Raw genomic sequence first — 109,880 nt, forward strand, 5'->3', positions numbered from 1 at the left:
CAGGAAGCGTTCGAGAAGCAGCACCCGGACATCCGCATCAAGTGGGTGCGCGATTCCACCGGCATCGTTACCGCCAAGCTGCTGGCCGAGAAGGATCGCCCGCAGGCCGACGTGGTTTGGGGCCTGGCCGGCTCCAGCCTGGCGATTCTCAAACAGCAGGACATGCTGGTGCCCTACGCCCCGGCCAACCTAGACAAGATCGGCGCCAACTACCGCGACGCCGCCAACCCGCCGGCCTGGGTCGGCATGGACGTGTGGGCCGCGACCATCTGCTTCAACACCATCGAGGCCGAGAAGCAGGGCCTGCCCAAGCCGACCAAGTGGGAAGACCTGACCAACCCGGTGTACAAGGACAAGATTGTCATGCCCAACCCGGCGTCTTCCGGCACCGGCTACCTGGACGTCAGCGCCTGGCTGCAGACCTTCGGCGAGCCCGGCGGCTGGGCCTACATGGACAAGCTGCACGCCAACATCGGCCAGTACACCCATTCCGGCTCCAAGCCCTGCAAGCTGGCTGCCGCGGGCGAATTCCCGATCGGCATCTCCTTTGAGTACCCGGCTGTGCAGCTCAAACGCAAGGGCGCGCCGCTGGATATCGTGCTGCCCAAGGAAGGCCTGGGCTGGGAGATCGAGGCCACCGGTATCGTCAAGGGCACCGACCAGCTGGACGCCGCCAAGAAGCTCGCCGACTTCGCCTCCAGCCGCGAGGCCATGGACCTGTACAAAGCCAACTTCGCCGTGCTGGCCCAGCCGGGCATCGCCGAGCGCTTCCAGGAACTGCCGGCCGACTACGAGCAGCGCCTGATCAAGAACGACTTCACCTGGGCCTCGGAAAACCGCGACCGCATCCTCGCCGAGTGGCGCAAGCGCTACGACGGCAAATCCGAGCCGGTCGCCCAGTAAGTCCGCGTCACCCCTCTCCCGCCGGGAGAGGGGGCGGGGGTGAGGGTTTTTCGGGCAGCACCGAGCTGCCTATCAGCCCCTCAGCCTCCGCGGCCCGCCCCAGCCCTCTCCCAGAGGGAGAGGGAGATAAGCAGCCCGCAGAATTTTCAGGAGTTTCCCCATGAGCCAACCCGACTGCGACCTGCTGGTCGTCGGCGCCGGCATGCTCGGCCTCGCCCATGCCTGGGCCGGCGCCAAGCGCGGCCTCAAGGTCAAGGTGTTCGAGCGCACCGCCACGCCGCTCGGCGCCTCCATCCGCAACTTCGGCCAGGCCCTGGTCACCGGCCAGGCGCCGGGGCCGATGCTCGATCTGGCGCGCCAGGCCCATGGCCTGTGGGCCGAGCTGGGCAAGGCCGCCGGTCTTGCGCTGAAGCAGCAGGGCTCGCTGGTCTTCGCTCGCACCGATGCCGAGGAGGCCATGCTCGAAGCCTTCTGCGCCGGCCGCGCGCGCGAGCTTGGCTACCGCGTCGAACTGCTGCGCGGCGCCGCCCTGGACGGCCTTTACGGTGGCCGCTTCGCCCACCATCGCGCCGCCCTGCATGGTCTGGACGACCAGCAGTTGTATTCCCGTGAGGCGCTGCCACAGATCGTCGACCATCTGCGCGGCCTTGGCGTCGAGTTTCACTTCTCCACCCTGGTGCGCGATGTCGAGCCCGGCAGCGCGCTGACCACCGCCGGGCGCTTCACCGCGCGGCACATCCTGGTCTGCTCCGGGCACGACTACCAGACCCTGCTGGCCGAACCCATGGCCGCGCTCAAGCCCTCCGTGTGTCGCCTGCAGATGCTGCGCGCGCGTCTGGAGCGGCCGCTGGACCTGCAGCATGCGGTGCTCACCGGCCTCAGCTGTGTGCACTATGGCGCCTTCGCCGACCTGCCCGAGGCCGCGGCGATCCAGGCCGAGATCCGCCGCGACTATCCGGCGCTGGAGGAGCACGGCATCCACCTGCTGGTCAGTCCGACGCCCTATGGCGAGCTGATCATCGGCGACTCCCACGACTACGGCAGCGACGCCGCGCCGTTCAATGCCGAGGATGTCGACCAGCTGCTGATCGACCTGGCCGAGCACACCCTGGGCAGTCGTTTGCAGGTACTGGAGCGCTGGCAGGGTGTGTATGGCTCCCGTGGCCCTGGCCCGTTCAGCGTGCTGCGCGCCGCCGAGGGCGTGACCGCCGTGCTGATGCACACCGGTTTGGGCATGAGCGTCGGCCTCGGCCTGGGCGAGCGCACGGTCGCCGCGTTGCTCGGTGAGGCCGCCTGGCCCGAGGCAAGCCCGGCATGACCCCGGTAGCGGCGGTCGACCAACTGCTGGCCCTGTGCCGCGCGCAGGCGCAGGCCGACTACATCGGCGAAGCGGTCAGTCAGCTGGAACATATGGTTCAGGCCGCCGAGCTGGCGCGGGACGAGGGGGCTGACGAGGAGCTGATCCTCGCCGCCTTCTGCCACGATGTCGGCCACTTCTGCGCGCCGCTGACGGCCGACAATCGCATGGGCGAGCTGGGCCGACAGGGCCACGAACGGGTCGGTGCGCACTGGTTGCGTGGCCTGGGCTTTCCTGCACGGCTGTGCGAGCTGGTGGCCGGGCATGTCGATGCCAAACGCTACCTCTGTGCCCGCGAGCCGGGCTATCTGGCCGGGCTTAGCCTGGCCAGCCGGCAAACCCTGGACTGGCAGGGCGGGCCGATGAGCGAAGCCGAGGCCCGTTTGTTCGAATCGAACCCACTGTGTGCCGACATCCTGCGCCTGCGCCGCTGGGACGAGGCCGCCAAGGTGCCGGGGCGGCCTGTCGACCTGGGCTGGATCGAGGTGCTGGCGCGGCGGTTGCTGGCTTAGCGCAGCAGTTCACGGGCCAGCGCGTCGACCTGCTGGCGCCGCTCCACCTGCTCCAGGCGTGCGCCGGGGTTGAGCGAGGACCAGTCCGGGTGGGCGCGGGCGCGGTGCAGCGCGTCGGGCAGCTTGCCCTCGCGCCAGCTGTCGTCGCCGGGGGTGTCGAGCTGGATAGTGCTGGTCGCTGCGTGGCCGCGCGCGTTCAATGCGCCGAGCAGCTGGCGTTGGCGCAGGGCGAGCAGACGCAGCAGGTGGTCATTGAGGGTCAGCTCGCGCTGGCCCTTGAGCTTGCCGAGCAGGCGCCCGCCATAATTGCGCGCGGTTTGCAGGCCACCGCCGGCCAGCGCGCCGAGCAGCGCGGCGGCGCCCAGGGTGACGCCGCCCACCAGCAGGTCGATGCCCACGCCGGTGGCAGCGCCGGCCGCCATGCCGCCGCCGACCTTCACCCCCAGCTGGCGCAGGGTTTCCGGGTTGAACAGATCGTCGCCCCAGCGCCCGTTGGTGAGTGGCAGGTCGGCGGCGCGGGCGTCGTCGCGGCGGAAGGCATACAGGCGCAGCAGCGCTTCCACGCACTGCTGTTCGCGCTGACGCACGGCCTGGTGCAGGGCGGCGATCTCGCCTTGCTCGATCTGCGGCTGGGCGGCCACGCTACGGCGGCAGGCAGCGCAATCGAGCAGCAATTCGGCGATCAGTCGCGCGCCAGCCTGACGGCGGGCTTCGGCCTGCGCCTCATGGTCGGCAATCAGCCGCTGCAGCGGCGGTCGGGCAGACTCGATGAGCAGTGCCAGGCTTTCGTATAGGCGGCGCTCGCCGTCCAGTGGCGGCGCCACGGTGTCGAACGCGACCCGCGCGTGCAGGCCCAGACGGGCCAGCGCGTCGCGCCATTCGCCCTCGCGCTGGTTGGCGGCGTGGATGAAGTTGAGCACCGGCAGCAGTGGTTTACCGCAACCCGCCAGCACCGCCAGTTCGTCCTTGTACTTGGCCAGCACCGGCTCACGGGCGTCGATCACGTACAGGCCGGCGTCGCTGGCCAGCAGCTGGCGCAGCACCTTGGCCTCCTGCTCGAAGCGCTGGCGCGCCTCGGCGCCCTCGAGGAAGCGACCGATGCGCGCCGGGCCGTCCAGTCGCTCGCCGGGGCGTTCCAGGCGCTCCAGATGCTCGAGCAGGGCGATGGCGTCTTCCAGGCCGGGGGTGTCGTACAGCTCCAGCAGCGCCTCGCCATCCACCGACAGGCGCGCGCCCTCGACATGACGGGTGGTGCTGGGCCGGTGCGAGACCTCGCCAAAGCCGACATCGCGCAGCAGGGTGCGCAGCAGGGAGGTCTTGCCGACATTGGTATGGCCGACCACGGCGAGTTTCAGCGGCTTGGTCATTTGCGACCCTCTCTCCCGCTCGCGGGCAAGGGGCGGTTCCAGGCGGTCGCAGAATGCACGAGCTGCCCCCTCTCCCATTTAGGGGAGAGGGCTGGGGAGAGGGTGCAATCAGTCATGACCACGCTCCAGCCAGGCCAGCGGCGCGCTGTCGGCAAAGGCCAGGCCGAGGCGCTGCAGGGCCTCGTGCCAGTCGCCCAGGCGCTGGCTGTCCAGCGCTTCGCCCAGGGCGGGCGGCAGCAGCCAGATGCGCGTGGCGCCGGCCGTGCGCGACAGCTCACCGAGCAGGGCCAGGGTGCCACGGTCTGGTGAACGGCGCGGGTCGACAGCCACGGCCAGGCGGGCCGGCGGGAAGCGACCGAGCTGATCGAGTAGCTGCTGGCGCTGCTCGCGGCTGTCCAGTACGCCGGCGTTGGCCACCGAGGCCGGCAGTACCGGCGGCCAGGGCCGCGCGCCATCCAGCTCGACGGCCACCAGCACGGCACCGCTGCTGGCCTGTAGTTGGCTGCCGGCATGGCTTTGCGGCAGGGCGGCAGGGGCGACATCGATCACCCCGAGGTGCTCGCTCGGCGGCTGTAGGCGCTCGGCCAGCAGGCGGTAGGCCGGGTCGCCCAGATTCAGCGCCAGACGTGCCTGGCCGCGCTGCCAGCAGGCTAGGCATAGCAGCAGGCACAGGGCGCGCGGCAGCAGGCCGAACACCAGCAGCACGCCGAGCAGCCAGCCGGCCCAGGCGTGGCGGGCAGCCTCGTCGGCCAGCGCGACCGTACCGCTGGCGCGGATGGTATCGACGTCCGGCACGGGAAAGCCCAGCTGCGCGGGCACGGAGCCGAGCAGGTGGGTGAGGGCGACGAAGGTGTCGGCCGAGAGCAGCGTGGTCTCCCAGACAAAGCCGTAGCGGCGGGTGCTGAGCAGGAGCAGCAGCATCACCAGGGCAGTGCCCAGCGCCAGCAGCCACAGGCCATGCACCAGCGCGCCGAGCAGCCAGCGGTTGAGGCGCTGGCGCTGCAGCAGCAGAACCAGCGCCGGCCCCAGCTGCGCCGCGGCGGCGTCACGGGCCAGTTTCTCGCTGAGCCATAGCCACAGCCGACCCAGGCCGCTGTGGTGTTCGCCCGCGGCGAGCATACCCAGCAGCCAGCCGAGCAGGCTCAGCAGGTGCAGGCCGAGCAGGCTGCCCAGGGCCCAGAACAGGTTGATGGTGTCGCCTTCGCCCAGGGCGGCCAAGGCCAGGCTGGCGCCACCGGTCAGGGCCAGCAGGAGCAACGCCAGCAGCGCCAGACGCGCGCCCTGCAGCCAGTGCTGCAGGGCACTGGCCTGGCCGTCGCGCGTGGCGAGGAACAGGGCACGCGCCTCGATGCGCGCAGCCAGTTGGCCGCCGGCCTGGCGCGCCAGGCGGTTGGCCTCGCCGTCCTCCAGCGGGCCGCTGTGCTCTTCGCGCAGGCGGATGGTTTCGCACAGCCAGAGCCGTTGCAGGCGCGAGCGGGGATGCGGGGAGCTCTCTGTCACGCGGCATTCCGTTTGCGGGTCGAGATTCAAGCATAACCGCTGCACCGCGCCCCGGGGGAGTGCCCGAGTTGTGGTGTGCGGCCGGCTGCGGCTAGGCTTTGGCGAGAACAAGGACAAGAGCGCCGCCATGAAGCTGCCACCCCTGGATTGGGTCAATCGCGACTCGCCCTACCTGCGCCAGATGCGCGAGGGTTTCCGCACCCTGCGTTTCGACGACGAACTGGAGGCCGCGTATAACCGCTATCACGCCGGGGTATTCCTGCTGCGCATGCGCTGGGCGTTGCTGGTGGCCATCGTGCTGTTCCTGGCCTTCGCCGTGCTGGACTCCATCAGCCTGCCACCGGAGGTGCGTGCCGGCGTGCTGGGCATCCGTCTCGGGCTGATCGGGCCGACGCTGCTGCTGACCTGGCTGGCGACCTACCGCCAGCGACTGCATCCCTATCTGCAAGTGCTTGGCGGCCTGTGTGCGCTGGTCTGCGGGCTGGGGATCGCGGGGATCATCTGGGTGGCCAGGGCTCATGCGTTTCCGTTGCCCTACGAGGGCATCATCCTGGCCACGGTGTTCTTCTATTTCCTCACCGGTCTGCGTTTCGCCGTGGCATCGCTGTGCGGCTGGCTGACGTTCCTCGCCTACCTGGCGGTAGAGCTGATCAGCGGCCTGGACGCGGAGGTGCTGCTGTACAACCTGTTCTTCCTGGCCACCGCCAACGTCATCGGCTCGGTCGGTTGCTACTTCCTCGAGTACGCCACCCGGCAGAACTTCCTGGCCTTGGGCTTGCTGCAGGACCTGGCGGAGAAGGATCCGCTAACCGGTCTACTCAACCGCCGTGCCTTCGGCGAACGCGCCGAAGCCGGCTGGCGTCATGCCCAGCGCGAGGGGCAGCCGATTGCCGTGGCGATGATGGATGTGGATTTCTTCAAGCACTACAACGACCACTATGGCCACAGCGCCGGTGACGAAGCGCTGCGTGCCGTGGCCCAGGTGCTGGGCTCTCATGCGCGGCGCCCGCTGGATGTGGCCGCGCGCTATGGCGGCGAGGAGTTCGTCGGTCTTTGGTACGGCCTGGATGAGGCGGCTGTACTGCGCCTGCTGGAGCAGTTGCGCGCCGAAGTGGAGGGCTTGGCCCTGGCCCATGCGGCGTCTGCCGTGGCACCGGTGGTGACGCTCAGCATCGGCCTGGCCTGGCTGGTGCCGCAGCCCCACCAGGGGCTGGCGGATGCCCTGCGCCTCGCCGATGTCGCGCTGTACCTGGCCAAGGAGCAGGGACGCAACCGGGTAGTCGGCAAGCGGCCGGGCAGTAGCCAGGTGGCCTGAGGACCTGCCAATCGGTATCCTCGCCACCATGAACAAGCCTCTACCTCTCTGCCTGATCGCCGCCCTCGCGGAAAACCGCGTGATCGGTCGCGACAACCAACTGCCCTGGCACCTGCCGGCGGACCTCAAGCACTTCAAGGCCATGACCCTCGGCAAGCCGATCATCATGGGCCGCAAGACCTGGGATTCGCTCGGGCGACCCCTGCCGGGCCGGCTCAATCTGGTGGTCAGCCGCCAGGCCGGTTTGCAACTGGACGGTGCTGAGGTGTTTGCCTCGCTGGACACGGCCCTGGCCCGTGCCGGAGAGTGGGCCGGCGAGCAGGGCGTGGGGGAAGTGATGCTGATTGGCGGCGCCCAGCTCTACGAGCAGGGCCTGGCCCTGGCCGAGCGTCTGTACCTGACCCGCGTCGCACTGCAGCCCGAAGGCGACGCCTGGTTTCCCGCTTTCACCGAGGATGACTGGTGTCGCTGCGAGTGCGAGGAGCACGAGGCCAGCGAGAGTACCCCTGCCTATCGTTTCGAAACCTGGCGCCGCCGCTGAACGCCATCGCCTGACGGGAGATCACCTGTGTTGACGACTCTGGACAAGATCCGGCTTGCCTACTGGAAGTTACGGGTGCGCTGGCACCTGCAGCGCAACGACGTGCACGGTGCTCTGGCGCGCGCCTGGCTGTATACCTCCGCCACCCAGTTGGGTGGGGACTATTACGAATTTGGCGTGTATCGCGGTGCCAGCCTGGCCAGTTCGTGGCTGGCCTATCGTCACTCTCGTCGTCTTTCGGGGCGGGCCGACCTGCCCTTCGAGCAGTCGGGCGGGGTTGCTGAGTATCTGGCCAACCGTCCGGTCTTCCACGGCTTCGATACCTTCGCTGGCATGCCCGATAACCGTGAAGGGCAGGACAGCCTCGCTGCCGGTACCTATTTCGCGCCCATCGAACTGGCCGCTGCGCGTTGTCGTGCCGTAGGGCTCGAAGCACCCGATCTGCGCCTGATCAAGGGGTTGTTCGCCGACAATGCTGCCGCCGTCGGTACTCGGCCGGCCGCGGTCGTCCATCTGGATTGCGACCTGTATGCATCAACGCGTGACGCGCTGAACCTGATTCGTCCACGTCTGGCCCAGGGCACGGTGCTACTGTGCGATGACTACGACCTGTTCCAGGCCGACAACACGAAGGGCCAGCGCCGTGCTCTGCGCGAGTTCAGCGAGGCCACCGGCATCACGTTGGAAACCTGGTTCGCCTATGGCGCGGCCTCGCGTGCCTTCCTCTGCCACCTGCCCGTCGAGTCGCCGGTACATGCTGCATGAGTGACGCGCAACAGACGACGGAGGTGCCGGACGGCGTACCGCAGCTCTTTGTCCGCCACCCGCTGTGGGAGGACGCCCTGGCGTTGCTGTTTGGCACGGCGCTGGTGGCGCTGGGTATCGCGTTCTACAGCCATGCCGGGCTGCTTACCGGCGGCACCGTGGGCATCGCCTTCCTGGCCAAGTACCTGGCCGGCTGGCCGTTCGGCCTGGTGTTCTGCCTGGTGAACCTGCCGTTCTACCTGCTCGGCATCTGGCGTCTGGGCTGGGGTTTCACCTTGCGCACCGGCTGTGCGGTGCTGCTGGTGTCGCTGTTGGCCGAACTGACCCCGGGCTGGGTCGCCTTTACTCACCTCAACGTGCTCTATGCGGCGCTGTTCGGCGGCGCCGCCATGGGGCTGGGTTTGCTGATGCTGTTCCGCCACAAGGCCAGCCTGGGTGGGGTGAACATCCTCGCGCTGTTCCTCCAGGAGCGCTTCGGGCTGCGTGCCGGCGCGGTGCAGATGGGGATCGACGCGGTCATCGTGCTGGGCGCGATCTTCGTGGTGACGCCGGACAAGGTGGCACTGTCGGTGCTGGGGGCGGTGATGCTCAATCTGGTGCTGGCGCTCAATCACCGCAGCGATCGTTACGTCGGGGTCAGCTGAAGCGCAATCAGCTCGGCATGCAGGGCGTCTTTTTCGAGATGCAGCAGAGCGACACTGATCGGTAGCTTGAAGCGTCGCGGTCCGGCACTGCCCGGGTTGATCCACAGGCGTCCGCCGCGCTCCTCGATCAGCGGCTTGTGCGAGTGGCCTGTGACCACCACACGCACCGAATCGGGCAGGTATGCCGGGACATCCGCAGCCCGGTGTGTCAGGTAGATACCGAGGCCGCCCAGCGACAGTTCGACCCGTTCCGGCAACGCGGACGCCCAAGCCAGCCCCTCGTCGTTGTTGCCACGCACGGCCGAGAGCGGCGCGGTCTGGCTCAGGGTGTCGAGGATTTCCGGCTTGCCGATATCGCCTGCATGCAGCAGGTGATCGCAGCCCGCCAGCGCCTCCAGTGCCTCGGTGCGCAGCAGGCCGTGGGTATCACTGATCAGGCCGATCTTCATGGCGCCCCCTCTCTCCGGTCCCTCTCCCGTAAACGGGGCAGGGGAGAAAACAAAAGCCCGGCGCAGGGCCGGGCTTATCAGGATCGGCATGGCCGGTCGCTCGCCGGGGCAACGCTCGCGCTGCCCGAGGCCGACTCACCCTTCCAGCAGTGCCTTGTCGCGTACCGCGCCCTTGTCGGCGCTGGTGGCCAGCAGGGCGTAGGCCTTCAGGGCGGTGGACACCTTGCGCGCACGCGGTGCGACCGGCTTCCAGCCTTTCTGGTCCTGCTCGATGCGACGGGCATGCAGCTCGGCATCGGACACCTGCAGGTTGATCGCGCGGTTGGGGATGTCGATCAGGATGCGGTCACCGTCCTTGACCAGGCCGATGGCACCACCGGCGGCGGCCTCCGGCGAGGCGTGGCCGATGGACAGTCCCGACGTACCACCGGAGAAGCGGCCGTCGGTGAGCAGGGCGCAGACCTTGCCCAGGCCTTTGGACTTCAGGTAGGAGGTCGGGTAGAGCATTTCCTGCATGCCCGGGCCGCCTTTCGGGCCTTCGTAGCGGATGATCACGATGTCGCCGGCCTTCACTTCGTCGGCGAGGATGCCCTTCACGGCACTGTCCTGGCTCTCGAAGATCTTCGCGGTACCTTCGAACACATGGATGGACTCATCCACGCCGGCGGTTTTCACCACGCAGCCGTCCAGCGCGATATTGCCGTACAGCACGGCCAGGCCGCCCTCCTGCGAGTAGGCGTGCTCGACCGAGCGGATGCAGCCGTTTTCGCGGTCGTCGTCCAGGGTCTCCCAGCGGGTGCTCTGGCTGAAGGCAACCTGGGTCGGGATACCGGCCGGGCCTGCCTTGAAGAAGGTGTGCACGGCTTCGTCGCGGGTCTGGGTGATGTCCCACTGGGCAATGGCTTCGCCCATGCTCGGGCTGTGCACGGTCGGCACGTCGGTGTGCAGCAGGCCGCCACGGGCCAGCTCGCCGAGGATGGAGAAGACACCGCCGGCGCGGTGCACGTCTTCCATGTGGTACTTCTGGATGTTCGGCGCCACCTTGCACAGCTGCGGCACCTTGCGCGACATGCGGTCGATGTCGCGCAGATCGAAGGCCAGCTCGGCCTCCTGAGCGGCGGCCAGCAGGTGCAGGATGGTGTTGGTCGAACCACCCATGGCGATGTCCAGGGCAATGGCGTTCTCGAACGCCTTGAAGCCGGCGATTTTGCGCGGCAGGACGTTGTCGTTGCCTTCGTTGTAGTACTGGCGGCACAGGTCGACGATCAGGCGGCCGGCGCGCAGGAACAGCTGCTCGCGGTCACTGTGGGTGGCCAGGGTCGAACCGTTGCCCGGCAGCGACAGGCCGAGGGCCTCGGTCAGGCAGTTCATCGAGTTGGCGGTGAACATGCCGGAGCAGCTGCCGCAGGTGGGGCAGGCGCTGCGCTCGTATTCGGCGACCTTTTCGTCGGAGCAGGAGTCGTCGGCGGCGACGACCATGGCGTCGACCAGGTCCAGGCCATGGTTGGCCAGCTTGGTCTTGCCGGCTTCCATCGGCCCGCCGGAGACGAACACCACCGGGATGTTCAGGCGCAGGGCGGCCATCAGCATGCCGGGGGTGATCTTGTCGCAGTTGCTGATGCACACGATGGCGTCGGCGCAGTGGGCGTTGACCATGTACTCCACGGAGTCGGCGATGATCTCGCGGGAGGGCAGCGAATACAGCATGCCGTCGTGGCCCATGGCGATGCCGTCGTCCACGGCGATGGTGTTGAACTCCTTGGCCACGCCACCGGCTCTTTCGATCTCGCGGGCGACCAGCTGGCCAAGGTCCTTCAGGTGCACGTGGCCGGGCACGAACTGGGTGAAGGAGTTGGCGATGGCGATGATCGGTTTCTTGAAGTCTTCGTCCTTCATCCCGGTAGCGCGCCAGAGGGCGCGGGCGCCAGCCATGTTGCGGCCGTGGGTGGAGGTCTTCGAGCGGTAATCGGGCATGACGGATTCCTGCGGCTAATCAGGGTAGCAGTGGTGTGTGGTGAGCGGGTCGGCGGCAGATGGCCGCGTCGAGGGTGGGCGTGCAGCGCGACGGGATCTCCGTCCGCTCGGCCCGGGCTCACAAGCCCGCCGGAGGATGCCTGGCGAGGAATGCCCCGATTCTACGCCGCCTGCGGCCGCCGGGGGAAGGTTGGCGGGCCGCAGGTGGTCGGCACTCAGCTGTTGGGCAGCAGTCGGACCGTCAGGCTCTTGATGTAGCGGGTCTCCGGGATCGCCGGGTGTACCGGGTGGTCGGGGCCCTGGGCGCCGCGCTCGAGCAGCTGGATGTTGCGGTCCAGGTGGCGGGCACTGGTCAGCAGAATGTTCTGCAGATGGTCCTCTTCCAGGTGCATGGAGCAGCTGGCGCTGACCAGGATGCCGTCCTTGTTGAGCAGGCGCATGGCCTGTTCGTTCAGGCGACGATAGGCAGCCTCGCCGTTCTTGATGTCCTTCTTGCGCTTGATGAAGGCGGGCGGGTCGGCGACCACCACGTCGAAGCGTTCTTCGGCGGCCTTCAGCTCCTTGAGTGCCTCGAACACGTCGCCCTCGATGCAGGTGACCTTTTCGGCCACGCCGTTGAGTGCGGCGTTGCGCTCCACGCCGTCCAGGGCCAGGGCCGAGCCGTCGACGCAGAACACTTCGTCGGCGCCGAAGGCGGCGGCCTGCACGCCCCAGCCGCCGACATAGCTGAACAGGTCGAGCACACGCTTGCCCTTGACGTAGGGGGCCAGGCGCGCGCGATTCATGCGGTGATCATAGAACCAGCCGGTTTTCTGTCCGCCCTGCACCGGCGCTTCGAACTTCACGCCGTTCTCTTCCAGCGCCACCCACTCCGGCACCAGGCCGAAGGCGGTCTCGACGTAGCGGGTGAGGCCCTCGGCATCGCGCGCGGCGGAGTCGTTCTTGAACAGGATGCCGCGCGGCTTGAGCACCTGCACCAGGGCCTCGATCACCGCGTCCTTGGCGCGCTCCATGGTGGCCGAGGCCAGCTGCACCACCAGGTGGTCGCCGAAGCGGTCCACCACCAGGCCCGGCAGCAGATCGGAATCGCCGTACACCAGGCGGTAGTGCGGGGTGTCGAACAGGCGCTCGCGCAGGCTCAGGGCAACGTTGAGGCGGTGTACCAGCAGTGACTTGTCGAGCACATGCTTGACGTCGCGCGACAGCAGTCGGGCGCAGATCAGGTTGTTCGGGCTCATGGCGACGATGCCCAGAGCTTTGCCGCCGGCGGCCTCGAGCACGGCCTGGTCGCCCGGTTGGAACAGGCTCAGTGGCGTGGCCGCCACATCGATCTCATTGCTGTAGACCCACAGGTGGCCGGCCCGCAGGCGACGATCGGCGTTGGCTTTGAGGCGCAGGCTGGGCAGGGACATGGGGCTACTCCGCGAAAAAGAGCGGAATTATAGCCGTTTCGCCCGGCTCAAGGCGTTTACAAAAGTTGGCTGTGGTGTCGGGAAAGCTTTGGCTAAACTGTGGCGACTCTCACACTTCAGTGTCCGGCCATGACCCACGAACTTTCCGCTGAACAGATCCAGCAGGTGCTGCAGGGCATCAGCGTGCCGCCGCAGCCACAGATCATGGTGGATCTGCAGATGGAGCAGGTCATGCCCAGCCCGGATCTGCGTACCATCGCCAAACTGATCAGCCAGGACCCGGGCCTGTCTGGCGCGCTGCTGAAGATCGTCAATTCGCCCTATTTTGGTCTGTCCAACCGCATCGCTTCGATCCAGCAGGCGGTCAATCTGCTGGGCTGCAATTCGGTGATCAATCTGATCAATGCCCAGTCGATCAAGGGCGAGCTGACCGATGAGGCGATCGTCACCCTGAACCGCTTCTGGGACACCGCCCAGGATGTGGCCATGACCTGCCTGACGCTGGCCAAGCGCATCGGCTACAAGTCGCCGGATGAGGCCTATACCCTGGGCCTGTTCCACAACTGTGGCATTCCACTGATGGTCAAGCGGTTCCCCAACTACATGACGGTACTGGAAGAGGCCTACTACAGTGCCAGTCATGAGCGACGGGTGGTGGACACCGAGAATCGCCTGCTCAATACCAACCACGCGGTGGTCGGTTACTTCACCGCCAAGTCGTGGAACCTGCCGCTGCACCTTTGTGAGGCCATCGCCAATCACCACAACGCGCTGTCGCTGTTCGAGGACGATACCGGCCGCGATGCGCCGCTGAAGACGCTGATGGCGATCCTCAAGATGGCCGAGCATATCTGCGCGACCTACCGGGTGCTGGGCAACCAGGAGTGCGATCACGAGTGGGAAAGTATCCAGACCCTGGTGCTGGAGTATGTGGGGCTCTCGGAGTATGACTTCGAGAATCTCAAGGAAACGATCCGCGACCTGGGGCCGGGCTGATTCCCCGCCCGCCGCCTTCCTGCTAGGGTTGGCGGCCCGCACACCGTTGTACCGAGTCGCTGCATGCCCGAACTACCCGAAGTCGAAACCACCCGTCGCGGTATCGCCCCCCATCTCGAGGGGCAGCGCGTTACCCGCGTGGTCGTGCGCGAGCGCCGCCTGCGCTGGCCGATTCCCGAAGACCTCGATGCGCGCCTGTCCGGGCAGCGCATTCAGTGTGTCGAGCGCCGTGCCAAGTACCTGCTGATCCAGGCCGAGAGCGGCACGCTGATCGGTCATCTGGGCATGTCCGGCAATCTGCGCCTGGTGCCGGTGGGTACGCCCGTGGCCAAACACGAACATGTCGACATCGAGCTGGAGTCTGGGCTGGCGCTGCGCTACACCGATCCACGGCGCTTCGGCGCGCTGCTGTGGAGCAGCGATCCGCTGCGCCATGAGCTGCTGGCCAAGCTGGGGCCGGAGCCGCTGACCGCGGCCTTCGACGGCGAGCGCCTGTTTCAGCAGTCGCGCGGCCGCAGCATGGCGGTCAAGCCGTTCATCATGGACAACGCGGTGGTGGTCGGCGTGGGCAACATCTATGCGACGGAAGCGCTGTTCGCGGCTGGCATCGACCCGCGCCGCGAGGCCGGCTCCGTCTCGCGGGCGCGCTACGTGAAACTGGCCGAAGAGATCAAGCGCATCCTCGCCTATGCCATCGAGCGCGGCGGCACTACCCTGCGTGACTTCATCGGCGGTGACGGCCAACCAGGGTACTTCCAGCAGGAGCTGTTCGCCTACGGTCGTGGCGGCGAATTCTGCAAGGTTTGCGGCACCACCCTGCGCGAGGTGAAACTGGGCCAGCGCGCCAGCGTGTACTGCCCGAAATGCCAGCGCTAGCGATCCACCCAGAATAAGAACAAGCAGTAGGAATCAGGATGTACGGCAATTACCTGCCGCCCAACCCGCTCGTCGAGTGGATCGGGCGCACCGCGCTGAAGCTGATGGGCTGGCGCATCGAGGGCGAACTGCCACGGCTCGACAAGTTCGTCGCCATCGGCGCCCACCACACCTCCAACTGGGACTTCGTGATCTTCATCGCCCTGAAGTTCGTGCTGCGCCTGAATGCCCGCTGGTTCGGCAAGCACAGCATCTTTCGCTGGCCTTTCGGTGGGCTGATGCGCAGCTGGGGCGGCATCCCGATTCAGCGTCACCTCAGCCTCAACATGGTGGAACAGGCGATTCAGGGCTTTCGCGACAACCGCGAGTTCATCCTGGTGCTGTCGCCGGAAGGTACGCGCAAGAAGGTCGAGCGCTGGAAGATGGGCTTCTACCATATCGCCCTGGGCGCCGGCGTGCCGATCGTGCCCGGGGCGCTGGACTTCGCCAATCGCCGCGTGGTGATCGGCGCGCCGTTCCAGCCGAGCGGTGATGCCGAGGCGGATTTGCAGGCACTGCTGGCATTCTTCCGTCCCTATGTGCCGAAGAAGCCGGAATATGCGTTCTACGGCGATTGACAGGGTTCACGCTGACAATTGCGTGAGCGCTGTTATAGTTAGCAGCAACGCTCTGCCATAACTACATAAATGAAGGACCGCGCCATGAACCTGTTTCGCACTACCGCCGCTGTGTTGGCTCTGACCACTGGCCTGCTGGCACTGCCGGCGCAGGCGGAAGTGGTTCAGCAGAATACCAGCGGTGACCCCATCTACACCGCCAATGCTCCCAAAGGCTACGCCATGGCGGGCGACCTGCTCATCGCGCGTCCGCTGCTGATCGCAGGTACCGTGATTGGTGCCGGTATGTTCCTGGTCAGCCTGCCGTTCACCGCTGCCGGCGGCAACGTCAAGGAAGCTGGTCAGGCGCTGGTGGTCGAGCCGGGCATGTCCGCCTTCGTGCGCTGCCTGGGCTGCACCGAAAGTGGCTACAAGAAGGACTGATCCTTCCTCGCGGTAACCCAGAAGCCGGTCCGATGACCGGCTTCTGCATTTCTGGCGCGGCTATTTCCACAGTTCCGCACGCCCCACGCCGCGCGGGTCGCTGGCGGCCTCTACCTGGCCGCTGTCCTTGCGCCACAGCAGCACCTGCTGGTTGCCATAGCGGCGTTCCACCCGCTTGAGCCGGTGGCCACGCATCTCCAGGCTGCGCAGCTGGCTGGCGCTGAAGGCATCGGGCTCATGCTCGATCACATCCGGCAGATACTGGTGGTGATAGCGTGGCGTGGCCGGCCATTGCTGCACTGGCTTGCCGTCCAGGTAGTCGAGCGCTGCCAGCAGCACCATGCTGGGAATGCGGCTGCCGCCGGGAGTGCCGAAGGATGCCAGTTCGCTCTTGCTTTCGATGAAGGTCGGACTCATCGATGACAGCGGCCGCTTGCCCGGGGCGATGAGGTTGGCCTGGCTGCCAGTCAGGCCGTAGGCATTGCTGCCGCTGGGGTCGGCGGCGAAGTCGTCCATCTCGTTGTTCAGCAGCACGCCGGTGCCGGGCACGGTGAAGGCAGCGCCGAATGGCAGGTTGATCGACAGGGTGGCCGCCACCGCATTACCCTCGGTGTCGAGCACGGTGAAGTGGGTGGTGTGATCGCCCTCGCGCCAGCCCGGTGCCGGCGGCAGGCTGGTGCTGGGCGTGGCATGCTGCAGGGCAATGCCTTTGGCCAGGCGCTCCAGATAGTCGGGGTCGAGCAGCTGTGGTAGTGGGTTGCGCACCTGGTCCGGGTCGCCCAGCAGGCCGCGGTCGCGATAGGCGCGGCGCAGGACCTCCACCACATAGTGGCCGCGTTGCACCGCGCCGGCTTTTTGCCAGGGCAGCTCCTGCAGCATCAGCAGGCTCTGCGCCAGGGCTATGCCACCGGCCGAAGGGGGCGGCGCGGTAATCAGCTCATGGCCGCCCGCCAGGCCGATGCGCAGTGGCTGGCGCTCGACCACCCGGTAGTCGCGCAGGTCGCGTGCGCTCCACACACCGCCGCTGTTCCTGACACCCTCTAGCAGCAGGCGGGCGGTTTCGCCCGCGTAGAAGCCGGCGTGACCATCGCGCGCCAGGCGCTCCAGGGTACGTGCCAGCGCCGGCTGGCGCAGCAGGCCGTGTAGGGGAGGAACTTGCCCCTGATCGAGGAAGATGGACGCGCTGGCCGGGTCCTGCTTCAGGGCCGCCAGGCGCCACTCGGCCCGCTCGCGGTAGACCCGATCGATACCCACGCCATCGCGCGCCAGGCGGATCGCCGGGGTCAGCGAATCGTTCAGCGGCAGCTTGCCGTAGCGCTCGGCCAGATGCGCCAGGGCCGCCGGCAGGCCGGGGATGGCTGCGGCCAGCGGGCCGTTCAGCGACAGCTCGCGCTGCACCGTCCCGTTACGCCGATAGAGGTCCGGGCCGGCCGCCAGGGGCGCGCGCTCGCGGGCATCGACGAAGCGGTATGCGGGTTTCTCGCCGGCCTGGCGCAGCAGGAAGAAGCCTCCTCCGCCGAGGCCGGAACCATAGGGTTCGGCCACCGCCAGTGCGGCCGCAATCGCGACGGCGGCATCGAAGGCGTTACCACCGTGGGCCAGGGTTTCCAGGCCAGCGACGGTGGCGGCGGGGTGTGCGGTGGCGACGGCGGCCTGCTGCGGCTTGGGCGCTGCGCCCTGGGCGGCGAGCGTGCAGGTCAGCAGCAGGCAGGCGAGAAGGGTCTTGTAGGGCATGGGCTCGTTCCGTGCTGGGCAGGTGCATAGCCTAGCGAAGATCCGACCCTTGCGTTGTGGCGGGCGACTCAGGCCTTGCCGGTGATGCGCCGGTACTTCTCCATCAGCTGATCCTTGCTCTCGACATTGGCGTCATCGAGGGGGATGCAGTCGACCGGGCAGACCTGCTGGCATTGCGGCTCGTCATAGTGGCCGACGCATTCGGTGCACAGGTTGGGGTCGATCACGTAGATCTCTTCGCCCTGGGAGATGGCGCCATTCGGGCACTCGGGCTCGCAAACGTCGCAGTTGATGCAGTCGTCAGTGATTTTCAGGGACATCGGGCAACTCCTGCCAGGCCCGACGGGCATGGCACTTACAGGCATTCAATGGGCGAATTGTGCCGGATTGCCGGGCATCACGCCATGCACGGGCGACAGGGGCGCCCGTGCCGGTGCGCTGGAACTCAGCGCTTGAAGCGCTCGGCGAGGGCTTCGGCCACCGCCGGATGGACGAACTTGGTGATGTCGCCACCCAGTGCGGCGATCTCGCGCACCAGCGTCGAAGAAATGAAGGAATACTTCTCCGACGGCGTGAGGAACATGCTTTCTACGTCCGGCGCCAGCTGGCGGTTCATGTTGGCCAGCTGGAATTCGTACTCGAAGTCGGACACCGCGCGCAGGCCGCGCAGCAGGATGTTGGCGTTCTGTTCCTTGACGAAGTGCGCCAGCAGGGTGGAAAACCCGACGACCTCGACGTTGGGCAGGTGCGCGGTGACTTCCTGAGCCAGCGCCACCCGTTGCTCCAGCGGAAACAGCGGATTCTTCTTCGGACTGGCGGCTACGGCGATGATGACGTGGTCGAACAGGCGCGAAGCGCGCTCCACCAGGTCGCCATGGCCCTTGGTGATGGGGTCGAAGGTGCCTGGGTACAACACTCGATTCATCGCATCGTCCTGCTCGGAGCGGTTGGGGTGCGCGGATGGTAGCGCAGCGTTTCCCCTTGGGAAAACCCTCAGGGCGAACGCAGGTGCAGAGTGGCCGCCAGCAGCAGGCAGGCCAGGGCGATCCAGTCGGCTACCACCACCCGGCGCAGGGCCTCGTTATAGAGCGGTGTGCCCCAGGCCAGCAGGAGGAAACTGACCACGCTGACCAGGCCGGCAAGAAGTGCCAGGGTGCGCAAGCCGGGCAGGAAGGCCGCCGCTACTAGCAGGGCCCCCAGCAAGCCGAACAGCACGGCGCGATGGCGCATGAGGATCTGTAGGTTGGGCTCGTCCAGGTTGAGACCATAGAGCGAGTTGAGGCGGTCGCCGCCAAGGACTCCGACCACCGGCAGCAGATGAATGATGCCGACGATCAATAGCAGGACGGCGACCAGCTTGCTCATGCCTTGAGCCGCTCGGCCAGGAGGGTTGCCAGCTTGGACGTCAGGCCGTAGATCGACAGCTGCGGGTTGGCACCGATGCTGGTGGGGAATAGCGAGCCGTCGTGGATCGACAGGTTCTCCAGCTGGTGATGACGGCCGAGGCTGTCGGTCACCGCGTGCTTCGCGTCCTCGCCCATGGCACAGCCGCCCATCACGTGGGCACTGCCCAGGCGGGTCTGGAACAGGCGCAGCTCCAGCCGATCGATCAAGGCCCTGGCCTCGGCCGGGCTCTTCACGTACTCGGCCGCGGCATGGATGGGCAGTACGGCCTTGGCGCCGGCAGCGAACTGGATCTCGGCCATGCTGTGGAAGGCCCGGCGCAGGCCGTCCCAGGTGTAATCGGTCATGCGGTAGTCGAGCACCGGCGTGCCATCGCCGCGCAGTTCCACGCGGCCTTCGGCGCTGTCCGGGTGGAAGCCGTCACGCATCAGCGCCAGCATCACGTTGGTATGCGGCAGCTGCTCCATGCGCAGAGCGTTGTCGACGCCGAAACGACCGAGCAGGGTGGCGGCCAGGGCCGGCTGCATCGGCGGCACTTCGAGCTTGTAGGACATGCGCCCGGCGGTGCCGTCATCCCACTGGAAGTGGTCGGAGTAGACCGACTGCGGCGCGCCGTAGAAGGGATTGATGACCTGTTCGAACTGCGCCGCCGAGAAGTTCACCAGGTGCAGGAAGGTGCGCTTGCCGACTCGCTCATGCGGGTCCGGCGCCTGCGAGCGCAGCAGCAGTGCCGGCGAGTTGATACCGCCGCCGGCCAGCACGTAATGGCGTGCCTTGACCATGATGCGCCGGCCGTTGGGGGCCACCGCGCGTTCATCCATGCCCAGGCATTCCAGGCCGGTCACGCGATCGCCGTCATGGATGAGGCGCTCGGCACGGGCCAGGTAGAGCAGGGCGCCGCCCTTGTCGAGGGTGGCCGGAATGGTGGTGACCAGCATCGACTGTTTGGCGTTGACCGGGCAGCCCATGCCGCAGTAGCCCAGGTTCCAGCAGCCGCGCACGTTGCGCGGGATGATGTGCCAGGCGTAGCCGAGCTTCTCGCAGCCGTCCTTGATTACCTGGTTGTTGGCGTTCGGCGGCATGGCCCAGGGAGCGACGCCCAGGCGCTGCTCCATCTTCTCGAACCAGGGCGCCATGTCGGCGGCGCTGTGACCCTTCACGCCATGCGCGTCGGCCCAGTGCTGCAGGGTCGGCTCCGGCGTGCGGAAGCTGGAGGTCCAGTTGATCAGCGTGGTACCGCCCACGGCGCGGCCCTGCATGATGGTGATGGCGCCGTCCTTGCTCATGCGCCCGATGCCTTCCTGGTACAGCTGCGGATAGGCATCGGCTTCCTGCATCTTGAAGTCGCTGCTGGTCTTCAGCGGACCTTCCTCGATCAGCAACACCTTCAGCCCGGCGGCGCTGAGGATCTCCGCCGTGGTACCACCCCCGGCACCGCTGCCGATGATGGCCACGTCGGCCTCCAGCAGCAGATCCTTGTCCAGGCGCGCGCCGTTGTAGGTGGTCCAGCCGCGGGCCAGGCCGTCGCGGAAGATATCGGGTACAGGCATGTTCAGGCTCTCATTCTTGTCATTCTGCCCGGCGTCAGGGGCGAGCGTGTTGGCCGCTGGCCGTTGATCAGAACTGCGGCGGGCCGGGGTAGCCGCAATGGGCCCAGGACTGTGGTCGTGCGTACCAGGCCATCAGGATCAGCTGCAGCAGCGAGGCATGGCCCATGCGCAGCAGGTCCAGCGAGCTGTGTTCCCAGCGCTTGATGAACTGTTGGATATCGGCCTGGGAGGCATTCTCCCAGCTGCCCCAGATGCCGGTCAGCGGTCCGCGGGTGACCGCCATGGCCAGCACGTCGAACAGCTGCTGGGTCAGCTTGAGCAGCTCCGGCGAGAGGTGCTGCAGGTTGTTGTCGACGCCCAACAAGGTGGCGTCCACCGCCGCCTGCAGGGCTTCTGGGCGTACCGCGCCTTCCAGCATTACCGGGATGATTGCACGCAGGCTGGGCAGATCACTGGCGCGCAGCACCTGGTAGCCAGTCGCCGGGACGCTGGCAGAGCAGCCGCTGAGGCTGGCGGTGACCCCGGCGGTGGCCAGGAAGGCGCCACCGAGCAGGCCGACCTTGAGCAGGCCACGGCGCGACAGCTGCGGCGTGGCGTTGGCGATCTCGTTCATCGACAGCCCTCAGCGGATAAACAGTTTCTGGATCAGTTTCTGGATCGCCGTGCCATAGGGTGGGTAGATCAGCCGCGCGGCGTTGAAGCGCTGCTTGATCAGCACGCCCTTGGCCTTGCTGAAGGTCAGGAAGCCCTCGTGGCCGTGGTAGTGGCCCATGCCGGAGGGGCCGACGCCGCCGAACGGCATGTCGTCCTGGGCCACGTGCAGCAGGGTGTCGTTGAGGCACACGCCGCCGGAGTGGGTCTCGTGCAGCACGCGCTGCTGCTCGCCCTTGTCATAGCCGAAGTAGTACAGGGCCAGCGGCCGCGGGCGGTCGTTGATGTAGGCGAAGGCCTCGTCCAGGCGCCGGTAGGGCACGATCGGCAGCAGCGGGCCGAAGATCTCCTCCTGCATCAGCTTCATCTCGTCGCTGACGTTGAGTACCAGGCTGTGCGCCAGGCGCCGGCCCTGGTCGCCGGGGAACAGCGGCACCAGTTGTGCGCCCTTGGCCTCGGCATCCGCGATGTAGCCCTTGAGTCGGCCGAGCTGGCGCTCGTTGATGATGGCGGTGTAGTCCGGGTTGTTTTCCAGCTTGGGGTAGAAGCGCTGCACAGCGGCACGGTAGGCGGCGACGAAGCCTTCCAGGCGATCCTGCGGCACCAGCACATAGTCCGGCGCCACGCAGGTCTGTCCGGCGTTCATGGTCTTGCCGAAGGCGATGCGCTCGGCGGCGTCTGCCAGCGGCACATCGGCGGAAACGATGGCCGGCGACTTGCCGCCCAGCTCCAGGGTCACCGGCACCAGGTTCTCGGCGGCGGCGCGCATGACATGCTTGCCGATGCTGGTGGCGCCGGTGAACAGCAGGTGGTCGAACGGCAGGCGGGAGAAGGCCTGGCCAACCTCGGCCTCGCCCAGTACCACGGCGACCATCTCTTCGGGGAAGATGCGCGCCAGCAGCTCCTTGACCAGTTGCGAGGTGGCCGGGGTCGATTCGCTCATCTTGATCATCACCCGGTTGCCGGCGGCCAGGGCGCCGATCAGCGGGCCGAAGGCCAGGTACAGCGGGTAGTTCCACGGCACGATCACGCCGACCACGCCAAGCGGCTGGTACACCACCTTGGCCGCGGCCGGCTGGAAGGCCAGGCCGACGCTGCGCCGCGATGGCTTCATCCACTTGCCCAGGCGTTTGCTGGCGTAGTCGATGCCATGCAGGCTGGGCATGATCTCGGCCAGCAGGGTTTCCTCGGCGGCGCGGTTGCTGAAGTCACGGGAGACCGCCTCGATCAGCGCCTGTTTCTCGCTCAGGATCAGCTCGCGCAGGGCCTTGAGCCAGGCGCGGCGCTGCTCGGCCGAGGGCATGGGGTTGGCGCGATAGGCGGTGCGCTGGGCGGCCAGCAGCGGCCCGAGGGCCTCTATCTGTTGTTGGTTTTGTTGGAGATAGGCAACGTCGGCGACCATGGCGTGCATCCTCTCGGGGCTGCTGCGGATTTGAGTAGCGATGATTTTTAGAGTAAATGCTCTAAAGTGTCAATCAGAGGTTTGACCGGTCGTCAGCGCCGGCGCTTACCTGTACTTTTAGGGCCAACAGACCCTAGTCCATTTCGTGTGTCGAGCCGAACCATGGCCCCGAAGAACAAGACCCGTGACCGCATCGTCGAAGCCAGCCTGGAGCTGTTCAATGCTCAGGGCGAGCGCAACGTCACTACCAATCACATTGCCGCGCACCTCGGCATGTCGCCCGGCAACCTGTACTACCACTTCCGCAACAAGCAGGCGATCATCGCCGAACTGTTCGCCCAGTACGAGGCGCAGGTCGACCAGTTTCTGCGCCGGCCCGAGGGGCGCGCACTGACGGTGGCCGACAAGACTTTCTATCTCGAGGCGCTGCTCGCCGCGATGTGGTACTACCGCTTTCTGCACCGCGACCTCGAGCACCTGCTGGACGCCGACGCGGAGCTGGCGGAACGCTACCGCGCCTTCGCCCGGCGCTGCCTGCAGGCGGCCCAGGGTATCTACCTGGGATTCGTCGAGGCCGGCATCCTGCGCATGACCCCGGCGCAGATCGAAGCGCTGACGCTGAACAGCTGGATCATCATGACCTCCTGGGTACGCTTTCTCTGCACCACCCTCAGCCAGGGGGGTGACATCAGCCAGGACATGCTGCGTCGGGGCATCTATCAGGTGCTGGCGCTGGAAGGCGGCTATCTGGCCGAGGCCGCCGAGCCGGCGGTGCAGGCACTCTACGAGCGGCTCTATGTGCCGCTGGAGCTGAGCCCGGCTTGATGCAGGTCAGCTGAGCGCGGTACGCGGCTGGTCATACTGCGGGGGTATCCCTTGCCACGGCCCCCCGATGACGTCCAGCCCTGCCGCGCGCCCTTGCCCCCTCCCCCGAGTAGTGCTGGTGTTCGGCACCCGCCCCGAAGCGATCAAGATGGCGCCGCTGCTGCACGCGCTGCGGGTCGACGGTGGCTTCGATGTGCGCCTGTGCGTCACCGCCCAGCACCGGCAGATGCTCGACGAGGTGCTGGAACTGTTCGAGCTCAGCGCCGACCATGACCTCGATGCGATGACCGAGGGCCAGAGCCTGAACGGGCTGTGCGCGCGCCTGCTGGAGCGCCTCGAGGGCGTATTGGCCGCCGAGCAGCCGGACTTGGTGCTGGTACATGGCGATACCAGCACCTGCGCCATGGCCAGCCTGGCGGCCTTCCAGCGTGGCATCCCGCTGGCCCACATCGAGGCCGGCCTGCGCACCGGCAATCTGCAGGCCCCCTGGCCGGAGGAGGCTAACCGCCGGCTCACGGCCGTATTCGCCACGCTGCACTTTGCCCCCACCGAGTCGGCGCGGCGCAATCTGCTGGCCGAGGGCGTGGCTGACGCCGCCATCTGCGTCACCGGCAATACCGTGGTCGATGCCCTGCAGTGGATGTGCCGACATCTTGATGAGCTTGGCTGGCGGCCGCCGGCGGGTCCTCTGGGGCAACTGCCCGAGGGTGCGCCGGTGGTGCTGATTACCGGGCACCGACGGGAGAACTTCGGTGAGGGCTTCGAGCAGATCTGCCACGCCCTGGCCGAGCTGGCCCGGCGCTACCCACAGGTGCAGTTCGTCTACCCCGTGCACCTCAATCCGCAGGTACGGGGCCCTGTGCATCGCCTGCTCGGTGGCATCGCCAACCTGCAGTTGTTGCCGCCCCAGGATTACCGGCACTTCGTCTGGCTGATGCAGCGTGCCAGCCTGATCCTCACCGACTCCGGCGGTGTGCAGGAGGAGGCACCCTCGCTGCATAAGCCGGTGTTGCTGATGCGCACCGCCACCGAGCGTCCCGAGGCCGTGGCGGCCGGCTGCGTGAGGCTGGTGGGCACCGATGCCGTGCGCATTGTCGACGAGGTCAGCCGGCTGCTGGATGACCCCGCCGCGGCCCGGGAGATGCGCAGCGCCAGTAATCCCTATGGCGACGGCCTGGCCTGCCGCCGCATTTTGGCGCGGCTGCGCGAGTACTTCGGTCTTGCACAGGGAGCGCCGGCATGAGTTACGAGTGGATCGATGCGCTCACCTACTACCTGTACGGCCTGCGCGGGCTGACCTGGGTACTGGCCGTGGTACTGCTGGTGCTGGGCTTCGACGACCTGTTCATCGACATCCTCTACTGGGCGCGCCGCGTGGTGAGGTACTTCCGCTTCTACCGCGGCGGTGCCTCCGATCAGGACCAGTTGCTGTTGCGGGGGCGCGAGCAGCCGCTGGCGGTGATGGTTCCGGCCTGGCAGGAGGCCGGGGTGATCGGCGAGATGGCCCGCCTGGCCGCCTCCAGCCTCGACTACGAGAACTACCAGATCTTCGTTGGCACCTACCCCAACGATCCGGCTACTCAGGCCGAGGTGGACGAGGTCTGCGCCCGCTACAGCCACGTGCACAAGGTGATCTGCGCGCGCCCCGGGCCGACCAGCAAGGCCGACTGCCTGAACAACCTCATCGAGGCCATCCAGCGCTTCGAGCAGCAGGCCGGGGTGCAGTTCGCCGGCTTCATCCTGCACGACGCCGAGGATGTGATCGAGCCGCTGGAGTTGCGTCTGTTCAACTACCTGCTGCCGCGCAAGGACCTGATCCAGGTGCCGGTCTACCCCTACGCCAAGCGCTGGTGGCAGTTCACTGCCGGCCACTACGTCGACGAATTCGCCGAGCTGCACGGCAAGGACATCGTTCTGCGCGAGGCGCTGGTCGGCCAGGTCCCCAGCGCCGGGGTCGGCACCTGTTTCAGTCGCCAGGCGATCCAGGCGCTGCTGGATGAGGGGGATGGCATTGCCTTCGATGTACAGAGCCTCACCGAGGACTACGACATCGGTTTCCGTCTCAAGCAGAAGGGCATGAACGAGGTGTTCGCCCGCTTCAGCGTGCATGACCGCACGCTCTCGCCATTTCGCGAGGACGGCTTCGGCCGCAGTCGCGCCACCAGCCGGGTGATCTGCGTGCGCGAGCACTTTCCCGATACCTTCGAGCACGCGGTCAAGCAGAAGGCCCGCTGGATCACCGGCATCGTCTTCCAGGGCTCGGCCAGCCTGGGTTGGACCTCCAGTCCGCTACTCAACTACTTCCTCTGGCGCGACCGCCGGGGGGCGGTAATCAACCTGATCGGCCTGCTCTCGACCCTGCTGTTCATCCAGTTGCTGGCGGTATGGCTGCTCAACGGCTGGCTGGTCGACAGCTGGCGCTTCGACTCGGTACTCGGCCACGACCCGCTGCTGCACACGCTACTGACCATCAACGGCGTCCTCCTGCTCAACCGCCTGTTCCAGCGTGGCTACTTCGTCACCCGCTACTACGGGCTGTGGCAGGGACTGCTATCGATCCCGCGGATGGTCTGGAGCAACGTGGTCAACTTCTTCGCCAACCTGCGCGCCATCCGCCTGGTGCTCAAGCTCGGCGATGCGCGCAAGGTGGCCTGGGACAAGACCAGTCATGAACTGCCGGCGCTGGCCAACACGCCGCGGCGTACGCCGCTGGGGCAGATCCTCGTGACGCAGGGGGCGATCAGCGAGGAACAGCTGAGCCGGGCGCTTTACCGGGCACCGCGCCGGCTGGGCCGCGAGTTGCTGGTACGCGGCTGGGTTACCGGCGAGCAACTGGCTGCCGCATTGGCTGTCCAGGCCGAGCGGCCTTGGCGTGCGCTCGACCCGCTGCAGCTGAACCCAGGGTTGATCGAGCTCTTCCCGGCCCGCTTGGCGCTGCGCTACTCGTTGCTGCCGGTGGCCGAGCTCAACGGCCGCCTGCTGCTGGGCAGCGAGCGCGCGCCCAACCCGGTAGTGCTCGGGGTGATCGCCCGTCAGCTGGGGCGGCCGGTCGATTGCTGCATCGTGCCGCCCGGACGGGTGACGCTCGGTCTGCACCACTGGTACCTGCAGCAGCATGGCGCCGTCATGCAGCGCCTGCTGGAGGCCCTGCGCGCGCCGCAGGCCAACCCTGAGCTGCAGGAGCGGGTTTGCCGCCACCTGCTGTTGCTCGGCGACCTGCTGCAGGAGCTCGGCATGCTGCCGCCGGCACTGCTGGCCCAGGTGCTGATCGAATTCGAGCCGGAGCAGGACAGCCTCGGCCAGACCCTGCTCAAGCGCGGCCTGATCAGTGCCACGCTGCTGCAGCGGGCGCTGGACGAACAGCAGGGCCAGCTGCGCCATGCCCTGGCCCTGATCGAGGAGAGGCAGCCATGAACGGCCCCCGCCACACGCCGCTTGCGCCGCTCAGCCTGCTGTTGCTGACCCTGCTTGGCGCCAGCCTGAGTGTGCCGAACCTGGCTGCCGAGCCCAGCGAACTGCAGCGCTTTCGCAGCTATCCCTATATCGAACGTGCCTATCGGGCGCTCGATCGGCAGCCGGCCGAGGCCGAGAAGCTGGTGCGCCATGTGCTCGAACAGATCAGCCCGGAGCATGCCGAAGCGCAGCGGATTCTGCTTCAGGCTCTGCAACGTCAGGGCCGCTATGCCGAGGCATTGGATATCTGCGCCAAGCTGCCGGCCGAACAGGCCGCTCCGTTGCGCAAGGAACTGCGCCTGGCCTGGATCGCCAGCGACCAGGGCGTGCAGGCAGCAACCCTGGACGCCTGGCTGAACGAGGCCGAGCCGCTGGAGGCGGCGCACCTGTGGCAGGCCCAGGCCCTGCGCCTGGAGCGCCGTGACGGCGTGCCGGCCGCGCGGCGCTGGCTGGCCGGCTTGTCGGGCCGCCTGCAGGACGATGCCTGGCGCCAGTGGCAGGCCAGCCTCGCCGAACGCCAGCGGGACTGGCCGACAGTGCGCGACAGCCTGGCCGGTCAGGCCAGTCTGAATACCGAGGGCTGGGCGCGTCTGGGCCAGGCTTATGTCGAGCTGGGCCAGGCCGCCGAACTGGAACAGCTGCTGCGCCGTGCACCGTCTCCCGAGGCCGCAGCCGCGCTGCGGGTCAATGCCGCCCGGCGCTGGATCGGTCAGGGCCGCGGCGAACCGGCCTACCAGCAGTTGCTGGCGCTGCAGGCGGCGGGACCGCTGCCCGCCGATCTGCGCCGCAGCCTCTTCGAGCTGGCCCGCCAGCAGGGCGACAGCGCGCGCGCCGACGCCCTGGCCGCCGAGCTGGGCGAGGATTGTCTGGAACGCAGCGTCTGGCTGATCGAGCGGGATGCCGCGGCCGCTCGTCGGGTACTGGCCAGCTGCGCGCCGGGCGAGCAGCCTCAGCGTTGGCTGGCCCAGGTGCAGCAGCTGCGCGCGCTGGAGTTGCTGCCACGCGCTGATCTGCCGGGCGAACTGCACGATCCCCTCTATATCGAACTGGCGCGTGGCGCCGGCCGGGGGGCGCAGGCGCTCGACTGGCTGCTCGCCCATCCGTCCGGCGAGGCGCGCCTGGCCCGTGCCGCGACCCTGGCGCAGCAACTGGGCCGGCGCCAGCAGGCGGCCGAACTCTGGCAGCGGCATTACCAGGCCAGTGGTTCCGGGCGGTCGCTGGAGCAGGCCAGCTACCTCTGGCAGCAATTGGGCCAGCCGCAGCGCGCCCGCGAGCTGCTGCTCACGGCCCGGCGCCTGGATGCCGCTCAGGGCGCACGCTTGGCTCAGCTGAGCGTCGAGGATGAGCAACTGAGTGCTGAGCAGGTCGAACGCCTGCTGCCGCGCCTGGCGCCTGCCGCCCGTGGCGAGCTGCTGGCGGCGCTCGCCGCTCGCGGGCGCTGCGCCGAGGTACTGGTCTTGAGTACCGGCCAACCGAGTAGTGCTGCCGAGTGGCGCGCCCGTGGCCAGTGTCACTTGCCGGAGCAGCCCGGCGTGGCGGTCGAGGAACTGCGTCAGGGGCAGGCGCTGGGGGACCGGCCGAGCGCCGAGCTGCTGCCCTTCGCCCTGGCTGCCGCCGGCGAGCCCGAGGCGGCGCTGGCGCTCTGGCAACAGACGCCGGCCGCACGGCAGAGCGCGGCGGTACGCCGTGCGGTGGTGGGCGCCGAGGTGGCTGTCGGGCAACTGGAGCAGGCCGAGCGTCATTGGCAGGCCCTGCCGCCGAGCAGTCTCGATGACTGGCGCCAGGGCGGCCACCTGGCCGTGGCGCGCCAGGATTATGCCGAGGCGGTGCAGCGCTGGCAGCGGGTGCTGGCCCTGGGTGGCACGCTTGAGGACTACTACCAGGCCGGCATGGCTGCCGGCAGTGCCGGTCAGCGCGAGCAGCAGCTGGCCTGGCTGGAGCGCGCCGCGCAATGGGCGCCGGAAGACCCGCGCATCCAGGCCGACTTCGGCTACGCCCTGGCCAACAGCCTTGAGCCTGCGCAGCGTCAGGCCGCCATTCCGGTGCTGGAAAAAGCCGTGCGCCTGCGCCCCGACGACTACCGCCTGAGTGATGCCCTGGCCACCCTGCAGGGCAGTTTCGGCCAGGTGCCCCAGGCGCTGGGCAACTGGAAGCACACGATCGACCTGGAGTCGGCCATCGAGCCGCGTGACGAGAAGCTCGGCAACGACCTGTTCCGTGCCCGCCGCGCCCATCAGGTGCACAACGACCGTACCCGTTGGCATTTCGCCAGCACCTTCGCCCCGCGCGGGGTCACCAGCACGGCCGACCAGCGCCCGAGCGGGCTCAATGCTCACCAGCTGGATGTCGACCAGCGGCTGTCCGATGACATTGGCCTGCAGGGCGGGCGCCTGTCGGCCATCGGTCGGGTGTTCAGTTCCGGCGAGCACAGCGACCTGGCCGAAACGGTCGGTGGCGCCGCCGGGCTGCGCTACACGCCGTGGCGGGACTACAACATCAACGTCAGCGGCGAAGTGTTCCACGAGGACTTCGCCGAGGGCGATACCGACGTCCTGCTGCGCGCCAGCGCCTCCTTCCTCGACCAGGGCGAGTACCGCAACGATTGGCGCCCGACCGAGGACGACTGGGCGCAGCGCCTGCTCTACCTGGACGCCGCCTGGTGGGTGGATGAGTCGCAGCGCTTCCTGGTCGCCCGCTACAGCCGTGGCCACCTGTGGAAGCTGGACACCACCAGCGCCCAGGCCGCCGGCCCCTACGCCATGCTGCAGGGCAGCGAGCAGGATCAGCAGCAGGACCTGCGCGCCGGTCTGGGTCTGAGCTGGCAGCTGTGGTTCGACGAGGATCACTACAACGCCTTCCACAACAGCCTGACGCTGCGCGTGGAGTACCAATGGAGCCTCGGCGGCAACCTGTTCGACCGGCGTGACGGCTGGATGGGCGGCCTGGAGCTGGCGTTCTGATCCGCGCCTGCCTGCTGTTCGTCCTGCTGCTGGCCGTGGCGCCTGCCTGGGGCGAAGTGCTGTTCTACCAGCCGCAGAGCCGCGATGCGCGGCTCGCAGCCGCGCAGTGGCAGACGCTCTGGCAGGCCACCCGGCAGGCCGGGGTCGACACCCTGGTCGTGCAGTGGACCCGACATGGCGAGGAGGATTTCGGCGGCGCCGAGGTTTGGTTGCGCGCCAGCCTGGACCAGGCTGCGCAAGCCGGGCTGAGTCTGGTGCTGGGGCTGAAGCACGATCCGCTTTACTTCACTCGCGCTGCCGATGCCGAAGGGCTGCCGGTCTACTGGCAGCGCCTGTTCGCCGGCTACCGCCAGCAGCAGGCGGCGTTGGCGGCCTGGCATTTGCCGGTCGCGGGCTGGTATTTGCCCGCCGAGCTGGACGACCGCAGTCTGGGTAGCCCGGCCCTGCGCGCGGCTTTCGCGGCCCAACTGCATGCCTTTCGTCAGAAGCAGAGGTTGCCGCTGCATCTCAGTGCCTTCAGTGCCGGGCGCCTGTCGCCGGCGGCCTACGCCGACCGGCTGGCGACGCTGCAGGCGCCGGGTATCCAGCTGTGGTGGCAGGATGGCGCCGGCACGGCGGCGCTGCCGGCTGATGCCAGGGCTCGCTATCGCGCGGCATTACCCTGCACGGTGGGGCTGATTCATGAAGCCTTCCACCAGACCAGCGCCGCCGGCCAGCCGTTTCGCGCCGAACCGCGTGAGCCGGAGGCAGACTCGGGCTGCCATCCACGCGCGGTGTTTTCCCTGCGTTACCGGCCGTGGGGGCGTCCGCTCTACTGAGCCGCGGCCTGCTCGCGCAGCCACTGCGGGATGCGCCGCTCCAGGTAGAACCCTGGGGCCCGCAGGCTGCCGTCGATAAAACCGACATGCCCGCCGTGCTGATGCAACTCCAGCGTCGTGCCAGGGGCCAGTTCGCCGGGCTCCGGCACCGTGTGGCGGAACACGAAGGGATCGTCGGCGGCCTGGATGATCAGCGCCGGTGTGCGGATGGCGCCCAGGTAATAGCGGCTGGAGGCGCGTCGATAGTAGTCGTCGGCGTCGGCGAAACCGTGCAGCGGGGCGGTCACGCGGCCATCGAAGTCCCAGAAGGTGCGCATGTCCTCCAGTGGCCCCAGGCCCTCCAGGGTCGCCAGGTGCTGGGCCAGGCCCCGCTCGGCGAAACGTGCGCGCTTGTCGGCCACGTAGGCCTTGAGCGCCTGCATGAAGTGCGCCTGGTAGACCCGCGAGAAGCCGATGCCGATGCGGTCGGCGCATTGGTCCAGGCGGAACGGCACCGACACCGCCACGGCGGCCTCCAGGCCCGAGCGCTCGCCCGTCTCGCCCAGGTACTTGAGCAGCACGTTGCCGCCCAGCGAGTAGCCCACCGCATACAGCGGCGCCTGCGGCCGGCAGGCTTGCAGGTGGGCGATCACCGCCGCCAGGTCCTCGCTCACCCCCGAGTGGTAGCCCCGCGGTAGCAGGTTGGATTCGCCCGAACAGCCGCGCCAGTTCAGCGCCACGCTGGCCCAGCCCTGGCCGGCCAGCTGCTGCTGCAGACCCAGCACATAGTGCGAGCCGGACGAGCCGGTCAGACCGTGTGCCACCAGTACCAGCGGCGCCTCGGCCTCGTGCGGGCCGTGCCAGTCGAGGTCGATGAAATCGCCATCGGCCAGCCACAGCCGCTCGCGCTTTCGCTGCAGTTGCGGCGCCTTGCGGAAGAAGGAGGCCCAGAGGGTCTGCAGGTGCGGGCCGGGCAGCCACCAGGCGGGTGTAAAGGCGGGGGTGGACATCAATTGCAGCTCTGAGCCTAAAGGATCCAGAGTAAGGCGATGAAGCAGGCGAGAGAAGAGTCAGTCGCGGCCGAACAGGTCGCGGGTGTAGACCTTATGCGCCACATCGGCGAGAGCTTCGTTCATGCGATTGCTGAGGATGACATCGGCCTGCTGCTTGAAGCTGCCCAGGTCCGCCACTACCCGAGCCTCGACATGATCGGCCTGGTTCAGTGCTGGTTCATGGATGATCACTTCGATGCCTTGGGCCAGGATGCTGCGCATGATGTCGAGAATGCTGGATGCGCGGAAATTGTCCGATCCGCTCTTCATGATCAGCCGATAGACGCCCACCACGCGCGGCTTGCGTCGGAGTATTTCAGCCACGATGAAATCCTTGCGGGTAGCGTTCGACGCCACGATGGCGTGGATCAGGTTCTGCGGTACATCACGGTAGTTGGCCAGCAGTTGTTGAGTATCTTTGGGCAGGCAGTAGCCGCCGTAACCGAAGGATGGATTGTTGTAGTGACTACCGATGCGCGGGTCCAGGCCTACGCCCTGAATGATCTGCCGGCTGTCCAGGCCGTGGCTGGCAGCATAGGTGTCGAGCTCGTTGAAGTAGGACACGCGCATGGCCAGGTAGGCGTTGGCGAAGAGCTTGACGGCCTCTGCTTCGGTGGAATCCGTCAGTAGGATTGGTACTTCAGGTTCAAGCGCGCACTCTTTCAGTAACTCGGCGAAGACCTGTGCCCTGGCTGAGCGCTCGCCGACCACGATGCGGGTTGGATGCAGTGTGTCGTGGAGTGCACGACCTTCGCGCAGGAACTCGGGAGAAAAGATGAGCTGATCGCAGCCCAACGCCTGGCGGGTCTTGCGGGTATAGCCCACTGGTACGGTGGACTTGATGACCAGTACTGCCTCGGGGTTGATGGCCATGGCCTGATGGATCACGGCCTCGATGGCTTGGGTGTTGAAGCAGTGGGTGTGCGGATCGTAGTCGGAAGGTGTGGCGATCAGTATGTAGTCCGCGCCGATATAGGCTTCGCGGCTGTCGAGGGTGGCGCGCAGGTCGAGCGCCCGATCAGCCAGATATTCCTCGAGTTCGGGGTCGCTGATGGGCGATTGCCGGCGGTTGATGGCGTCGACCTTGGCGGCGTCGATGTCGAGGGCCACCACTTCATGCTGCTGGGCCAGCAGCACGGCGTTGGACAGGCCGACATAGCCCAATCCGGCGACGGCAATCTTCATCTGGTGCACCTCTAGGGGTGGATGTTCCTGGTGGGCAAAATGCGGATGGTGGTCTTACGTGCGCCGAAGAATCCGTTGCGACGGCGCTTGGCGATCTCAAGTTGCAGATTGACGCGTTGCCCGTCTCGGGTGACCAGGTCGCGCGCCTGCAAGCGGATAGTGAAGGTCGAAGGTTGCAGTTTGTGGTGCTTGAAGTTGTCGCCTATGCAGTTCAATAGCTGTCGGCGCGTCTCGAACGGGATATCGCGGATGCCGTAGTTGCGCAGCTCATTCTTGACTTTGATATAGCAGGCGTTGATCAAACACTGTACTTCCACACTTTTGATGGCATGGAAGGTTGTGCGCTCATCGTCGGCATGCGAGATGGCGGCGACGAAGTGGGCCGGATAGTGACTTGCGCGGACGCCGCCGCAGTGGGTCAGGCGGGCATAGAGGTCATCGTCTTCCCCGCCCCAGCCACGGAAAACCTCGTCGTAGCCTTCGACTGCCTCGAACGCGGCGCGTGGGCAGACGACAGTGCCGAAGGTTTCCGGGTTGCGTACGCCGTCGACCGGTTCGGCCTGGTAGAAACAGCCGTCCTGCAGATTCTGCTCCAGCCAGCCGAGCCAGCCCTCGCTGATCTGGATATCGGCATCGATGAAGCAGATCCACGGGGCGGAGGAGTGCGCTGCACCGATATTGCGTGCACGCGGCAGGCAGAAGCCCGGATCGTCCTCGACCCGTACGACCTTGACGTCGGGGAAGTGCTGCTCGACCCAGTCACCTGTATTGTCAGGGCACCCGTAATCCACCAAGATGATTTCCGCCGGCGCTTGCGCGACCAGGCTGGGCAATGTCTGCTGCACATGATGCAGGCGGCCCTTGCAGGTGGTCACGAAGGCAACTTGGGGCATAGACAATCTCGGAAGAAATATGCGAGTTCTGGTGACAGGCGGGGCGGGTTTTATTGGTTCGCACTTGTGCCGGCGCTTGCTCGCCGAGGGGCACGAAGTTCTATCGGTGGATAACTACTTCACCGGCACGCGGCAGAACATCAAGGATCTGTTGGCTCATCCGCGCTTCGAGGCGATGCGTCACGACGTGACCTTCCCGCTCTATGTCGAGGTGGACCGCATCTTCAACTTCGCCTGCCCGGCCTCGCCGATACACTATCAGCGCGATCCGGTGCAAACAACCAAGACCAGTGTGCACGGCGCGATCAATATGCTCGGCCTGGCCAAGCGCACGGGCGCGCGTATTCTCCAGGCCTCGACGTCGGAAGTGTATGGTGATCCGGAGTGCCACCCGCAGCCGGAAAGTTACTGGGGGCGGGTCAATCCCATCGGTATTCGCAGTTGTTACGACGAGGGTAAGCGTTGTGCCGAGACGCTGTTCTTCGACTATTACCGGCAGCACGCGCTCGATATAAAAGTGGTGCGGATATTCAATACCTATGGACCGGGCATGCAGTTGAACGATGGCCGAGTCATCAGCAACTTCATCGTGCAGGCGCTGCGCGGCGAAGACATCACCATTTATGGCGATGGCAGCCAGACCCGCTCCTTCTGCTTCGTCTCCGACCTGGTCGAGGGCGTGGTGGCGATGATGGAGAGCCCGGCCGACTTTGTCGGGCCGGTGAACCTGGGCAATCCGGGCGAGTACAGCATCGGCGAGATTGCCGAGACCATCATTCGTCTGTGTGGCGTGCAATCCCGGCTGTCCTACCTGCCGTTGCCGGAGGATGACCCACGCCAGCGCCAGCCGGATATCGCACTGGCCCGCGAGCACCTGGGGTGGCAGCCGAGGATCGCGCTGGAGGATGGCCTGCGCGAAACCATCGACTATTTCCGCGGCGTGCTCGGGCTCAGCTGAGCCTTTCCCATAGCGCGTAATACACCTGACCGGCCTTCTGCTCGCGGTGCAGGCGCCAGTTGCCGGGCATGCCCAGGGTCGAGGGCGCGGTTTCGCTTTCGGTGTAGATCCAGGCGTCCCTGGCCAGCCAGCCTTTTTCCTCCAGCAGCGCACAGGCCGGGGCCAGCAGGTCCTGACCGAAGGGCGGATCGAGGAACAGCAGGTCATAGGGTGTGGCCGGCTGGCTTTCCAGGTACTGCAGGGCATTGGCCTGCAGCACCTGGCCGTTGCTGCACTTCAGCGTGGCGAGGATCTGGCGCAGGCTGGCAACGGCGTCGCTGTTGCTGTCCAGCGCCAGGGCGCTGCTGGCGCCGCGCGACAGGGCTTCGAGGAACAGCGCACCGCTGCCGGTGAAGCAATCCAGCACATGGGCGCCTTCGACATAGGGCGCCAGCCAGTTGAACAGCGTCTCGCGTACGCGGTTGGGCGTCGGGCGCAGGCCCTGGGCCATCGGGAAGCTGAACTGGCGGCTGCGCCATTCGCCACCGATGATGCGCAGCTGGCCGCTGCCGTTGTGTTCCATCGGTTTCTTGCCTGGGGACTTGCGCATCAGTGCTCCGGCGGGCCGGCGGGTTGCTCGGCCGGTTTGTCGGTGGGAGGTGGCAGCGGTTTCTGCGCGACGCTGGGGCCGGCGGTGACGATCACCAGTTTGTCGACATCCAGGTGCCTGGCCATGGCGGCCTTGACCTGCTCCACCGTGAGGCCCTGCACTTCGCTCATGAAGTCGTCCAGGTAGGTCAGCGGCAGGTCATAGAAGCCCATGCTGCCGAGCTGGCCGACGATATCGGCATTGCTCGCGGTGGTCAGCGGGAAGCTGCCGACCATCTCGCGCTTGGCGTCGTCCAGTTCCTTCTGCGTCGGACCGTTGGCCAGGTAGTCGCGCAGGATGTCCTGCACCAGCTTGAGGGTGCCTTCGCTGAGCTCCGCACGGGTCTGCAGGTTGATCATGAACGGGCCGCGCGCCTGCATGGCGCTGAAGCCGGAGTACACGCCGTAGGTCAGCCCGCGTTTCTCGCGCACTTCTTCCATCAGGCGGGTGCCGAAGCCACCGCCGCCGAGGATCTGGTTGCCCAGCATCAGTGCGGCATAGTCCGGCGCGCGGCGGTCGACGCCGAGCTGGGCCAGCAGCAGGTGGGTCTGGTTGGAGGGGAACTCGATATGGCTGGGGCCGGCCTTGGGTTCCTCGGGCTGGGCGATGCGCGGCAGGGCCGGGCCCTTGGGCAGGGCGGCGGAGACTTCGGCGGCGATGGCTTCGGCCTCGCTGCGCGAGAGGTCGCCGACCAGGGCAATCACCACGTTGCCGGCGGCGTAGGCCTTCTGGTGGAAGGCCTGCAGCTGCGCGACGGAGATGCCGGGGATGGATTGCTCGGTGCCTTCGCTCGGATGCGCATAGGGATGCTTGCCGTACAGACGCTCGAACAGCTGCAGGGCGGCGAGCTTGCCGGGGTTCTGCTTCTGGTATTCGAAGCCGGCCAGCAACTGGTTCTGGATGCGCGCCAGGGCGTCGGTGGGGAAAGTCGGCTGGCCGACCACCTGTTCGAACAGCTTGAGTGCCGGCTCGCGCTGCGCTGGCGCGCTGAGGCTGCGCAGGCTGGCGATGGCCATGTCGCGGTAGGCGCCGTTGCCGAACTCGGCGCCCAGGCTCTCGAAGCCCTCGGCGATGGCGGTGACGTCCTTGCCGGCCACCCCCTCGTTGAGCATGGCGTTGGTCAGGGTGGCCAGGCCGGGCACGTCGTCGTGGCTGCTGCCGGCGGCGAAGGTCAGGCGCAGGTCGAACATCGGCAGCTGGCGCGCCTCGACGAACAGCACGCGGGCGCCTTCGGCGGTCTGCCAGCGCTGGATGTCCAGGGTGCGCTTGCTCGGCGCCCGACCCTCCAGCGCGGCCAGGGATTCCAACTGGGGCGATGCTGGCGCATGAGTGGTGGGTGCCTGCGCGGTGCGCGTGGCGATGAATGTCAGTAGCCCGACCAGCAGGATCAGGCCGAGGCCGAGCAGGCCGTAGCGCAGGCCGTTACGCTCGCTCATGGCTGGGCTCCTTCAGCAGGGTTCTCGGGCAGGATATGGGCGACCGCCAGGCGCGAGCGGGTGAAGAAAGTCTGCGCAGCTTTCTGGATATCGGTCGGCGTGACCGCTTCCAGCGCGGCAAGGTCCTGGTCCATCAGCGTCCAGGACAGGCCAACGGTCTCCAGCGCGCCAATGGTGGTGGCCTGGCTGGTGATCGAGTCGCGCTCGTAGACCAGCCCGGCAATCACCTGGGCGCGTACCCGTGCCAGTTCGGCGGCACTCGGCGGCGTCTTCTGCAGGGCCTCCAGTTGGCGCCACAGGCCGGCTTCGGCCTGCTCCAGGGTCTTGCCCTTCTGCACGTTGGGGGTGGCGGAAAGCAGGAACAGGCTATCGCCGCGTTTGAACGCGTCGTAGCTGGCCGAGGCGCCTGACACCAGCTCTTCGCCACGCTCCAGGTTGGCCGGCAGGCGGGCGCTGTAGCCGCCATCGAGCAGGGCGGCGATCAGGCGCAGCGCATGCACTTGGCGGGCATCGGCGCTGGTGGCCAGGCCGGGCACGTTGAAGCCCATCAGCAGGCTCGGCAGCTGGGTCTTCACATGCAGCGTGAGGCGGCGTTCGCCGGGCTCGGCCAGCTCGCGCGGGAGCTTCGCCGGCGGCACGTCGCGCCGTGGAATGGCGCCGAAGTACTGCTCGGCCAGGCCGCGTACCTCGTCCTTGGTCACGTCACCGACCACCACCAGGGTGGCGTTGTTCGGCGCGTACCAGGCCTGGTACCAGGTCCGCAGTTCCTCGACGGTCATGCGCTCGAGGTCGGCCATCCAGCCAATGGTCGGGGTGTGGTAGCCGCTGGCCGGGTAGGCCATTGCCTTGAAGCGCTCGTAGGCCAGCGAGGTGGGTTTGTCGTCGGTGCGCAGGCGGCGCTCTTCCTTGATCACTTCGATTTCGCGGGCGAACTCGTCGGCCGGCAGCTTGAGGCTGGCCAGGCGGTCGGCCTCCAACTCGAAGGCCACGGCCAGGCGGTCACGCGACAGCACCTGGTAATAGGCGGTGTAGTCGTCGCTGGTGAAGGCGTTTTCCTCGGCGCCGAGGTCGCGCAGGATGCGCGAGGCCTCACCGGGGCCGAGTTTGCGGCTGCCCTTGAACATCATGTGCTCGAGGGCATGGGACAGGCCGGTCTGGCCGGGCGTCTCGTAGCTGGAGCCGACCTTGTACCAGAGCTGCGAAACCACCACGGGGGCGCGATGGTCTTCGCGGACGATGACCTTGAGGCCGTTGTCCAGGGTGAACTCGTGAGTCGGCTGGGGTTCGGCGCAGAGGGCAGCCAACGGCATGCCCAGTGCGCCAAGCACCAGGCTCAGGCCATAGCGAACAGCAGAATTCATTGATGATCAGTCCTGTCAGAGAGTCGGGGCGACGTTGACGGTGGGACATCAGAATACCCGATCCGTATCCCGAAGCAGCGAGACTCTCTGCGGCCGAGGCGCCGTGCTAGTCGATCAAGGGGGGCTTGATGGCACTGACGTTGTCCTCCAGTTCCAGCAGCAGCCCGCGGATTTGCTCGGCATGCATGCTGAACGGATCGAAGCGATCACTGCAGGAGTACTTCAGGAACAGCTCCCGGTTGGACTGCTTAGCTCCGGCCCAGCCCATGCTCCAGTTGGCGTAACGGCGGGCGCTGATTTCCGCATAGTCGAGGATGGTCAGGTCCTTGTGGCGATGATCATCGGCTAGCCGGGTGTACAGCTCGTTCACTGCCGCGCGCGGCCCTTCCAGAACCTGCAGGAAGATTTCCGCATTGCAGCAGAGCATGCCCGTCAGCCCCTTGGCAGGGTTGTTGCGCTGAGAGCTGTCGAGGATGTCGCGAATCAGCTGCGAAGAGACGCCATTGGTTGCGCGGCTGGCGTAAGTAAGGCGAATGAGCATGGGGTCACCTGGCGTTGCGAAAGTGAAAACAGTGCAATTCTGCGTTGTTGTACAGGTTTATGTACAGAATTAACACTGGCGAAGTGGCGCATCGGCCATGACGGCCATCGGATTCCCGTCTCGACGCAGGACGGCGAACGCTGCCCGGTGGCAGCCTAAAGTGATAAAGTCGCGGGCACATCGTGTGTGCTGGTCTCTTCGGTACGTCCATGCAGGCGCCCCGCCATCCCCGGGGCTGCAGAACAGGCACCGAAGTCCGGCAAAGTGAGTGGCTAGCTATTTCGGGGAGAGCCAAGCGCTACGCGGGCGCCTACCCCCTTTGAGATGACCCCATGTTTGGTTCCCAAGACGACAAGCCATCGCCGGAGCAATCCGGCGAGAAGAAATCCCTGTTTGGCTGGCTGCGCAAGAAGCCGGAAGGTGCTCATGTAACGGCCGAGCAGGCCCAGCCTGCGCCGGCACCTGAGGCGCCGCCGGCTGCGCCGGTTGCCGCTGCGCCGGCTGCCCCAGTCGAGGCCCCGGCTCCGGCCGTACCCGCCGAGGTGGTCGTGGAGCCTGCCGTTACCGAGCAGGTGCCGGTGACCGAGCCCGTGCCGGTTGCGCCTGCCATTGTGGAGCCCACAGACACTGCCCCGCCGACCGTTGCCGTGGATGAGACACCGCGCCCGGCCTTCTCGCGCTTTCGCATCAATGCCGGCACCGCAGTCACTCATCCGGTGCACGAGCAGCCGCTGCCGGTCGAGGTGCTGCCCGAGCCGCAGCCGGAGGCCGAAGCCGCACCCGTGCAGGCCGAGCAGAGCAAGCCCGGTGACAACCAGGGCGGCTGGTTCGCCCGCCTCAAGCAAAGCCTGTCGAAGACCAGCGCCAGCCTGGGCGAGGGCATGGCCAGTCTGTTCCTTGGCAAGAAGGCCATCGATGACGACCTGCTCGAAGAGCTGGAAACGCGTCTGCTCACCGCCGACGTGGGCGTCGAGGCCACCGGCGCCATCATCGGCAGCCTGACCAAGCGCGTGGCGCGCAAGGAGCTGGCCGACAGCGGTGCGCTGTACAAGGCCCTGCAGGAAGAACTGGGCGCGCTGCTCAAGCCGGTCGAGCAGCCTTTGCTGATCGCCGCCGAGAAGCAGCCCTACGTGATCCTGGTGGTCGGCGTGAACGGCGTCGGCAAGACCACCACCATCGGCAAGCTGGCCAAGAAGCTGCAGGGCGAGGGCAAGAAGGTCATGCTCGCCGCCGGCGATACCTTCCGCGCCGCCGCCGTCGAGCAGCTGCAGGTGTGGGGCGAGCGCAACAACATCGCGGTGATCGCCCAGCACACCGGCGCCGATTCCGCTTCGGTGATCTTCGATGCGGTGCAGGCGGCCAAGGCGCGCGGTATCGACGTGCTGATCGCCGACACCGCCGGACGTCTGCACACCAAAGACAACCTGATGGAAGAGCTGAAGAAGGTCCGTCGGGTCATCGGCAAGCTGGATGAGACGGCACCGCATGAGGTGCTGCTGGTGCTGGACGCCGGCACCGGGCAGAACGCGATCAACCAGACCAAGCAGTTCAATCAGGCGGTGGCCCTCACCGGCCTGGCGCTGACCAAGCTGGATGGCACCGCCAAGGGCGGCGTGATCTTCGCGCTGGCCAAGCAGTTCGGCCTGCCGATCCGCTATATCGGTGTCGGTGAAGGCATCGACGATCTGCGCACTTTCGTTGCCGAGGACTTCGTCCAGGCGCTCTTCGCGGAGAAGGAACAGGGATGATTCGATTCGAGCAGGTCGGCAAGCGGTACCCCAATGGCCATGTCGGGTTGCACGAACTGAGTTTTAACGTGCGCCGTGGCGAGTTCCTCTTCGTTACGGGGCATTCCGGCGCCGGCAAGTCCACCCTGCTGCGCCTGTTGCTGGCGATGGAGCGCCCGACCAGCGGCAAGCTGCTGCTGGCCGGGCAGGACCTGTCGCAGATCACCACCGCGCAGATTCCCTTTCTGCGCCGGCAGATCGGCGTGGTGTTCCAGAACCACCAGCTGCTGTTCGACCGCAGTGTGTTCGACAACGTCGCCCTGCCGCTGCAGATCCTCGGCCTGCCCAAGCCGGACATCGCCAAGCGGGTCGGCGCCGCACTGGAGCGAGTGTCGCTGTCGGACAAGGCCGAGCAGTTTCCGGCTGACCTCTCGACCGGTCAGCAGCAGCGCGTCGGCATCGCCCGCGCCGTGGTGCACCGCCCGGCCCTGCTGCTGGCGGACGAACCCACAGGTAACCTCGACCCGCGCCTGGCCGCGGAGATCATGGGCGTGTTCGAGGACATCAACCGCCTCGGCACCACCGTGCTGATCGCCAGTCACGATCTGGCGCTGATCGCGCGCATGCGTCACCGCATGCTCACCCTGCAACGCGGCCGATTGATCGGCGATGGGGAGGCCGGCTGATGAGCGACAAGCAACGCAATATCAAGGCTGCCGAACGCGTCGGTGCCGTACAGAGCAAGGCCGACAAGCCGATCAAGCAGGGCCCGGACTTCTCCCATCTGTTCGCCGCCTGGGTCGAGAGCCATCGTGCCAGCCTGGTCGACAGCCTCGGGCGCCTGGTCGGTCAGCCGATCGGCAGCTTCTTCACCTGCCTGGTGATGGCCGTAGCGCTGTCGCTGCCCATGGGCCTGGCCCTGTTGCTGGACAACGTCGAACGTCTCGGCGGCTCCTGGCAGAAGGCGGCGCAGATTTCCCTGTACCTCAAGGTGGAGGCCGGCGATGACGCCGGCCTGCAGTTGCGCGACGAGATCGCCGCGCTGGATGACGTTGCCGAAGCCGAGTTCATCGGTCGCGAGGCCGGCCTGGCGGCGTTCGAGCAGCAGTCCGGACTCGGTCAGGCACTGCGCGATCTGCCGGAGAATCCGCTGCCTGCGGTGGTGGTGGTGACGCCCAAGGAAATCGACAAGCCGCGCCTCGAGGCCCTACGCCTGCGCCTCAGCGAAATGCCGGGCGTCGATCAGGCGCAGCTCGACCTGCAGTGGGTGGAGCGTCTGACCGCCATCCTCGGCCTGGGTGATCGCTTCGTCTTCGGCCTGACCCTGCTGCTCGTGATGGCGCTGCTGCTGGTGATCGGCAACACCATCCGCCTGCACATCGAAAACCGCCGCAGCGAGATCGAGGTGATCAAGCTGGTCGGCGGCACCGATGGCTATGTGCGCCGCCCCTTCCTTTATATGGGTGCGCTCTATGGCCTGGGTGCGGGGCTGCTGGCCTGGGGGCTGCTGGCCTTCGGCCTGGACTGGCTGAACGATGCGGTGGTGCGCCTGGCCGGCCTCTACGGCAGCGACTTCGCGCTGGATGGCGTGCCGGTCGCCGATGGTCTGTCGCTGCTGTTGGGGGCGTTGTTCCTCGGCTATATTGGCGCCTGGCTGGCCGTGGCACGCCACCTGAGCGAACTTGCGCCACGCTAGCAATCCCTTGATTTCGATCAAAAATTGAGCATCTGTAAGGGAACTTTTCCACCGGTTCCCTGCTCAGAATCGGCAGTGCTAGACTGCACCAGCCCTGTAATACCGGAGGTTTTTGATGACCACTGCCCTGCAACCTGTCCATGCCCTAGTCCCAGGCGCCAATCTGGAGGCCTACGTGCATGCGGTGAACAGCATTCCGCTGCTGACCGTCGAGCAGGAGCGCGAGCTGGCCGAGAGTCTCTACTACGAGCAAGACCTGGAAGCCGCGCGCCAGATGGTGTTGGCCCACCTGCGTTTCGTCGTGCATATCGCCCGTAGCTATGCCGGCTATGGCCTGTCCCAGGCTGATCTGATCCAGGAAGGCAACGTCGGCCTGATGAAGGCGGTCAAGCGCTTCAACCCGGAAATGGGTGTGCGCCTGGTGTCCTTCGCCGTGCACTGGATCAAGGCCGAGATCCACGAGTTCATCCTGCGCAACTGGCGTATCGTCAAGGTCGCCACCACCAAGGCGCAGCGCAAGCTGTTCTTCAACCTGCGCAGCCAGAAGAAGCGTCTGGCCTGGCTGAGCAATGACGAAGTCCATGCCGTGGCCGAGAGCCTGGGCGTGGAGCCGCGTGAAGTGCGCGAGATGGAGAGCCGCCTGTCCGGTCAGGACATGGCTTTCGATCCGGCCGCCGATGCCGACGACGACACCGCCTACCAGTCGCCGGCCCACTACCTGGAAGACCATCGCTACGACCCGGCGCGCCAGCTGGAAGATGCCGACTGGAGCGACAGCTCCAGCGCCAATCTGCACGAGGCGCTGGAAGGCCTGGACGAGCGCAGCCGCGACATCCTCTACCAGCGCTGGCTGGCCGAGGAGAAGGCGACCCTGCACGACCTGGCCGCCAAGTACAACGTCTCGGCCGAGCGTATTCGCCAGCTGGAGAAAAACGCCATGAACAAGCTCAAGGGCTCGATTCAGGCGTAAGCTGCAGCACCCCGCAAAGCCGCACCCAGGTGCGGCTTTTTTCTGTCCGGAGCCTTTTCGTGAGTCGTCGTCCGCCTGCCTTGCTGTTCACCATCGTCGCCCTGGCCAGCTGCCTGCTTGGCTACTGGTGGCTGCTGCCGCGGGCCGAAAAGACCGCGCCGCTACCCTGGTGGAGCGAGTGGCGGGCGGGAGTGCTGCAGCCGCTGGCCGAAGACCGCCTGACCCTGGGCCAGTTGAAGGCCCGGCTGCCTGCGGCCGAGCTGTGGCTGCAGCCACGTCTCGATGGTCCGCGCCTGGTGCTGCGCGATAGCCAGTCCCTGGCCTCGGGTACCTGGGCGCTGGAGGCCGAGCTGGCCCTCAGCGATACCCAGCGCAGCAGCCTGGCGGCCGCCAGCGGGGTGAAGCCCAATGATGCGGAGCTGCCGCAATCGGCACAGATGCTCGAGCAGTTGGCCGGGCAGCGCATCGAGGCGCTCAACCTGAAGCCGCAGCAGGCCGTCCCCGCGGCGGGCCTCAGCGCCAGTCTGGGCGAGCCGCGCCTGCGCCTGCAGCTGCAAGAGGGAGAAGCCTGGGTCTATCCGCAGCTGGGCCTGACCGCGCACCTGCGCGGCGAACAGCTGCAGTTGCTGCGAGCAGTGCCGCGACGATTGCTCAGTCGCTGACGTCCTCGGCATTGGCGGCTGGCGTGTCCGGTGTGGCGGGGCAGGGCGCCTTGCCGGCAGGATCCTGTATCCCCCGAGCGAGTGCCGTCCATGTCCATCTCCCAGCGTTGTTGTTTTGTTCTCGCCATCGGCCTGGGCCTGCTCTACCTGGCCCTGCTGCCGTTGAAGCCCTATCCCCTGGGCTGGCTGCTCAAGCCGTTGCCCATGCTGCTGTTTGCCCTGCTGGTCTGGCGTGCCTTTCCCGGTGCGCCCGGGCGCTGGCTGGCGCTGGGTTATGGCGCGGCGGCGGCTGGTGACTTCTTTCTCGATTTCGGTGATCGCGACGGCCTGTTCATCCAGGCGCTGCTGGCGTTCCTGGTCAACCAGATCGCCTTTGCCATCGCCTTCGTGTCGCTCGGTCGCGGTCGTTCCTGGTCCTGGCCACGGGTGGCGCCGGTGCTGGTCTACGGCCTGACGGTCGGCGCCTGGCTGCTGCCGGCCGCCGGCACGCTGCAGGTGCCGGTGGCGATCTACCTGGGGAGCCTGTTGCTCATGGCGCTGCTCGCCACGCGCCTGGAGGCGAAGCCAGGTCCCTTGTGGCTGGGGGCCATGCTGTTCGTGGTGGCGGATTCGCTGATCGGGGTGAACAAGTTCGTCCAGCCGTTCCCGCATGCCGTGCTGGTGATCGTCTGCTGCTACTTCAGCGGCCAGGCGCTGATCGCCTGGGGGCTGTTGCGCCTCAGGGCAGCGGCAGCCACTGCGGCCACCAGTCCGGCGCCTGTCGCGACAGCTGGCTGATGTAGTGGCTGCCGCCGAGCTGGTAGCTCTGCTGGCGGATCCAGTTGGCCCGCCGCTGGATGCGCGGCCCCGGGCGGCTGGCGCTCCAGGCGCGCGGATTGGGTAGCACGGCGGCCAGCAGGCTGGCCTGCTGGCGTGACAGGTAGGGCGCGGCGACCTTGAAGTGGTGACGCGCGGCCGCCTCCGCGCCGAACACACCGTCGCCCCATTCCACGCTGTTGAGGTACACCTCGAGGATGCGCTGCTTCGGCCAGAGCAGCTCGATCAGCCCGGTGAACCAGGCCTCCAGCGCCTTGCGTGGCCAGCTGCGGCCGGACCAGAGGAACAGGTTCTTGGCCACCTGCTGGCTGATGGTGCTGGCCCCGCGCAGGCTGCCACCATCGGCATTGTGCGCCAGGGCCTGACGGATGGCGCTGACGTCGAAGCCCCAGTGTTCGGCGAATTTCTGGTCCTCGGCGGCGATCACCGCGATCTTCAGGTCGTTCGGCAGTTCGCGCCAGGGGCGCCAGGTGCGCTGCAGGTCGATCGGTTTGCCGTCGACCCAGGACTGTACCTTGCGCTCGACCATCAGCGCCGTGCCGGGTGGGTCGATCCAGCGCAGCGCCAGCACCAGCACGGCGCTGAGGGCGGCGAACCACAGCAGCAGTTTGGTCAGGCGACGGAGCAGGTTGCGCAGCATGGCTTGGCCCGGTTGGAGGGAGCGGCCATTATAGCGGCCGCATTGAATCTGTCTGGGGAGCCATGATGTTACGAGTCTTTCTGCTGCTGGCGGCCGTGGCCGGTTTCTTCGGCGTGGCGCTGGGCGCCTTCGCCGCCCATGGCTTGAAAGGCCAGCTGAGTGCCGAGTACCTGGCGGTTTTCCAGACCGGCGTGCACTACCAGCTGGTGCACGCGCTGGCGCTGTTCGGCGTGGCGCTGCTGGCCGAGCGCCTGCCGGGGCGTCTGGTGAAGGCCGCCGGCAGCCTGTTCGCGCTCGGTATCCTGCTGTTTTCCGGCAGCCTCTACGCCCTGACCCTGAGTGGCCTGAGCAAGCTCGGCATGATCACTCCGTTGGGCGGTGTGAGCTTCCTTGCCGGCTGGCTGTGCCTGGGGCTGGCCGCGCTGCGGGGCGGGCGGGCCTGACCGATGGTACGCACGTACCTTGGTCGATCCGGTTGATCGGGCTAGAATGCCGACCCTTTCATGTTCTGACCGCCCAGCCATGCACATCCAGTTGAACGGCCAACCCTTCGAGCTACCCGACGGCGCCACTGTCGCTGACCTGCTCGTGCGCCTGGATGCAGCCGGCAAGCGGGTGGCGGTCGAGCTCAACCTGGACATCGTGCCGCGCAGCCAGCACGGCACCACCGTCCTGCATGACGGCGACCAGCTGGAAGTCGTCCACGCCATCGGCGGCGGCTAGTCGCCCGAGGAACTGCCATGAGCGCCATCATCGACAAGCCCTTTACCCTGGCTGGCCGCACTTACGAGTCGCGCCTGCTGGTCGGTACCGGCAAGTACAAGGACCTCGAGGAAACCCGCCTGGCCATCGAGGCCAGCGGTGCCGAGATTGTCACCGTGGCCGTGCGCCGGACCAATATCGGGCAGAACCCGGGCGAGCCGAACCTGCTCGACGTGATCTCGCCGGACAAATACACCATCCTGCCCAACACGGCCGGCTGCTATAACGCCGAGGAAGCGGTGCGTACCTGCCGCCTGGCGCGCGAGCTGCTCGACGGCCACACGCTGGTCAAGTTGGAAGTACTGGCCGACCAGAAGACCCTGTTCCCCAACGTGATCGAGACCCTCAAGGCCGCCGAAGTGCTGGTCAAGGAAGGCTTCGACGTGATGGTGTACACCAGCGACGACCCGATCATCGCCCGCCAGCTGGCCGAGATGGGTTGCATCGCGGTGATGCCGCTGGCCGGCCTGATCGGCACTGGCCTGGGCATCTGCAACCCGTACAACCTGCGCATCATCCTTGAGGAAGCCACCGTGCCGGTGCTGGTCGATGCCGGCGTGGGCACCGCCTCCGATGCCACCATCGCCATGGAGCTGGGCTGCGAGGCGGTGCTGATGAACAGCGCCATCGCCCACGCGCAGAACCCGATCCTGATGGGCGCGGCGATGAAGCACGCGATCATCGCCGGGCGCATGGCCTACCTGGCAGGGCGCATGCCGAAGAAACTCTATGCCAGCGCGTCCTCGCCGCTGGATGGCCTGATCAAGTAAGAGAACCCCATGAGTGAAGTCATCGAGCCGGTAGACGAAGGCGCCGACGAGCGCCCGCGGCGCGGCATCAAGAGTTTCGTCATGCGCTCCGGGCGCATGACCGAGGGCCAGCAGCGCGGCCTCGATCAAGGCTGGCCGAAATACGGCCTGGAGCTGGCCGACGGCCTGCGCGACTTCGATCAGGTGTTCGGTCGTAGCGCGCCGCGCACCTTCGAGATCGGCTTCGGCATGGGCCATGCCACCCTGGAGATGGCGGCCGCCGCGCCGGAGCAGGACTTCATCGGCGTGGAAGTGCACAAGCCGGGCGTCGGTGCCCTGCTCAACGGCATGCTCACGCAGAACCTGTCGAACATCCGCGTGTACAGCTGCGACGCCCTGGAAGTGCTGCGCGACTGCGTGGCCGATGCCAGCCTCGATCGCGTCCTGCTGTTCTTCCCCGATCCCTGGCACAAGGCCCGCCATCACAAGCGCCGCATCGTCCAGCCGGCGTTTGCCGAACTGGTGCGCAGCAAGCTGAAGATTGGCGGGGTGCTACATATGGCCACCGATTGGCAGCCATACGCGGAACATATGTTGGAGGTAATGTCGCTGGCACCGGGCTACCATAATGTGGCGGGAAGCGCGGGTTATGTGGAACGGCCGAGCGAGCGCCCGGTAACCAAGTTCGAGAAGCGCGGCGAGCGCCTCGGGCATGGTGTATGGGACCTCAAGTTCCAACGCTGCGAGTAAAGATTCGACGCTCCGCAGGATGCGGAGCCCAAACGACCGGGCCCACCCGGCGCCAGGAAGGCCAAGCCTCACCCACCGGCAATCTGCATGCGCGACCCGAACGGGTCGTACGAATAAGAACAGCGGCACCTGAGCGTGCCGCGAGGAGAAAGCTGTGCTGAGAACTATTGCAGTCCTGTCGCTGGCCGCCGCCGTCAGCCTGCCGGCGCATGCCCGCGTCGACGCCGCCCAGGCCGCGCGCCTCGGGCAAGATCTGATGCCGCTGGGCGGCGAGCGTGCCGGCAATGCCGCCGGCACCATTCCCTCCTGGGAAGGCGGATTGTCCACGCCACCGGCCAACTACCAGCCCGGCATGCACCACCCGGATCCCTATGCCGCCGACAAGGAGCTGTACCGCGTCGACAAGAGCAACATGGCCCAGTACAAGGCCCTGTTGACCCCGGGCTACCAGCGACTGCTGGAGAGGAATCCGGACTACTACCTTCGTGTCCTGCCGACTCACCGCAGCGCCGCCGCGCCACAGCGCATCTACGATGCCACCCGCTACAACGCGACCAACGCCGGGCTGATCGCCGGTGGTAACGGCATCGAGGGCACTGCTGCCGGTATTCCTTTCCCGATTCCGCAGAGCGGTCAGGAAGTCATCTGGAACCACATCACCCGCTACCGTGGCGAACAGACCCGCATGACCACCAATCATGCTGCCGTCCTCAAGGGCGGCGACTATGTCCTGGTCAAGCGTGAACGCGACATCATGTTCATCTACGGTCGTGAGGGCGTAACGCCGGCGGATCTGGACAACACCCTGTTCTTCTACAAGTACGTGGTGACGGCACCGAGCAAGCTGGCCGGCTCGGCGCTGGTGGTGCAGGAGACGCTCGACCAGGTGCTGGCGATCCGCAAGGCCTGGCGTTTCAACCGTGGCGAGCGTCGCGTGCGTCGCCTGCCGATGCTGGCCTATGACGCCATGCAGCCGGACACCAACGGTATGGCTACTTCCGACGTGGTGGATGCCTATAACGGTGCCCCTGACCGCTACGAGTGGACCCTGGTTGGCAAGCAGGAAATGCTGATGCCTTACAACAGCTACGCCGTGCATCAGAAGGGCATTCCCTACGAGAAGATTCTGCAGCCGAAGCACGTCAACCCCGAGTTGCTGCGTCATGAGCTGCACCGCGTGTGGGTGGTCGACGCCAAGCTGCGCAAGGGCTTCAGCCATCCATACGGTGCACGTCGCTTCTACCTGGACGAGGACAGCTGGCAGATCCTTGCCGTCGACCTGTACGACAAAAATGGCGAACTGGTCGGCCTGCAGGAAGCGCATCCGATCAGCTACTACGAAATCCCCATGTTCCTCAGCACCCTGGAGACCATCTACGACTTCAAGGATGAGCGTTACTTCGTCGACGGCCTGGATAACAACGAGCCGATGTACGACTTCAACGTGCAGCTCAAGAAGAGCGACTTCACCGCCGCTGCACTGCGTCGCGAAGGCATCTGACACCGCAAGGTTTCAGCGCTGCATAAAACAGGGCCCGCATCATGCGGGCCTTGTCGTTTCTCAGCGGTGCTTCTTGTGCCACTTATCCTTCTTATGGCCAAGGCCCCGGCCCGGGTGGCCGTCGTGGTCGCGGTAGTCGCCATCGCGATAGCGGCGGTTGTCACCGTCGTCATCGCCACCATAGGCATTGCCGAGCGCGCCGCCGGCACCACCGCCGACCGCTGCGCCGATGACGCCGCCAGTGCTGCCGCCAACCTTGCTGCCGATCACCTGGCCGCCTGCGGCACCGATGCCGCCGCCAATCGCCGCCTCGGTGCGGCTGCCCTTGTCCGCGCCCACGGCGCTACCGGCGGCACCGCCGACGCCGGCGCCGATGGTTGCACCGGTGCTGCCGCCAATCTGCTCGCCGACCACAGTGCCCAGCGCTCCGCCCAGGGCGCCACCGACACCGGCCGAGGTATTGCCGGCAAAGGCGCCAGCACTGGCCAGGCCCAGAGAAAGCAGCAGCAGGGAGGAGTACTTCATGGACAACGGACCTCGGTGGAAAGATGACGCGTATGCTGCCAGCGCGGCAGAGGCAGGCAAGTGGCGGATGGCGGCGCTGCGAGGGTGTTCACGGCCTGTGCAAAAAAGGGCGCAGCTGGCGAACACTCCTGGCGGGCGGCTGTCAGGTCGTAGGCACGAGCAGGCGGTAGTCTTCGACCGCGGCGAACTCTTCGGTGTCCTTGGCCTGTCCGCGGCTGTCCGGCTGGCGCACCGCCAGTAGATGGGCCACGCCATAGCGGCGTGCGCTGCGCAGGATCGGCAGGCTGTCGTCGATGAACAGGCTGCGCGCGGGCTCGAACGGGAAGTCCTGCTGCAGGGCGAACCAGAACTGCTGGTCCTCCTTGGGGAAACCGTAGTCGTGGGAGCTGATCAGGCGGTCGAAGTAGGGCGCCAGTTCCACGCGCTCCAGTTTCAGCGACAGCGAATCGCGGTGCGCGTTGGTGATCAGCACCACGCGCTTGCCGGCGGCGCGCAGGGCCTTGAGGAAGGTATCGGCATCCGGGCGCAGGGCGATCAGGTGCGCCACCTCGCGCTTGAGCTCGCGCACCGAGAGGTTCAGCTCGCGGCTCCAGAAGTCCGTGCAGTACCAGGGCAGGGTGCCGGCGTGGGCGCGGAACAGCGGCAGCAGCTCGGCATCGGCGGCCGCACGGCTGATGCCGTGCAATTCGGCATAGCGCTGCGGCAGGTGTTCCAGCCAGAAATGATTGTCGAAGTGCAGGTCGAGCAGGGTGCCGTCCATGTCGAGCAGAACGGTATCGATGTCGGCCCAGGGCAACTGATGCATGGCAAAGTCCGGAAACAGACGGAGAGCGAATATCCGGCGCGGATATTTCGGGGCAGCGGGGTATGATACCCGTTCGAATCAAGGAGCGAGTGATGCGTGAGAAACCCCAGGTGCTGGCCCGCGAAATCGTCGCCAGCAGCCGCCTGTTCCGCGTCGAAGAGCTGCAGCTGCGCTTCGCCAATGGCGTCGAGCGCACCTATGAGCGTCTGGTCAGCAAGGGTTCCGGCTATGGCGCGGTGATGGTGGTGGCGATGCTCGATGCCGAGCATGCGGTGCTGGTCGAGGAATACTGCGCCGGCACCGACGACTACCAGCTGTCGCTGGCCAAGGGCCTGATCGAGCCGGGTGAGGACGTGCTGGTGGCAGCTAACCGCGAGCTCAAGGAGGAAGCCGGCTTCGGCGCCGAGCGCCTGGAGCTGATCGCCGAGTTGAGCCTGTCCCCCGGCTATATGAGCCAGAAGATTCAGGTGGTGCTGGCGCGTGATCTGTACGCGGAGAGCCTGCCGGGCGACGAGCCCGAGCCGTTGCGCGTGGACAAGGTCAGCCTGCGTGAACTCAGCGCCTTGGCCCAGCATCCCCAATTCACCGAAGGTCGTGCCCTGGCCGCCCTGTATCTGGTCCGCGACCTGCTGACCCAACGTGGAGAGTTCAAACCGTGAGTCATCCCTATCTGCCGGCGGTGATCGCCCTGGTTCAGCGGGCCGGTCAGGCCACCCTGCCGCACTGGCGCAACGACGTGGCGGTGACCGAGAAGGCCGATGCCTCGCCGGTGACCGCCGCCGACCTGGCCGCCCACGACATTCTCGCCAGCGGCCTGCGCGCGTTGGCGCCGGAGATTCCGGTGCTGTCCGAGGAGGATGCCGGCATTCCCTTTGCCGAGCGCGCCGAATGGCAGCGCTGGTGGCTGGTCGACCCACTCGATGGCACCAAGGAATTCATCTCGGGCAGCGAGGAGTTCACCGTCAATGTCGCGTTGATCGAGCGCGGGCGTGTGGTCTTCGGCGTGGTTGGCATCCCGGCCAGTGGTCGTTGCTACTACGGTGGTGCCGGCCTGGGCGCCTGGCGTCAGGAGGCCGCTGGCGCGCCCGAGGCCATCGCGGTGCGTTTGGCGCCGGCCGAGGCTTTCACCCTGGTGGCCAGCAAGCGCCATTCCAGCCCGGCCCAGGAGCGCCTGCTCACTGGGCTGTCGGAGCGTTTCGGTGACCTGCAGCTGGCCAATATCGGCAGTTCGCTGAAGTTCTGCCTGCTGGCCGAAGGCAATGCCGACTGCTATCCGCGCCTGGCGCCGACTTCCCAGTGGGACACGGCGGCGGCCCAGGGCGTGCTGGAAGGCGCCGGCGGCGAGGTGCTCGACCTCAAGGGCGAGGCCCTGACCTACGAGGCCCGCGAAACCTACCTCAACCCGTCGTTCCTCGGCCTGCCGCAGGCGGCCGAGTGGCGCGCCGAGCTCATTCAGCTGGCCCGCGCGCTGGACTGATGGATGATCGTGCTTACCTGGAGCAGCTGCTGCACCAGGATATCCCGCTGACCCAGGCCCTGGGCCTGGGTGTGCTGGACTGGAGCCACGGCGAGCTGCGCCTGAGCCTGCCGCTGGCGGCCAATCTCAACCACAAGAGCAGCATGTTCGGCGGCAGCCTGTATTGCGGCGCGGTGCTTGCCGGCTGGGGCTGGTTGCACCTGAGCTTACGCGAGGCTGGCGTGACGGATGGCCATATCGTCATCCAGCAGGGGCAGATCGACTACGCCGAACCGGTGCTGAGCGATGCCGTCGCTGGCTGCGGGGCGCCCGACACCATCGAGTGGGAGCGATTTCTGGCCCTTTATCGACGGCGTGGGCTGGCGCGCATCAGGCTGCACAGCCGCATTCTGGCCGGTGACGCCGAGGCGGTGCGCTTCAGCGGTCAATACGTGCTGCACCGCTGAATCACCGCCTCTCCCTTCGGTCGAGGGGCACACATCACAGCATGTCGGCGTAACGCTCGTCCTTGCGGTACACCAGCGGCTGAGCGAAGCCGGGGATGCTTACCTGCTGCGTATCGATCTGCAGTTCGCGGTCATCGATCAGGTCATGCCCGAAGTTGTAGAGAATGTCGAACTGGCCGCGCAGGGCCCGCTGGTCGTAAGCCGCGGCCGCAGCACGGGTCGTTTCGCGCTTGGCCAGCCAGGCGCTGACCGCGGCGTCGCCATGACGCTTGCGCAGCATGCGCTCAGCCACCTGAGGTGCCAGCAGCACGCCGGTGGCGTTGTTGCCGCCGAAGCCCTTGGAGTTGATGAAGCACACTTCCATGCCCTCGACCTTACGATCTCGAGTCTCCAGGCTCAGGTGCTGCCGATGCACATCGTCGGCAACCCGGTCGATGGTTTTCAGACCCGGCAGCAAGCCGTGGCGGAAGGTGCCGAGGGCGGCGATGACCTGGTCGCCGCTGGCGGTGGCCAGCGAGTGGCCGAGGAAAGCCTTCACCGCGGTGATGGGCCAGTGTTCGATGCCGAAGGCAGCCGCCACGCGGTCCAGCAGCTCGGACTCGGTGACCCGGTTGGCCGGGGTGCTTGAGCCGTGTGCATGCACGAAGCTGCGCTTGCGCACGGCGTCCAGACCCACCAGTTGCACGGCGCTGGCCACGGCCTTGGCCAGGGTCAGGTAGTTGCCCGGGCCGGGGGCGGAGATGGACTTCTTGAAGCCGTCGGCATTGATGAACACGTCCGGGACCGCACCGTGGATATCGGCGCCCAGCTCCAGGGCCAGGGCATCGTCCATCAGCACCAGGAACTGGCAGGACTCGGACAGGGTAAAGCCGCAGTTGTCGCCGAACGGTCGGCTGGCGCGTTGGAAGTCGACTTCCTCGCGGCCCTCGATCTTGCGCAGACCCTCCTCGGTGGCCAGGGCACCCATGGCGCCGTAGCCGTCGATGATCTCCGGGGTAATCGGTGCCTCGGCGTTACCGACCAGGGCCACGCGCGCCTTGCCGCTGGCGATCTGCTCTGTGGCCTTCTGCAGGTTGTAGAGGAAGGTGGCGCAGGCGCCGGTGACACTGCCGGTAGTGCCGACGCTGCCTAGCACATAGGCGTTGATGAAGTCGGCGGGCATGGTGTTGAGGCCCAGCGGGCATTGTTTGGCGGTGACGCGACCGCCCTTGAGGCGCGACTGCAGCATGCCGCCGAAGCCGTACTCGTCCAGCTGGCTCATGATGCTGCCGGCGAACACCGCGACTTCGTCCGGCTGCACGCGGTCCTGGATGGTTCGCCAGTCGATGCCGGTCGAGCGCAGTGCATCGGTGGCACCCGTGACCGCCAGCTGCAGGCCGCGCGGGTGGAAGTGCGAATGATACAGCTCGCCCGGCTCGAAACCGCTGGGCAGCTGGCCCGCGGACTTCACCGGCAGGGCGCGGTAGCTGTCGACCTTGAACTCGCAGCTCTCGCTCAGGGTGATACTGACCTGCTGTTCGTCCAGTGTCTCGACCCGCCAGCTGGCTGGCAGCGGCTCGGGCAGGTGCTTGCGCAGGGTGGTGAACCGGGCGCCGCTGACAGTCAGACTCTTCTGCCAGTGTGCGGCTTCCACGTCCAGGTGGCGCGTGTCGATGCGCCGTACCAACGTCCCGGACAGAATCTCGGCCGCATACTGCGTCTCGATGTCGGCGATGCTCAGGGGCTGGCCATCGTGACTGTGGTACTGGCCATCGACCACCTGTACCAATTTCATCATGACGGCCAGGCCGGCCAGGGTTTCCCGGCGGGTGTCGGCGTCCAGCGACTCCTGGACGATGCGGCGGAAGCCGTGATGGAACGAGCTTCTGCCTGCGGCGTTGTAGCCGCCGAAGCCAACGATGACGGGGAGACGAGACATCACGCAAAACTCCTTCGATCGCCCCGGTAGGCGTTGAGCGGGCAATGGCTATTCCGGCCAGGCGGTAGATACCGGGTGGCGACTCAAAATGAATCGGGATGTCTGGATGACGCAGGCCGTGACCAATTAGTCACGGCCTGTCTTCGGCGTGCTGCCTGAGCGGACGTTGCGTCCGCTGTGTCAGTAGTAGCGGATGCCGGGCTCGGCAGTGCTGATGCGCGTGCCTGATTTGCCCTGCACGATGGCCTCGATATTGGCCAGCGAGCCGATGACCGCGACCTTGCCGGTGTTCTGCGCGAACTCGCAGGCGGCCTGGACTTTGGGGCCCATGGAACCTGCCGCGAAGCCGAGGCGTTCCAGCTCATCCGGGTGGGCCTGGGCGATGGCTTTCTGGGTCGGCTTGCCCCAGTCGATGTAAGCGGCATCGACATCGGTGGCGATCACCAGCAGGTCGCTGCTGAGTTGCTCCGCCAGCAGCGCCGAACACAGGTCTTTGTCGATGACGGCCTCGACGCCATGCAGTTTCTTGCCGTCATACATGGTCGGAATACCACCCCCGCCAGCGCAGATGACCACACTGCCTTTCTCCAGCAGCCACTTGATCGGTCGAATCTCGAAGATGCGTTGCGGCCGCGGGCTGGCTACCACGCGGCGGAACTTGTCACCGTCCGGGGCGATGCTCCAGCCCTTTTCAGCGGCCAGGCGCTCGGCATCTTCCTTGCTGTAGACCGGGCCGATCGGCTTGGTGGGCTTGCGGAAAGCCGGATCGCCGCTGTCCACTTCAACCTGGGTGAGAATGGTGGCGAAAGGCACCTCGAACGGCAGCAGGTTGCCCAGTTCCTGTTCAATCATGTAGCCGATCATGCCCTCGGTTTCGGCGCCGAGCACGTCCAGAGGGTAGGGGTTGCTCGGGTCGTAGGCGTTCCCCTGCAGAGCCAGCAGCCCGACCTGCGGGCCGTTGCCGTGGGCGATTACCAGCTCGTTGCCGGGCGCCACCTTGGCGATCTGCTCGCAGGCGACGCGCACGTTTTCGCGCTGGTTTTCGGCGGTCATGGCTTCGCCGCGACGGAGGAGGGCGTTGCCGCCCAAAGCGATCACGAGTCGCATATTGATCTCCTGAATCAAAACGGGTGGAGAAGCGCTGTACGCTTTTCCACCCTGAGAGAATTTCTGGGCGAGGCGTTGGCTGTGCCTCCGCCTCGCTGGCAACCGCGGTTACACGTTGCCGAGGGTGGCGACCATGACCGCTTTAATGGTGTGCATGCGGTTCTCCGCCTGCTCGAACGCGATACAGGCCGGCGACTCGAACACTTCCTCGGTCACTTCGATGCCGCCCGCCAGATGCGGGTACTGCTCGGCAATCTGCTTGCCCACCTTGGTGTCGGTGTTATGGAAGGCCGGCAGACAGTGCATGAACTTGGTCCGCGGCGTTCCGGAGGCCTTCATCATCTCGGCGTTGACCTGATACGGCAGCAGCAGCTTGATGCGTTCGCCCCAGGCCTCGACCGGCTCGCCCATGGAGACCCAGACGTCGGTGTGGATGAAGTCCACGCCCTTGACGGCCTCTTTCGGATCTTCGGTGAGGGTGATGCGCGCGCCGCTTTCGGCGGCAAAGGCCTTGCACTGGGCGACGAAATCATCGTGCGGCCACAGGGCTTTCGGGCCGGCGATGCGCACATCCATACCCAGCTTGGCGCCGACCAGCAGCAGCGAGTTGCCCATGTTGTTGCGGGCGTCACCCAGGTAGGCGTAGCTGATGTCGTGCAGCGGTTTGTCGCTGTTTTCCAGCATGGTCAGCACGTCGGCCAGCATCTGGGTCGGGTGGTATTCGTCGGTTAGGCCGTTGAACACCGGTACGCCGGCGAACTTGGCCAGCTCCTCGACGATCTCCTGCTTGAAGCCGCGGTACTCGATGGCGTCGTACATGCGGCCGAGCACGCGGGCGGTGTCCTTCATGGTCTCCTTGTGACCGATCTGCGAGGAGGTCGGATCGATATAGGTGACGTTGGCGCCCTGGTCATAGGAGGCCACTTCGAAGGCGCAGCGGGTACGGGTCGAGGTCTTTTCGAAGATCAGGGCGATGTTCTTGCCCTTGAGGTGCTGGACCTCGGTGCCGCTGTATTTGGCGCGCTTGAGGTCGCGCGACAGGTCCAGCAGGAATTTCAGCTCGCGGGTGCTGTGGTGCATCAGGCTGAGCAGGTTGCGGTTGTGCATGTTGAAAGCCATGATTCTTTCTCCTTGTGGGCAGCTGAAAAGGGCGCCCGGCGGCGGGTAGCCGCCAGGGCTGGCTTCAATCAGTAGTCAATCGGGTCGCGGATGATCGGGCAGGTCATGCAGTGGCCACCGCCACGGCCGCGACCCAGTTCGCTGGCGCTGATGGTCACCACCTCGACCCCCGCCTTGCGCAGCAGGGTGTTGGTGTAGGTGTTGCGGTCGTAGCCGACTACCACGCCTGGTTCCAGGCAGACCACGTTGTTGCCGTCGTCCCACTGCTCGCGCTCGGCCTCGAAGCTATCGCCGCCGGTTTCCACCACGCGCAGCTTCTTCAGGTTCAGCGATTCGGCGACCACGTTGATGAAGGATTTCTCCTCGCGGCGAACGTCGATGCCGCCCGGCTTGCTTTCGTCCGGACGCAGCACAAAGGGCACGATGCTATAGGCCACTTCCGGGAAGACCGTGACCAGGTCGCGGTCACAGAAGCTGAACACGGTGTCCAGGTGCATGGCTGCGCGCGACTTGCCGAGGCCGGCCACCACCACCTTGTCGGCGGCACCCTTGTCGAACAGGGCCTTGGCCACCTGACCGATGGCCTGGTGCGAGCTGCGTTCGCCCATGCCAATCAGCACGGTGCCGTTGCCGATCGGCATCACGTCGCCGCCTTCCAGGGTGGCGGAGCCGTGATCCTTGTCCGGGTCGCCGTACCAGATTTCGAAGTCTTCGTTGATGAAGTCCGGATGGAACTTGTAGATCGCCGTGGTCAGCAGGGTTTCCTGACGTCGGGCAGGCCAGTACATGGGGTTGAGGGTCACGCCGCCGTAGATCCAGCAGGTGGTGTCGCGGGTGAACTGGGTGTTGGGAAGCGGCGGGAAGAGGAAGCTGGACTCGCCCTGGTAGGCGCAGAACATCTTCGCCACGTCGGATTCCTTGTACTTCACGAGATCGGCGCCGGAGACACCGCCGATCAGGTACTCGGCAATGCGACGGGACTCTAGGCTCTCGATGAAGCTTCGCACTTCACTCTGCAGGCCAAGGCCAACGCTGTTGGCGGTGATCTTGCGGTCCAGAATCCACTTCAGCGCTTCGGGATTCTTGACCGTTTCTTCGAGCAGGTTATGCATTTCCACCACTTCGATGCCGCGCTCGCGCATCTTGGTCATGAAGTCGAAGTGGTCGCGTTTGGCCTGGGAGACCCAGATCACGTCGTCGAACAGCAGTTCGTCACAGTTGTTGGGGGTCAGGCGCAGGTGGGCCAGACCCGGCGAGCAAACCATTACCTTGTGCAGTTTGCCGGCTTCGGAATGAACGCCTAGGGCTTTCTTGGACATATCGAACTCCTTCTCTTACAGACTCAGGAAACCGTCATACAGCCCGTAGGCGGCGATGGCGGCACCGATCAGCACGACGACGAAGATGATTTTCTCGACGCCGGTGAATATGGGTTGCCCCAGTTCGCGCTTGGCTTTGGCGAACAGGATGGCGCCAGGCGCATAGAGCAGCGCGGACAACAGCAGGTACTGGACCCCGGCGGCATACACCAGCCACACGGCATACAGGGTGGATACCAGAGCAATGAACAGGTCTTTGTTGCGTTGGCCGGCATCGTTCTCGTAGGTTTCCCCACGCACGGCCAGCAGTACCGCATAGGCGCTGGACCAGAAGTAGGGCACCAGGATCATCGAGGTGGCCAGGTACAGCAGGCTCAGGTAGGTGGAGCTGTTGAACAGGGTGATGATCAGGAACAGCTGGATCAGCCCGTTGGTCAGCCACAGTGCGTTGGCCGGTACGTGGTTGGCGTTCTCCTTGCGCAGGAACTCCGGCATGGTGTGGTCCTTGGCCGAGGAGAAGATGATCTCCGCGCACAGCAGGGTCCAGGACAGTAGGGCCCCGGCCAGCGAAACCAGCAGACCGATGGAGATCAGCTGGGCGCCCCACGGGCCGACCACCTGCTCCAGCACGCCAGCCATCGACGGATTCTTCAGTCCGGCCAGTTCGGCCTGGGCCATGATGCCCTGCGAGAGCACGTTGACCAGCACCAGCAGCAGGAGTACGGCGATGAAGCCGATTACCGTGGCCTTGCCGACATCGCTACGTTTTTCGGCGCGGGCAGAGAAGATGCTGGCGCCCTCGATGCCGATGAACACCCAGACGGTGACCAGCATCATGTTGCGCACCTGATCCATCACGCTGCCCAGCTTGTCGTTGCCGGCGCCCCAGAAGTCCGTGGTGAACACGTCGAACTTGAAGGCGATGGCGGCGATCACGATGAACAGCGCCAGCGGGACCATCTTGGCGATGGTGGTGATGGTGTTGATGAAGGCCGCTTCCTTGATCCCGCGCAGCACCAGGAAGTGCAGCAGCCACAGCAGCACCGACGCGCAGATGATGGCCGGCAGGGTATTGCCCTCGCCGAACACCGGGAAGAAGTAGCCGAGGGTGGAGAACAGCAACACCATGTAGCTGACGTTGCCGATCCAGGCGCTGATCCAGTATCCCCAGGCCGAGGAGAAACCCATGTAGTCGCCAAAGCCGGCCTTGGCGTAGGCGTAGACCCCGCCGTCGAGGCCGGGTTTGCGGTTGGCCAGCGTCTGGAATACGAAGGCCAGGGTCAGCATGCCCACGCCGGTGATCAGCCAGCCAATCAGCGTTGCTCCCGCGCTGGCGCTGTTGGCGATGTTCTGCGGTAGCGAAAAGATGCCGCCGCCGACCATCGAGCCGATCACGAGTGCGATCAGCGCTCCCAGTTTGAGTTTGTTTGCCGAATCGGACATCTAACACCTCCAAATGGTGGAGAGAAGTTAAGAATCATTGAGCGCTTTATGGGAGGAAGGGGTATTGATCTTGATCAATAGCTTGCTATCCATATCTCGATCCCACTGTCCCTGTACTGCAGATGAGGCCCAGGGGTACCCCGGTGACTCGTAAGCGCGCCGATCTAGAGGTCTTGGTAAGCGTTTTTTTGATGCGGCGTGCAGATAAGCTAGTTGAGCTTTTATCGCTTGCAAGTTGCAGAAGTAAGACGCTTATTCGTAATGGCTCAATGCCGTTGCGGCAGGGGCGAATAGCGTTTGGGCTTAATATTACGAATGGGTATAGGCGGACAGGTGGCTGCCCGCCTGCGGGGCCTAGTCGTCTTCGCCAACAGAATCCAGGCCATGTCGGCGCAGCTTGTCATGCAGCGTCTTGCGAGGCAGGCCCAGGGCCTCGGCCAAGCTGCGCAGGGAACTGTAGCCCTTGGCCATCTCGGCGGCGATCAGCGCCTTTTCATAGGCTTCTACGCGTTCGCCCAGGCTCTGCTCGCCAGCGCTGGTGGGCGCTGCCCCGGACGGCAGGTCCAGCCCCAGATCCAGGCCCATGGCGAAGCGTTCGGCCGCGTTCTGCAGTTCGCGCACGTTGCCCGGCCAGGTGTGGCTGAGCAACTGCGCGCGCTGGCCGTCCTGCAGTTCGCGGATCGGCAGACCATGGCGCTGCGCGGCGGCCTCGGCGTGGTGGCGGAACAGCAGCAGGATGTCGGCACCGCGCTCGCGCAGCGGTGGGATGCGCAGGGGCGCTACGTTGAGACGGTAGTAGAGGTCGGCGCGGAAACGCCCTTGGTCGGCGGCCACGCGCAGGTCTTCCTTGGTGGCGGCGATCACGCGGATGTCCAGGGGGATCAGCTGGTTGCCGCCAAGGCGCTCGACCACCCGCTCCTGCAGCAGGCGCAGCAGCTTGACCTGCACGTCCGGGCTCATGCTCTCAATCTCATCGAGGAACAGGGTGCCGCCGTTGGCGAACTCGAACTTGCCGATGCGGCGCTTCTGCGCCCCGGTAAAGGCGCCCGGCTCGTGGCCGAACAGTTCGCTTTCCACCACCGACTCGGCCAGCGCGCCGGCGTTGATCGCCACGAATGGCCCCTTCTTGCGCGCCGACAGATCGTGCAGGGCGCGCGCCACCACTTCCTTGCCCGCGCCGGTTTCACCGAGGATCAGCACGTCGGTGTGAATCGCCGCCAGTGCACCGACCTGCTCGCGCAGGCGCAGCATCGGCGCGGACTGGCCGATCAGGCGTGCGCTCAGCTCATTGCGGTCGGCCAGGGCCAGGCGCAGGCTGCGGTTCTCCAGCACCAGGCGGCGCAGTTCCAGCGCGCGATGCACGGCATCGAGCAGCGCCTCGCTGGCGAAAGGTTTCTCGAGGAAATCGTAGGCACCGGCGCGCATCGCCTGCACCGCCAGCGGCACATCGCCGTGGCCGGTGATCAGCAGCACCGGCAGATCGGCGTCCTGCTGGTGCAGCTGCGCCAGTAGCTGCAGACCGTCGATGCCGGGCATGCGGATGTCGCTGACCACCACGCCCGCCCAGTCCGCGGTGATGCGCTCGGCCACGCTGCGGGCATCGGCCAGGGTCTCGACGCGCAGGCCGGCCAGATCGAGGGTCTGCGCCAGGGCCTGGCGCAGGTGCTCGTCGTCGTCGATCAGCAGGACCTGGGTGCGGGCATCGATGGCCGTCATGAAAATTCCTCGGGCGGTTGCAGGTTGGCACCGGGCGTGCTGCTGCGCAGTCGCAGCGTGATCAGGGCGCCGCCCTCCGGGTGGTTGGCCAGCAGCAGTTCGCCACCCAGGGCGCGCATCAGGGTCTCGCAGATGGCCAGACCAAGGCCGAGGCCCTGGGTGCGTGTCTTGGTTGTGAAGAAGGGCTCGCGAGCATGTTGCAGGGCCTGTGCGGAGAAGCCCGGACCATTGTCGCGCAACTGTAGGTCGACGCCTTCGGCGGTCACTTCGGCACTGATCCAGATGCGTCTTGGTGGCGCCTTTTCGCTCAGGGCATCGAGGGCGTTGGCCAGCAGGTTGCCAAGTACCTGGCGCAGGCGCGTTTCGCCGGCCTGTACCCAGAGGGTGGCATCCGGCAGGTCGCGGACCAGTTCCACTTCCAGGGCGCGCCGGCGTTTGGCCAGCAGTGCCAGGGCGTCATCGATGGCGGGCTGCAGCGCCACGCTCTCCGGTGCATGCCGGTCGCGCCGGGCGAAGGCGCGCAGGTGCGCGATGATCGAGGCCATGCGCCCGGTCAGTTCGCTGATCTGCTTGAGATTGCCCCGCGCATCGTCCAGGCGCTGGTGGTCGAGCAGCACGCCCGCGTTGTCGGCGTAGCTGCGGATGGCTGCCAGGGGTTGGTTCAGCTCGTGGCTGATGCTGGCGCTCATGGTGCCGAGCGCCGTGAGTTTGCCGGCCTGGACCAGTTCGTCCTGGGTGCGGACCAGCTCCTGCTGGGCATGCTCGCGCACCAGTACCTCGTCTTTCAGGCGGTTGTTGAGCATCTCCAGATCGCGGGTGCGTTCCAGCACGCGCATTTCCAGTTCGCGGCGGGCGCGGGCATCGAGGGCGATGCGTTCGATGTAGTGGCGACGCCGCTGCAACAGCAGGCCGAGCAGCAGCAGGCCGACCAGCAGGGCGGCGGCGCCGATCACCAGGGTGGTGCGTACCTGGCGATCGATCAACTGGTGAGGGGCGAGGATGCTGGCGGTCAGCCCGGCTTCCTGCAGCTCGCGGCTCTGGGTCAGCCAGGCACGCTCGTCCAGGCGTAAAGGCGCGGGAGCCTGGGTCGGGTAGGGCTGGTTGGCAGCGATGGCGGCGCGTTCGGCGTTGTCCAGCTCGCGGGTGGCACGGAAGCGCCAGTCCTCGCGCGAGGAGATGATCACCACGCCGTTGCCGTCGGTGACCATCAGCTGCTCCGGCGTATTGCCCCACAGGGCCTCGGCATCGTCGAGGTCGACCTTGACCACCAGGATGCCGACTACCTTTGCGCCATCGCGCACCGGGCTGGAGAAGAAGTAGCCGCGTTTGCGTGAGGTGGTGCCGAGGCCGAAGAAGCGTCCCGCCTTGCCGGCCAGGGCCTCGCGGAAATAGGGGCGGTAGCTGAAATCACGACTGACGAAGCTGTCGGCCTGGTCCCAGTTCGACGAGGTCAGGGTGAGGCCTTGTGGGCTCATCAGGTAGATCACGTCAGCACCGGTTTCCCGGCGCACCTGGGCGAGCAACAGGTTGGCGCGGTCGCGCAGATCGACGTCGTCCGGTGCGGCGAGCAGGGCGCGCAGCGGCGGCAGCTCGGCGAGGATGTTCGGTAGCACCTCGTAGCGCTGCAGGGTACCGAGCAGCGTGGCAACGTAAAGGTCGAGGGTCTGGCGATTCTGCTCGAGCAGTTCCTCGCGGTAATAACGCTCGGCGAAGAACTGCAGCGGCCACAGCAGCGGGGCGAGCAGCAGGGCCAGCAAGGCTAGGCTGCGCCAGCGCGGGCGGTGGGGAGTGGGGGCTGCGGTCATGCTGCGATCTGCGCCAGGGGAGTCGCCCTAGTATGCCAGTGCACAGGCTGCAGAAACGACAAAGGCCCGCATCGCTGCGGGCCTTCGTTTTGTATGGTGCCGGCACCAGGAATCGAACCCGGGACCTACTGATTACAAGTCAGTTGCTCTACCAGCTGAGCTATACCGGCAAGGGGCCGCCATTATAGCCATTGCTTCGACCCTGTAAACCGAGGCGTGCAGTCTGTTTTGAACCTGCTGGGCACGAGGCCGGCTATCAGTAGCCTTGTGTTTATGCACAAAGAAGAGCAGGGCGTATGGCGTGCTGCACGGATTTTGTGCGCTGCGTCCTTGTTTCGCATAACAATCTGTTTTTTATGGATTTTTTATCTTTGTTCAAAAAATCGGCAAGTGCTTGCGGAGTAGGCGGAGTCGGCTTTGCAGCGAGTTCTGCAGAAACTGCGCACAGAGTTATCCACAGCTTCTGTGGATGAGCTCAGTCCCGTTCGGCGAGCAGTAGCAGGTTGCGCGGGGTCAACTCATGGGCGCAGAACGTACCCAGGCGTACCCGGTAGCCCTGCTCTTCGAGAAACAGCGCGCGGTCGAGGAGCAACCACAGCTCCAGTGGGCGACGGAACAGGCCGCGGACCAGCTCGAGATTGCGCACCTGGGCCAGGCGTTGCCAGCCAGCGTTCTCTAGCGCAGGCCAATCGACCACACCGGATATCGTCACGCCCCGCAGATCGGCCAGGTCGCGGCAGTAGCCGGCGAAGTCCTTGTCCAGCCAGCTGGTCGGTAGCGAGGGGGTTGGTAGGTAGTCATCCACGCCGCGTTGCTGGCGCTGCAGCAGGTCAAAGGCCAGGCGCCTGGCCATGGACAGGTCACGCTGGCGGCGCAGGCGCTGGCCGGCGGTGACGGTCTCGGCCAGTGGCAGGCGCAGATCATCCAGCGACAGTTGCAGGGTCGAGGCCCGGGCCGGTTCCGACAGCGGCTGGTAGTGCTCGGCGGCGATGCGGTTGTAGCAGCAGGGCGCCACCGCCAGCTGGGCGCAACCGGCCGCGCTGGCCAGGCGCAGCAGACGCACGTGCAGGTCGCCGCAGGCGTGCAGGGCTACCGGGCTGTGCTCGGCAGTGAGGCGCGCACCGGCATCATCGGCCAGCACATCCTGGTGCAGGTGGTTGGCGGCCAGTTGCTGGCGATCGCTCAGGCGTTGCCCAGCCTCTACCAGCTGCGGGTCGTATTCCAGGCAGGTCAGGTGCTGGCCGCCCTGGGCCAGCAGGCGGCCCAGATGGCCTTTGCCCGAGCACCAGTCCAGCCAGTGAACCGGCTGCCGCTGGAACAGCAGGCGTTCGGCGAAAGCGCTGATCTGCTGCCACTTGCGCCCCGGCACGTCGACGCTCAGGCGCTCGGGCAGCGGGCCACGTTCACGGCGGGGCAGTTGATCCAGGGCGGAGAGCCCGGCGGCGCGCCGCGCCAGCGCCGGGAAGGGGGCTGGTGCCGGCAGCTCTGCGGGGTGATTGTGCTCGGCGTCGGCCTGCGCCAGGCTGCGGCGGCGCAGCCAGGCGGCCAGCTCGACGTGCTCGGCCTCCCAGGGCAACACCAGGCAGGTGAAGGGCTTGGGGCGCCAGAGGGACTGATGACTGACGAGGAAGTCGTCCAGGGCCTGGAAGCGTTCGCGCAGGGCGTGGCCGGTGAGGATCATGCGGGCAGTGGGATCAGGATGGTGCGGCGCAGTGTATCCCTCTCCCGGGCGGGAGAGGGATAGGCGACATCAGCGACCCTGGCAGGCGTCGACGCGCAGCTTACGCTCCAGCAGTTTGAAGGCGCGCACCAGGACGTAGGCGATGACCAGATAGAACACTCCGGCGGCAAAGAAGATCTCTACCGGCAGGTAGGTGCGGGCGATGATCGTGCGGGACATGCCGGTCAGTTCGAGCAGGGTCACGGTGCTGGCCAGTGCGCTGGCCTTGAGCATCAGGATCACTTCGTTGCTGTAGGCCGGCAGGCCGATGCGCGCGGCGCGGGGCAGGATGATGTAGAGCATGGCCTGCGCGCGCGACATGCCCAGCGCACGGGCCGCTTCGATCTCGCCGGGCGGCACGGCCTGGATGGCGCCGCGCAGGATTTCCGCGATGTAGGCGGCGGTGTGCATGGTCATGGTGATGACGGTGCACCAGTAGGGGTCGCGCAGGTAGGGCCAGAGCGGACCGTGGCGCACGATGTCGAACTGCGCCAGGCCGTAGTAGACCAGGAACAGCTGCACCAGCAGCGGCGTGCCGCGGAAGAAGAAGATGTAGCCGTAGGGCAGGGCGCGCACATACCAGTGTTTGGAAGCGCGGGCGATACCCATGGGCAGGGCGAGGATCAGCCCGGCGATCACGGCGAAGGCGACCAGTTCGATGGTCAGTGCCGCGCCTTCGAGCAGGCGTGGCAGGTACTTGATGATCACTTCCCAGTTCATCAGGCGCTCCTAACAAATCCGCGGCTGGCGCGCTTTTCGAGGAAGTGCATGCCGGTCATGGCAATGACGGTCAGGCCCAGGTAGATGAAGGCCGCGACCATATAGAAGGTGAAGGGCTCCTTGCTGGCGGTTACGGCAATCTGCGAGCGACGCATGATTTCTTCCAGGCCGATGACCGAGACCAGCGCGGTATCCTTCATCAGGATCATGAACAGGTTGCCCAGGCCGGGCAGGGCGATGCGCCACATCTGCGGCAGAATCAGCTTCCACAGGATGCGCCCTTTGGACATGCCGAGCGCCATGCCGGCCTCGCGGTGGCCCTTGGGGATGGCCAGGATCGCACCGCGGAATACCTCGGTGGCGTAGGCGCCGAAGCACAGACCGAGGGCGATGGTGCCGGCGGCAAAGGGATTCAGCTCCAGGCTGCCGACGCCGAGGAACTCACCGAGGGCGGCCAGGCCGCTGACGGTGCCGAAATAGATGAGCAGGACCCAGAGCAGCTCGGGCACGCCGCGTACGATGGTCGAGTAGGTTCCGCCAAGTCCCTGCAGGAACTTGTTCGGAGAAGTCTTGGCCAATGCGCCGAGGAGTCCTAGCACCAGGCCGAGGGCCAGGGCGGACAGGGCCAGCTGGATGGTCACCAGCGTGCCGGCGACAAGGGCGGGGCCGAAGCCGTGCAGGTCAAAGATCATGGGAGGCTACTGCAGAATGACGGCCGCCGCCCTCGGGCGGCGGCGGTCGGACGCATCAGTAGATGCTGAACGGGAAGTACTTGTCGTTGATCTGCTTGTAGGTGCCGTCTTCGACGATGGCCTTCAGTGCAGCGTTCAGCTTCTCGCGCAGCGGATCGCCCTTGCGCACGGCGATGGCGATCTTGTCGTTGTCGAATACCGGATCACCCTTGAACTCGAACTCCTTGCCCGCGTCGCTCTTCAGCCATTCCCAGTTGACGAACTTGTCGGCCAGTACGCCGTCCAGACGGCCGGAGGACAGGTCGAGGTAGGCGTTCTCCTGGGTGTCGTACAGCTTGATCTCGACGGTGTCGGCCAGGTTGTCCTCCAGCCAGGTGCCGGCGATGGTGGCGCGCTGGGCACCGATGACCTTGCCTTTCAGGCTGGCCTTGTCGGTTTTGAAGTCGCTGCCCTTCGGCGCGATGAACTGCAGCTTGTTGGTGTAGTAGGCGTCAGTGAAGTCGACGGCCTGCTTGCGCTCCTCGGTGATCGACATGGAGGCGGCGAGGAAGTCGAACTTCTTGGCGTTCAGAGCCGGGATGATGCCGTCCCAGTCGGAGGTGACCACTTCGCACTCGGCACCCATTTTGGCGCACAGGGCTTGGGCGATCTCGACGTCGAAGCCGCCAACCTTGCCGCTGGCGTCGATCAGGTTGAAGGGCGGGTAGGCGCCTTCGGTGCCGATTTTCAGCTTGTCGGCGGCCATGGCCTGGGTACCGAAAGCCAGGGTGGCGACGGCGGCCAGCAGGATCTTCTTATAGTTCTGCATGCGTGTTGCTCCGTTAGTGATTGCTGGACATGAATTGTTTACAGCGTGCCGATTGCGGGTTGTTGAACACCTGCTCGGGCGACCCCTGCTCCTCCACCAGACCCTGGTGGAGGAATACCACTTCACTGGACACCTGCCGGGCAAAGTTCATCTCGTGGGTGACCAGCAACATGGTGCGGCCCTCCTCGGCAAGCGCGCGGATCACGTTAAGCACTTCCTGTACCATTTCCGGGTCGAGGGCCGAAGTGGGCTCGTCGAACAGGATCACCTTGGGCTGCATGGCCAGGGTGCGGGCGATGGCGGCACGCTGCTGCTGGCCGCCGGAAAGCTGGTTGGGATAGGCATGGCGCTTGTCGGCGATGCCGACCTTGGCCAGCAGCGCCTCGGCCACTTCGATGGCTTCGGCCTTGCTCTGACCGAGCACGCGACGGGGGGCCTCGATGATGTTGTCGAGGATGGTCATGTGCGGCCACAGGTTGAAATTCTGGAAGACGAAGCCGATTTCGCTGCGCAGGCGATTGATCTGTTTGTTGTCGGCGGCGACCAGATCGCCGTTCTTTGCCGCCTTCAGCTTGAGTTCCTCGCCGGCCACCAGGATCTGGCCCTGGTGCGGGTTCTCCAGCAGGTTGATGCAGCGCAGGAAAGTCGACTTGCCGGACCCGGAGGAACCGAGGATGGAGATCACGTCGCCGTCGCGGGCGGTCAGCGAAATGCCCTTGAGCACTTCGAGGTCGCCATAGCGTTTGTGCAAATTGCGGATTTCCAGCGCGGGCGGTGCCTCGGCCATCAGGGGGTCCTCTTGTTATGCGGATGCGCTCCGGCTGCTGACCGCCTTCCTAGCGTGCGGCTGAACCTAGCATAGCGTTCGCGGCAGCGCCAAGCGGGCATCTGCCTGGGGCGGCGCCGGCCGTGGCCGGTTGTCGCATCGTGACAGTTGTGTGTCGCGCCGAAACAAAAAGCCCGATACATGGATCGGGCTTTGGGGTGTTGCTGGCGGGGCGCATTGTACTGAAGCGCCCCAGGCAGGTGAAGGGTTTCGGTTCGCCGCTATCAGGTGTTGCCTTGGGCTGCCCGGCGGTGACGCAGGATCTCGATCACCCCCGGCAGGATCGAGACGAAGATGATCGCCACGATTAGGTAGTGCAGGTTGCTCTGCACCATCGGCAGGTTGCCGAAGAAATAGCCGGCGTAGCTGAACAGGGTGACCCAGGCGATGGCGCCGACCACGTTGTAGGCAGCGAAGCGGCGGTAGGACATGTGGCCCATGCCGGCGACGAAGGGGGCGAAGGTGCGCACGATGGGCACGAAGCGGGCGAGGATGATGGTCTTGCCGCCGTGCCTGGCGTAGAAGGTCTGGGTGATCTCCAGATGGCGGCGGCGGAAGATCTTCGAGTCCGGGTTGGCGAACAGCCTGACGCCGAAGAAGCGGCCGATGCTGTAGTTGACGGCGTCGCCGAGAATGGCAGCGATGATCAGCAGAATCACCATCAGGTGGATGTTCATCGCGTCCTGGGTGGCGATGGCGCCAGCGACGAACAGCAGCGAGTCGCCTGGCAGGAAAGGGGTCACCACCAGGCCGGTCTCGCAGAAGATGATCAGGAACAGGATGCCGTAGATCCAGGGCCCGTAGGCCGCGGTCAGTTCCGCCAGGTGGCGGTCGATGTGCAGGATGAAGTCGATGACGAGCTGGACGAATTCCATCGGAGGCTCCGCGTTCATCGGCGCGCTTCCTGCGCCGCAGATAGCAAAAACCCCTGAGACCTTGCGGAATCAGGGGTTTCGGTATTAATGGTGCCCAGGGACGGAATCGAACCGCCGACACGGGGATTTTCAATCCCCTGCTCTACCGACTGAGCTACCTGGGCAACGGGGCGCAATTAAACGGATTTGGCGTTGCAGTGTCAAGCGAGAGAATGAAAAAAATTTGAGTGCAGACGGGCGGTTACGAATTTTCGGGAGGCGGCGGGCGGTTTCCGGCCCGCCCTCGCGTCAGGCGCTCGGCGGCACGTAGCCGTCGGCCTTGGCGTAGTCCTCGCCGGAGAGGAACTTGTCCATCTCGGCCTGGAGGAACTTGCGGTCCTCGGCGTTCATCATGTTCAGCCGGCGCTCGTTGATCAGCATGGTCTGGTGTGCCTGCCACTCGTCCCAGGCTTTCTTCGACACGTTGTCGTAGATGTCCTGGCCCTTGGTGCCGGGGTAGGGCGGGCGGTCGAGGCCGGGTAGCTCTTCGTTGTACTTGCGGCAGTGGACGGTGCGGCTCATGAGGCTTCTCCTGCATTCAGTTCTTGCGCGGCTCGCTTGAGGAGCTTCTTCACCGGGGCTGCCAGGCCCAGGCGCGGCGGGGTGGCGAGGTTATACCAGAGCCAGTCGCCCTCGGCCACGGCGCTGCCGACCTGCTCGACACGCACCAGCCAGGGTTCGATGGCCAGCTGGAAGTGGCTGAAGGTGTGGGTCAGCCCGGCCAGCGCGCGTGGCTCGTCCAGGGTCAGGGCATGCTCGCGTGCCAGTTCGCCCAGGGCGTCGAGGTCGTCCAGTTCCGGCAGGCTCCACAAGCCGCCCCACAGGCCGCTGGAGGGGCGGCGGTAGAGCAGGATGGCGCCCTCGGCGTTGGCCAGCAGCGGCATCAGCGTGCGTTTCTGCGGCAGCGCCTTGCGTGGCTTGGGTTCGGGGAAGTCGGTTGCACGGCCGAGCAGGTGGGCGCGGCAGCCCTCGCGTACCGGGCACAGCAGGCAGCTCGGCTTGCTGCGGGTACACAGGGTGGCGCCGAGGTCCATCATCGCCTGGGTGTAGTGGTTGACCCGCTCATGTGGGGTCAGCTGCTCGGCCAGTTGCCACAGCTGCGCGGCCACCTTGGGTTCGCCCGGATAGCCCTGCTGTGCCTGGTAGCGGGCCAGCACGCGCTTGACGTTGCCGTCGAGGATCGGTGCGCGCAGGCCCATGCTCAGGCTGGCGATGGCGCCGGCGGTGGAGCGGCCGATGCCGGGCAGCTCGGTAAGTTGCTCGACCGAGCGCGGGAACTCGCCGCCATGGTGCTCCACCACCCGCTTGGCCGCCTTGTGCAGGTTGCGCGCGCGGGTGTAGTAGCCGAGGCCGGTCCACAGGTGCAGCACCTCGTCCTCGGGAGCAGCCGCGAGGGCCTCGACCGTCGGCAAGGCCTCCATGAAACGGTCGAAGTAGTCGAGCACGGTGCTGACCTGGGTCTGCTGCAGCATGATCTCGGAGACCCATACCCGGTAGGGGGTGATGCCCTGCTGCCAGGGCAGGTCCTTGCGCCCGTGCTGGTCGTACCAGGCCAGCACGGCGCCGTTGAACTGCTCGGGACTCATCGGTTGAACAGGCCCTTGAGGGCGTCCTTCAGTTCCGGGCTGACCTTGTCGCCGAGCTTCTCCTCGATCTTCTGTTCCAGCTTGTTGCCGGCCAGCTTGGCGGCGATCTTGCCGAGGCCGTCCTTGTCCAGGCGGCAGGCCTTGGCGCCCAGCTCCAGCGGGCCGCGGCAGCGCAGCGGCCATTCCAGGCCGACATAGCGCTCGTTGACCTGGCAGGCCGGGTCCGGCATGGCGGTCTTGTCGCCCTCGATGACGATGCCGACGCGGTAGTCCATGCCCAGCACGCGCAGGTCGACAGCGCCGTCGCCGTTGACCGTCAGGCCGGGTATGCGCGCCTTGAGGTCGGGGTTGCTGGCCACGCCGTTGGTGACCTTCAGGCTGCCGTGCAGTTCCTCGAACGGCGTGTCCTTGCCGCGCGGCTCGCCGGACAGCGATTTGCGATTGAGGGTGGCGATGCCCTGGCACAGCTGCTGTTCCAGGTTGGCGTCGACCAGCACACCGTCGTTCAGGCTGAAGCTGGCGTTGCCATTCAGCGCATCGACCCAGGCCTTCTCGCTATTGCCCTGGGTGCGCAGGTCGGCGTTGAGATCGAGCAGGCCGCGCACGGGAGCTTTCTCGCCACGAGCCTCAAGCAGCTTCTCCAGCGGGATGCGCTTGAGCTGCTGGTTTGCGCTCAGCACGGGAATGGCCGGGCGCGCATCGAGCTGCGAGCGTACGGCGAACTCGCCGCCGTGCAGGTCGCCGCGCAGCTCCTTGAGCGCGAGTAGGCCGCCCTTGGCCGTCAGGGCAATGCGCGCATCCTCGATCGGCAGCTTGCTCAGGGTCAGCTGGCCGAGGCCGATGGCGGCCTCGACGTCAAGTTTGCGCAGGGTTTCCAGCGGCAGCAGCGGCTTGGTGCTCCAGGCCTGCTGGGTTGGCGCGCCCGGCAGCGGCGTGGTGCCGCTCTTACCGGCGGCGGCCACGGCCTGCTTGACCTCGTTCTGGCGTGCGGCGCCGGCGTCAGCGTCCTTGTTCTCCGGCGGCAGGTAGCGGTCGAGGTCGAGCTTGTCGCCCTTGAGCTGCAGGCGCAGGGCCTGCTTGGCGATATCGCTGAGCGCCAGGTTGCCGCTGAAGGTGCTGTCGTCCAGCTTCAGGCTGAGGTCGTTGAGGCTGATGCTGGTCGGCGTGCCTGCCAGGCGGGTGGACATCTCGAAGCGGCTGAGGGTGGTGTTGTCGCGCATGGCTGGCAGGACGATGCCGATGCCGTCGAGGAACTCGCGCAGGTTGAACTGCGCCAGCGACAGGTTGCCCTCCAGCTGAGCGGTCTTGTCCAGATCGCGCAGTTTCAGCTCGCCGAGGGCGCGCAGCTGGTTGGCAGAGAGCTTGATGCCGGTCCACTCGGCCACCTGGGCCGACTGGTCGAGCAGCAGCTGGCCCTGGCTGGCGAAGGTCAGGGTCTTGCCGCCCAGCGGCTCGCCCGAGGCTTCGCCGGCCAGCTTGAGGTCCTGCAGCTGGTAGCGTTTGAGCGCGCGGTCGAAGCGCAGCAGGCCCTGCAGCTCGGTCTTGGCGCGCATTACTGGCTGGTTGCTGCCGAGGAAGGCCAGCAGTTTGACCGGGATATCGGCGCCCTCGCGGATGGCGCCTGTGGACAGCTCGATGCCCTCGGCGCTGAACTGCTGGCCGCTCTTGGCGTCCTGGTAGTCCACGCGCGAGTTGCTGATGGTCAGGCTGTCGATGTCCAGCTTGAGTGGCTGGGTGGGTTGTTCGGCTTCGTCGGCGACCGGCTGCTGGGCTGGCGGTTGTGCGGTGGCGTCGGTCTGGGCGGTCTCGCGCTTTGCCTGCTGGCCCACGCCTTCCCAGTTGCCGCGGCCCTTGTCGTCGCGCTGCAGGGTCAGGTCGAGGCCGTCGACGCGGATGTCGCTCATCTGCACTTCGCGGCGCAGCAGCGGCAGCACACGCACGGAGAGGCCGAGCAGGCGCAGGTTGGCGAAGGGCTGGTCAGGGCTGTCGGCGCTGGCCAGGGTGGCGTCGGTCAGCTCCAGGCCGAGCCAGGGGAACAGGCTCCAGCCGATGTCACCCTTGAGCTGTAGTTCGAGGTTGGCCTTGTCGCGGGCCAGCTGCTGGATCTCGTCTTTATAGTCGTTGGGATCGAACAGGTGGGTGAGGGCGAAGCCGAGGCCGATGACGATCAGCAGCAGGCCGAGCATTAGCAGACCCAGGATTTTGCCGAAGGCTTTCATGGACCAGTCCTTGTGTGGGATTTCTTCTGTCAGGCGCGGGAGTATAACGCTGGCCAGTCGCGGAGCTACGGCCAGCGCCAGGCAAAAGACCGCGACGGCGCGACTGCACGGATTGGATGGCAATGTCGGGCGGCGGTTCCTCTATCGGGTGAGCGGATGGCGCCAGTGGAGGGCGGGGATGGCGGCTACGGCCCATCCGCGGGGCTTTGTCTGGAGTTAGGCTGAAAGGACAAGAAAAAACGTTTGCCCGCGAGGTACCGATGAACGTCGCCGTGTTGGCCGTGCCGCTGTATATCCTGCTGATCCTGCTGGAGCTCGCCTACGAGCGCTGGAGCGGGCGGCACACCTATCGCCTGGCCGACGCAGTGACCAGCATCGACACCGCCGTGTTGCGCATGTTGCTGGAAGGGCCGTTGCGCCTGCTGCTGGTCGTCCCCTACGCCTGGCTGTACGAGCATGCGCGGCTGTGGACGCTCGATCCGACTTCGCCCTGGACCTGGCTGCTCGGTTTCATTGCCGTGGACTTCTGCTTTTATTGGGCGCACCGCAGCCTGCACCGCTACAACCTGCTGTGGGGGGCGCACCAGCCGCACCATTCCAGCGAGGACTTCAACCTGTCCACGGCGCTGCGCAAGGGCGCCTTCCAGACCGCTTTCGACTGGCCCTTCTACCTGCCGCTGGCGCTGCTCGGTCTGTCGCTGCCGCTGTTCCTGGTGCTGCTCGGCGCTCAGCTGGTCTACCAGTTCTGGATTCACAGCCAGCATGTGGGCCGGCTGGGGATGCTCGAGTGGTTCATGGTCACGCCGAGCAACCACCGCGTGCACCACGGCCAGAACGATCGCTACATCGACAAGAACCACGGCGGCGTATTCATCGTCTGGGACCGTCTGTTCGGCACCTTTGCCGACGAGACCGAGGCGGTGCGCTACGGCGTGACCACCCCGGTGCGCACTTTCGACCCGCTGCGCCTGCAGTTCTCCTGGTGGCGCCTGCTATGGGCCGATGCCGTGGCGACTCGTTCCTGGTGGGACAAGTTACGTCTGTGGTGGATGCCCACCGGTTGGCGTCCGGCGGACGTGCGCGAGCGGCCGTGGCCGAAGATGGGCGCGGACAAGTTCGACTGCCCCAGTCGGGTCGGGCTGCGCTGGTACGCCTTTGTCCAGTTCGTGCTGATTAATGCTCTGACCCTGGTCTACCTCGCCAGCGTCAAGCAGGCGGGCTGGCTGCTGCCGCTGCTGCTCGGACCGCTGATCCTGTTCGGCTGTGTCAGCCTGGGCTGGTTGTTCGAGGGGCGGCGCGCGCTGTGGCGGCTGGAGGCCGTGCGCCTGGCGCTGCTGGCGGCGTTCGCCCTGGTCTTGGGGCTGTGGCTGGCGCCGGCGCAGTGGCTGTTCGGTCTTGGCCTGGCCGGGTTGTGCGCGGCCAGCCTGTTGTGGCTGGTCTGGCTGGCGGCGCGGCCGCAGATGGCGCAGGCGTAGCTCGGATGTTATTCGGGCTACGGGGCTGATTCGCGAGCTGGGCTCGATCCTATAGGGCGTCCAGCGGCAGACCGGTGCGCGCGGCCAGGGCCTGGCTCTCCAGGTGATCGCGGGGTGCCGCCAGGTGCAGTGGCTTGCCAGCCTCGCGGGCCAGGCGCCTGGCTTCGTCGAGGATGCGCCGGCCCACGCCGCGCTTGCGTGTGACCTTGCGCACGCACAGGTGCGACAGGCGCCAGTGGTCTTCACCGCGCTCCAGCAAGGCGGCGCCGAGCAGGCGGTCGTTGAAGCGTCCGGCGATCAGTTTGCCGCTGCCGATACCGTCGGCCAGCAGGGCGTCGACGCTGGTGTAGGGCTCAAGCAGCCAGTCCGGGGCGTCGGCGTAGACCTTGCCCAGGTCGGTGTGGTCCTGGGCGGAGGGGCGGCTGACGATTTCGACCACAACGGGCATGGCAACTTCCTCGGTAGGCGGGTGGCGCAGTGTAAAGCCCCGCCAGTCGCGCCGATAGCCGTGGCGGCCGACCGCTGCCGGTAGCCGTTCCGGGCGCGGCCCGCCTATAATGGCGGCCTTTTCCCGTGAGCAGCCTGTGGAGCTGGAGATGGCCGAACGTACGGCATCCGTCGAGCGCAACACCCTGGAGACCCAGATCAAGGTCTCGATCAACCTGGATGGCACCGGCAAGGCCAAGTTCGATATTGGCGTGCCGTTCCTTGAGCACATGCTCGACCAGATCGCCCGTCATGGCCTGATCGACCTGGACATCTACTGCAAGGGCGACCTGCATATCGACGACCACCACACCGTGGAAGACGTCGGCATCACCCTCGGCCAGGCCTTCGCCAAGGCCGTTGGCGACAAGAAGGGCATGACCCGCTACGGCCACTCCTACGTGCCGCTGGACGAGGCGCTGTCGCGCGTGGTGATCGACTTCTCCGGCCGCCCGGGCCTGCAGATGCACGTGCCCTTCACCCGCGCGGTGGTCGGCGGCTTCGACGTGGACCTGTTCCAGGAGTTCTTTCAGGGCTTCGTCAACCACGCTCAGGTGTCGCTGCACATCGACAACCTGCGTGGCAGCAACACTCACCACCAGATCGAGACGGTGTTCAAGGCCTTTGGCCGCGCCCTGCGCATGGCCGTTGAGCTGGATCCGCGCATGGCCGGGCAAATGCCGTCGACCAAGGGCTGCCTGTAAATGCAGACCGTTGCAGTAATCGACTATGGCATGGGCAACCTGCATTCGGTGGCCAAGGCCCTGGAGCATGTGGGTGCCGGGCGAGTGATGGTCACCAGTGACGCCCAAGTGATCCGCGAGGCCGACCGTGTGGTATTCCCCGGCGTCGGCGCGATCCGCGACTGCATGGCCGAGATCAAGCGCCTGGGCTTCGATGCCCTGGTCCGCGAGGTCAGTCAGGACCGCCCGTTCCTCGGCATCTGCGTCGGCATGCAGGCGCTGCTGGAGCGCAGCGAGGAGAACGGCGGGGTCGACTGCATCGGTCTGTTCCCCGGCCAGGTGCGCTTCTTCGGCAAGGACCTGCACGAAGGCGGCGAGCACCTGAAAGTGCCGCACATGGGCTGGAACGAGGTCGAGCAGGTGGTCGATCACCCGCTGTGGCACGAGATTCCGGACATGGGCCGCTTCTATTTCGTGCACAGCTACTACATCGAGGCTGGCAATCCGGCCCAGGTGGTTGGTCGTGGCCACTACGGCAAGGACTTCGCCGCGGCGCTGGCCGAAGGCTCGAAGTTCGCCGTGCAGTTCCACCCGGAAAAGAGCCATACCCATGGTCTGCAGCTGCTGCAGAACTTCATCGGCTGGAACGGCCGCTGCTAACCGCTTTCGTTTTATTCCGGGCCTTGGCGGGCCCGGCCTGAGGACTCGCTGAAATGCTGATTATCCCCGCTATCGATCTCAAGGACGGCGCCTGCGTGCGTCTGCGCCAGGGCCGCATGGAAGACTCCACGGTATTCTCCGATGACCCGGTGAGCATGGCCGCCAAGTGGGTCGAGGGCGGCTGTCGCCGTCTGCACCTGGTCGACCTGAACGGCGCTTTCGAAGGTCAGCCGGTCAATGGCGAGGTGGTCACTGCCATCGCCAAGCGCTACCCGAACCTGCCGATCCAGATCGGCGGCGGCATCCGTACCCTGGAAACCATCGAGCACTACGTCAAAGCCGGCGTCAGCTACGTGATCATCGGCACCAAGGCTGTTAAAGAGCCCGCGTTCGTGGCCGAGGCCTGCAAGGCCTTTCCGGGCAAGGTGATCGTCGGCCTGGATGCCAAAGACGGCTTCGTTGCCACCGACGGCTGGGCCGAGGTGTCGAGCGTACAGGCGACTGACCTGGCCAAGCGCTTCGAGGCCGACGGTGTGTCCGCCATCGTTTATACCGACATCGCCAAAGACGGCATGATGCAGGGCTGCAACGTCGAGGCCACCGCGGCCTTGGCCGCGGCCAGCAAGATTCCGGTGATCGCCTCCGGCGGCATCCACAACCTAGGCGACATCGAGAAGCTGCTGCTGGCCCGTTCGCCCGGCATCATCGGCGCCATCACAGGGCGTGCCATTTACGAAGGCACCCTGGATGTGGCCGAAGCGCAGACCTTCTGCGACAACTTCAAAGGCTGAGGGCTGCTGATATGGCGCTGGCTAAACGCATCATCCCTTGCCTGGACGTGGACAACGGTCGCGTGGTCAAGGGTGTGCAGTTCGAGAACATCCGCGACGCCGGTGATCCTGTCGAAATCGCCCGCCGCTACGACGAGCAGGGCGCCGACGAGATCACCTTCCTCGACATCACCGCCAGCGTCGACGGCCGCGACACCACCCTGCACACGGTGGAGCGCATGGCCAGTCAGGTGTTCATCCCGCTCACCGTCGGTGGCGGCGTGCGCACCGTGCAGGACATCCGCAACCTGCTCAATGCCGGTGCCGACAAGGTGTCCATCAACACGGCTGCTGTCTTTACCCCCGAGTTTGTCGGCGAGGCCGCTGCGCGTTTCGGTTCGCAGTGCATCGTGGTCGCCATCGACGCCAAGAAAGTCGCTCCGGGGCGCTGGGAAATCTTCACTCATGGCGGGCGCAAGCCGACCGGGCTGGATGCGGTGCTCTGGGCGAAGAAGATGGAGGACCTCGGCGCAGGCGAGATCCTGCTGACCAGCATGGACCAGGACGGCGTCAAAAGCGGCTACGACCTGGGCGTAACCCGCGCCATCAGCGAAGCCGTGGGCATCCCGGTGATCGCCTCCGGCGGTGTTGGCAACCTGGAGCACCTGGCCGCCGGCATTCTCGAAGGCAAGGCCGACGCCGTACTGGCTGCCAGCATTTTCCACTTCGGCGAGTACAGCGTGCCTGAGGCCAAGGCTTACCTGGCCAGTCGTGGGATCGTGGTGCGCTGAAACTGGCTGTGCGGGAGTCGCTAACCGGTCTTTGCTTGGCCGGCTAGAATAGGGAGGTCTGTTTGCCATACGGCGAACCCCTTCCTCGACAAGGAGTCTCTATGTTGTTCTCCAGGCTGCTGACCCTGTTCCTGCTGTTGGTCGGCACCGCGCAAGCACGTGCCGAATCCCTGGTGCTGCTCACGGAAAACCTGCCGCCCTTCAATATGGCCGTCAGTGGCGGCAATTTCGCCCGTGACGACGGCATTACCGGTATTAGCGCCGAAACCATGCGTCTGGTGTGCCAGCGCGCGGGCGTCGAGTGCCAGCAGATCCTGCGCTTCCCCTGGGAGCGCGTGTATAACCAGGCCCTCAAGGACGCAGGCTATGGCCTGTTCTCGGTGGCTCGCACGGCGGAGCGCGAGACGCTGTTCAAATGGGTCGGTCCCATCGCCAGCGAGGATTGGGTGCTGCTGGCCCGTGCCGATTCGCCGATCCAGCTGAGCAGCCTGGAGCAGGCCAAGCAGTACCGGCTGGGCGGCTACAAGGGTGATGCGCCGACCAATAAGGTGGTTGAGTCGGGGCTGGACGTGCAGCAGTCGCTGTACGACAAAGAGAACCCGGAGCGCCTGGCCAAGGGCCAGATCGACCTGTGGGTGACCTCATCCGTCGCTGGCCAGTACCTGGCACGTCAGCAGGGTTATCAGGACTTCCGTGTGGTGCTGACCTTCGGTCGCGGTGATCTTTATCTGGCGCTCAACCAGCAGACCACCGATGCCACCGTGGACAAGCTGCGCGCGGCGCTGGAGCAGCTGCGCAGCGAGGGCGCGCTGCAGGGTGTCATGCAGAAGTACTGAGTGCGGCCTCGCTCGTCGCTGATTGGTTCGTTTCTTGCGAGCGATTGGGGGCGAGGGACTACCGGCGTGACGCAGTTCAACGCAGTCGGCCTGGCGCGTGGCACTATGCCGGCTTGCCACTGCACCGGACTGCGTGCCGGTCGAAGACCACTCCGGGGTGCAACGCTCCGCAGTGGCCACTTGCAGAGAAGTCGCCCAAACAACCATAAATCCGGAGCTGTACTGCAATGTTGAAGTATCTGCACAAGGGGCTGCTGTGCGGCCTGCTGTTACTGGCTGGCGGCGCGCATGCCGAGCTGTCCGACGATTACAAGGTGATCCTGCTGACGGAGAACTTCCCGCCGTTCAACATGGCCATCGACGAGAAGAACTTCGCCCGTGACGACAATATCGACGGCATCAGCGCCGATCTGGTGCGTGAGGTCTTCAAGCGCGCCGGTATCGGCTACAACCTGAGCCTGCGCTTCCCCTGGGACCGCATCTACCGTCTGACCCTGGATAAGCCCAACTACGGCCTGTTCTCCACCACCTATACGGAAGAGCGCAAGCCGCTGTTCAAATGGGTCGGGCCACTGGCCAAGAGCGAGTGGGTGCTGCTCGCCGCGCCGGGTAGCACCATCAAGGTCGGCAGCCTGGAGGAGGCCGCCCAGTACAAGATCGGCGCCTACAAGAACGATGCCGTCAGCCAGCACCTGGAAAGCAAGGGGCTGAAGCCGGAGAACTCCCTGCGCGACCAGGAGAACGTGGCCAAGCTGATGAGCGGCAAGATCGACCTGTGGGCCACCACCGACCCGGTCGGCCGCTACATCGCCAAGCAGGAAGGCGCCAGCGGGCTGCAGGTGGTATTGCGCTTCAACAGTGCCGAGCTATTCCTGGCGCTGAACAAGGAGACGCCGGACGAGGTGGTCGAGCGCCTGCAGAAGGCCCTGGACGAGCTGCGCAACGAAGGTTTCGTCGACGAGATCACCAGCAGCTACCTGTAACACCCTGGCGGCCAGCCGCCACAGTACCGGCGGCTGGCCGCCGGTACTGCGCTTCCCGGCGCGCTTCTGCTACCCTTTGGCCGCCCCCGGGTTGGCGATGCCGTTGCGCCGCGGGCGTCCCCGACTGTCAAGGATACGGATATGCTGTTGAAGCGACTGAGCGTGCTGCTGCTGGGCGTAGGCCTGCTGTTTTCCTCCGTGGTGCGCGCCGAGCTGCCCTCCGACTACAAGGTGGTGTTGCTCACCGAGAACTTCCCGCCTTACAACATGGCCAATAACGGCAAGAACTACGCGCGCGAGGAAAACCTCGAAGGCATCGCCGTGGAGGTGGTGCGCGAGACGTTCAAGAAGGCCGGCATCGACTACCACATGACGCTGCGTTTCCCCTGGGCACGCATCTACAAGATGGCCCTGGAGAACCCGAACCACGGCGTGTTCGTCGCGGCCAAGCTGCCGGAGCGGGAGAAGCTGTTCAAATGGGTCGGTCCCATCGGTCCGGATGACTGGGTGATGCTGGCCCGTGCCGACAGCAGCATCAGCCTGATCAGCCTGGAGCAGGCCAAGTCCTATCGCGTTGGCGCCTACAAGGGCGACGCCATCGACGAGCACCTGCGCAAGCAGGGCCTGGAGCCGATCAGTTCGCTACGTGACCAGGAAAACGCGCACAAGCTGCAGGAAGGCAAGATCGACCTGTGGGCCACCGGCGACCCCGCTGGCCGCTACCTGGCCAAGCAGGAGGGCATCACCGGCCTGAAGACCGTGCTGCGCTTCGACAGTGCCCAGCTGTACCTGGCCCTGAATCCGGAAACCCCGGATGAGGTGGTCGAGCGTCTGCAAAAGGCGCTGGACGAACTGCGTGCCAGCGGCAAGGTCGACCAGATCTTCCAGAGCTACGTGCAGTAAGCGCATCAGGCATGAAAAACCCGGGCTTGCCCGGGTTTTTTGTTTCCCCGCCGCGGGTTACTCGCCGCGGGTGACGTTCAGACCCTTGAGCAGATTGAGTGCCTGGCTCAGCTGGTAGTCATCGTCCTGCGGACGCGGTGCCTGCTGCTTCTTGCTGCCGCTGGGCTTGTCCGCACCGCCATTGCCATTGCCCAGGTGGCCGGCCAGGTCGGCTTCCTTGACCAGTTCGCCGCCGTCCTCACGGGTCAGCTTGGCGCGTGCCACCTCGATGTCCGGGACGATGCCCTGGGCCTGGATGGAGCGGCCGTTGGGGGTGAAGTACAGCGCGGTGGTGAGCTTCAGGGCGCGGTCGTTGTTCAGTGGCAGTACCGTCTGTACCGAGCCTTTGCCGAAGCTGTCGGTACCCATCAGCACGCCGCGCTTGTGGTCCTGCAGGGCGCCGGCGACGATCTCCGAGGCCGAAGCACTGCCGCCGTTGATCAATACCACCAGCGGCACGCCTTCGCTGGCGTCCGCCGGATCGGCATTGAAACGCAGCTCGGAGTTGGCGATGCGGCCTTCGGTATAGACGATCAGGCCTTTCTTGAGGAAGTGGTCGGCCACTTCCACCGCCGCCTGCAGCACGCCGCCAGGGTTGTTGCGCAGGTCCAGGACCAGGCCGCGCAACTTCTTGCCGTTGTCCTTGCGCAGTTTGGCCAGGGCCTTGCCGACTTCCTCGCCGGTGTTGACCTGGAACTGGCTGATGCGGATCAGCCCGTAACCGTCTTCCAGCAGCTGGCTGCGCACGCTCTTGACCTTGATCACGGCGCGGGTCAGCTCCACATCGAAGGGTTTGCCGCCCTCGCGTACCAGGGTCAGGTTGATCTTGCTGCCGGCCTTGCCGCGCATCTTGTCCACCGCTTCCATCAGCGACAGGCCCTTGGTCGGCTGGCCGTCGATCTTGACGATCAGGTCGCCCGGCTGGATACCGGCTTTGGATGCGGGGGTGTCGTCGATCGGCGAGACCACCTTGATGAAGCCGTCCTCGGTGCCGACTTCGATGCCGAGGCCGCCGAACTCGCCACTGGTGCTTTCCTGCAGCTCGGCGAAGGCCTCGGGCTCCAGGTAGGCGGAGTGCGGGTCGAGGTTGCCGAGCATGCCCTTGATGGCATTCTCCAGCAGGGTCTTGTCGTCCACCGGCTCCACATAGGCCGCCTTGATGCGGTCCATCACCTCGGCGAAGGTGCGCAGCTCCTCCAGTGGCAGCGGCGCCTTGCCGTTCACGGCTTCGACGGCTGGCACTTCGACGGCCTCGGCAGCCAGCAGGGTGGGGCTGCCGAGCATCAGGCCAAGAGCCAGGGCGAGGGGGGTGAGGCGACGGAATTGCTGCATGTGAACTCCCAAAATGATGAGGCGACAGCCTCGGCTGTCATCCCTGAGCGCGGCACCACTGAGCCGGGTCGCTGGGGCGGCCCTGCTGGCGGATGGCGAAGTACAGTGCCGGAGTGTCCTGGCCACCGCTGGTGCCGACCGTGGCGATGGCTTCGCCGGCGCTGACGATGTCACCGGCGTCCTTGAGCAGGCTTTGATTATGGCCGTACAGGCTCAGGTAGCCATTGCCGTGGTCGAGAATGACCAGAAGGCCGGCCCCGCGCAACCAGTCGGCGAACACCACGCGGCCGCCATGCACGGCATGTACCTGGCTGCCGGCACTGGCCCCGATCAGCACGCCATCCCAGGTGGCGCGGGCGTCGCCGGCGCGCGGCGAACCGTAGCGCGCGACCAGGCGGCCATTGACCGGCCAGGGCAGCTTGCCCTTGGCCTTGGCGAACGGGCCTCCGAAGCTGGCGCCTTCGCTCGACACCGCGGGCCCCAGTGGTAGCGGCTTGCGGTTCGGATCGTGGGCCTGCTGGGCTTCCAGGGCAGCCAGGCGGCGTGCCTCCTCGGCTTCGCGGGCCTGGCGGGCGAGGGTTTCCTCGATGGTCTTGAGCACGCGGGCGAGCTCGGCCTGCTCCTGCTCGCGGGCCTTGAGCTTGCGGTCGCCGGCGCCGTATTCCTTGTTCAGCTTGGCCAGTGCCGCCTGGCGTTGCTTGCGTACCTCGGCCAGCTCGCTGCGGCGGCTGTCGAGAGTGCTTTTCTGTGCCAGCAGCTGGTTCTGCTGGTTGGCGATGTCGTTTTCGACATTGGCCAGCTGGCGCAGGGTTTCGTTGAAGGCGTCGAGCTGTTCGACCCGGGCCTTGCCCAGGTAGTCGTAGTAGCTGAGGGTGCGGGCGAACTGTTCAGGTTGTTGCTGGTTGAGCAACAGTCGCAGGGGCTCCTGCTGGCCGCTCTGGTAGGCAGCGCGGGCCTGGATGGCGATCAGGCGCTGTTGTTCAAGGCGCGATTGCTGGAGTTTTTTTTTCTCCTGATCGAGGCGCTTGAGCTCCTCCTCGCTCTTTTTCAGCTCGCCTTCGAGGCCCTTGACCTGTTTCTCCAGGCCGCCCATTTCCTTCTCGGTGCGCTGCAGTTCCTTCTGCACGCCGGATTTCTCCTGCTGCAGCTTTTCCAGCAGCTTCTTCAGCTCGGCCACGTCGGCACGGGCGGCTTCCAGCTGCTTCTGGGTTTGCGCCTTGTCGTCGGCAAAGGCCGGGACGGTCAGGCTGGCGAGGAGGACGAGGGCGAGGGCGCGGAACATGGAGGGTGCGGCACCTGGAGCGAAGAAGGGCCTAGTATGCCCGCGGTGTGGCGCAAAAAAAACGCCCGCCGGCGGTAGCCGGCGAGCGCTTCACGGATTGCTCCGGGTTATTGCAGCTGGACGATGGTCTTGCCGGTCATTTCTGCCGGTACCGGCAGGTTCATCAGGGTCAGCAGGGTCGGTGCCACGTCGGCCAGCACGCCGCCTTCGCGGATGGTCGCCGGGCGCTTGCCCACATAGATGAAGGGCACCGGCTCGCAGGTGTGCGCGGTATGCGCCTGGCCGGTGCACTCGTCCTCCATCTGCTCGACGTTGCCGTGGTCGGCGGTGATCAGGGCTTCGCCGCCGACCTTGTCGAGGGCCTCGACGATGCGGCCAACGCAGGTGTCGAGGGTTTCCACAGCCTTGACCGCGGCTTCGAACACGCCGGTGTGGCCGACCATGTCACCGTTGGCGTAGTTGACGATGATCACGTCATAGCGACGGTTTTCGATGGCCTCGACGATGCGGTCGGTGACTTCCGGCGCGCTCATTTCCGGCTTCATGTCGTAGGTGGCGACGTTCGGCGAGGGGATCAGGATGCGTTCTTCGCCGGCGAAGGGTTCTTCGCGGCCGCCGGAGAAGAAGAAGGTGACGTGGGCGTACTTCTCGGTCTCGGCGATGCGCAGCTGGGTTTTGCCGTTCTTCGCCAGGTATTCGCCGAGCACGTTGGTCAGCGGCTCCGGCTTGTAGGCGCTGGGTGCCGGGATGCTGGCGGCGTACTGAGTGAGCATGACGAAGCCAGCCAGCTGCGGCACGCGCTGGCGTTGGAACTCGCTGAAGTCGGCCTCGACGAAGGCGCGGGTCAGCTCGCGGGCGCGGTCGGCGCGGAAGTTCATGAAGACGATGGCGTCGCCGTCTTCGACTTTCACCGGCTCGCCGATGGTGGTGGCCTTGACGAATTCGTCGCTCTCGTCGCGGGCGTAGGCCGCTTCCAGGCCTTCGACGGCGCTGGCGGCGTTGAACTGGCCCTGGCCCTCGACGATCAGGTGGTAGGCCTGCTCGACGCGGTCCCAGCGGTTGTCGCGGTCCATGGCGAAGTAACGCCCGGTAAGGCTGGCGATGCGGCCCTTGCCCAGTCTGGCGAAGGTGGCGTCGAGCAGCTCGATGGAGGGCTGGGCCGACTTCGGCGGGGTGTCGCGGCCGTCGAGGAAGGCGTGCAGGTAGATCTTCTCGGCGCCGCGCTGGGCGGCCAGCTCGGCCATGGCGACCAGGTGGTCCTGGTGGCTGTGCACGCCGCCGTCGGAGAGCAGGCCGAGGATGTGCACGGCCTTGCCGGCGCCGACGGCCTGGTCAACGGCGCGAGTGATTTCGGTATTCTCGAAGAACTCGCCGTCGCGGATGGCCTTGGTCACCCGGGTGAAGTCCTGGTACACCACGCGGCCGGCGCCGAGGTTCATGTGGCCCACTTCGGAGTTGCCCATCTGGCCGTCCGGCAGGCCGACGTCCATGCCCGAACCCGAGATCAGGCCATGCGGGTAGGTGGCGCGCAGGCGGTCGTAGACCGGGGTCTGCGCCGCGTAGATGGCGTTGTGCTCGGGGTTCTCGCTGTGGCCGAAGCCATCGAGGATGATCAGGACCAGGGGGTTGGGCGTTGCGCTCATGGCGGCTGGCTCGCTCGTGGTGATCAAAAAAGGTCGCGCATTTTACCGATGCAGGCCCGCCGCGTCACCGCTGGGCGGGGCTTGGCCGACCTGTGGGGCTGTGTATACTGGCCGCCATTTTAAGGCTATGGAACCGCGCGATGTTGGCCCACCTGATTGAATTTGCCACTAACCACTATGTACTGAGCGGATGCTTCGTGTTCCTGCTGGTGCTCTTGATCGTCACCGAGCTGCGCAAGGGCGGCAAGAGCCTGACCAGCCGCGAGCTGACGGCGCTGGTCAACAGTGAGCAGGGCGTGGTGCTGGATGTGCGCAACCACAAGGACTTCAGCAGCGGCCACATCGTCGATGCGCTGAACATTCCCTTCGACAAGCTGGCCGAGCGCATGGTCGAGCTGGAGAAGCACAAGGCCAAGACCATCATCGTGGTCGATGCCATGGGCCAGCACGCCGGCATGGTTGCCCGCGACCTGAAGAAGGCCGGCTACACCGCGGCCAAGCTGGGCGGCGGCATCGCCAGCTGGCGCGGCGACAACCTGCCGGTAGTCAAGTGACATGCCCGAGGTCCTCGTCTACTCCAGTTCCTGGTGCCCCTACTGCATCCGCGCCAAGCAACTGTTGACCAGCAAGGGCGTGGCATTCCGCGAGATCAGCGTGGATGGCCAGCCCGACGTGCGTGCCGAGATGAGCCGCAAGGCCGGACGCACCTCGGTACCGCAGATCTGGATCGGCAGCACCCATGTCGGTGGCTGCGATGACCTTTACGCCCTGGAGCGCGCCGGCAAGCTCGACGCGCTGCTGCAGGGCTGAACCCTTTCAGCAACCCGCAACAAGAAGAACAGCCATGACCGAACAAGCGAACAACGGCGCCGCCCAGAACAACGAAGGGCCGCAATTCTCCCTGCAGCGCATCTACGTGAAGGACCTGTCCTTCGAAGCGCCGAAGAGCCCGGAAATCTTCCGTCAGGAGTGGGCGCCGAGCGTAGGCCTGGATCTCAACACCAAGCAGAAGCAGCTCGATGGCGATTTCCACGAAGTGGTGCTGACCCTGTCCGTGACCGTGAAGACCGGTGAGGAAATCGCCTTCATCGCCGAAGTGCAGCAGGCCGGTATCTTCCTGATCAAGGGTCTGGACGCCGCCTCCATGGGTCACACCCTCGGCGCGTTCTGCCCGAACATCCTGTTCCCCTATGCCCGCGAGGCGCTGGATGGTCTGGTGATCCGCGGTTCCTTCCCGGCCCTGATGCTGTCGCCGGTGAACTTCGACGCCCTGTATGCCCAGGAGCTGCAGCGCCAGCAGCAGGCTGCCCAGGCCTGATCGGCTGCCGGCACGACAAAGCCGCCTTAGGGCGGCTTTTGCGTTTCAGGAGCCGGCGAAATCCAGCTGGCGCCAGGCCTCATAGACCACCACGGCCACCGCATTCGACAGATTCAGGCTGCGGCACTGCGGGCGCATCGGCATGCGCAGTCGGCATTCGTCCGGGAACTGCTCCAGTACCTCGCTCGGCAGGCCGCGACTTTCCGGGCCGAACAGCAGCATATCGCCGGCACGGTATTCCATTTGCGCGTAGCTGTGGCTAGCTTTGGTAGTGAATGCCAAGATTCTGTCGGGCTGAACAGACGTGATACAGTCGCTCAAGGAATAGTGGCGCTTTAATGTTGCGTATTCGTGGTAGTCCAGACCGGCCCGACGCAGGCGCTTGTCGTCCAGGTCGAAGCCCAGCGGCTCGATCAGATGCAGGTGGCAGCCCGTGTTGGCGCACAGGCGGATGATGTTGCCGGTGTTCGGAGGTATCTCCGGCTGGAACAGGACGACATGGAACATTGATCGGGCTCAGCTAGGTCTGTAGCCACCATTCTACAATGCACCTGACGCGACTGGCCCATGCAGGGCGGCGACGGCAGGACGCAGGGGGATTTGCAGTTGGTGTGGTTCGCAAAAAGAAGAACTACAGCGGACGGCCTGCTGGGCATCGAAACCGGCCCGGAAGGCATTGCGCTGGCGCGCGTGCAGCGCCTGCCCGGTGAGGCGCCACGCCTGCTCGAGTGCCTGTTTCGCCAGGCGGCTCCCGCCGAGCAGCCGGCGCTGCTGAAGAGCCTGGTGGCCGAGCGTGCCCTGGGTGACATGCCGGTCAATCTGGTGCTGCACCCTGCCACCTATCAGATGCTCCTGCTCGATGCCCCCGACGTGCCCGCCGAGGAACTGCGCGATGCCATGCGCTGGCGGGTCAAGGACCTGATTGCCGAGCCGCTGGAGCAGGTGGTGGTGGATGCCTTCTGCCTGCCCGGCGATGCCTATCGTGGCCGCTCGCGCATGGCCTACTGCGCCGTGCTGGGCAAGGCGCGCATGCAGGCCTGGGGCGATCTGTTCCGGCAGGCCGGCCTGCGCCTGCGCAGCATCGATGTCACCGAGATGGCCTTCCGCAACCTCGGCCTGCTGGCCGGCGCCGAGGGCATGAACGTCGCTCTGCTGCGCCTGCGCTCCAGTGAGGGGCTGATCAGCGTGCAGAACGGTGCCGACCTGTATATGGCGCGGCGTATCGAGCACGGCCTGGATGGCGCCGCCGGCGACTACGGCACCCTGACCCTGGAGATCCAGCGCTCGCTCGATTACTTCGAGAGCCAGCTGGGCAAGGGCTATATCAATCGTCTGCTGCTGCTGCCGAGCAAGCGTGATGGCGCTGCCGTGCAGCAGGCCATGGGCGGCGGCCTGGCGGTCAAGCTGCAGGCGCTGGACCTGCGCGAGCTGTTCCCCGGCCAAGCCAGCGCCGAGCTGGATGCCGTCCAGCAGGCCTACTGCATGACTGCGGTGGGCGCGGCCCTGCGTCAGGAGGCCGATTGATGCAGAACCTCAACCTCTATCAGGTCGAGCGTCGCCGTCGCGGCGGTCCACGGCGGCGGCATATGTTGCTCGGCCTGGTGCTGCTGGCGCTGTTCTGCCTGCTGCATGCCGGCTGGCAGTACTGGCAGCTGCGCGATGCCCGGCAGCAGCTGGTGCTGGCCGAGGCCCAGGCCAGCGAGCAGGAGAGCGTGCTGGCCACGGCCAAGGCCGGTTTTGTCGAGCCGCAGCTTGATCCGCAGCTGCCCGCTGAAGTCGCTGCACGCCAGGCGGAAAACGGTCAGCTGCAAGGGCTGCTGAATTACCTGCGGGTGCTGTCCGAGCAGCAGAACATCGGCTTCGTCCCGCCGCTGCAGGCCCTGGCCGAGCATCATCCGCAGGGGCGCCTGTGGCTCACCGGTATTCATCTGGATCAGGGGGGCACCCAGTTGCGCCTGCAAGGGCGCGCGCAGAGCCAGCAGTTGCTGCCCGGCTATCTCGACGCGCTGGGACGTAGCCCGGTGTTCAGCGGGCGCGAGTTTGCGCGCCTGGATGTCGAACGCGGTGAGGACGGCCTGCTCGACTTCGACCTGTCCTCGCGTCCCGCCGACCAGGAGAAGGCCGATGAATAAGTGGCTGCAACGCTGGCAGGGCTTGGCGCCGCGCGAGCAGTGGCTGACCTATGGCGTCGGCCTGGCGCTGCTCGGCATGCTCTATCTGCTGCTGGTGGGCGATCCACTGAGCGCCTCGGTGGCGCGCACCGAATCATCCATTCGCCTGGCCGAGGGGCGTAGCGCCGAGGCTGCCGTCGGCCTGGAAGAGCTCAAGGCCAGGCTCGCCGCCGACCCCAACATTCCCTACCGCAGCGCGCTGCTGGCGGCATCGGTCGACCGCGAGGCGCTGCTGCGACAGATCGACGAGGGCACCGCCGCGCTGCTCACCCCGGAAAAGATGAAAGCCGTGCTGCAGAGCCTGCTGCAGGCCCAGCAGGGACTGAGTCTCACCGGCATGCAGAGCTTCAGCGAGCCGGTACGCCTGGCCGAGGCGTCGGCAGCGAAGGCAACGGGCCCTGCCGGCGACGCCCAGACGGAGCTGCCGACGGTGCTGTACCGACATGGCCTGGTGCTGCAGCTCGAGGGTGGCTATTTCGAACTGCTGCAGTATCTGCAGGCGGTCCACGCCAGCGGTTGGAAGCTGAACTGGGACAGCCTCGACTACCGCGTCGGCGAAGCCGGCCCGGGGCGGGCGAAGATCAGCCTGAAACTCTTCACCTTGAGCCGCAAGGCGGGATGGGTCGGTGTCTAGAACCTTGCTCTTGGCCCTGTTGCTGGGCTGCGCCGGCGCGCACGCGACTGTCGACCCGACCCGGCCGCCTGCCGACCTGCTGCCAGCCGCGGGGGCGGCAGCGGCTCCGGCCGCACTGCAACTGCAGGCCATCTTGCGCGGCGCCCAGGGCAGCCGTGCGGTAATCGACGGCCAGACCCTGCGCGTCGGCCAGGAACATGGCGGCGTGCGCATTCTGGCCATCCAGCCGCACGCCGTACTGATCGAACGCCAGGGCCAGCGAGAGCTGTTGCGTCTGGTCGAACCTGTAATCAAACCGAGCCGATGATGCCGATGACTCCGACTCTGCCGAAACGTGGCCTGCTGCTGGGCCTGGCCTGCCTGCTCAGTGCCTGCCAGACCTTCATCGATGGCGACAAGCAGCTCTATGAACAGAGCGGCAAGCTGCTCGACGAGAGCCTGCAGCAGGCTCAGGCCAGTGCCAAGGTTACACCACCACCGGCCGTGCAGGCGGCGCTGTTGCCGCCGCTGAGCAGTACCCTGTTCGCCAGCGGGCCACGCTTCGACGTGGCCGCCAAGGACATGCCGGCCCGCGAGTTCTTCCTCAGCCTGATGGAGAGCGCCGGGCAGAACCTGGTGGTCCATCCGGCCGTGAGCGGCAACATCACCTTCAGCCTGCGTCGGGTCACCCTCGAAGAGGTTCTCGCTGCGGTGCGCGACAGCTACGGCTATGACTTCCGCCGCACCAGCTACGGCTACCAGATCCTGCCGAACGAGAAGATCACGCGCAGCTACGACCTCAATTACCTCAACCTGCAGCGCCTCGGTGAGTCGGATACCCGCGTCAGCTCGGGGCAGGTGGAGAGTAGCCAGAGCAGTGACTCCGATGACAACGGCAACTCGAGCAGCGACACCTCAGTAACGACGCTGAATGCCAGCAAGGTGGTGACGAGCAGCAATGTCGATTTCTGGAAAGAGGTCGAAGGCGTGGTGCGTGCCGTCGTAGGCGACGAGGAAGGCAACAGCGTGGTGGTCAATCCGCAAGCCAGCCTGCTGGTGGTACGCGCCAGCAGTGCCGACCAGGAGAACGTGGTGCGCTTCCTCGAACAGGCCCAGCGCAACCTGCAGCGTCAGGTGATACTGGAAACCAAGATTCTTGAGGTCCAGCTCAATGACGGTTTTCAGGCCGGCATCAGCTGGGAAAAGATTGGCGGTGATGTGAGCGCGGAGATCGATGGCGCCGAACTCACGGGGCCCAGCGAGATCGACGGCGTTTTCAGCACAGTGCTCAGCTTCGGTGATTTCACCGGCCTGATTCAGCTGCTACAGACCCAGGGCGAGGTTCGGGTGCTGTCCAGCCCACGCATCTCCACGCTGAACAACCAGAAGGCGGTGATCAAGGTCGGCACCGACGAATTCTTCGTCACCGACGTGTCCTCCAACAGCAGCACGACCACCGTGGCCGGTGTGACCCAGCCGACTCAGGACGTGACCCTGACGCCGTTTTTCTCCGGCATCTCGCTGGATGTGACCCCGCAGATCGACCAGCACGACGTGGTCACCCTGCATGTGCGGCCGACCGTCAGCCGGGTCGTGGACCAGAACAAGACCATCGTGCTGGGCGAGGACAACGTCTTCAACCTGCCCCTGGCCTTGTCCACCTCGCGTCAGTCCGACTCCATCGTGCGGGCCCGCAGCGGCCAGGTGGTGGTGATCGGCGGTCTGCTGCAGAACAACAACGAGAATACTGATGCCGAAGTGCCCTGGGCCAGCACCCTGCCCATCGTCGGCAACCTGTTCAAGCAGCAGCGCAAGGCGATGCAGAAGAGCGAGCTGGTCATCCTGATGCGGCCGCAGGTCGTCAGCGACGAGGTGTGGCTGGAAGAGATCCGGCGCAGCGCGGAATCTTTCAAGGAACTGAGGTAAGGCAATGTACGAGGCCTTCTTCGGCCTGCGCGAGAAGCCCTTCGCGCTGACGCCCAACACCGGCTTCCTGGTGCAGCTGGCGCCCTATCAGGCTTGCCTCAACCTGCTGCGTGTGGCCCTCGGTGAAGGCGAGGGTTTTATCAAGGTGACCGGCGAGGTCGGCACCGGCAAGACTCTGCTGTGCCGCGCGCTGCTCAATACCCTGCCGGTCGAGCGCTTCCAGCTGGCCTACCTGCCCAACCCCGGCATGAGCCCGGTCGGCCTGCGCCAGGCCCTGGCCCGCGAGCTGCTGGTCGAGAGCGTCGACGAGCTGGATGCGCAGAGCGTACTCGATGCCCTGCATCGTCGGCTGATCGAGCTGGCCGCCGAGGGTCGCAGCACGGTGCTGCTGATCGACGAGGCACAGGCGCTGCCGGCCGCTACCCTGGAGGCGCTGCGTCTGTTGACCAACCTGGAGACCGAGCAGGCCAAGCTGCTGCAGGTGGTCCTGTTCGGCCAGCCGGAACTGGATGCCACCCTGGCGCGCGACGAGTTCCGCCAGTTGCGCCAGCGCATTACCTTCTCCTACCAGCTGCGCCCACTCGACGTGAAGGACTGCACCCGCTACCTCAACGAGCGTCTGGCGGTGGCCGGCTACCGTGGCGAGCCGCTCTTCGCGCCGCGCGCCATTCGCCGCCTGGTGCGTGGCAGCGGTGGTATCCCGCGGCTGATCAATATCCTCGCGCACAAGGCGCTGATGGTGGCCTTCGGCGAAGGCCGTCGGCAGGTGAGCCCCGCTCATGTGCGCCGTGCCCAGCTGGATACCGAGGGCGCGCAACCTTTCCTGGCGCGTCGGCCGCCCTGGTTCGGTTGGGGGCTAGCAGCGGTCAGCCTGTCAGTGCTGGTGCTGGTCGGCGCGTGGCCCTGGCTGGACCAGTGGCGGGAGCTGCTGCCATGAGCCTGGTCAACGACATGCTGCGTGACCTCGAGGAGCGTCGTGCCGCACCGGGCGAGCGCCTGGCCCTGGAAGGTCTGCACGCGGTGGATGAGGCGGCAGCTGCGCGCCGCGAGCGGATCGAGCGTCTGCGCCGTGGCTCGATCTGGTTCATGGCGGTGATGCTGATCGCCGTGCTGGTCGGGGTGATGATCGGGCGGGTGGTCAAGGGGCAGATTCCCTGGGGCGGAACCATGCCCGAGCCTGCCACCGAGGTGGTCGCTGCACCCGTGAGTGCGCCGCGTCTGCTGGAGGTGCTGCCGCAGCATGATGCCCGCGGCCTGACCCTGCAGCTGCTGCTGGAGCACTCGGTGCCCTACCAGCGTACCGAAGAGAGTGGCGCGGTGAGCCTGCGCCTGCCCGGCCTTCAGCTGGCGGGTGAGGCGCAATCCGGACGCCTGCAGCGCAATGGTCGCAGCCTGTCCTGGCGGGTGGAGCAGCAGGGCGTCGACGTGCAGGTGCTGCTGGTCGGCCTCGCCGGAGAGCTGGAGGTGCGTGATCGCCTGGAGCCCGCCGGTGAGCGCTGGCTGCTGTGGATCGAGGTGCCACTGGCGGAAGCCGCCAGTGCCGCCGAAGCGCCACCCGCGCCGGAGCCGTTGCCGGTTGCCGCGCCGGCCGAGGCCTTGGCGGCCGAGCCCGACATGCCGGCCTGGGCTACTGCCCCGGTGGCGCCTGCGGATGCCGCGCCGGCGACCCCGCCAGTCGAACCGGCCAGTGCTCCCGAGCTGAAGATCGAACCCTATCGGCCGGATGCCCTGAGTCGTGCCCGTCAGGCCATGGGCGCGGGGGACTACCGATCCGCCATCAATGAGCTGGAGGCCTTGCAGAAGCGCCGCGAACGCGACCCCGAGGTCATGCGCTGGCTGGCGCGGGCCTATCTGGCCGATGGACAGCAGCAGCGTCTGCTCAGCTGGCTGCCGAACCAACTGGCGCAGATGCCGCAGGACAGTGAGCTGCGCCTGCTGCTGGCGCGTGCCCAGCTGCAGGCCGGCGCTACCCAGGCGGCAGTCGCGACCCTTGAGCAGCACGCCCCCGGCCTGATGCAGGAGCCGACTTACCATGCACTGCTGGCCGCCAGCTATCAGCAGACCGGGCAGTGGCAGCAGAGCGCAGCGCTGTACCGCCAGCTGGTCGCGCTGCGCCCCGCTCAGGCGACCTGGCAGTTGGGCCTGGCCATCGCACTGGAGCAGCTGGATCAGCCTGCCGAGGCGGCCCGTCATTATCTGCAAGCGCTGCAGGGCGCGGGGCTGGACGCGAGCACCCGGCGCTTTGCCAGCGAACGCGCTGCGGCACTCGGAGGTCGAGAATGACAGAGAACACGATTCCATCCGCCGACCTCACTCAGCGCAAGGTTCGTCTCGGCGACCTGCTGGTGCAGACCGGGCTGATCAGCGAGGCACAGCTGCAACTGGCCCTGCAGGAGCAGAAACGCACCGGCTCCAAGCTGGGTCGTACGGTGATCGACCTGGGCTTCGTTGCCGAGGTCAAGCTGCTCACCGCACTGTCCGAGCAGTTGAAGATTCCCTTTATCGAGCTCAAGCACTTCAAGTTCGACCAGCAGCTGGTGCAGACCCTGCCCGAGGCCATGGCCCGGCGCTTCCGCGCCATCCCGCTGTCGCGCGAGGGCGGGGGTGTGCTGGTGGGCATGTCCGATCCGCTCGACCTGTTCGCCCAGGACGAGATGGAGCGCCTGCTCAAGACCCGCGTACGTCCGGCGGTGGTACGCGAGGCCGAACTGCTGGCCACGCTGGACCTGGTGTACCGGCGCACCAGTGAGATCGCCTCCATTGCCGGCGAGCTGGAAGGCGAGCTGCAGGACAGTGACTTCGACCTGTCCAAGCTCGGCGCCGACAACGTCAGCGACGCGCCGGTGGTGCGCCTGTTGCAGACTCTGTTCGAGGACGCCGTGCAGATGAAAGCCTCGGACATCCACATCGAACCGGACGAGGGCGTGGTGCGTATCCGCCAGCGCATCGACGGTGTGCTCAATGAGCAGGTGATGAAGGAGCAGCGCATCGCCTCGGCGCTGGTCATGCGCCTGAAGATCATGTCCGGCCTGGACATCTCCGAGAAGCGCCTGCCGCAGGACGGCCGCTTCAATATCCGGGTGAAGAACCGCAATATCGATGTGCGGGTGTCGACCATGCCGGTGCAGTTCGGCGAATCGGTGGTGATGCGTCTGCTCGATCAGAGTGCCGGCATTGCCAGCCTGGATGCCGGCGGTATGCCGGCCGACATGCTGGCACGCTTTCGGCGCCTGCTGCAGCGTCCCCACGGCATGGTGCTGGTGACCGGCCCCACCGGCTCGGGCAAGACCACCACGCTGTATGCGGGCCTCGCCGAGCTGAACAGCCCGGAGAAGAAGATCATCACCGTGGAGGACCCGGTCGAGTACCGCCTGCCGCGGATCAACCAGGTGCAGGTCAACACCAAGATCGAGCTGACCTTCGCCCGCGTGCTGCGTGCCGCCCTGCGTCAGGACCCGGACATCGTCCTGATCGGTGAGATGCGCGACCAGGAAACCGCCGAGATCGGCCTGCGCGCCGCCCTGACCGGCCACCTGGTCCTGTCCACCCTGCACACCAATGACGCGCTGACCTCGGCCATGCGCCTGATCGACATGGGCGCCGAACCGTTTCTGGTCGCCACCTCGCTGAATGCCGTGCTGGCCCAGCGCCTGGTGCGCCGCGTGTGCGAGAACTGCATGGAGGACCATTACCCCGAGCCGCAGCAGCAGGCCTGGTTGGAGAGCCTGCATGGTGCGCCATTGGCCGGGCGCGCCTTCAAGCTGGGTAGCGGCTGCCATCAGTGCCACAACAGCGGCTACTCCGGGCGTATCGGCGTGTACGAGCTGCTCGAGATGGACGAGGCGATGATTGCCGCGCTGCGCCGCAGCGATCCTCAGGCCTTTGCCGAGGCGGCCAAGGCCAGCGCCGGTTACCGGCCGCTGGCCGCCTGCGCACTGGACTATGCCCTGGCCGGGGTGACCAGCGTGGAAGAGGTGCTCAAGGTCTGCGCCACCCTGACCGACGAGGTGCTGGTGTGAGCGGCTGCTTAGGCATCGCTCGCACTCCCTCTCCCATTCATGGGAGAGGGCGCTCCTGTAGCCCGGATGCAATCCGGGGTCGGAGCCACCTGCTTCCCGGATTGCACCTCGGCGCCGCTGTCCCCAGCCCCTCTCCCGAGGGGAGAGGGGGGATTCGCCCATGAGTCAGTTTCGCTACACCGGCCGCGACGCCCAGGGCGCCAAGGTCACCGGAACCCTGCAGAGCGCCAGCCGCGACAGCCTGGCCAGCGAGCTGCTGGCGCAACAGATCACCCCGCTGACCATCGAGGAACAGGCCGGGCAGGGTGGCGAGGACGTCCTGGTCATCCTGCAGGAGAAGCTGCGGCGCCGGCGTGTCGACCTCGAAGAACTGATCATCTTCTGCCGCCAGATGTACAGCCTGAGCAAGGCCGGCGTGCCGATCATCCGTGCCATCGGCGGCCTCGCCGAATCGCACCGCAACCTGTATTTCCGCGAGGTGCTGCAGCAGGTGCGTGCCGACCTCGAAGGCGGCATGAACATGGCCGTGGCCCTGCATGCTCACCCCAAGGTGTTCACCACCCTGTTCATCAGCATGGTCAGTGTCGGCGAGAACACCGGCCAGCTCGACCAGGCCTTCCGCCAGCTGGCCGGCTACCTGGAGCTGGAGCGCGAGACGCGCAAGCGCATCAAGCAGGCCACCCGCTACCCGCTGTTCGTGCTGATCGCCATGGCCGTGGCGCTGGTGGTGATCAACCTGCTGGTGATCCCGGCGTTCGCCAAGGTGTTCGAGCAGTTCAAGGCGGACCTGCCCTGGCCGACCCAGGTGCTGATCGGCACCTCGCAGTTCTTCCAGGACTTCTGGTGGCTGCTCCTGCTGCTGTTCGGCGGCGGCCTGTATGCCTTCTTCAAGTGGATCGAGACCGACGCCGGCGCGCTCAAGTGGGACGCCACCAAGCTGCGCCTGCCCATTGTCGGCGGCATTTTCGAGCGCATTGCCCTGGCCCGTTTCACCCGTACCTTCGCCATGATGTACAAGGCCGGCGTGCCGCTGCTGCAGACCCTGTCGATCAACAGCGCCAGCGTCGGCAACCGGCATATCGGCCAGGCCATCCTGGGTATGCGCGAGGGGGTGGAGCGTGGCGAGGCGCTGACCCGTACCGCGTCGAGCAGCGGTCTGTTTACCCCGCTGGTGCTGCAGATGATGGCCGTGGGCGAGGAAACCGGCGCCCTGGACGACCTGTTCATCGAGGTGGCGGACTTCTACGAGCAGGAAGTGGACTACGACCTCAAACAACTGGCGTCGGCCATCGAGCCGATCCTGATCGTGGTCATGGGGGTGATGGTGCTGATCCTCGCGCTGGGCGTGTTCCTGCCGATGTGGGAACTGGCCTCGGCCGCCAAGGGCGGCGCGTGAGCCCGGACTACCAGGCCGATTACTGGGTCAGGCGAGCGCGCCTGTTTGGCTGGGGACTGATCCTGGTCATGGCACTGGCGGTGGTGCTGGCGCTAGGCTGGAAGATAGCCGAGGTCAGCGAGCTGCGGGCCATGGATAGCACCCGCGCCCACCTGGCGGCCAGCCTGAGTGGCCTGGCGGCGGAACAGATTGCGAAGGACCGGGTGCTGGACGAGGCCTGGAAACGCAAGAATCCGTTCGTGCTGCTGCGCTGGCGGCAGGACAACTACTGCGGCGAGCTGACCGCACCTGGCGAGCCGCGTGCCGGCTGCTGGTACTGGTTGCCCCAGCAGGCCTGGGTGCTGTACCGCACCCGGTTCGCCGACGGATGGGAGGGAAGGGGGCACGAGCTGCATGCCTGGCGCCTGTCGACGGTTCCCGAGGGGCTGTCGACTGCGTCACAATCCAGGGGCGCCCCCTTTGCCCTGGAGCTTGAAGAAGTTCCCGCCGCGGAACTGTCCGCGCAGGGTTTTTGAGTCACAGAGGAAGCAAGATGAAGAACAGCAAAGGTTTTACCCTGATCGAACTGGTGGTGGTGATCGTCATCCTCGGCATTCTGGCTGCGGTGGCGCTGCCGCGGTTTATCAACTCCACCCGTGATGCTCACCGTGCCGCATTCAACGGGGCTGCCGGTGGTCTTGCTTCCGCCGTGACGCTGGTGCGCTCACAGCAGGAAGTCAATCGCAACGGCGGGGTGCTCGGATGTGCTGGCAACAACTGCTACATCAACGTGGCGGGTTTTGGCGCTGGTACGGTCGATGTGAACGCCAACTTCTGGCCTGCCGGTACCGGCCTTGCCGGCAACCCGCCAGCTGTGGGTACGCCCAGCGTGGCTGAATGTCAGAACCTATGGTCGGCGCTGCTGCAAGGCTCCGCACCGACAGTGACAGGCACCAACCCGGATTACGTCGCTACTGCCGCTCCGGCCAACAGCTGCACCTATACCTACCAGCGCGACGGCGCCAACGACACGATTGTCTACAACACCTCCCTCGGTGAAGTAACTCGCACCTTCAATTGATCCAATCGGGAAGCAGCGCTATGAAAAAGCAACAAGGCGGTTTCACCCTGATCGAACTGATCATGGTTATTGTGATTCTGGGCATCCTGGCGGCGTTTGCACTGCCGCGGTTTGCGGACTTCAGCGGGCAGGCTCGTACCGCATCGCTGCAGGGTGTTGCCGGGTCGCTGCGTTCTGCATCGAGCATTGCTCATGCCGCGCTGCTGGCCGCCGGCACGCCGACGGCGACAACCGTCACGATCGAGGGTACTCCGATTGCTATGGTGAACGGTTATCCGGCAGCAACCCTCGCGGGAATCGACGAAGCTGCACAGGTTGAAGGAGTCACAGCAACTGTCGGCACCGGCCAGATTACCTACACCGTAACCGGTTTCACCGGGACTAACTGTCAGGTGGTTTACACGGCTGCCACATCTAGTGGAACTCCCGCCGTTATTACTCCACCTGTGGTTCAGGTGACCACGAACGGTTGCCAGTAAGAGCGTGCGGGGCTTCACGATGGTTGAGTTGCTGATGGTCATGGTGATCATCGGCATCCTCGCCGCCGTGGTGGGGCCGCGTTTCTTTGACCGGCGGGTGTTCGACGAGCGCCTGTTCTACGAAGAATCCCTGGCCGCCGTGCGCTACGGGCAGAAGCTGGCGGTGGCCAGCGGCTGCCTGATCCAGGTCAGCCTGGATGGCAGCGGTTACCGCCTGCGCCGCGCCGCCAACTGCACCTCCGGTGGCTTCACCAGCGAGGTGCAGGGGCCGGATGGCCAGTCTCCCTTCGCCGCGCCACTGCCCAATGGGGTCAGTGTCTCGGTGAACACCTTTCCCGTGGTATTCGACTCCCTCGGCCGTCCTTCGGCCGCGGCGAGTGCCACCCTCGGCGGCTTCACCATCAACGTGACTGCCGAAACCGGCATGGTGCGATGAAGCGCCAGGCCGGCATGACCCTGGTCGAGCTGGTGATCACCATCGTGATCATCGGTATTGCCGCCGCCGCGCTGTATAGCGCCATGGCTGCCATCACCGGGCGTTCCGCCGACCCGCTGCTGCGTCAGCAGAGCCTGAGCATTGCCGAGGGCTATCTGGAGGAGATCCTCCTGCAGCCGTTCCTCGACAGCAGCAACGCGGTCTGCCCGGCGCCGCCGGCCAGTCGCGCGAGCTTCGACAATGTCTGCGACTACAACGGCCTGAACGACAACGGCGTGCGCGATGCCCGTGGCCAGGCCATTGCCGCGCTGGCCAGCTATCGGGTGCAGGTCGCCGTTACGGCCCATGCCCTGGGCGGCCTTGCCGCCAGCGATGCGCTACTGGTGCGCGTGACGGTCACCGACCCGGCGGGCCAGACGCTGGCGCTCGACGGCATCAGGACGCGCTACTGATGCGGCGCCTGCGCGGTTTTACCCTGGTCGAGCTGGTCATGGTCATCGCCCTGGCCGGGCTGGTGGGGGTGATGATCAGCACTGTGCTGTCACGCCCGATGGAAGGCTTCCTCGGCCAGAGCCGGCGCGCCGAGCTGGTGGATATCGCCGCAGGCGCCCTGCAGCGCATGAGCCGCGATGTGCGCCTGGCCGTGCCCAACTCGCTGCGCGTTTCCGCCGATGGTCAGGCGGTGGAGCTGCTGCTGATCCACAGCGCGGCGCGCTACCGTCCCAACCGCGTCGGCGAGCAGGGTCTGCGTTTTTCCAGCGACGCGGCCGGCACCTGCAACAGCACCACCCAGGGCGGTCGCTGCGACAGCCTGCAGGTACTGGACGGCGCGTTCAACCCCGCCGGCGCGCGCTGGCTGGTGCTGTACAACATCGGCGCCGAGTCCGGTGGTAATCCGCAGCAGGGCAGCAATGTGTGGAAGTACGGCAATCCGGGGGTGATCACGCCGACCGGCACCAGCTTCACCAGCCTGGCCGGCGCCCCGGCCGGCGAGAGCCATATCGCTCTGGGCAACCTGCCGGTCGGCGGTTTCCGCTTTGCCTTCGCTTCGCCGCAGCACCGTCTGTACCTGGCCGAGACGGTGGTGGGTTACCGCTGCCAGGACGGCCAGCTGGTGCGCTACAGCTACAACGCGCTCAGCGATACCCTGCCGGCCAGCCCGCCGCCGGGCTCCAATCCACAGCCGGTGGCGCGCAGTGTGGCCAACTGCAACTTCACCTATCAATCCGGCAGCACCCAGCGCGCCGGGCTGCTCACGCTCAGCCTGGGCATCGCCCAGGACGGGGAAAACCTGCAACTGCTGCAACAGGTCCATGTCGACAATGCGCCGTGAACTTCACCTGCGTCGCGCGTCGGGCTTCGGCCTGGTGGCGGCGCTATTTCTGATCATCGTGGTGACCCTGCTGGTGATCACCATGGCGCGCCTGTCCACGGTGCAGCATGGCAGCACCAGCCTGGCCATCCAGCAGGCGCGCGCCTACCAGGCCGCGCGTGCCGGGTTGGAGTGGGGGATCAGTCAGGCGGTGCAGAGCAACCTGTGCGCCGCCGGCACCCCGAGCATGACCGGTACGGGGCTGGCCGAGTTCAGCGTCAGCGTCAGCTGCAACAGCGCCAGCTATACCGATAACGAGGGTAATCCGGTGCAGATCTTTCGTTTCACCGCCGAGGCGCAGAATGGCACGCCAGGCGGGCGCCCGGATTATGCCTATCGTCAACTGACTGCCACGGTGGAACGATGAGCCGCGTTGTCCTGCGTTGCCTGGCCCTGCTGGCTGCGCTGCTGGCGTTGCCGGCGCAGGCGGTCACCTACACCTTCAACACCAACGGTAATCCTGCTGTATCGGGCACTCCCTCGATCTGTTCGGGAAACTGGAGCCGCACCGGCGGCAGTACCTTCAATTGCGATGGCGACCTGAGTACCGCCAGCGGTGATGTGCTGACGGTGTCCAGCGCGACGACGATCACGGTCAATGCGCGACGAATCACCCTGACCGGCACGACGGTGGGAGCCACCGACCGTGCGATCAACCTGCGTGCCACCTCCAATCCGATCACCGCAACCAACTCGACCGTGATCGGCACGCTGACCGCCACGTCGGGAAGCATCAGCCTGACGGGGGGCAGTGTCAGCGGGCTGGTGCTGAGCAACTGCTGCGCCATCACCACCAATGGCACCAACCTGTCCGGCGGTGCGCGTTCGGACTCCAATCGGCTGAGCATTACCGGCGGGGTGCTGCAGGGGCCGTTCTTCGCGGGTAACAATCCGGCGACCTTCACGGGCGTGAACATGCTCTCGGGCAGCGTCAGCGGTGCCAGCACCATCACCTTCAACGACAGCACCCTGGGCAGTCCGACGTCCTACGTAGCCGTGACCTCGGCCAACGGACCGGTCAGCCTGAACACTACCACTGCCTACGGTAACTTCACGGCGCCCGGTTCCTCGACCATCGAAGTCAATAGTCCGAGCACCGTGACCGGCACCTGCTCGCCCGGCTCGACACCGGCCAACGCCTGCCGGCCCGTGCCGATCCTCAACTGGGCACTGGATGAGAGCCAGTGGACGGGCGCCGCTGGCGAAGTGCTGGACGGCACGCCCAATGGCCTCAGTGGTGCGGCCGCCGGCGGTGCCACCACTGCACGCACCTCGCCCGCGCTGCCCCAGGTCAACGCGCAGGGAACCTGTGGCTATGGGGTGTTCAACGCGGCGTCCAGCCAGTATGTGCAGCGCGCCGACAGCAACCTGCTCGACCTGCAGGGCAGTTTCACCATCGGGGTGTGGGTCCGGCCGCGTACGCGGCCGACTTCCGGGTTGATGAGCATCCTGTCCAAGGACGAGAACTACGAGTTCCACCTCAATCCCGACGGCACCATCAACTGGTGGTGGCAGACCTCTGGACCTAATGCAACCCGCGAGTTCAACAGCTCCACGGCGTTACCGACCGGACAGTGGAGCCATGTACTGATTCGCTATGCGCCGGGTGATCAGCGCATCTATATCAACGGCAACCTGGCCGGACAGGCCAGTTTCAGCGGCACGCCGGTCATCAACAACGATCCCTTGCAGCTGGGCGCGGACCAGAATTTTGCCGGGCGTTACTTCAATGGCGAACTCGACGAACTGCGTATCTACAACGTGGCCCTATCCGAAGCTCAGATCGCGGCCCTGGTGGCCGAGCGTCATCCCTGCGGTCTGAACCTGCAGTGCTTCAGCGACAACTTCAATGACGGCAGCCTGGGCGAGGACTGGGCGGTGGCCAGCCGCGGCGCCACGGCCTTTACGCCGACCGTCAGCGGCCAACGCATGCGCCTGACCAGCAGCCAGGGCAACGTCTCTACCTCGTCCACCCTGCAGCGCCTGTTCCCGGCGGCGGGCAACTATATCCAGGTGCAGTTCAAGTACTACGCCTACAACGGCAGCGGCGCCGACGGTGTTGCGGTGGTGCTGTCCGATGCGAGCGTGACGCCTCAGCCCGGCGCCTTCGGCGGTCCGCTGGGTTATGGCACCCGCGGCGATGCGGCGAACCCCGGTTTCGCCGGTGGCTGGTTGGGGGTCGGTATCGACGAGTACGGTAACTTCTCCGTCGAGGGTGGCGACAACCCGCAGCAACAGCGTCCCGACTCGGTGGCGATTCGTGGCTCGGGCAGCAGCCCCTACACCTCCGGCTATCGCTATATCGCCGGTACCGCGGCCGGTCTCAGTCCCGGGGTGGACAACGCCAGCAGCACCAGCGCCGCGCCCGGGCATACCTACCGCATCACCCTGGATGGTCGTTTCACCAGTCAGGCGCGAGTGACGGTGGAGCGCGACACCGGCAGTGGCTTCGTGGTGCTCCCCAACCTCAATGCGGTCAATGTGCTGGCGGCCGCCAATCAGCAAGCGGCGCTGCCGAGCGACTTCTATTTGTCGCTGACCGGCTCCACCGGCGGCTCGACCAATATTCATGAGCTCGACGACCTGCAGGTCTGCGCGACCGATATCAAGCCGATCGGCCAGCAGATTGATCACTTTGAACTGGTCTACGATACGGCCACGCCACTGACCTGCAATCCTCTGCCAGTGACCGTCCGAGCCTGTGCGAATGCGGCGTGCACGCAGCTTTATGTCGACCCGGTCACCGTAACGCTAAGTCCAGGTGCGGGCTGGGTAGGCGGCATGCCGCGAATTTTTAGTGGCGGGCAAGCTACTTTCAACTTGCAGGTCACCACTCCAGGAACAGTGAGTCTCGGGGTGGCCAGTTCGTCTCCCCTTGCCAAACCAAACAGCCAAACGCTCTGCTCGTCGGCTAACTGCCAGGTTGAGTTTGTCGATAGTGGCTTTTTTTTCTCCATCCCGACGCAACTGGCGAACAAGGAGTCTGAGCTCGTTACCGTATCGGCGCGCAGTCGGAATCCAGACACACAGAAGTGTGAGCCGTCCTTTAAAAGTGTGAAGCGTAATGTGTCGTTCTGGTCAGACTATCTGAATCCTGACCCTGCGGAGATTCAGGGGAAACCCCAGATAGCGCTGCGTTACAACACCCCGCTCACCGAGCCAGAGCTTGTCTCGACCGCATCTGCCACAGCGACGGTAGTGCCCCTGGATTTTGATGCGAACGCTCAGGCCAAGATTTGGGTGCGCTACCCGGACGCCGGTAAGTTGCGGCTGAATGCCAGTCACTTCAGCGAAGAGGCCTATGCGGTAGGAAGTGCCTCCTTTGTAAGCAAACCCTACGGCCTATGCCTGCAACGGCCGGCGTCCATCACCGGGGTCCTTAGCGACTGCAATGGCGCCGATTGCGCCGTTTTCCCCGGCGGCATTCGCGCCGGAGACAGCTTCCCGCTGAGCATTCGTGCCGTGGGCTGGCAGGCCGATGGCGAGGCCTTGACTGCGGAGCAGCTGTGCAGCGGCAATATCACCACGCCCAACTTCCGCCACGACGACATTGGCCTGAGCAGCGCGGTGGTGGCGCCGAGTGGTGGCGACAACGGCGTGGTCACGCCACTTGCCTATAACCATGCGTTGGGCAACGTGACCAGCTCAGCGCATTCGATTTCCGAGGTCGGTGTCTTCACCATCACCGCCACGCCTCCTCCAGGCGCCTATCTGGATGGTGAGACGGTCAGTGGTGGCAGCAGCGATCTGGTCGGCCGCTTTATCCCGGCTTACCTGAGCGCCGAGGGTAGCGCCAGCCTGACGCCCAGCTGTGGCAGCGCCTTCAGCTACCAGGGCCAGCCGATGGGCTTTGCCAGCAATCGTCAGCCGGCGCTGACGATTACCGCGAAGAACCGCAGTGACGCCGTCACCAAAAACTATGACCTTGGCTCATTCTGGAAGCTCGCCGCCCCAGCAGCAGGAACCTATAGCTCGATCACCGGTATTGCCGCGCTGGATGCGCGTCTGGGCACTCAGGGTGCTGCTAGCCTGGCTGTGGTGGGCGCCGACGATGGCGATGGGGCCCGCACCTATAGTTGGACGGGGCAGCAGCTGCTCTATCAGCCGGCCGCTCTGCCCAGTGGTGACGACTTCCCGTTCCGCGCCCTTGTCAGGCAAAGCTTCCCGGCCACCAGTCTGCGTGAAGTGGATCAGCTTCAGGAGGTCTGTTACGGCACCGGAACCGGCTGCCAAGCTTACAGCTATGACTTCGAGGACAACGCGAGTGGCAATCTGGGCAGCGAAGTCCGCCTCGGCCGTCTGCGCCTCGGCAATGCCCATGGCTCCGAGCTGCAGAGCCTGAGCCTGCCGCTGGTGCTGGAAAGCTGGCAGGACGTTGCGGGGGGCAGTTTCCAGATCGAGGCGGAGGATACCTGCACCAACTTAGGGATGCCTGCACTGGATATGTTCACCGGCAACCTTTCTCTGGGGGAAACCACGCCGACCGTTGGGGCCCCGGCCGCCGATGGTGGCAGCGTGGCGCTGAGCGCTCCCGGCACCGGTAATGACGGCTCGGTGCAGGTCAGTTTCCCTGCCTCGCCCAGCTGGCTGCAGTATCCCTGGGACGGCGCCAATCGCCAGCTGGCGCGAGGCCTGGCCAGTTTCGGCATCTACCAGGGCGCCGCGCCGCTGATTTTCCGCCGCGAGCTGTACCGCTAGCACGCAAAAAGGCCGCCTCTGGGGCGGCCTTTTTGCCTGGGGTGTAAAAGAGGGGATTCCCCGGCCTGCCTGTACCAAGGTCCCCAAAACTGGAGTTACCTGATACTAAGCAGAAGCTGTGCCAGTTTTGTTACGGCAGCCAAATTCTGTCTGTGCAAGGCAAGCCGAGTGGACGCGCGCGGACCTCCGTTACTGACTAATCTTGTGGGTGTCGTCAGTCGCCGGAAAGCCTGCATGAAAGCTATAGCCACGCTGATGCTGTGGGGTGGGTTGCTCCTGGCGCCGCTCACGTCCGCCGAGCATCTGCGCCTGGTCGGCGACGTCTGGCCACCCTTCACCGATCAGCGTCTACCCGGCAACGGGCTGGCGGTGGAACTGGTGAGTACCGCCCTGCGACGTGCCGGGCATACCGTCGAGTATGTCGAGGTGCCTTGGGCTCGGGTGCTGAGGGGGCTACAGCAGGGCGACTACGACGTGATTGTCGCGGCCTGGTACAGCGTCGAACGCAGTCGCTACGGCTTCTATTCCAGCCCCTACCTGGTCAATCGCATCCGCTTTTTGCGCCGTGCCGGCATGCCCATCCAGTACACCGGCCTGGACAGCCTGCAGCCGCACAGCATTGCCGTGGTCCGGGGCTACAGCTATGACGCGGCCTTTGATGCGGCGCAGGGCTTGAGCAAGGTGCCGGTGCTGGAGTTCGCCATGGGCGCGCGCATGCTGGCGGCCGGCAGGGTGCAGCTGACCCTGGAGGACGAGCTGGTGGCGCAATACCACCTCAACCGTGACCTGCGCGAAATCCGCAGTGCGGTGGAGTTCGTCGAGACGCCGCTGAGCGAAAACAACCTGCATATCCTCATGCGCCGCAGCCATCCTCTGCACCGGCAGATAGTCGATGGCTTTGATCGCGAGCTGGAGAACATGCGCGAGGACGGCAGCTACGGCGAGATATTTAAGCGCTATGGTCTGTAGCCGTGGCGCCTAAGGTGCGCCCACGGCCGCTGCGCTTGGCTTGATAGAGCTGCATGTCGGCCTGTTGCAGCATGTGCTCCAGATCCTGTGGCTGACCGTGGCAGACGCCGGCGCTGAAGCTCAGCGCTGGGGCGTCGTGCGCGTACTTCAGGGTGGCGCAGTGCAGGCGCAGCGCGTCCAGGCGTGCGCCTAGCGTGGCACCGTCGAGCTGGCTGATCAGGGCGAACTCCTCGCCGCCCAGGCGGCCGCAGAGGGCGTCGGGGAAGGCCTGTTGCAGGGCGCTGGCAAACAGGACCAGGGCATTGTCGCCACTGGCATGGCCGAAGTTGTCGTTGATGTGCTTGAAGTGGTCGAGGTCGAGCATGGCGACGCCCGCCGTACGCTTGCCCTTCTGTGCCAGACGCAGCAGTTCCGTGCCCTGCTCGTAGAAGGCGCGGCGGTTGCACAGCCCGGTCAGCGAGTCGAACAGCGCTGCCTGCTTGAGGGCCTGCAGCATGTCGCGGCGCTCCAGGCTGGACATCACCCGGCAGTTCAGTTCCTCGGGGCAGAAGGGCTTGCGCAGGAAGTCGTCGGCGCCGTGCTTGATGAACATGGCGCTGAGCGAGCCCTTGGCGTCGGCGGACAGGCCGAGAATGATCAGCTCGTGACGTTTCATCTTCTGGCGCAACAGCTTGACCAGCTCGAAACCACTGATGCCGGGCATGCTGTGGTCCACCAGGAACAGGCCGATATCGGGCTGTTCCTGCAGGATGCGCAGTGCCTCATCGCCATCGCAGGCATCGATGATCTGATACAGGTGGGGCGTGAGAATGCGGCGGATGAAGTGGCGCGTGGCGTCGGAGTCCTCGGCGACCAGAATCTTCACGTGGCTGTTGCGCTCCAGCCGGTGGATCAGGCGGAAGGCGTATTCGTAGGAGTGCTGGCTCTCCTTCAGCACATAGTCGACCACGCCCTTGAGCAGCAGCTCGTCGCGGCGGTGCTCGTCGTAGGAGCCACTGAGCACGATGCAGGGCAGGCTGTACTGCAGCACCAGGTCGACGATCTCGCCATGCGGCGCGTCCGGCAGGTTGAGGTCGACGATGGCGGCGAAAAACAGCGCCGAGGAGGCTTCCAGCAGTACCTGGGCCTCGCCCAGGGAGGCGCAGAACAAAGGCTGCAGATCGGGTTCCTGGCGGAACAGGTGCTCGAGAATCTTCAGGACCAGCGGGCTGTCTTCCACCACCAGAATATTGCGCATTGCCAGGCCTTCCCCCTAGAGCATCCGTACTTTCACGGCACGTCCCTTGATCTTGCCGCTTTGTAGGCGCTGCAGGGCCTCGCGGGCAACGCTGCGCTCCACGGCGACATAGGCCTGGTAGTCGAAGATGGCGATCTTGCCGACCTTGTCGCCGGGAATGCCGGCATCACCGGTGAGGGCGCCGAGGATATCGCCCGGGCGCAGCTTGTCCTTGCGCCCGGCCGCCAGACACAGGCTGTGCATCGGCGGCAGCAGCGCCTCGCCCTTGTCCTTCAGTTCGCCGAGCAGTTGCCAGGTCAGCGGGCTGCCTTGCAGTTCTTCGATGGCCTGGGCGCGGTAGGCCTCGCTCGGGGCCACCAGCGACAACGCCAGGCCTTTCTCACCGGCGCGGCCACTGCGGCCGATACGGTGGATGTGCACCTGGGCATCGCGCGCCAGTTCGACGTTGATCACCAGCTCCAGGCCGGCCACGTCCAGGCCGCGCGCGGCGACGTCAGTGGCCACCAGCACGCTGAGGCTGCGGTTGGCGAACAGGGTCAGCACCTGATCGCGGTCGCGTTGCTCCAGGTCGCCGTGCAGGGCAGCGGCGGAAATCTTTTCCGATTCGAGCAGGGCGGCCAGTTCGTCGCATTGCTGGCGGGTGGCACAGAAGGCCACCGCCGGTTGCTTGCGGAAGTGGCGCAGCAGGCGGATCACCGCGTCCATGCGCTGCTTGGGGTCGATTTCGTAGAAGCGCTGCTCGATCTGCCCGTCATCGTGCAGGGCTTCGACCTGCACGCGCTCAGGATCACGCAAGAAGCGTGCGGCCAGCTGCTCGATGCCGGCCGGGTAGGTGGCGGAGAACAGCAGGGTCTGGCGCTTGGCCGGGGTCTGCTCTATGACCTCCGCGATGCTGTCGAAGAAGCCCATGTCGAGCATGCGGTCGGCTTCGTCCAGCACCAGGGTATTCAGCCCGTCCAGTTTCAGGGTGCCCTTGCGCAGGTGCTCCTGGATGCGCCCCGGGGTGCCGACGATGATGTGTGCGCCATGCTCCAGCGAGCCGATCTGCGGGCCCAGCGGCACGCCGCCGCAAAGGGTGAGGATCTTGATGTTGTCAGCGGCACGGGCCAGGCGGCGCAGTTCCTTGGCCACCTGGTCGGCCAGCTCGCGGGTCGGGCACAGCACCAGCGCCTGGCAGCCGAAGAAGCGCGGATTCAGCGGGTGCAGCAGGCCGATGCCAAAGGCGGCGGTCTTGCCGCTGCCGGTCTTGGCCTGGGCGATCAGGTCGCGGCCCTTGAGGATCAGCGGCAGGCTGGCCGCCTGGATGGGCGTCATCTCGGCATAGCCGAGTGCGGCGAGGTTGTCGCGCATGGCGGCGGACAGCGGCAGGGAAGCGAAGGCGGTGGTCACGGAGCGAACCTGGCAGTGGCGGTTGTCGATTGTAGCAGGCCCCTCAGAGCTCCTGCCTCAGCTCGGCGATGCGTGCGTCCTTGTCCTGCCACAGCTGGCTGACCCAGCTCTGGATGTACTGGCGGAATTCCGGGTCATTTTCGTAGTCGCCAGCCCAGAGCGTGGGCGGCAGCTCGCGGGTGCGGATGTCCATGATCACCCGGGGTACCTGGCCGCTGATCAGTTTCCAGAACCCCGGCGCGCGCTGGCCCGGATACACCAGGGTGACATCGAGCAGGGCGTCCAGCTGCGGGCCCAGGGCGGCGAGGGTGAAGGCCACGCCACCGGCCTTGGGCTTGAGCAGGTGCTGGTAGGGCGAGCCCTGTTGCGCCTGCTTGGCGGCGGTGAAGCGGGTGCCTTCCAGGTAGTTGACCACCGTGACGTTGAGGTTCTTGAAGCGTTCGCAGGCGCGCTTGGTGATCTCCAGGTCCTGGCCGGCCATCTCCGGATGCCGGGCCAGGTAGGCCTTGGAATAGCGCTTCATGAAGGGATAGTCCAGGGCCCAGAAGGCCAGGCCGAGGAAGGGTACCCAGATCAGCTCCTGCTTGAGGAAGAACTTGAAGTAGGGCGTCTTGCGGTTGAAGGCCTGGACCAGGGCGGGGATGTCCACCCAGGACTGGTGATTGCTCACCACCAGGTAGGAGCGGTCGCGGCGCAGGCCCTCGCCGCCGCGAATGTCCCACACGGTGGGGGTGAGGGTGGCGAAGATCAGCTTGTCGATCTCGGCCCAGGTTTCGGCGACCCACATCACCCCACGTGAACAGGCCGTGCGCAGAGTTTTGCCGGGTAGCACCAGTTTGAGCAGGGCGATCAGCATCATCGGGCCGATCAGGACTAGAGTATTGAGCAGCAGCAGTAGGATTACGCTGCCGGCGATGAACAGTCGACGCATGGCTTCTCCTTGTCGCAGGCAAGGCCATGATAACGAGCGCGTTCGTCGTCCGGGGCAACAAATAAATGCCTGCTGGCAATGTGCCGCGTTCGTGGCTGGCGTATCCTTGTGCACTGAAACAACCAGATCATCGGCTCCTCCATCGTGCTCAAACGTATTGCGGTTACCGAGCTGTGCCTCGGCATGTACATTCACGAATTCTGTGGTTCATGGATGGACCATCCGTTCTGGCGAGGGCGTTTCCTGCTCGACAACGAGCGCGACTTGCAGCGCGTGCGCGACAGCGAGGTGCGCGAGGTCTGGATCGACGTCAGCAAGGGGCTGGACGTGGCTGCCGGGCATGCCAGCCAGACTGTCGAAGAGGTCGAAGCCGAGACCGAGGCCCGCCTGCAGGCCGTGGCCGAGAGCCCGTTGCCGCCGGCCCGTGCCAGTCTTGAGGATGAGGTGCAGCGCGCGCTCAAGTTGTGCGCGCAGTCCAAGGCCGCCGTGGTCGAGATGTTCAGTGACGCGCGCATGGGCCAGGCCATCGCGACTGATCAGGTAACCCAGCTGGTCGAGGAGATCTCCGACTCGGTGCTGCGTCACCCCAACGCGCTGATCAGCCTGGCCCGGCTGAAGACCAGCGATGAATACACCTACATGCATTCGGTGGCGGTCTGCGCCCTGATGATCGCCCTGGCGCGCCAGCTTGGCCTGCCCGAACGGCAGGTGCGCGAGGCGGGCGAAGCCGGTCTGCTGCATGACATCGGCAAGATGGCGATTCCCGACGCCATCCTGAACAAGCCCGGCAAGCTGACCGACGGGGAGTTCGACACCATGCGCAGCCACCCGGAAAAAGGCGCGCAGATGCTGCTGGACTGCGGCCAGATCAGCGCGCTGGTGCTCGATGTTTGCCTGCACCATCACGAGAAATACGACGGCTCCGGCTATCCGCATCGCCTGAGTGGCGAGCAGATCAGCCTGTTCGCGCGCATGGGGGCAGTGTGCGACGTCTATGACGCCATTACCTCGGACCGCCCCTACAAGAAGGGGTGGGACCCGGCCGAGTCGATCCGCAAGATGGCCGAATGGAAAGGCCACTTCGACCCTCAGGTGTTCCAGGCCTTCGTCAAGTCGGTGGGTATCTATCCGGTGGGGGCACTGGTGCGCCTGGAGAGCGGTCGTCTTGGCGTGGTCATGGAACAGAACGACAAGTCGTTGCTGATGCCGCGCGTCAAGGTGTTCTTCTCGGCGCGCTCCAGGTTGCCGATTCCCCAGGAAGTGGTCGACCTGGCCAAGCTGGTCGGGCGTGACAAGATCGTCGGTCGCGAATCGGCCGAAGAGTGGGGCTTCAAGAACATCGAGGAGCTTTGGTCCGGGCTGGAGGCACGCAGCGGCTCGTATTTCGGCTGACCGCCGCGCGATGATTGACGTGCCCGGCAGCATGCGGCACCGTTTCGCAATCATCAGCCGGTCGCACGGACGCCATGCCGCACATCCTCATAGTCGAAGACGAAGCCGCCATCGCCGACACCCTGGTGTTTGCCCTGCAGGGAGAGGGCTTCAGCACGACCTGGCTGAGTCTTGCCGAGGCGGCGCTGGAGTACCAGCAGCGCACCCCGGCTGACTTGCTGATCCTCGACGTCGGCCTGCCGGACATCAGCGGCTTCGAGGCCTGCAGGCGATTGCGCCGTTTCTCCGAGGTGCCGGTGATCTTCCTCACCGCGCGTGATGCCGAGATAGATCGCGTGGTTGGTCTGGAGATCGGCGCCGACGATTATGTCGTCAAGCCCTTCAGCCCGCGCGAGGTGGCGGCGCGGGTGCGGGCCATTCTCAAGCGCATGGCGCCACGTCCGGTGGAGCCGCTGGCGGCCACGGGCCCGTTCCGGGTCGACAGCGAGCGCGTGCAGATTCACTACCGTGAGCAGCAGCTGGCATTGACCCGCCATGAGTTTCGTCTGTTGCAGACGTTGCTGGCGCAGCCGGAGAGAGTCTTTTCCCGCGAGCAGCTGCTCGATGCGCTCGGCGTGCCCGCCGACGCCGGTTATGAGCGCAACATCGACAGCCATATCAAGAGTCTGCGTG

108 protein-coding genes and 2 tRNA genes (2 of these 110 running past the window's edge) are annotated in these 109,880 nt (G+C 66.0%); 62 read left to right on the forward strand and 48 right to left on the reverse strand.

Translation table 11 applies throughout. From position 1 onward, the window contains the following. The 3 genes from ACOAPY_RS02350 to ACOAPY_RS02360 form a co-directional block, all read left to right on the forward strand. Positions 1–903 carry the 3' portion of a putative 2-aminoethylphosphonate ABC transporter substrate-binding protein gene (locus tag ACOAPY_RS02350; RefSeq protein ID WP_076582326.1) on the forward strand. 117 nt of this gene lie to the left of the window's left edge, so the window shows 903 of its 1,020 coding nt (coding positions 118–1,020); its start codon lies off the left edge, out of view; it ends in the stop codon at positions 901–903. Positions 904–1,063: 160 nt separating this feature from the next. Beyond that, positions 1,064–2,221 carry a TIGR03364 family FAD-dependent oxidoreductase gene (locus ACOAPY_RS02355; RefSeq protein ID WP_465154895.1) on the forward strand — a complete coding sequence of 386 codons (1,158 nt, stop codon included), beginning with the start codon at positions 1,064–1,066 and terminating at the stop codon, positions 2,219–2,221. Beyond that, positions 2,218–2,772 (forward strand): HD domain-containing protein, encoded by a 555-nt coding sequence (locus tag ACOAPY_RS02360; RefSeq protein WP_465154896.1) that lies wholly within the window; start codon positions 2,218–2,220, stop codon positions 2,770–2,772. Before ACOAPY_RS02355 ends, ACOAPY_RS02360 begins: the two co-directional genes overlap by 4 nt. Here ACOAPY_RS02360 and ACOAPY_RS02365 read toward each other — a convergent pair. Further along, a complete protein-coding gene (locus tag ACOAPY_RS02365; RefSeq protein WP_465154897.1) occupies positions 2,769–4,139 on the reverse strand; it encodes a DUF3482 domain-containing protein in 1,371 nt (456 codons plus the stop codon). The two genes, ACOAPY_RS02360 and ACOAPY_RS02365, sit on opposite strands and share 4 nt — an antisense overlap. A 108-nt stretch (positions 4,140–4,247) precedes the next feature. Then, entirely contained in the window at positions 4,248–5,639 is a 1,392-nt protein-coding gene (locus ACOAPY_RS02370) for a DUF2868 domain-containing protein (RefSeq protein ID WP_465154898.1), read from the reverse strand. Positions 5,640–5,766: 127 nt separating this feature from the next. On the opposite strand from ACOAPY_RS02370, the gene ACOAPY_RS02375 reads away from it, so the two are divergent. The 4 genes from ACOAPY_RS02375 to ACOAPY_RS02390 are packed head-to-tail and all read left to right on the forward strand — an operon-like array spanning position 5,767 to position 8,904. Beyond that, positions 5,767–6,954, forward strand: a complete 1,188-nt coding sequence (locus tag ACOAPY_RS02375) for a GGDEF domain-containing protein (protein ID WP_465154899.1) — start codon at positions 5,767–5,769, stop codon at positions 6,952–6,954. Positions 6,955–6,982: 28 nt separating this feature from the next. Further along, on the forward strand, positions 6,983–7,495 hold the full coding sequence (locus ACOAPY_RS02380) for a dihydrofolate reductase (RefSeq protein ID WP_465154900.1): 513 nt from the start codon (positions 6,983–6,985) through the stop codon (positions 7,493–7,495). A 27-nt stretch (positions 7,496–7,522) separates the two neighbouring features. Next, positions 7,523–8,260: a TylF/MycF/NovP-related O-methyltransferase gene (locus tag ACOAPY_RS02385; RefSeq protein ID WP_465154901.1), complete on the forward strand. Its 738-nt coding sequence runs from the start codon at positions 7,523–7,525 to the stop codon at positions 8,258–8,260. Beyond that, positions 8,257–8,904 carry a YitT family protein gene (locus ACOAPY_RS02390; protein ID WP_465154902.1) on the forward strand — a complete coding sequence of 216 codons (648 nt, stop codon included), beginning with the start codon at positions 8,257–8,259 and terminating at the stop codon, positions 8,902–8,904. Before ACOAPY_RS02385 ends, ACOAPY_RS02390 begins: the two co-directional genes overlap by 4 nt. On the opposite strand, the gene ACOAPY_RS02395 is transcribed toward ACOAPY_RS02390, so the two are convergent. From ACOAPY_RS02395 to ACOAPY_RS02405, 3 genes are all read right to left on the reverse strand, one after another. Beyond that, complete coding sequence (locus tag ACOAPY_RS02395) at positions 8,886–9,353, reverse strand: metallophosphoesterase family protein (protein WP_465154903.1); 468 nt, start codon at positions 9,351–9,353, stop codon at positions 8,886–8,888. The genes ACOAPY_RS02390 and ACOAPY_RS02395 overlap by 19 nt on opposite strands. A 135-nt stretch (positions 9,354–9,488) precedes the next feature. After that, entirely contained in the window at positions 9,489–11,327 is a 1,839-nt protein-coding gene (ilvD, locus tag ACOAPY_RS02400) for a dihydroxy-acid dehydratase (RefSeq protein WP_465154904.1), read from the reverse strand. 215 nt (positions 11,328–11,542) lie between these two features. Beyond that, complete coding sequence (locus ACOAPY_RS02405) at positions 11,543–12,739, reverse strand: class I SAM-dependent rRNA methyltransferase (protein ID WP_465154905.1); 1,197 nt, start codon at positions 12,737–12,739, stop codon at positions 11,543–11,545. 183 nt (positions 12,740–12,922) lie between these two features. Here ACOAPY_RS02405 and ACOAPY_RS02410 point away from each other — a divergent pair, with 183 nt between their 5' ends. The 4 genes from ACOAPY_RS02410 (at position 12,923) to ACOAPY_RS02425 (ending at position 15,651) form a co-directional block, all read left to right on the forward strand. Next, positions 12,923–13,735, forward strand: a complete 813-nt coding sequence (locus tag ACOAPY_RS02410) for an HDOD domain-containing protein (RefSeq protein WP_465156686.1) — start codon at positions 12,923–12,925, stop codon at positions 13,733–13,735. A 63-nt stretch (positions 13,736–13,798) separates the two neighbouring features. After that, complete coding sequence (mutM, locus tag ACOAPY_RS02415) at positions 13,799–14,611, forward strand: bifunctional DNA-formamidopyrimidine glycosylase/DNA-(apurinic or apyrimidinic site) lyase (protein WP_465154906.1); 813 nt, start codon at positions 13,799–13,801, stop codon at positions 14,609–14,611. 38 nt (positions 14,612–14,649) lie between these two features. Then, positions 14,650–15,228 (forward strand): lysophospholipid acyltransferase family protein, encoded by a 579-nt coding sequence (locus ACOAPY_RS02420; protein WP_286945272.1) that lies wholly within the window; start codon positions 14,650–14,652, stop codon positions 15,226–15,228. Positions 15,229–15,312: 84 nt separating this feature from the next. Beyond that, positions 15,313–15,651 carry a multidrug transporter gene (locus ACOAPY_RS02425; RefSeq protein WP_076423905.1) on the forward strand — a complete coding sequence of 113 codons (339 nt, stop codon included), beginning with the start codon at positions 15,313–15,315 and terminating at the stop codon, positions 15,649–15,651. A gap of 60 nt (positions 15,652–15,711) precedes the next feature. Here the strand turns inward: ACOAPY_RS02425 and ggt are convergent, their stop codons facing one another. The 7 genes from ggt to ACOAPY_RS02460 form a co-directional block, all read right to left on the reverse strand. Continuing rightward, positions 15,712–17,385 carry a gamma-glutamyltransferase gene (ggt, locus tag ACOAPY_RS02430; protein ID WP_465154907.1) on the reverse strand — a complete coding sequence of 558 codons (1,674 nt, stop codon included), beginning with the start codon at positions 17,383–17,385 and terminating at the stop codon, positions 15,712–15,714. A gap of 68 nt (positions 17,386–17,453) precedes the next feature. Then, positions 17,454–17,705: a YfhL family 4Fe-4S dicluster ferredoxin gene (locus ACOAPY_RS02435; RefSeq protein ID WP_021699997.1), complete on the reverse strand. Its 252-nt coding sequence runs from the start codon at positions 17,703–17,705 to the stop codon at positions 17,454–17,456. A 125-nt stretch (positions 17,706–17,830) separates the two neighbouring features. Beyond that, complete coding sequence (coaD, locus tag ACOAPY_RS02440) at positions 17,831–18,310, reverse strand: pantetheine-phosphate adenylyltransferase (protein ID WP_076423908.1); 480 nt, start codon at positions 18,308–18,310, stop codon at positions 17,831–17,833. 68 nt (positions 18,311–18,378) lie between these two features. Next, positions 18,379–18,750, reverse strand: coding sequence for a phosphopantetheine adenylyltransferase (locus ACOAPY_RS02445; RefSeq protein ID WP_465154908.1), 372 nt, complete (start codon positions 18,748–18,750; stop codon positions 18,379–18,381). Continuing rightward, complete coding sequence (locus tag ACOAPY_RS02450) at positions 18,747–20,339, reverse strand: GMC family oxidoreductase (RefSeq protein WP_465154909.1); 1,593 nt, start codon at positions 20,337–20,339, stop codon at positions 18,747–18,749. The genes ACOAPY_RS02445 and ACOAPY_RS02450 overlap by 4 nt, the downstream gene beginning before the upstream one ends. Positions 20,340–20,406: 67 nt before the next feature. Beyond that, a complete protein-coding gene (locus ACOAPY_RS02455; RefSeq protein WP_203789206.1) occupies positions 20,407–20,952 on the reverse strand; it encodes a twin-arginine translocation pathway signal protein in 546 nt (181 codons plus the stop codon). Positions 20,953–20,961: 9 nt separating this feature from the next. Further along, entirely contained in the window at positions 20,962–22,392 is a 1,431-nt protein-coding gene (locus ACOAPY_RS02460; protein WP_465154910.1) for a coniferyl aldehyde dehydrogenase, read from the reverse strand. A 162-nt stretch (positions 22,393–22,554) separates the two neighbouring features. On the opposite strand from ACOAPY_RS02460, the gene ACOAPY_RS02465 reads away from it, so the two are divergent. The 5 genes from ACOAPY_RS02465 (at position 22,555) to ACOAPY_RS02485 (ending at position 30,448) form a co-directional block, all read left to right on the forward strand. Next, the gene (locus ACOAPY_RS02465) at positions 22,555–23,217 is read left to right on the forward strand and encodes a TetR/AcrR family transcriptional regulator (RefSeq protein ID WP_465154911.1); all 663 of its coding nucleotides are present in this window, start codon (positions 22,555–22,557) and stop codon (positions 23,215–23,217) included. A gap of 67 nt (positions 23,218–23,284) precedes the next feature. Continuing rightward, on the forward strand, positions 23,285–24,460 hold the full coding sequence (gene wecB, locus ACOAPY_RS02470; protein ID WP_465154912.1) for a non-hydrolyzing UDP-N-acetylglucosamine 2-epimerase: 1,176 nt from the start codon (positions 23,285–23,287) through the stop codon (positions 24,458–24,460). Further along, positions 24,457–26,631 carry a glycosyl transferase family protein gene (locus tag ACOAPY_RS02475; protein WP_465154913.1) on the forward strand — a complete coding sequence of 725 codons (2,175 nt, stop codon included), beginning with the start codon at positions 24,457–24,459 and terminating at the stop codon, positions 26,629–26,631. Before wecB ends, ACOAPY_RS02475 begins: the two co-directional genes overlap by 4 nt. Then, entirely contained in the window at positions 26,628–29,630 is a 3,003-nt protein-coding gene (locus ACOAPY_RS02480) for an NfrA family protein (protein ID WP_465154914.1), read from the forward strand. The genes ACOAPY_RS02475 and ACOAPY_RS02480 overlap by 4 nt, the downstream gene beginning before the upstream one ends. 35 nt (positions 29,631–29,665) lie before the next feature. Beyond that, positions 29,666–30,448: a DUF4434 domain-containing protein gene (locus tag ACOAPY_RS02485; RefSeq protein ID WP_465154915.1), complete on the forward strand. Its 783-nt coding sequence runs from the start codon at positions 29,666–29,668 to the stop codon at positions 30,446–30,448. Here the strand turns inward: ACOAPY_RS02485 and ACOAPY_RS02490 are convergent. The 3 genes from ACOAPY_RS02490 to ACOAPY_RS02500 are packed head-to-tail and all read right to left on the reverse strand — an operon-like array spanning position 30,442 to position 33,557. Next, complete coding sequence (locus tag ACOAPY_RS02490; RefSeq protein ID WP_465154916.1) at positions 30,442–31,437, reverse strand: hydrolase; 996 nt, start codon at positions 31,435–31,437, stop codon at positions 30,442–30,444. The genes ACOAPY_RS02485 and ACOAPY_RS02490 overlap by 7 nt on opposite strands. 60 nt (positions 31,438–31,497) lie before the next feature. After that, positions 31,498–32,664: a nucleotide sugar dehydrogenase gene (locus ACOAPY_RS02495; protein ID WP_465154917.1), complete on the reverse strand. Its 1,167-nt coding sequence runs from the start codon at positions 32,662–32,664 to the stop codon at positions 31,498–31,500. 11 nt (positions 32,665–32,675) lie between these two features. Beyond that, positions 32,676–33,557, reverse strand: coding sequence for a glycosyltransferase family 2 protein (locus ACOAPY_RS02500; RefSeq protein WP_465154918.1), 882 nt, complete (start codon positions 33,555–33,557; stop codon positions 32,676–32,678). Between the two features lie 19 nt (positions 33,558–33,576). On the opposite strand from ACOAPY_RS02500, the gene ACOAPY_RS02505 reads away from it, so the two are divergent. Beyond that, positions 33,577–34,515 carry a UDP-glucuronic acid decarboxylase family protein gene (locus ACOAPY_RS02505; RefSeq protein WP_465154919.1) on the forward strand — a complete coding sequence of 313 codons (939 nt, stop codon included), beginning with the start codon at positions 33,577–33,579 and terminating at the stop codon, positions 34,513–34,515. Here the strand turns inward: ACOAPY_RS02505 and rsmD are convergent. The 4 genes from rsmD to ACOAPY_RS02525 all read right to left on the reverse strand — a co-directional run bounded on the left by rsmD (position 34,508) and on the right by ACOAPY_RS02525 (position 38,481). After that, complete coding sequence (gene rsmD, locus ACOAPY_RS02510) at positions 34,508–35,104, reverse strand: 16S rRNA (guanine(966)-N(2))-methyltransferase RsmD (protein ID WP_465154920.1); 597 nt, start codon at positions 35,102–35,104, stop codon at positions 34,508–34,510. The genes ACOAPY_RS02505 and rsmD overlap by 8 nt on opposite strands. Further along, complete coding sequence (locus tag ACOAPY_RS02515) at positions 35,104–36,579, reverse strand: M16 family metallopeptidase (protein WP_465154921.1); 1,476 nt, start codon at positions 36,577–36,579, stop codon at positions 35,104–35,106. Before ACOAPY_RS02515 ends, rsmD begins: the two co-directional genes overlap by 1 nt. Next, positions 36,576–37,940 (reverse strand): M16 family metallopeptidase, encoded by a 1,365-nt coding sequence (locus ACOAPY_RS02520; protein WP_465154922.1) that lies wholly within the window; start codon positions 37,938–37,940, stop codon positions 36,576–36,578. Before ACOAPY_RS02520 ends, ACOAPY_RS02515 begins: the two co-directional genes overlap by 4 nt. Before the next feature lie 106 nt (positions 37,941–38,046). After that, entirely contained in the window at positions 38,047–38,481 is a 435-nt protein-coding gene (locus tag ACOAPY_RS02525) for a BLUF domain-containing protein (RefSeq protein WP_021699986.1), read from the reverse strand. 332 nt (positions 38,482–38,813) lie between these two features. On the opposite strand from ACOAPY_RS02525, the gene ftsY reads away from it, so the two are divergent. From ftsY to ACOAPY_RS02555, 6 genes are all read left to right on the forward strand, one after another. Then, complete coding sequence (ftsY, locus tag ACOAPY_RS02530) at positions 38,814–40,229, forward strand: signal recognition particle-docking protein FtsY (RefSeq protein WP_465154923.1); 1,416 nt, start codon at positions 38,814–38,816, stop codon at positions 40,227–40,229. Then, positions 40,226–40,894, forward strand: coding sequence for a cell division ATP-binding protein FtsE (ftsE, locus tag ACOAPY_RS02535; protein ID WP_465154924.1), 669 nt, complete (start codon positions 40,226–40,228; stop codon positions 40,892–40,894). Before ftsY ends, ftsE begins: the two co-directional genes overlap by 4 nt. Continuing rightward, positions 40,894–41,904: a permease-like cell division protein FtsX gene (ftsX, locus tag ACOAPY_RS02540; RefSeq protein ID WP_021699983.1), complete on the forward strand. Its 1,011-nt coding sequence runs from the start codon at positions 40,894–40,896 to the stop codon at positions 41,902–41,904. The genes ftsE and ftsX overlap by 1 nt, the downstream gene beginning before the upstream one ends. A gap of 115 nt (positions 41,905–42,019) precedes the next feature. Next, the gene (gene rpoH, locus ACOAPY_RS02545) at positions 42,020–42,874 is read left to right on the forward strand and encodes an RNA polymerase sigma factor RpoH (RefSeq protein WP_021699982.1); all 855 of its coding nucleotides are present in this window, start codon (positions 42,020–42,022) and stop codon (positions 42,872–42,874) included. Positions 42,875–42,933: 59 nt separating this feature from the next. Continuing rightward, entirely contained in the window at positions 42,934–43,536 is a 603-nt protein-coding gene (locus tag ACOAPY_RS02550; protein WP_465154926.1) for a hypothetical protein, read from the forward strand. A gap of 90 nt (positions 43,537–43,626) precedes the next feature. Continuing rightward, positions 43,627–44,313: a lysoplasmalogenase gene (locus ACOAPY_RS02555; RefSeq protein ID WP_465154927.1), complete on the forward strand. Its 687-nt coding sequence runs from the start codon at positions 43,627–43,629 to the stop codon at positions 44,311–44,313. On the opposite strand, the gene mtgA is transcribed toward ACOAPY_RS02555, so the two are convergent. Next, the gene (mtgA, locus tag ACOAPY_RS02560) at positions 44,255–44,992 is read right to left on the reverse strand and encodes a monofunctional biosynthetic peptidoglycan transglycosylase (protein ID WP_280000828.1); all 738 of its coding nucleotides are present in this window, start codon (positions 44,990–44,992) and stop codon (positions 44,255–44,257) included. The genes ACOAPY_RS02555 and mtgA overlap by 59 nt on opposite strands. Positions 44,993–45,057: 65 nt before the next feature. Between mtgA and ACOAPY_RS02565 the strand changes: the two genes are divergently transcribed. The 5 genes from ACOAPY_RS02565 (at position 45,058) to ACOAPY_RS02585 (ending at position 48,754) form a co-directional block, all read left to right on the forward strand. Further along, positions 45,058–45,435 carry a DUF423 domain-containing protein gene (locus ACOAPY_RS02565; protein ID WP_021699978.1) on the forward strand — a complete coding sequence of 126 codons (378 nt, stop codon included), beginning with the start codon at positions 45,058–45,060 and terminating at the stop codon, positions 45,433–45,435. Between the two features lie 79 nt (positions 45,436–45,514). Continuing rightward, complete coding sequence (gene thiS / locus ACOAPY_RS02570; RefSeq protein ID WP_021699977.1) at positions 45,515–45,715, forward strand: sulfur carrier protein ThiS; 201 nt, start codon at positions 45,515–45,517, stop codon at positions 45,713–45,715. 17 nt (positions 45,716–45,732) lie between these two features. Next, the gene (locus tag ACOAPY_RS02575; protein ID WP_021699976.1) at positions 45,733–46,524 is read left to right on the forward strand and encodes a thiazole synthase; all 792 of its coding nucleotides are present in this window, start codon (positions 45,733–45,735) and stop codon (positions 46,522–46,524) included. Between the two features lie 9 nt (positions 46,525–46,533). Beyond that, entirely contained in the window at positions 46,534–47,253 is a 720-nt protein-coding gene (gene trmB / locus ACOAPY_RS02580; protein ID WP_377739223.1) for a tRNA (guanosine(46)-N7)-methyltransferase TrmB, read from the forward strand. Positions 47,254–47,410: 157 nt separating this feature from the next. Next, positions 47,411–48,754 carry a DUF1329 domain-containing protein gene (locus ACOAPY_RS02585; protein WP_465156688.1) on the forward strand — a complete coding sequence of 448 codons (1,344 nt, stop codon included), beginning with the start codon at positions 47,411–47,413 and terminating at the stop codon, positions 48,752–48,754. A gap of 60 nt (positions 48,755–48,814) precedes the next feature. Here ACOAPY_RS02585 and ACOAPY_RS02590 read toward each other — a convergent pair whose 3' ends face one another. Both ACOAPY_RS02590 and yrfG read right to left on the reverse strand, forming a co-directional pair. Beyond that, positions 48,815–49,279: a hypothetical protein gene (locus ACOAPY_RS02590; RefSeq protein ID WP_465154928.1), complete on the reverse strand. Its 465-nt coding sequence runs from the start codon at positions 49,277–49,279 to the stop codon at positions 48,815–48,817. Between the two features lie 142 nt (positions 49,280–49,421). Beyond that, positions 49,422–50,084 (reverse strand): GMP/IMP nucleotidase, encoded by a 663-nt coding sequence (yrfG, locus tag ACOAPY_RS02595; protein WP_465154929.1) that lies wholly within the window; start codon positions 50,082–50,084, stop codon positions 49,422–49,424. A 92-nt stretch (positions 50,085–50,176) separates the two neighbouring features. Here yrfG and nudE point away from each other — a divergent pair, with 92 nt between their 5' ends. From nudE to ACOAPY_RS02610, 3 genes are read left to right on the forward strand one after another with little or no spacing between them, the layout of a single operon-like run. Continuing rightward, positions 50,177–50,743 carry an ADP compounds hydrolase NudE gene (gene nudE / locus ACOAPY_RS02600; RefSeq protein WP_237046159.1) on the forward strand — a complete coding sequence of 189 codons (567 nt, stop codon included), beginning with the start codon at positions 50,177–50,179 and terminating at the stop codon, positions 50,741–50,743. Further along, positions 50,740–51,561: a 3'(2'),5'-bisphosphate nucleotidase CysQ gene (gene cysQ / locus ACOAPY_RS02605; RefSeq protein ID WP_465154930.1), complete on the forward strand. Its 822-nt coding sequence runs from the start codon at positions 50,740–50,742 to the stop codon at positions 51,559–51,561. Before nudE ends, cysQ begins: the two co-directional genes overlap by 4 nt. Beyond that, positions 51,558–52,007 carry a YiiD C-terminal domain-containing protein gene (locus tag ACOAPY_RS02610; protein WP_465156690.1) on the forward strand — a complete coding sequence of 150 codons (450 nt, stop codon included), beginning with the start codon at positions 51,558–51,560 and terminating at the stop codon, positions 52,005–52,007. The genes cysQ and ACOAPY_RS02610 overlap by 4 nt, the downstream gene beginning before the upstream one ends. A gap of 34 nt (positions 52,008–52,041) precedes the next feature. On the opposite strand, the gene ACOAPY_RS02615 is transcribed toward ACOAPY_RS02610, so the two are convergent. The 18 genes from ACOAPY_RS02615 to ACOAPY_RS02700 form a co-directional block, all read right to left on the reverse strand. Next, positions 52,042–53,925: a beta-ketoacyl synthase gene (locus ACOAPY_RS02615; RefSeq protein ID WP_465154931.1), complete on the reverse strand. Its 1,884-nt coding sequence runs from the start codon at positions 53,923–53,925 to the stop codon at positions 52,042–52,044. A 180-nt stretch (positions 53,926–54,105) separates the two neighbouring features. Then, positions 54,106–55,032, reverse strand: a complete 927-nt coding sequence (gene arcC / locus ACOAPY_RS02620) for a carbamate kinase (protein WP_465154932.1) — start codon at positions 55,030–55,032, stop codon at positions 54,106–54,108. Between the two features lie 108 nt (positions 55,033–55,140). Beyond that, a complete protein-coding gene (locus tag ACOAPY_RS02625) occupies positions 55,141–56,151 on the reverse strand; it encodes an ornithine carbamoyltransferase (RefSeq protein ID WP_076582431.1) in 1,011 nt (336 codons plus the stop codon). Between the two features lie 68 nt (positions 56,152–56,219). Next, positions 56,220–57,470, reverse strand: a complete 1,251-nt coding sequence (arcA, locus tag ACOAPY_RS02630) for an arginine deiminase (protein ID WP_465154933.1) — start codon at positions 57,468–57,470, stop codon at positions 56,220–56,222. A 15-nt stretch (positions 57,471–57,485) separates the two neighbouring features. Continuing rightward, positions 57,486–58,913: an arginine-ornithine antiporter gene (gene arcD, locus ACOAPY_RS02635; protein ID WP_465154934.1), complete on the reverse strand. Its 1,428-nt coding sequence runs from the start codon at positions 58,911–58,913 to the stop codon at positions 57,486–57,488. A gap of 354 nt (positions 58,914–59,267) precedes the next feature. Further along, positions 59,268–60,629 carry a sigma-54-dependent transcriptional regulator gene (locus ACOAPY_RS02640; protein WP_465154935.1) on the reverse strand — a complete coding sequence of 454 codons (1,362 nt, stop codon included), beginning with the start codon at positions 60,627–60,629 and terminating at the stop codon, positions 59,268–59,270. Further along, positions 60,626–62,434 (reverse strand): sensor histidine kinase, encoded by a 1,809-nt coding sequence (locus ACOAPY_RS02645; protein ID WP_465154936.1) that lies wholly within the window; start codon positions 62,432–62,434, stop codon positions 60,626–60,628. Before ACOAPY_RS02645 ends, ACOAPY_RS02640 begins: the two co-directional genes overlap by 4 nt. Before the next feature lie 94 nt (positions 62,435–62,528). Continuing rightward, positions 62,529–62,604 (reverse strand) — tRNA-Thr (locus tag ACOAPY_RS02650). 305 nt (positions 62,605–62,909) lie between these two features. Further along, on the reverse strand, positions 62,910–64,115 hold the full coding sequence (locus ACOAPY_RS02655; RefSeq protein WP_465154937.1) for a methyltransferase: 1,206 nt from the start codon (positions 64,113–64,115) through the stop codon (positions 62,910–62,912). A 69-nt stretch (positions 64,116–64,184) separates the two neighbouring features. Further along, positions 64,185–64,874: an ABC transporter permease gene (locus ACOAPY_RS02660; RefSeq protein WP_465154938.1), complete on the reverse strand. Its 690-nt coding sequence runs from the start codon at positions 64,872–64,874 to the stop codon at positions 64,185–64,187. Continuing rightward, on the reverse strand, positions 64,874–65,566 hold the full coding sequence (locus ACOAPY_RS02665) for an ABC transporter permease (protein WP_061902571.1): 693 nt from the start codon (positions 65,564–65,566) through the stop codon (positions 64,874–64,876). The genes ACOAPY_RS02660 and ACOAPY_RS02665 overlap by 1 nt, the downstream gene beginning before the upstream one ends. A 55-nt stretch (positions 65,567–65,621) precedes the next feature. Next, a complete protein-coding gene (locus ACOAPY_RS02670) occupies positions 65,622–66,374 on the reverse strand; it encodes an ABC transporter substrate-binding protein (protein ID WP_465154939.1) in 753 nt (250 codons plus the stop codon). A 13-nt stretch (positions 66,375–66,387) separates the two neighbouring features. Beyond that, on the reverse strand, positions 66,388–67,161 hold the full coding sequence (locus tag ACOAPY_RS02675; protein WP_076423983.1) for an ABC transporter ATP-binding protein: 774 nt from the start codon (positions 67,159–67,161) through the stop codon (positions 66,388–66,390). Positions 67,162–67,424: 263 nt separating this feature from the next. After that, complete coding sequence (locus ACOAPY_RS02680) at positions 67,425–68,075, reverse strand: DedA family protein (RefSeq protein ID WP_465154940.1); 651 nt, start codon at positions 68,073–68,075, stop codon at positions 67,425–67,427. Positions 68,076–68,163: 88 nt separating this feature from the next. Continuing rightward, positions 68,164–68,239: transfer RNA gene (locus tag ACOAPY_RS02685), tRNA-Phe, on the reverse strand. Positions 68,240–68,363: 124 nt separating this feature from the next. Continuing rightward, entirely contained in the window at positions 68,364–68,636 is a 273-nt protein-coding gene (locus ACOAPY_RS02690) for an oxidative damage protection protein (protein WP_465154941.1), read from the reverse strand. Next, positions 68,633–69,700 (reverse strand): A/G-specific adenine glycosylase, encoded by a 1,068-nt coding sequence (mutY, locus tag ACOAPY_RS02695; protein ID WP_465154942.1) that lies wholly within the window; start codon positions 69,698–69,700, stop codon positions 68,633–68,635. The genes ACOAPY_RS02690 and mutY overlap by 4 nt, the downstream gene beginning before the upstream one ends. Continuing rightward, positions 69,697–71,919, reverse strand: a complete 2,223-nt coding sequence (locus ACOAPY_RS02700; protein WP_465154943.1) for an AsmA family protein — start codon at positions 71,917–71,919, stop codon at positions 69,697–69,699. Before ACOAPY_RS02700 ends, mutY begins: the two co-directional genes overlap by 4 nt. A 260-nt stretch (positions 71,920–72,179) precedes the next feature. Here ACOAPY_RS02700 and ACOAPY_RS02705 point away from each other — a divergent pair, with 260 nt between their 5' ends. Then, positions 72,180–73,394, forward strand: coding sequence for a sterol desaturase family protein (locus tag ACOAPY_RS02705; protein WP_465154944.1), 1,215 nt, complete (start codon positions 72,180–72,182; stop codon positions 73,392–73,394). A 49-nt stretch (positions 73,395–73,443) separates the two neighbouring features. On the opposite strand, the gene ACOAPY_RS02710 is transcribed toward ACOAPY_RS02705, so the two are convergent. Next, entirely contained in the window at positions 73,444–73,842 is a 399-nt protein-coding gene (locus ACOAPY_RS02710) for an acetyl-CoA sensor PanZ family protein (protein ID WP_465154945.1), read from the reverse strand. 148 nt (positions 73,843–73,990) lie between these two features. On the opposite strand from ACOAPY_RS02710, the gene hisB reads away from it, so the two are divergent. The 7 genes from hisB to ACOAPY_RS02745 all read left to right on the forward strand — a co-directional run bounded on the left by hisB (position 73,991) and on the right by ACOAPY_RS02745 (position 79,506). Next, entirely contained in the window at positions 73,991–74,584 is a 594-nt protein-coding gene (gene hisB, locus ACOAPY_RS02715) for an imidazoleglycerol-phosphate dehydratase HisB (RefSeq protein WP_465154946.1), read from the forward strand. Then, complete coding sequence (gene hisH / locus ACOAPY_RS02720; RefSeq protein WP_465154947.1) at positions 74,585–75,223, forward strand: imidazole glycerol phosphate synthase subunit HisH; 639 nt, start codon at positions 74,585–74,587, stop codon at positions 75,221–75,223. A 53-nt stretch (positions 75,224–75,276) separates the two neighbouring features. Next, entirely contained in the window at positions 75,277–76,014 is a 738-nt protein-coding gene (gene hisA, locus ACOAPY_RS02725) for a 1-(5-phosphoribosyl)-5-[(5-phosphoribosylamino)methylideneamino]imidazole-4-carboxamide isomerase (RefSeq protein ID WP_465154948.1), read from the forward strand. Between the two features lie 11 nt (positions 76,015–76,025). Continuing rightward, complete coding sequence (gene hisF / locus ACOAPY_RS02730; RefSeq protein ID WP_076582458.1) at positions 76,026–76,784, forward strand: imidazole glycerol phosphate synthase subunit HisF; 759 nt, start codon at positions 76,026–76,028, stop codon at positions 76,782–76,784. 101 nt (positions 76,785–76,885) lie between these two features. Beyond that, positions 76,886–77,620 (forward strand): substrate-binding periplasmic protein, encoded by a 735-nt coding sequence (locus ACOAPY_RS02735; protein ID WP_465154949.1) that lies wholly within the window; start codon positions 76,886–76,888, stop codon positions 77,618–77,620. Between the two features lie 227 nt (positions 77,621–77,847). Next, the gene (locus ACOAPY_RS02740) at positions 77,848–78,603 is read left to right on the forward strand and encodes a substrate-binding periplasmic protein (RefSeq protein WP_465154950.1); all 756 of its coding nucleotides are present in this window, start codon (positions 77,848–77,850) and stop codon (positions 78,601–78,603) included. 144 nt (positions 78,604–78,747) lie between these two features. After that, positions 78,748–79,506 (forward strand): substrate-binding periplasmic protein, encoded by a 759-nt coding sequence (locus tag ACOAPY_RS02745; RefSeq protein WP_465156692.1) that lies wholly within the window; start codon positions 78,748–78,750, stop codon positions 79,504–79,506. 57 nt (positions 79,507–79,563) lie between these two features. On the opposite strand, the gene ACOAPY_RS02750 is transcribed toward ACOAPY_RS02745, so the two are convergent. The 3 genes from ACOAPY_RS02750 to gpmI form a co-directional block, all read right to left on the reverse strand. Continuing rightward, positions 79,564–80,877 carry a S41 family peptidase gene (locus tag ACOAPY_RS02750; protein ID WP_465154951.1) on the reverse strand — a complete coding sequence of 438 codons (1,314 nt, stop codon included), beginning with the start codon at positions 80,875–80,877 and terminating at the stop codon, positions 79,564–79,566. A gap of 37 nt (positions 80,878–80,914) precedes the next feature. Next, positions 80,915–82,159, reverse strand: a complete 1,245-nt coding sequence (locus tag ACOAPY_RS02755) for a murein hydrolase activator EnvC family protein (RefSeq protein ID WP_465154952.1) — start codon at positions 82,157–82,159, stop codon at positions 80,915–80,917. A gap of 107 nt (positions 82,160–82,266) precedes the next feature. After that, positions 82,267–83,802 (reverse strand): 2,3-bisphosphoglycerate-independent phosphoglycerate mutase, encoded by a 1,536-nt coding sequence (gene gpmI, locus ACOAPY_RS02760; protein WP_465154953.1) that lies wholly within the window; start codon positions 83,800–83,802, stop codon positions 82,267–82,269. Positions 83,803–83,942: 140 nt separating this feature from the next. Between gpmI and ACOAPY_RS02765 the strand changes: the two genes are divergently transcribed. From ACOAPY_RS02765 to secB, 3 genes are read left to right on the forward strand one after another with little or no spacing between them, the layout of a single operon-like run. Further along, positions 83,943–84,356, forward strand: a complete 414-nt coding sequence (locus ACOAPY_RS02765) for a rhodanese-like domain-containing protein (protein ID WP_076582489.1) — start codon at positions 83,943–83,945, stop codon at positions 84,354–84,356. Position 84,357: 1 nt separating this feature from the next. Further along, entirely contained in the window at positions 84,358–84,612 is a 255-nt protein-coding gene (gene grxC, locus ACOAPY_RS02770) for a glutaredoxin 3 (RefSeq protein WP_465154954.1), read from the forward strand. Between the two features lie 34 nt (positions 84,613–84,646). After that, a complete protein-coding gene (secB, locus tag ACOAPY_RS02775; RefSeq protein ID WP_076424038.1) occupies positions 84,647–85,120 on the forward strand; it encodes a protein-export chaperone SecB in 474 nt (157 codons plus the stop codon). 45 nt (positions 85,121–85,165) lie between these two features. Here the strand turns inward: secB and trmL are convergent, their stop codons facing one another. After that, entirely contained in the window at positions 85,166–85,627 is a 462-nt protein-coding gene (gene trmL, locus ACOAPY_RS02780) for a tRNA (uridine(34)/cytosine(34)/5-carboxymethylaminomethyluridine(34)-2'-O)-methyltransferase TrmL (RefSeq protein WP_465154955.1), read from the reverse strand. 102 nt (positions 85,628–85,729) lie between these two features. Here trmL and ACOAPY_RS02785 point away from each other — a divergent pair, with 102 nt between their 5' ends. The 18 genes from ACOAPY_RS02785 to ACOAPY_RS02870 all read left to right on the forward strand — a co-directional run bounded on the left by ACOAPY_RS02785 (position 85,730) and on the right by ACOAPY_RS02870 (position 104,259). Beyond that, complete coding sequence (locus ACOAPY_RS02785; RefSeq protein WP_465154956.1) at positions 85,730–86,644, forward strand: MSHA biogenesis protein MshI; 915 nt, start codon at positions 85,730–85,732, stop codon at positions 86,642–86,644. Continuing rightward, complete coding sequence (locus ACOAPY_RS02790; protein ID WP_465154957.1) at positions 86,644–87,252, forward strand: PilN domain-containing protein; 609 nt, start codon at positions 86,644–86,646, stop codon at positions 87,250–87,252. Before ACOAPY_RS02785 ends, ACOAPY_RS02790 begins: the two co-directional genes overlap by 1 nt. After that, the gene (gene gspM / locus ACOAPY_RS02795) at positions 87,245–87,925 is read left to right on the forward strand and encodes a type II secretion system protein GspM (protein WP_465154958.1); all 681 of its coding nucleotides are present in this window, start codon (positions 87,245–87,247) and stop codon (positions 87,923–87,925) included. Before ACOAPY_RS02790 ends, gspM begins: the two co-directional genes overlap by 8 nt. Next, complete coding sequence (locus ACOAPY_RS02800; protein WP_254843329.1) at positions 87,918–88,232, forward strand: Type II secretory pathway component; 315 nt, start codon at positions 87,918–87,920, stop codon at positions 88,230–88,232. Before gspM ends, ACOAPY_RS02800 begins: the two co-directional genes overlap by 8 nt. 5 nt (positions 88,233–88,237) lie before the next feature. After that, complete coding sequence (locus ACOAPY_RS02805; protein WP_465154959.1) at positions 88,238–89,830, forward strand: secretin N-terminal domain-containing protein; 1,593 nt, start codon at positions 88,238–88,240, stop codon at positions 89,828–89,830. Between the two features lie 4 nt (positions 89,831–89,834). Continuing rightward, positions 89,835–90,767, forward strand: coding sequence for an ExeA family protein (locus tag ACOAPY_RS02810; protein ID WP_465154960.1), 933 nt, complete (start codon positions 89,835–89,837; stop codon positions 90,765–90,767). Continuing rightward, positions 90,764–92,113 carry a tetratricopeptide repeat protein gene (locus ACOAPY_RS02815; RefSeq protein ID WP_465154961.1) on the forward strand — a complete coding sequence of 450 codons (1,350 nt, stop codon included), beginning with the start codon at positions 90,764–90,766 and terminating at the stop codon, positions 92,111–92,113. Before ACOAPY_RS02810 ends, ACOAPY_RS02815 begins: the two co-directional genes overlap by 4 nt. Then, the gene (locus ACOAPY_RS02820; protein WP_465154962.1) at positions 92,110–93,849 is read left to right on the forward strand and encodes a GspE/PulE family protein; all 1,740 of its coding nucleotides are present in this window, start codon (positions 92,110–92,112) and stop codon (positions 93,847–93,849) included. Before ACOAPY_RS02815 ends, ACOAPY_RS02820 begins: the two co-directional genes overlap by 4 nt. A gap of 160 nt (positions 93,850–94,009) precedes the next feature. Further along, on the forward strand, positions 94,010–95,245 hold the full coding sequence (locus tag ACOAPY_RS02825) for a type II secretion system F family protein (RefSeq protein ID WP_465154963.1): 1,236 nt from the start codon (positions 94,010–94,012) through the stop codon (positions 95,243–95,245). Next, the gene (locus ACOAPY_RS02830) at positions 95,242–95,760 is read left to right on the forward strand and encodes a hypothetical protein (RefSeq protein WP_465154964.1); all 519 of its coding nucleotides are present in this window, start codon (positions 95,242–95,244) and stop codon (positions 95,758–95,760) included. The genes ACOAPY_RS02825 and ACOAPY_RS02830 overlap by 4 nt, the downstream gene beginning before the upstream one ends. Positions 95,761–95,777: 17 nt before the next feature. Continuing rightward, entirely contained in the window at positions 95,778–96,305 is a 528-nt protein-coding gene (locus ACOAPY_RS02835) for a type II secretion system protein (protein WP_374322954.1), read from the forward strand. Between the two features lie 20 nt (positions 96,306–96,325). After that, positions 96,326–96,784 (forward strand): prepilin-type N-terminal cleavage/methylation domain-containing protein, encoded by a 459-nt coding sequence (locus tag ACOAPY_RS02840; protein ID WP_465154965.1) that lies wholly within the window; start codon positions 96,326–96,328, stop codon positions 96,782–96,784. Positions 96,785–96,788: 4 nt separating this feature from the next. Next, positions 96,789–97,220 (forward strand): prepilin-type N-terminal cleavage/methylation domain-containing protein, encoded by a 432-nt coding sequence (locus ACOAPY_RS02845; RefSeq protein ID WP_465154966.1) that lies wholly within the window; start codon positions 96,789–96,791, stop codon positions 97,218–97,220. Beyond that, on the forward strand, positions 97,217–97,672 hold the full coding sequence (locus ACOAPY_RS02850) for a prepilin-type N-terminal cleavage/methylation domain-containing protein (protein ID WP_465154967.1): 456 nt from the start codon (positions 97,217–97,219) through the stop codon (positions 97,670–97,672). The genes ACOAPY_RS02845 and ACOAPY_RS02850 overlap by 4 nt, the downstream gene beginning before the upstream one ends. Continuing rightward, positions 97,672–98,553, forward strand: a complete 882-nt coding sequence (locus ACOAPY_RS02855) for a PulJ/GspJ family protein (protein ID WP_465154968.1) — start codon at positions 97,672–97,674, stop codon at positions 98,551–98,553. Before ACOAPY_RS02850 ends, ACOAPY_RS02855 begins: the two co-directional genes overlap by 1 nt. Next, a complete protein-coding gene (locus tag ACOAPY_RS02860; protein ID WP_465154969.1) occupies positions 98,543–98,959 on the forward strand; it encodes a hypothetical protein in 417 nt (138 codons plus the stop codon). The genes ACOAPY_RS02855 and ACOAPY_RS02860 overlap by 11 nt, the downstream gene beginning before the upstream one ends. Continuing rightward, the gene (locus ACOAPY_RS02865) at positions 98,956–103,290 is read left to right on the forward strand and encodes a DUF6701 domain-containing protein (RefSeq protein WP_465154970.1); all 4,335 of its coding nucleotides are present in this window, start codon (positions 98,956–98,958) and stop codon (positions 103,288–103,290) included. Before ACOAPY_RS02860 ends, ACOAPY_RS02865 begins: the two co-directional genes overlap by 4 nt. Before the next feature lie 234 nt (positions 103,291–103,524). Beyond that, positions 103,525–104,259 carry a substrate-binding periplasmic protein gene (locus ACOAPY_RS02870; RefSeq protein ID WP_465154971.1) on the forward strand — a complete coding sequence of 245 codons (735 nt, stop codon included), beginning with the start codon at positions 103,525–103,527 and terminating at the stop codon, positions 104,257–104,259. Here the strand turns inward: ACOAPY_RS02870 and ACOAPY_RS02875 are convergent. The 3 genes from ACOAPY_RS02875 to ACOAPY_RS02885 are packed head-to-tail and all read right to left on the reverse strand — an operon-like array spanning position 104,240 to position 107,816. Further along, entirely contained in the window at positions 104,240–105,496 is a 1,257-nt protein-coding gene (locus ACOAPY_RS02875; RefSeq protein WP_465154972.1) for a diguanylate cyclase domain-containing protein, read from the reverse strand. The genes ACOAPY_RS02870 and ACOAPY_RS02875 overlap by 20 nt on opposite strands. 15 nt (positions 105,497–105,511) lie before the next feature. Further along, complete coding sequence (gene dbpA / locus ACOAPY_RS02880) at positions 105,512–106,885, reverse strand: ATP-dependent RNA helicase DbpA (RefSeq protein ID WP_465154973.1); 1,374 nt, start codon at positions 106,883–106,885, stop codon at positions 105,512–105,514. A gap of 43 nt (positions 106,886–106,928) precedes the next feature. Beyond that, the gene (locus tag ACOAPY_RS02885; RefSeq protein WP_465154974.1) at positions 106,929–107,816 is read right to left on the reverse strand and encodes an acyltransferase; all 888 of its coding nucleotides are present in this window, start codon (positions 107,814–107,816) and stop codon (positions 106,929–106,931) included. Between the two features lie 144 nt (positions 107,817–107,960). Here ACOAPY_RS02885 and ACOAPY_RS02890 point away from each other — a divergent pair, with 144 nt between their 5' ends. Continuing rightward, complete coding sequence (locus ACOAPY_RS02890) at positions 107,961–109,208, forward strand: HD-GYP domain-containing protein (RefSeq protein WP_465154975.1); 1,248 nt, start codon at positions 107,961–107,963, stop codon at positions 109,206–109,208. A 74-nt stretch (positions 109,209–109,282) separates the two neighbouring features. Next, positions 109,283–109,880 carry the 5' portion of a two-component system response regulator CreB gene (gene creB / locus ACOAPY_RS02895; RefSeq protein WP_076582537.1) on the forward strand. 86 nt of this gene lie beyond the right edge of the window, so only the first 598 of its 684 coding nucleotides appear in the window; the start codon lies at positions 109,283–109,285; its stop codon lies beyond the right edge, outside the window.

It is taken from the genome of Pseudomonas stagnisoli (genome assembly GCF_048595745.1).
Taxonomy (GTDB): Bacteria; Pseudomonadota; Gammaproteobacteria; order Pseudomonadales; family Pseudomonadaceae; genus Aquipseudomonas; species Aquipseudomonas alcaligenes_A.

What these genes read in the sequence shown, in the direction of transcription:
- ACOAPY_RS02355 (WP_465154895.1), top strand. Translation starts at nt 1,064, where the DNA reads ATGAGCCAACCCGACTGCGACCTGCTGGTCGTCGGCGCCGGCATGCTC.
- ACOAPY_RS02360 (WP_465154896.1), top strand. Translation starts at nt 2,218, where the DNA reads ATGACCCCGGTAGCGGCGGTCGACCAACTGCTGGCCCTGTGCCGCGCG.
- ACOAPY_RS02365 (WP_465154897.1), bottom strand. Translation starts at nt 4,139, where the DNA reads ATGACCAAGCCGCTGAAACTCGCCGTGGTCGGCCATACCAATGTCGGC.
- ACOAPY_RS02375 (WP_465154899.1), top strand. Translation starts at nt 5,767, where the DNA reads ATGAAGCTGCCACCCCTGGATTGGGTCAATCGCGACTCGCCCTACCTG.
- ACOAPY_RS02380 (WP_465154900.1), top strand. Translation starts at nt 6,983, where the DNA reads ATGAACAAGCCTCTACCTCTCTGCCTGATCGCCGCCCTCGCGGAAAAC.
- ACOAPY_RS02390 (WP_465154902.1), top strand. Translation starts at nt 8,257, where the DNA reads ATGAGTGACGCGCAACAGACGACGGAGGTGCCGGACGGCGTACCGCAG.
- ACOAPY_RS02395 (WP_465154903.1), bottom strand. Translation starts at nt 9,353, where the DNA reads ATGAAGATCGGCCTGATCAGTGATACCCACGGCCTGCTGCGCACCGAG.
- ilvD (WP_465154904.1), bottom strand. Translation starts at nt 11,327, where the DNA reads ATGCCCGATTACCGCTCGAAGACCTCCACCCACGGCCGCAACATGGCT.
- ACOAPY_RS02405 (WP_465154905.1), bottom strand. Translation starts at nt 12,739, where the DNA reads ATGTCCCTGCCCAGCCTGCGCCTCAAAGCCAACGCCGATCGTCGCCTG.
- mutM (WP_465154906.1), top strand. Translation starts at nt 13,799, where the DNA reads ATGCCCGAACTACCCGAAGTCGAAACCACCCGTCGCGGTATCGCCCCC.
- ACOAPY_RS02420 (WP_286945272.1), top strand. Translation starts at nt 14,650, where the DNA reads ATGTACGGCAATTACCTGCCGCCCAACCCGCTCGTCGAGTGGATCGGG.
- ACOAPY_RS02425 (WP_076423905.1), top strand. Translation starts at nt 15,313, where the DNA reads ATGAACCTGTTTCGCACTACCGCCGCTGTGTTGGCTCTGACCACTGGC.
- ggt (WP_465154907.1), bottom strand. Translation starts at nt 17,385, where the DNA reads ATGCCCTACAAGACCCTTCTCGCCTGCCTGCTGCTGACCTGCACGCTC.
- ACOAPY_RS02435 (WP_021699997.1), bottom strand. Translation starts at nt 17,705, where the DNA reads ATGTCCCTGAAAATCACTGACGACTGCATCAACTGCGACGTTTGCGAG.
- coaD (WP_076423908.1), bottom strand. Translation starts at nt 18,310, where the DNA reads ATGAATCGAGTGTTGTACCCAGGCACCTTCGACCCCATCACCAAGGGC.
- ACOAPY_RS02445 (WP_465154908.1), bottom strand. Translation starts at nt 18,750, where the DNA reads ATGAGCAAGCTGGTCGCCGTCCTGCTATTGATCGTCGGCATCATTCAT.
- ACOAPY_RS02450 (WP_465154909.1), bottom strand. Translation starts at nt 20,339, where the DNA reads ATGCCTGTACCCGATATCTTCCGCGACGGCCTGGCCCGCGGCTGGACC.
- ACOAPY_RS02455 (WP_203789206.1), bottom strand. Translation starts at nt 20,952, where the DNA reads ATGAACGAGATCGCCAACGCCACGCCGCAGCTGTCGCGCCGTGGCCTG.
- ACOAPY_RS02460 (WP_465154910.1), bottom strand. Translation starts at nt 22,392, where the DNA reads ATGGTCGCCGACGTTGCCTATCTCCAACAAAACCAACAACAGATAGAG.
- ACOAPY_RS02465 (WP_465154911.1), top strand. Translation starts at nt 22,555, where the DNA reads ATGGCCCCGAAGAACAAGACCCGTGACCGCATCGTCGAAGCCAGCCTG.
- wecB (WP_465154912.1), top strand. Translation starts at nt 23,285, where the DNA reads ATGACGTCCAGCCCTGCCGCGCGCCCTTGCCCCCTCCCCCGAGTAGTG.
- ACOAPY_RS02475 (WP_465154913.1), top strand. Translation starts at nt 24,457, where the DNA reads ATGAGTTACGAGTGGATCGATGCGCTCACCTACTACCTGTACGGCCTG.
- ACOAPY_RS02480 (WP_465154914.1), top strand. Translation starts at nt 26,628, where the DNA reads ATGAACGGCCCCCGCCACACGCCGCTTGCGCCGCTCAGCCTGCTGTTG.
- ACOAPY_RS02490 (WP_465154916.1), bottom strand. Translation starts at nt 31,437, where the DNA reads ATGTCCACCCCCGCCTTTACACCCGCCTGGTGGCTGCCCGGCCCGCAC.
- ACOAPY_RS02495 (WP_465154917.1), bottom strand. Translation starts at nt 32,664, where the DNA reads ATGAAGATTGCCGTCGCCGGATTGGGCTATGTCGGCCTGTCCAACGCC.
- ACOAPY_RS02500 (WP_465154918.1), bottom strand. Translation starts at nt 33,557, where the DNA reads ATGCCCCAAGTTGCCTTCGTGACCACCTGCAAGGGCCGCCTGCATCAT.
- ACOAPY_RS02505 (WP_465154919.1), top strand. Translation starts at nt 33,577, where the DNA reads ATGCGAGTTCTGGTGACAGGCGGGGCGGGTTTTATTGGTTCGCACTTG.
- rsmD (WP_465154920.1), bottom strand. Translation starts at nt 35,104, where the DNA reads ATGCGCAAGTCCCCAGGCAAGAAACCGATGGAACACAACGGCAGCGGC.
- ACOAPY_RS02515 (WP_465154921.1), bottom strand. Translation starts at nt 36,579, where the DNA reads ATGAGCGAGCGTAACGGCCTGCGCTACGGCCTGCTCGGCCTCGGCCTG.
- ACOAPY_RS02520 (WP_465154922.1), bottom strand. Translation starts at nt 37,940, where the DNA reads ATGAATTCTGCTGTTCGCTATGGCCTGAGCCTGGTGCTTGGCGCACTG.
- ACOAPY_RS02525 (WP_021699986.1), bottom strand. Translation starts at nt 38,481, where the DNA reads ATGCTCATTCGCCTTACTTACGCCAGCCGCGCAACCAATGGCGTCTCT.
- ftsY (WP_465154923.1), top strand. Translation starts at nt 38,814, where the DNA reads ATGTTTGGTTCCCAAGACGACAAGCCATCGCCGGAGCAATCCGGCGAG.
- ftsE (WP_465154924.1), top strand. Translation starts at nt 40,226, where the DNA reads ATGATTCGATTCGAGCAGGTCGGCAAGCGGTACCCCAATGGCCATGTC.
- ftsX (WP_021699983.1), top strand. Translation starts at nt 40,894, where the DNA reads ATGAGCGACAAGCAACGCAATATCAAGGCTGCCGAACGCGTCGGTGCC.
- rpoH (WP_021699982.1), top strand. Translation starts at nt 42,020, where the DNA reads ATGACCACTGCCCTGCAACCTGTCCATGCCCTAGTCCCAGGCGCCAAT.
- ACOAPY_RS02555 (WP_465154927.1), top strand. Translation starts at nt 43,627, where the DNA reads ATGTCCATCTCCCAGCGTTGTTGTTTTGTTCTCGCCATCGGCCTGGGC.
- mtgA (WP_280000828.1), bottom strand. Translation starts at nt 44,992, where the DNA reads ATGCTGCGCAACCTGCTCCGTCGCCTGACCAAACTGCTGCTGTGGTTC.
- ACOAPY_RS02565 (WP_021699978.1), top strand. Translation starts at nt 45,058, where the DNA reads ATGTTACGAGTCTTTCTGCTGCTGGCGGCCGTGGCCGGTTTCTTCGGC.
- thiS (WP_021699977.1), top strand. Translation starts at nt 45,515, where the DNA reads ATGCACATCCAGTTGAACGGCCAACCCTTCGAGCTACCCGACGGCGCC.
- ACOAPY_RS02575 (WP_021699976.1), top strand. Translation starts at nt 45,733, where the DNA reads ATGAGCGCCATCATCGACAAGCCCTTTACCCTGGCTGGCCGCACTTAC.
- trmB (WP_377739223.1), top strand. Translation starts at nt 46,534, where the DNA reads ATGAGTGAAGTCATCGAGCCGGTAGACGAAGGCGCCGACGAGCGCCCG.
- ACOAPY_RS02590 (WP_465154928.1), bottom strand. Translation starts at nt 49,279, where the DNA reads ATGAAGTACTCCTCCCTGCTGCTGCTTTCTCTGGGCCTGGCCAGTGCT.
- yrfG (WP_465154929.1), bottom strand. Translation starts at nt 50,084, where the DNA reads ATGCATCAGTTGCCCTGGGCCGACATCGATACCGTTCTGCTCGACATG.
- nudE (WP_237046159.1), top strand. Translation starts at nt 50,177, where the DNA reads ATGCGTGAGAAACCCCAGGTGCTGGCCCGCGAAATCGTCGCCAGCAGC.
- ACOAPY_RS02615 (WP_465154931.1), bottom strand. Translation starts at nt 53,925, where the DNA reads ATGTCTCGTCTCCCCGTCATCGTTGGCTTCGGCGGCTACAACGCCGCA.
- arcC (WP_465154932.1), bottom strand. Translation starts at nt 55,032, where the DNA reads ATGCGACTCGTGATCGCTTTGGGCGGCAACGCCCTCCTCCGTCGCGGC.
- ACOAPY_RS02625 (WP_076582431.1), bottom strand. Translation starts at nt 56,151, where the DNA reads ATGGCTTTCAACATGCACAACCGCAACCTGCTCAGCCTGATGCACCAC.
- arcA (WP_465154933.1), bottom strand. Translation starts at nt 57,470, where the DNA reads ATGTCCAAGAAAGCCCTAGGCGTTCATTCCGAAGCCGGCAAACTGCAC.
- arcD (WP_465154934.1), bottom strand. Translation starts at nt 58,913, where the DNA reads ATGTCCGATTCGGCAAACAAACTCAAACTGGGAGCGCTGATCGCACTC.
- ACOAPY_RS02640 (WP_465154935.1), bottom strand. Translation starts at nt 60,629, where the DNA reads ATGACGGCCATCGATGCCCGCACCCAGGTCCTGCTGATCGACGACGAC.
- ACOAPY_RS02645 (WP_465154936.1), bottom strand. Translation starts at nt 62,434, where the DNA reads ATGACCGCAGCCCCCACTCCCCACCGCCCGCGCTGGCGCAGCCTAGCC.
- ACOAPY_RS02655 (WP_465154937.1), bottom strand. Translation starts at nt 64,115, where the DNA reads ATGATCCTCACCGGCCACGCCCTGCGCGAACGCTTCCAGGCCCTGGAC.
- ACOAPY_RS02660 (WP_465154938.1), bottom strand. Translation starts at nt 64,874, where the DNA reads ATGAACTGGGAAGTGATCATCAAGTACCTGCCACGCCTGCTCGAAGGC.
- ACOAPY_RS02665 (WP_061902571.1), bottom strand. Translation starts at nt 65,566, where the DNA reads ATGATCTTTGACCTGCACGGCTTCGGCCCCGCCCTTGTCGCCGGCACG.
- ACOAPY_RS02670 (WP_465154939.1), bottom strand. Translation starts at nt 66,374, where the DNA reads ATGCAGAACTATAAGAAGATCCTGCTGGCCGCCGTCGCCACCCTGGCT.
- ACOAPY_RS02675 (WP_076423983.1), bottom strand. Translation starts at nt 67,161, where the DNA reads ATGGCCGAGGCACCGCCCGCGCTGGAAATCCGCAATTTGCACAAACGC.
- ACOAPY_RS02680 (WP_465154940.1), bottom strand. Translation starts at nt 68,075, where the DNA reads ATGGAATTCGTCCAGCTCGTCATCGACTTCATCCTGCACATCGACCGC.
- ACOAPY_RS02690 (WP_465154941.1), bottom strand. Translation starts at nt 68,636, where the DNA reads ATGAGCCGCACCGTCCACTGCCGCAAGTACAACGAAGAGCTACCCGGC.
- mutY (WP_465154942.1), bottom strand. Translation starts at nt 69,700, where the DNA reads ATGAGTCCCGAGCAGTTCAACGGCGCCGTGCTGGCCTGGTACGACCAG.
- ACOAPY_RS02700 (WP_465154943.1), bottom strand. Translation starts at nt 71,919, where the DNA reads ATGAAAGCCTTCGGCAAAATCCTGGGTCTGCTAATGCTCGGCCTGCTG.
- ACOAPY_RS02705 (WP_465154944.1), top strand. Translation starts at nt 72,180, where the DNA reads ATGAACGTCGCCGTGTTGGCCGTGCCGCTGTATATCCTGCTGATCCTG.
- ACOAPY_RS02710 (WP_465154945.1), bottom strand. Translation starts at nt 73,842, where the DNA reads ATGCCCGTTGTGGTCGAAATCGTCAGCCGCCCCTCCGCCCAGGACCAC.
- hisB (WP_465154946.1), top strand. Translation starts at nt 73,991, where the DNA reads ATGGCCGAACGTACGGCATCCGTCGAGCGCAACACCCTGGAGACCCAG.
- hisH (WP_465154947.1), top strand. Translation starts at nt 74,585, where the DNA reads ATGCAGACCGTTGCAGTAATCGACTATGGCATGGGCAACCTGCATTCG.
- hisA (WP_465154948.1), top strand. Translation starts at nt 75,277, where the DNA reads ATGCTGATTATCCCCGCTATCGATCTCAAGGACGGCGCCTGCGTGCGT.
- hisF (WP_076582458.1), top strand. Translation starts at nt 76,026, where the DNA reads ATGGCGCTGGCTAAACGCATCATCCCTTGCCTGGACGTGGACAACGGT.
- ACOAPY_RS02735 (WP_465154949.1), top strand. Translation starts at nt 76,886, where the DNA reads ATGTTGTTCTCCAGGCTGCTGACCCTGTTCCTGCTGTTGGTCGGCACC.
- ACOAPY_RS02740 (WP_465154950.1), top strand. Translation starts at nt 77,848, where the DNA reads ATGTTGAAGTATCTGCACAAGGGGCTGCTGTGCGGCCTGCTGTTACTG.
- ACOAPY_RS02750 (WP_465154951.1), bottom strand. Translation starts at nt 80,877, where the DNA reads ATGCAGCAATTCCGTCGCCTCACCCCCCTCGCCCTGGCTCTTGGCCTG.
- ACOAPY_RS02755 (WP_465154952.1), bottom strand. Translation starts at nt 82,159, where the DNA reads ATGTTCCGCGCCCTCGCCCTCGTCCTCCTCGCCAGCCTGACCGTCCCG.
- gpmI (WP_465154953.1), bottom strand. Translation starts at nt 83,802, where the DNA reads ATGAGCGCAACGCCCAACCCCCTGGTCCTGATCATCCTCGATGGCTTC.
- ACOAPY_RS02765 (WP_076582489.1), top strand. Translation starts at nt 83,943, where the DNA reads ATGTTGGCCCACCTGATTGAATTTGCCACTAACCACTATGTACTGAGC.
- grxC (WP_465154954.1), top strand. Translation starts at nt 84,358, where the DNA reads ATGCCCGAGGTCCTCGTCTACTCCAGTTCCTGGTGCCCCTACTGCATC.
- secB (WP_076424038.1), top strand. Translation starts at nt 84,647, where the DNA reads ATGACCGAACAAGCGAACAACGGCGCCGCCCAGAACAACGAAGGGCCG.
- trmL (WP_465154955.1), bottom strand. Translation starts at nt 85,627, where the DNA reads ATGTTCCATGTCGTCCTGTTCCAGCCGGAGATACCTCCGAACACCGGC.
- ACOAPY_RS02790 (WP_465154957.1), top strand. Translation starts at nt 86,644, where the DNA reads ATGCAGAACCTCAACCTCTATCAGGTCGAGCGTCGCCGTCGCGGCGGT.
- gspM (WP_465154958.1), top strand. Translation starts at nt 87,245, where the DNA reads ATGAATAAGTGGCTGCAACGCTGGCAGGGCTTGGCGCCGCGCGAGCAG.
- ACOAPY_RS02805 (WP_465154959.1), top strand. Translation starts at nt 88,238, where the DNA reads ATGACTCCGACTCTGCCGAAACGTGGCCTGCTGCTGGGCCTGGCCTGC.
- ACOAPY_RS02810 (WP_465154960.1), top strand. Translation starts at nt 89,835, where the DNA reads ATGTACGAGGCCTTCTTCGGCCTGCGCGAGAAGCCCTTCGCGCTGACG.
- ACOAPY_RS02815 (WP_465154961.1), top strand. Translation starts at nt 90,764, where the DNA reads ATGAGCCTGGTCAACGACATGCTGCGTGACCTCGAGGAGCGTCGTGCC.
- ACOAPY_RS02820 (WP_465154962.1), top strand. Translation starts at nt 92,110, where the DNA reads ATGACAGAGAACACGATTCCATCCGCCGACCTCACTCAGCGCAAGGTT.
- ACOAPY_RS02825 (WP_465154963.1), top strand. Translation starts at nt 94,010, where the DNA reads ATGAGTCAGTTTCGCTACACCGGCCGCGACGCCCAGGGCGCCAAGGTC.
- ACOAPY_RS02835 (WP_374322954.1), top strand. Translation starts at nt 95,778, where the DNA reads ATGAAGAACAGCAAAGGTTTTACCCTGATCGAACTGGTGGTGGTGATC.
- ACOAPY_RS02840 (WP_465154965.1), top strand. Translation starts at nt 96,326, where the DNA reads ATGAAAAAGCAACAAGGCGGTTTCACCCTGATCGAACTGATCATGGTT.
- ACOAPY_RS02850 (WP_465154967.1), top strand. Translation starts at nt 97,217, where the DNA reads ATGAAGCGCCAGGCCGGCATGACCCTGGTCGAGCTGGTGATCACCATC.
- ACOAPY_RS02855 (WP_465154968.1), top strand. Translation starts at nt 97,672, where the DNA reads ATGCGGCGCCTGCGCGGTTTTACCCTGGTCGAGCTGGTCATGGTCATC.
- ACOAPY_RS02860 (WP_465154969.1), top strand. Translation starts at nt 98,543, where the DNA reads ATGCGCCGTGAACTTCACCTGCGTCGCGCGTCGGGCTTCGGCCTGGTG.
- ACOAPY_RS02865 (WP_465154970.1), top strand. Translation starts at nt 98,956, where the DNA reads ATGAGCCGCGTTGTCCTGCGTTGCCTGGCCCTGCTGGCTGCGCTGCTG.
- ACOAPY_RS02870 (WP_465154971.1), top strand. Translation starts at nt 103,525, where the DNA reads ATGAAAGCTATAGCCACGCTGATGCTGTGGGGTGGGTTGCTCCTGGCG.
- ACOAPY_RS02875 (WP_465154972.1), bottom strand. Translation starts at nt 105,496, where the DNA reads ATGCGCAATATTCTGGTGGTGGAAGACAGCCCGCTGGTCCTGAAGATT.
- ACOAPY_RS02885 (WP_465154974.1), bottom strand. Translation starts at nt 107,816, where the DNA reads ATGCGTCGACTGTTCATCGCCGGCAGCGTAATCCTACTGCTGCTGCTC.